This window comes from Pantoea sp. XY16, from assembly GCF_025153065.1.
GTDB classification, from domain to species: domain Bacteria; phylum Pseudomonadota; class Gammaproteobacteria; order Enterobacterales; family Enterobacteriaceae; genus Pantoea; species Pantoea alfalfae.
Window position 1 is genome coordinate 113,939 of sequence record NZ_JANZNP010000011.1, and the last position, 115,343, is coordinate 229,281.

Annotated in this window: 105 protein-coding genes, 1 pseudogene and 1 riboswitch (2 of these 107 running past the window's edge); of the genes and pseudogenes, 48 read left to right on the plus strand and 58 right to left on the minus strand. The window is 56.9% G+C overall.

Annotated elements, in window-relative coordinates; translation table 11 throughout:
• From livG to N1689_RS16075, 4 genes are all read right to left on the minus strand, one after another.
• Positions 1-339: the start of a high-affinity branched-chain amino acid ABC transporter ATP-binding protein LivG gene (gene livG / locus N1689_RS16060; protein ID WP_013359342.1), read on the minus strand. 429 nt of this gene lie to the left of the window's left edge; only the first 339 of its 768 coding nucleotides appear in the window; the start codon lies at positions 337-339; the stop codon falls past the left edge of the window.
• Positions 336-1,607, minus strand: coding sequence for a high-affinity branched-chain amino acid ABC transporter permease LivM (locus N1689_RS16065; RefSeq protein WP_161735544.1), 1,272 nt, complete (start codon positions 1,605-1,607; stop codon positions 336-338). Before N1689_RS16065 ends, livG begins: the two co-directional genes overlap by 4 nt.
• Positions 1,604-2,530: a high-affinity branched-chain amino acid ABC transporter permease LivH gene (gene livH, locus N1689_RS16070; protein WP_009087789.1), complete on the minus strand. Its 927-nt coding sequence runs from the start codon at positions 2,528-2,530 to the stop codon at positions 1,604-1,606. Before livH ends, N1689_RS16065 begins: the two co-directional genes overlap by 4 nt.
• Positions 2,531-2,664: 134 nt before the next feature.
• Positions 2,665-3,777: a branched-chain amino acid ABC transporter substrate-binding protein gene (locus N1689_RS16075; protein WP_013359345.1), complete on the minus strand. Its 1,113-nt coding sequence runs from the start codon at positions 3,775-3,777 to the stop codon at positions 2,665-2,667.
• Between the two features lie 395 nt (positions 3,778-4,172).
• On the opposite strand from N1689_RS16075, the gene panM reads away from it, so the two are divergent.
• A complete protein-coding gene (panM, locus tag N1689_RS16080) occupies positions 4,173-4,568 on the plus strand; it encodes an aspartate 1-decarboxylase autocleavage activator PanM (RefSeq protein ID WP_013359346.1) in 396 nt (131 codons plus the stop codon).
• Positions 4,569-4,628: 60 nt separating this feature from the next.
• On the opposite strand, the gene rpoH is transcribed toward panM, so the two are convergent.
• From rpoH to ftsY, 4 genes are all read right to left on the minus strand, one after another.
• The gene (gene rpoH / locus N1689_RS16085; RefSeq protein WP_003852201.1) at positions 4,629-5,486 is read right to left on the minus strand and encodes an RNA polymerase sigma factor RpoH; all 858 of its coding nucleotides are present in this window, start codon (positions 5,484-5,486) and stop codon (positions 4,629-4,631) included.
• A 240-nt stretch (positions 5,487-5,726) separates the two neighbouring features.
• Positions 5,727-6,716: a permease-like cell division protein FtsX gene (gene ftsX / locus N1689_RS16090; RefSeq protein WP_013359347.1), complete on the minus strand. Its 990-nt coding sequence runs from the start codon at positions 6,714-6,716 to the stop codon at positions 5,727-5,729.
• Positions 6,706-7,374: a cell division ATP-binding protein FtsE gene (ftsE, locus tag N1689_RS16095; RefSeq protein ID WP_013359348.1), complete on the minus strand. Its 669-nt coding sequence runs from the start codon at positions 7,372-7,374 to the stop codon at positions 6,706-6,708. Before ftsE ends, ftsX begins: the two co-directional genes overlap by 11 nt.
• A gap of 5 nt (positions 7,375-7,379) precedes the next feature.
• A complete protein-coding gene (gene ftsY / locus N1689_RS16100) occupies positions 7,380-8,993 on the minus strand; it encodes a signal recognition particle-docking protein FtsY (protein ID WP_260059452.1) in 1,614 nt (537 codons plus the stop codon).
• Between the two features lie 231 nt (positions 8,994-9,224).
• Here ftsY and rsmD point away from each other — a divergent pair, with 231 nt between their 5' ends.
• Complete coding sequence (rsmD, locus tag N1689_RS16105) at positions 9,225-9,824, plus strand: 16S rRNA (guanine(966)-N(2))-methyltransferase (RefSeq protein ID WP_222924888.1); 600 nt, start codon at positions 9,225-9,227, stop codon at positions 9,822-9,824.
• Positions 9,814-10,086, plus strand: a complete 273-nt coding sequence (locus tag N1689_RS16110) for a DUF1145 family protein (RefSeq protein ID WP_003852192.1) — start codon at positions 9,814-9,816, stop codon at positions 10,084-10,086. Before rsmD ends, N1689_RS16110 begins: the two co-directional genes overlap by 11 nt.
• Before the next feature lie 26 nt (positions 10,087-10,112).
• Here N1689_RS16110 and N1689_RS16115 read toward each other — a convergent pair whose 3' ends face one another.
• The gene (locus N1689_RS16115; protein ID WP_222924887.1) at positions 10,113-10,469 is read right to left on the minus strand and encodes a DUF2500 domain-containing protein; all 357 of its coding nucleotides are present in this window, start codon (positions 10,467-10,469) and stop codon (positions 10,113-10,115) included.
• Between the two features lie 144 nt (positions 10,470-10,613).
• Here N1689_RS16115 and N1689_RS16120 point away from each other — a divergent pair, with 144 nt between their 5' ends.
• Together N1689_RS16120 and N1689_RS16125 are read left to right on the plus strand one after the other, a co-directional pair.
• Positions 10,614-11,243: a lysoplasmalogenase gene (locus N1689_RS16120; RefSeq protein ID WP_260059422.1), complete on the plus strand. Its 630-nt coding sequence runs from the start codon at positions 10,614-10,616 to the stop codon at positions 11,241-11,243.
• 85 nt (positions 11,244-11,328) lie between these two features.
• Positions 11,329-13,620, plus strand: coding sequence for a zinc/cadmium/mercury/lead-transporting ATPase (locus N1689_RS16125; RefSeq protein WP_260059424.1), 2,292 nt, complete (start codon positions 11,329-11,331; stop codon positions 13,618-13,620).
• 52 nt (positions 13,621-13,672) lie between these two features.
• Here the strand turns inward: N1689_RS16125 and tusA are convergent, their stop codons facing one another.
• The gene (gene tusA, locus N1689_RS16130) at positions 13,673-13,924 is read right to left on the minus strand and encodes a sulfurtransferase TusA (RefSeq protein WP_161735554.1); all 252 of its coding nucleotides are present in this window, start codon (positions 13,922-13,924) and stop codon (positions 13,673-13,675) included.
• 204 nt (positions 13,925-14,128) lie between these two features.
• Here tusA and N1689_RS16135 point away from each other — a divergent pair, with 204 nt between their 5' ends.
• Positions 14,129-14,794, plus strand: a complete 666-nt coding sequence (locus N1689_RS16135) for a 7-cyano-7-deazaguanine/7-aminomethyl-7-deazaguanine transporter (RefSeq protein ID WP_003852182.1) — start codon at positions 14,129-14,131, stop codon at positions 14,792-14,794.
• Between the two features lie 116 nt (positions 14,795-14,910).
• Positions 14,911-15,465 carry a DcrB family lipoprotein gene (locus N1689_RS16140; RefSeq protein ID WP_010253333.1) on the plus strand — a complete coding sequence of 185 codons (555 nt, stop codon included), beginning with the start codon at positions 14,911-14,913 and terminating at the stop codon, positions 15,463-15,465.
• Between the two features lie 49 nt (positions 15,466-15,514).
• On the opposite strand, the gene iolE is transcribed toward N1689_RS16140, so the two are convergent.
• The 3 genes from iolE to iolD form a co-directional block, all read right to left on the minus strand.
• Entirely contained in the window at positions 15,515-16,411 is an 897-nt protein-coding gene (gene iolE / locus N1689_RS16145; protein ID WP_161735556.1) for a myo-inosose-2 dehydratase, read from the minus strand.
• A gap of 47 nt (positions 16,412-16,458) precedes the next feature.
• On the minus strand, positions 16,459-17,469 hold the full coding sequence (locus N1689_RS16150; protein ID WP_161735558.1) for a Gfo/Idh/MocA family protein: 1,011 nt from the start codon (positions 17,467-17,469) through the stop codon (positions 16,459-16,461).
• Positions 17,470-17,531: 62 nt separating this feature from the next.
• A complete protein-coding gene (gene iolD, locus N1689_RS16155) occupies positions 17,532-19,472 on the minus strand; it encodes a 3D-(3,5/4)-trihydroxycyclohexane-1,2-dione acylhydrolase (decyclizing) (RefSeq protein WP_260059426.1) in 1,941 nt (646 codons plus the stop codon).
• 544 nt (positions 19,473-20,016) lie between these two features.
• On the opposite strand from iolD, the gene iolC reads away from it, so the two are divergent.
• A complete protein-coding gene (gene iolC, locus N1689_RS16160; RefSeq protein WP_222924885.1) occupies positions 20,017-21,930 on the plus strand; it encodes a 5-dehydro-2-deoxygluconokinase in 1,914 nt (637 codons plus the stop codon).
• A gap of 572 nt (positions 21,931-22,502) precedes the next feature.
• Complete coding sequence (locus N1689_RS16165) at positions 22,503-23,345, plus strand: MurR/RpiR family transcriptional regulator (RefSeq protein ID WP_010253340.1); 843 nt, start codon at positions 22,503-22,505, stop codon at positions 23,343-23,345.
• A 98-nt stretch (positions 23,346-23,443) separates the two neighbouring features.
• Here the strand turns inward: N1689_RS16165 and iolB are convergent, their stop codons facing one another.
• Both iolB and N1689_RS16175 read right to left on the minus strand, forming a co-directional pair.
• Positions 23,444-24,262, minus strand: a complete 819-nt coding sequence (gene iolB / locus N1689_RS16170; RefSeq protein WP_161735564.1) for a 5-deoxy-glucuronate isomerase — start codon at positions 24,260-24,262, stop codon at positions 23,444-23,446.
• Between the two features lie 112 nt (positions 24,263-24,374).
• Positions 24,375-25,880, minus strand: coding sequence for a CoA-acylating methylmalonate-semialdehyde dehydrogenase (locus N1689_RS16175; RefSeq protein ID WP_161735566.1), 1,506 nt, complete (start codon positions 25,878-25,880; stop codon positions 24,375-24,377).
• Between the two features lie 420 nt (positions 25,881-26,300).
• Between N1689_RS16175 and N1689_RS16180 the strand changes: the two genes are divergently transcribed.
• Positions 26,301-27,116: a TIM barrel protein gene (locus N1689_RS16180; RefSeq protein WP_260059427.1), complete on the plus strand. Its 816-nt coding sequence runs from the start codon at positions 26,301-26,303 to the stop codon at positions 27,114-27,116.
• Between the two features lie 75 nt (positions 27,117-27,191).
• Here N1689_RS16180 and N1689_RS16185 read toward each other — a convergent pair whose 3' ends face one another.
• On the minus strand, positions 27,192-28,415 hold the full coding sequence (locus tag N1689_RS16185) for an MFS transporter (RefSeq protein ID WP_260059428.1): 1,224 nt from the start codon (positions 28,413-28,415) through the stop codon (positions 27,192-27,194).
• Positions 28,416-28,691: 276 nt separating this feature from the next.
• On the opposite strand from N1689_RS16185, the gene N1689_RS16190 reads away from it, so the two are divergent.
• Positions 28,692-29,747 (plus strand): AI-2E family transporter, encoded by a 1,056-nt coding sequence (locus N1689_RS16190; RefSeq protein ID WP_260059429.1) that lies wholly within the window; start codon positions 28,692-28,694, stop codon positions 29,745-29,747.
• Here N1689_RS16190 and N1689_RS16195 read toward each other — a convergent pair.
• Positions 29,736-30,419, minus strand: a complete 684-nt coding sequence (locus N1689_RS16195) for a FadR/GntR family transcriptional regulator (protein WP_222924881.1) — start codon at positions 30,417-30,419, stop codon at positions 29,736-29,738. The genes N1689_RS16190 and N1689_RS16195 overlap by 12 nt on opposite strands.
• Before the next feature lie 148 nt (positions 30,420-30,567).
• Between N1689_RS16195 and uxuA the strand changes: the two genes are divergently transcribed.
• The 5 genes from uxuA to N1689_RS16220 all read left to right on the plus strand — a co-directional run bounded on the left by uxuA (position 30,568) and on the right by N1689_RS16220 (position 37,756).
• Positions 30,568-31,752, plus strand: a complete 1,185-nt coding sequence (gene uxuA, locus N1689_RS16200) for a mannonate dehydratase (RefSeq protein WP_260059430.1) — start codon at positions 30,568-30,570, stop codon at positions 31,750-31,752.
• Between the two features lie 287 nt (positions 31,753-32,039).
• Positions 32,040-33,647 carry an EAL domain-containing protein gene (locus N1689_RS16205; RefSeq protein ID WP_260059431.1) on the plus strand — a complete coding sequence of 536 codons (1,608 nt, stop codon included), beginning with the start codon at positions 32,040-32,042 and terminating at the stop codon, positions 33,645-33,647.
• A gap of 426 nt (positions 33,648-34,073) precedes the next feature.
• Complete coding sequence (gene proP, locus N1689_RS16210) at positions 34,074-35,579, plus strand: glycine betaine/L-proline transporter ProP (protein ID WP_161734137.1); 1,506 nt, start codon at positions 34,074-34,076, stop codon at positions 35,577-35,579.
• 127 nt (positions 35,580-35,706) lie between these two features.
• On the plus strand, positions 35,707-36,684 hold the full coding sequence (hemB, locus tag N1689_RS16215; protein ID WP_033734324.1) for a porphobilinogen synthase: 978 nt from the start codon (positions 35,707-35,709) through the stop codon (positions 36,682-36,684).
• 103 nt (positions 36,685-36,787) lie between these two features.
• Complete coding sequence (locus tag N1689_RS16220; RefSeq protein WP_161734135.1) at positions 36,788-37,756, plus strand: sensor domain-containing diguanylate cyclase; 969 nt, start codon at positions 36,788-36,790, stop codon at positions 37,754-37,756.
• A gap of 26 nt (positions 37,757-37,782) precedes the next feature.
• Here the strand turns inward: N1689_RS16220 and N1689_RS16225 are convergent, their stop codons facing one another.
• Positions 37,783-38,805, minus strand: a complete 1,023-nt coding sequence (locus N1689_RS16225) for an alpha/beta fold hydrolase (protein ID WP_222924878.1) — start codon at positions 38,803-38,805, stop codon at positions 37,783-37,785.
• Between the two features lie 347 nt (positions 38,806-39,152).
• Here N1689_RS16225 and N1689_RS16230 point away from each other — a divergent pair, with 347 nt between their 5' ends.
• Entirely contained in the window at positions 39,153-39,653 is a 501-nt protein-coding gene (locus N1689_RS16230) for a helix-turn-helix domain-containing protein (RefSeq protein ID WP_013359375.1), read from the plus strand.
• Here N1689_RS16230 and N1689_RS16235 read toward each other — a convergent pair whose 3' ends face one another.
• Positions 39,654-40,313: an epoxyqueuosine reductase QueH gene (locus N1689_RS16235; RefSeq protein ID WP_150011223.1), complete on the minus strand. Its 660-nt coding sequence runs from the start codon at positions 40,311-40,313 to the stop codon at positions 39,654-39,656.
• 270 nt (positions 40,314-40,583) lie between these two features.
• On the opposite strand from N1689_RS16235, the gene N1689_RS16240 reads away from it, so the two are divergent.
• Positions 40,584-41,972 carry a sugar porter family MFS transporter gene (locus N1689_RS16240; protein ID WP_161734131.1) on the plus strand — a complete coding sequence of 463 codons (1,389 nt, stop codon included), beginning with the start codon at positions 40,584-40,586 and terminating at the stop codon, positions 41,970-41,972.
• 15 nt (positions 41,973-41,987) lie between these two features.
• On the opposite strand, the gene N1689_RS16245 is transcribed toward N1689_RS16240, so the two are convergent.
• Entirely contained in the window at positions 41,988-42,665 is a 678-nt protein-coding gene (locus N1689_RS16245; protein ID WP_222924877.1) for an SDR family oxidoreductase, read from the minus strand.
• 227 nt (positions 42,666-42,892) lie between these two features.
• Here N1689_RS16245 and N1689_RS16250 point away from each other — a divergent pair, with 227 nt between their 5' ends.
• Entirely contained in the window at positions 42,893-43,912 is a 1,020-nt protein-coding gene (locus tag N1689_RS16250; RefSeq protein WP_161734127.1) for a LacI family DNA-binding transcriptional regulator, read from the plus strand.
• Between the two features lie 57 nt (positions 43,913-43,969).
• On the opposite strand, the gene N1689_RS16255 is transcribed toward N1689_RS16250, so the two are convergent.
• Both N1689_RS16255 and N1689_RS16260 read right to left on the minus strand, forming a co-directional pair.
• A complete protein-coding gene (locus N1689_RS16255) occupies positions 43,970-44,797 on the minus strand; it encodes a hypothetical protein (RefSeq protein WP_260059432.1) in 828 nt (275 codons plus the stop codon).
• A gap of 1 nt (position 44,798) precedes the next feature.
• Complete coding sequence (locus N1689_RS16260; protein WP_161734151.1) at positions 44,799-44,996, minus strand: anti-sigma-F factor Fin family protein; 198 nt, start codon at positions 44,994-44,996, stop codon at positions 44,799-44,801.
• Between the two features lie 292 nt (positions 44,997-45,288).
• Between N1689_RS16260 and N1689_RS16265 the strand changes: the two genes are divergently transcribed.
• Entirely contained in the window at positions 45,289-46,275 is a 987-nt protein-coding gene (locus N1689_RS16265) for an aldo/keto reductase (protein WP_260059433.1), read from the plus strand.
• A gap of 7 nt (positions 46,276-46,282) precedes the next feature.
• Here N1689_RS16265 and N1689_RS16270 read toward each other — a convergent pair whose 3' ends face one another.
• Positions 46,283-47,467, minus strand: coding sequence for an NAD(P)/FAD-dependent oxidoreductase (locus N1689_RS16270; protein ID WP_260059434.1), 1,185 nt, complete (start codon positions 47,465-47,467; stop codon positions 46,283-46,285).
• Positions 47,468-47,710: 243 nt separating this feature from the next.
• Here N1689_RS16270 and pitA point away from each other — a divergent pair, with 243 nt between their 5' ends.
• Positions 47,711-49,213 carry an inorganic phosphate transporter PitA gene (gene pitA / locus N1689_RS16275; RefSeq protein WP_150011381.1) on the plus strand — a complete coding sequence of 501 codons (1,503 nt, stop codon included), beginning with the start codon at positions 47,711-47,713 and terminating at the stop codon, positions 49,211-49,213.
• Positions 49,214-49,249: 36 nt separating this feature from the next.
• Here the strand turns inward: pitA and uspB are convergent, their stop codons facing one another.
• Positions 49,250-49,585, minus strand: a complete 336-nt coding sequence (gene uspB, locus N1689_RS16280) for a universal stress protein UspB (protein WP_150011237.1) — start codon at positions 49,583-49,585, stop codon at positions 49,250-49,252.
• A 415-nt stretch (positions 49,586-50,000) separates the two neighbouring features.
• Here uspB and uspA point away from each other — a divergent pair, with 415 nt between their 5' ends.
• Both uspA and N1689_RS16290 read left to right on the plus strand, forming a co-directional pair.
• Complete coding sequence (gene uspA / locus N1689_RS16285) at positions 50,001-50,438, plus strand: universal stress protein UspA (RefSeq protein WP_161734119.1); 438 nt, start codon at positions 50,001-50,003, stop codon at positions 50,436-50,438.
• 441 nt (positions 50,439-50,879) lie between these two features.
• Complete coding sequence (locus tag N1689_RS16290) at positions 50,880-51,122, plus strand: hypothetical protein (protein ID WP_253420362.1); 243 nt, start codon at positions 50,880-50,882, stop codon at positions 51,120-51,122.
• A gap of 190 nt (positions 51,123-51,312) precedes the next feature.
• Here the strand turns inward: N1689_RS16290 and rsmJ are convergent, their stop codons facing one another.
• Positions 51,313-52,071 carry a 16S rRNA (guanine(1516)-N(2))-methyltransferase RsmJ gene (rsmJ, locus tag N1689_RS16295; RefSeq protein ID WP_161734114.1) on the minus strand — a complete coding sequence of 253 codons (759 nt, stop codon included), beginning with the start codon at positions 52,069-52,071 and terminating at the stop codon, positions 51,313-51,315.
• 8 nt (positions 52,072-52,079) lie between these two features.
• Positions 52,080-54,122, minus strand: coding sequence for an oligopeptidase A (gene prlC, locus N1689_RS16300; RefSeq protein WP_161734112.1), 2,043 nt, complete (start codon positions 54,120-54,122; stop codon positions 52,080-52,082).
• 406 nt (positions 54,123-54,528) lie between these two features.
• Between prlC and N1689_RS16305 the strand changes: the two genes are divergently transcribed.
• Positions 54,529-55,371, plus strand: coding sequence for a 23S rRNA (adenine(2030)-N(6))-methyltransferase RlmJ (locus N1689_RS16305; protein WP_161734110.1), 843 nt, complete (start codon positions 54,529-54,531; stop codon positions 55,369-55,371).
• A gap of 7 nt (positions 55,372-55,378) precedes the next feature.
• Complete coding sequence (locus N1689_RS16310; protein ID WP_260059435.1) at positions 55,379-56,197, plus strand: CPBP family intramembrane glutamic endopeptidase; 819 nt, start codon at positions 55,379-55,381, stop codon at positions 56,195-56,197.
• Here the strand turns inward: N1689_RS16310 and rnz are convergent.
• The gene (rnz, locus tag N1689_RS16315) at positions 56,194-57,105 is read right to left on the minus strand and encodes a ribonuclease Z (RefSeq protein WP_260059436.1); all 912 of its coding nucleotides are present in this window, start codon (positions 57,103-57,105) and stop codon (positions 56,194-56,196) included. The two genes, N1689_RS16310 and rnz, sit on opposite strands and share 4 nt — an antisense overlap.
• Before the next feature lie 128 nt (positions 57,106-57,233).
• Here rnz and gorA point away from each other — a divergent pair, with 128 nt between their 5' ends.
• A complete protein-coding gene (gorA, locus tag N1689_RS16320; protein ID WP_161734104.1) occupies positions 57,234-58,586 on the plus strand; it encodes a glutathione-disulfide reductase in 1,353 nt (450 codons plus the stop codon).
• A 109-nt stretch (positions 58,587-58,695) separates the two neighbouring features.
• Here gorA and N1689_RS16325 read toward each other — a convergent pair whose 3' ends face one another.
• From N1689_RS16325 to N1689_RS16340, 4 genes are all read right to left on the minus strand, one after another.
• Entirely contained in the window at positions 58,696-59,592 is an 897-nt protein-coding gene (locus N1689_RS16325; RefSeq protein WP_161734102.1) for an alpha/beta hydrolase, read from the minus strand.
• Positions 59,593-59,760: 168 nt separating this feature from the next.
• The gene (locus N1689_RS16330) at positions 59,761-60,105 is read right to left on the minus strand and encodes a hypothetical protein (protein WP_033784234.1); all 345 of its coding nucleotides are present in this window, start codon (positions 60,103-60,105) and stop codon (positions 59,761-59,763) included.
• A 22-nt stretch (positions 60,106-60,127) separates the two neighbouring features.
• Positions 60,128-61,474 (minus strand): sodium:proton antiporter, encoded by a 1,347-nt coding sequence (locus N1689_RS16335; protein WP_161734100.1) that lies wholly within the window; start codon positions 61,472-61,474, stop codon positions 60,128-60,130.
• Positions 61,475-61,535: 61 nt separating this feature from the next.
• Positions 61,536-62,738, minus strand: coding sequence for an MFS transporter (locus N1689_RS16340; RefSeq protein WP_222924870.1), 1,203 nt, complete (start codon positions 62,736-62,738; stop codon positions 61,536-61,538).
• A 93-nt stretch (positions 62,739-62,831) separates the two neighbouring features.
• Between N1689_RS16340 and N1689_RS16345 the strand changes: the two genes are divergently transcribed.
• Positions 62,832-63,800 carry a LysR family transcriptional regulator gene (locus N1689_RS16345; RefSeq protein ID WP_260059437.1) on the plus strand — a complete coding sequence of 323 codons (969 nt, stop codon included), beginning with the start codon at positions 62,832-62,834 and terminating at the stop codon, positions 63,798-63,800.
• A gap of 34 nt (positions 63,801-63,834) precedes the next feature.
• Here N1689_RS16345 and N1689_RS16350 read toward each other — a convergent pair whose 3' ends face one another.
• From N1689_RS16350 to N1689_RS16390, 9 genes are all read right to left on the minus strand, one after another.
• A complete protein-coding gene (locus tag N1689_RS16350) occupies positions 63,835-64,338 on the minus strand; it encodes a TIGR00645 family protein (protein ID WP_222924868.1) in 504 nt (167 codons plus the stop codon).
• Between the two features lie 54 nt (positions 64,339-64,392).
• Positions 64,393-67,068 carry a two-component system sensor histidine kinase KdpD gene (gene kdpD / locus N1689_RS16355; protein ID WP_260059438.1) on the minus strand — a complete coding sequence of 892 codons (2,676 nt, stop codon included), beginning with the start codon at positions 67,066-67,068 and terminating at the stop codon, positions 64,393-64,395.
• A gap of 16 nt (positions 67,069-67,084) precedes the next feature.
• Complete coding sequence (gene kdpC, locus N1689_RS16360) at positions 67,085-67,651, minus strand: potassium-transporting ATPase subunit KdpC (RefSeq protein ID WP_260059439.1); 567 nt, start codon at positions 67,649-67,651, stop codon at positions 67,085-67,087.
• 10 nt (positions 67,652-67,661) lie between these two features.
• Complete coding sequence (gene kdpB, locus N1689_RS16365) at positions 67,662-69,710, minus strand: potassium-transporting ATPase subunit KdpB (protein ID WP_161734090.1); 2,049 nt, start codon at positions 69,708-69,710, stop codon at positions 67,662-67,664.
• Complete coding sequence (gene kdpA, locus N1689_RS16370; protein ID WP_161734088.1) at positions 69,707-71,395, minus strand: potassium-transporting ATPase subunit KdpA; 1,689 nt, start codon at positions 71,393-71,395, stop codon at positions 69,707-69,709. The genes kdpB and kdpA overlap by 4 nt, the downstream gene beginning before the upstream one ends.
• Positions 71,395-71,484, minus strand: coding sequence for a K(+)-transporting ATPase subunit F (gene kdpF / locus N1689_RS16375; RefSeq protein WP_010253443.1), 90 nt, complete (start codon positions 71,482-71,484; stop codon positions 71,395-71,397). Before kdpF ends, kdpA begins: the two co-directional genes overlap by 1 nt.
• A 108-nt stretch (positions 71,485-71,592) precedes the next feature.
• A complete protein-coding gene (locus N1689_RS16380; RefSeq protein ID WP_161734086.1) occupies positions 71,593-72,759 on the minus strand; it encodes an HD-GYP domain-containing protein in 1,167 nt (388 codons plus the stop codon).
• A gap of 157 nt (positions 72,760-72,916) precedes the next feature.
• Positions 72,917-73,873, minus strand: a complete 957-nt coding sequence (locus N1689_RS16385) for a 2-hydroxyacid dehydrogenase (RefSeq protein WP_260059440.1) — start codon at positions 73,871-73,873, stop codon at positions 72,917-72,919.
• The gene (locus N1689_RS16390; RefSeq protein ID WP_260059441.1) at positions 73,854-75,245 is read right to left on the minus strand and encodes an MFS transporter; all 1,392 of its coding nucleotides are present in this window, start codon (positions 75,243-75,245) and stop codon (positions 73,854-73,856) included. Before N1689_RS16390 ends, N1689_RS16385 begins: the two co-directional genes overlap by 20 nt.
• A 419-nt stretch (positions 75,246-75,664) precedes the next feature.
• Here N1689_RS16390 and N1689_RS16395 point away from each other — a divergent pair, with 419 nt between their 5' ends.
• Positions 75,665-76,582 carry a sugar ABC transporter substrate-binding protein gene (locus N1689_RS16395; RefSeq protein WP_161734080.1) on the plus strand — a complete coding sequence of 306 codons (918 nt, stop codon included), beginning with the start codon at positions 75,665-75,667 and terminating at the stop codon, positions 76,580-76,582.
• A 35-nt stretch (positions 76,583-76,617) separates the two neighbouring features.
• Here the strand turns inward: N1689_RS16395 and N1689_RS16400 are convergent, their stop codons facing one another.
• Positions 76,618-77,118, minus strand: a complete 501-nt coding sequence (locus tag N1689_RS16400) for a GNAT family N-acetyltransferase (RefSeq protein ID WP_161734078.1) — start codon at positions 77,116-77,118, stop codon at positions 76,618-76,620.
• Positions 77,119-77,190: 72 nt separating this feature from the next.
• On the opposite strand from N1689_RS16400, the gene N1689_RS16405 reads away from it, so the two are divergent.
• Positions 77,191-79,023, plus strand: coding sequence for an ABC transporter ATP-binding protein (locus tag N1689_RS16405; RefSeq protein WP_161734076.1), 1,833 nt, complete (start codon positions 77,191-77,193; stop codon positions 79,021-79,023).
• On the opposite strand, the gene N1689_RS16410 is transcribed toward N1689_RS16405, so the two are convergent.
• Positions 79,020-80,144: a GNAT family N-acetyltransferase gene (locus N1689_RS16410; RefSeq protein WP_222924864.1), complete on the minus strand. Its 1,125-nt coding sequence runs from the start codon at positions 80,142-80,144 to the stop codon at positions 79,020-79,022. The two genes, N1689_RS16405 and N1689_RS16410, sit on opposite strands and share 4 nt — an antisense overlap.
• Before the next feature lie 141 nt (positions 80,145-80,285).
• Here N1689_RS16410 and N1689_RS16415 point away from each other — a divergent pair, with 141 nt between their 5' ends.
• The 3 genes from N1689_RS16415 (at position 80,286) to N1689_RS16425 (ending at position 82,842) form a co-directional block, all read left to right on the plus strand.
• The gene (locus tag N1689_RS16415; RefSeq protein ID WP_161734072.1) at positions 80,286-81,185 is read left to right on the plus strand and encodes a LysR family transcriptional regulator; all 900 of its coding nucleotides are present in this window, start codon (positions 80,286-80,288) and stop codon (positions 81,183-81,185) included.
• Positions 81,186-81,283: 98 nt separating this feature from the next.
• Positions 81,284-82,225 (plus strand): glutathione S-transferase family protein, encoded by a 942-nt coding sequence (locus tag N1689_RS16420; protein ID WP_161734070.1) that lies wholly within the window; start codon positions 81,284-81,286, stop codon positions 82,223-82,225.
• An 11-nt stretch (positions 82,226-82,236) separates the two neighbouring features.
• Positions 82,237-82,842 carry an alpha/beta hydrolase gene (locus N1689_RS16425; RefSeq protein WP_260059454.1) on the plus strand — a complete coding sequence of 202 codons (606 nt, stop codon included), beginning with the start codon at positions 82,237-82,239 and terminating at the stop codon, positions 82,840-82,842.
• On the opposite strand, the gene N1689_RS16430 is transcribed toward N1689_RS16425, so the two are convergent.
• Positions 82,839-83,654 (minus strand): sugar phosphate isomerase/epimerase, encoded by an 816-nt coding sequence (locus N1689_RS16430; RefSeq protein ID WP_161734068.1) that lies wholly within the window; start codon positions 83,652-83,654, stop codon positions 82,839-82,841. The two genes, N1689_RS16425 and N1689_RS16430, sit on opposite strands and share 4 nt — an antisense overlap.
• A 121-nt stretch (positions 83,655-83,775) precedes the next feature.
• Positions 83,776-84,153: a fluoride efflux transporter CrcB gene (crcB, locus tag N1689_RS16435; protein WP_150011351.1), complete on the minus strand. Its 378-nt coding sequence runs from the start codon at positions 84,151-84,153 to the stop codon at positions 83,776-83,778.
• Positions 84,154-84,240: 87 nt separating this feature from the next.
• Positions 84,241-84,316, minus strand: a riboswitch (Fluoride riboswitch).
• A gap of 117 nt (positions 84,317-84,433) precedes the next feature.
• Between crcB and N1689_RS16440 the strand changes: the two genes are divergently transcribed.
• A complete protein-coding gene (locus N1689_RS16440) occupies positions 84,434-85,354 on the plus strand; it encodes a nucleoside hydrolase (RefSeq protein ID WP_222924863.1) in 921 nt (306 codons plus the stop codon).
• A gap of 6 nt (positions 85,355-85,360) precedes the next feature.
• Here the strand turns inward: N1689_RS16440 and N1689_RS16445 are convergent, their stop codons facing one another.
• A complete protein-coding gene (locus tag N1689_RS16445; RefSeq protein ID WP_260059442.1) occupies positions 85,361-86,389 on the minus strand; it encodes a zinc-binding alcohol dehydrogenase family protein in 1,029 nt (342 codons plus the stop codon).
• Between the two features lie 137 nt (positions 86,390-86,526).
• Between N1689_RS16445 and N1689_RS16450 the strand changes: the two genes are divergently transcribed.
• Positions 86,527-87,429: a GntR family transcriptional regulator gene (locus tag N1689_RS16450; protein WP_260059443.1), complete on the plus strand. Its 903-nt coding sequence runs from the start codon at positions 86,527-86,529 to the stop codon at positions 87,427-87,429.
• Between the two features lie 170 nt (positions 87,430-87,599).
• Positions 87,600-88,952 (plus strand): MFS transporter, encoded by a 1,353-nt coding sequence (locus N1689_RS16455; protein ID WP_222924860.1) that lies wholly within the window; start codon positions 87,600-87,602, stop codon positions 88,950-88,952.
• A gap of 16 nt (positions 88,953-88,968) precedes the next feature.
• On the opposite strand, the gene N1689_RS16460 is transcribed toward N1689_RS16455, so the two are convergent.
• Positions 88,969-90,360, minus strand: coding sequence for a hypothetical protein (locus tag N1689_RS16460; protein WP_222924859.1), 1,392 nt, complete (start codon positions 90,358-90,360; stop codon positions 88,969-88,971).
• On the minus strand, positions 90,353-91,264 hold the full coding sequence (locus tag N1689_RS16465; protein WP_161734056.1) for an alpha/beta fold hydrolase: 912 nt from the start codon (positions 91,262-91,264) through the stop codon (positions 90,353-90,355). The genes N1689_RS16460 and N1689_RS16465 overlap by 8 nt, the downstream gene beginning before the upstream one ends.
• Before the next feature lie 168 nt (positions 91,265-91,432).
• Here N1689_RS16465 and N1689_RS16470 point away from each other — a divergent pair, with 168 nt between their 5' ends.
• Positions 91,433-91,618, plus strand: coding sequence for a hypothetical protein (locus N1689_RS16470; RefSeq protein ID WP_202604949.1), 186 nt, complete (start codon positions 91,433-91,435; stop codon positions 91,616-91,618).
• Positions 91,619-91,811: 193 nt separating this feature from the next.
• Here N1689_RS16470 and cspA read toward each other — a convergent pair whose 3' ends face one another.
• Entirely contained in the window at positions 91,812-92,024 is a 213-nt protein-coding gene (gene cspA, locus N1689_RS16475; protein WP_161734054.1) for an RNA chaperone/antiterminator CspA, read from the minus strand.
• Positions 92,025-92,683: 659 nt separating this feature from the next.
• The gene (locus N1689_RS16480) at positions 92,684-92,947 is read right to left on the minus strand and encodes a DUF2798 domain-containing protein (RefSeq protein ID WP_161736900.1); all 264 of its coding nucleotides are present in this window, start codon (positions 92,945-92,947) and stop codon (positions 92,684-92,686) included.
• A 128-nt stretch (positions 92,948-93,075) separates the two neighbouring features.
• On the opposite strand from N1689_RS16480, the gene N1689_RS16485 reads away from it, so the two are divergent.
• Entirely contained in the window at positions 93,076-93,978 is a 903-nt protein-coding gene (locus N1689_RS16485; protein ID WP_253422084.1) for a LysR family transcriptional regulator, read from the plus strand.
• 415 nt (positions 93,979-94,393) lie between these two features.
• Here N1689_RS16485 and azuC read toward each other — a convergent pair whose 3' ends face one another.
• Positions 94,394-94,471: a stress response protein AzuC gene (azuC, locus tag N1689_RS22135; protein ID WP_123809971.1), complete on the minus strand. Its 78-nt coding sequence runs from the start codon at positions 94,469-94,471 to the stop codon at positions 94,394-94,396.
• Between the two features lie 116 nt (positions 94,472-94,587).
• Entirely contained in the window at positions 94,588-95,163 is a 576-nt protein-coding gene (gene mntP, locus N1689_RS16490) for a manganese efflux pump MntP (RefSeq protein ID WP_161736898.1), read from the minus strand.
• Positions 95,164-95,479: 316 nt separating this feature from the next.
• On the opposite strand from mntP, the gene N1689_RS16495 reads away from it, so the two are divergent.
• Complete coding sequence (locus N1689_RS16495) at positions 95,480-95,722, plus strand: DUF1158 domain-containing protein (protein ID WP_161736897.1); 243 nt, start codon at positions 95,480-95,482, stop codon at positions 95,720-95,722.
• Here N1689_RS16495 and N1689_RS16500 read toward each other — a convergent pair.
• On the minus strand, positions 95,712-97,148 hold the full coding sequence (locus tag N1689_RS16500) for a PLP-dependent aminotransferase family protein (RefSeq protein ID WP_260059444.1): 1,437 nt from the start codon (positions 97,146-97,148) through the stop codon (positions 95,712-95,714). The two genes, N1689_RS16495 and N1689_RS16500, sit on opposite strands and share 11 nt — an antisense overlap.
• 57 nt (positions 97,149-97,205) lie before the next feature.
• Here N1689_RS16500 and N1689_RS16505 point away from each other — a divergent pair, with 57 nt between their 5' ends.
• Both N1689_RS16505 and mqo read left to right on the plus strand, forming a co-directional pair.
• Positions 97,206-97,661 (plus strand): carboxymuconolactone decarboxylase family protein, encoded by a 456-nt coding sequence (locus N1689_RS16505; protein WP_161736895.1) that lies wholly within the window; start codon positions 97,206-97,208, stop codon positions 97,659-97,661.
• Positions 97,662-98,171: 510 nt separating this feature from the next.
• A complete protein-coding gene (gene mqo, locus N1689_RS16510; protein ID WP_161736894.1) occupies positions 98,172-99,788 on the plus strand; it encodes a malate dehydrogenase (quinone) in 1,617 nt (538 codons plus the stop codon).
• A 62-nt stretch (positions 99,789-99,850) separates the two neighbouring features.
• On the opposite strand, the pseudogene N1689_RS22140 reads toward mqo, so the two are convergent.
• Positions 99,851-99,922, minus strand: a pseudogene (locus tag N1689_RS22140) (hypothetical protein); the annotation flags it as partial.
• 236 nt (positions 99,923-100,158) lie between these two features.
• On the opposite strand from N1689_RS22140, the gene N1689_RS16515 reads away from it, so the two are divergent.
• On the plus strand, positions 100,159-100,500 hold the full coding sequence (locus N1689_RS16515; RefSeq protein ID WP_253420412.1) for a hypothetical protein: 342 nt from the start codon (positions 100,159-100,161) through the stop codon (positions 100,498-100,500).
• A 478-nt stretch (positions 100,501-100,978) separates the two neighbouring features.
• Entirely contained in the window at positions 100,979-103,363 is a 2,385-nt protein-coding gene (locus N1689_RS16520; RefSeq protein ID WP_260059445.1) for a phosphoketolase, read from the plus strand.
• Here N1689_RS16520 and N1689_RS16525 read toward each other — a convergent pair.
• Positions 103,360-103,947, minus strand: a complete 588-nt coding sequence (locus N1689_RS16525) for a LysE family translocator (RefSeq protein WP_161736397.1) — start codon at positions 103,945-103,947, stop codon at positions 103,360-103,362. The genes N1689_RS16520 and N1689_RS16525 overlap by 4 nt on opposite strands.
• A 134-nt stretch (positions 103,948-104,081) precedes the next feature.
• On the opposite strand from N1689_RS16525, the gene N1689_RS16530 reads away from it, so the two are divergent.
• Entirely contained in the window at positions 104,082-105,569 is a 1,488-nt protein-coding gene (locus tag N1689_RS16530; protein ID WP_260059446.1) for a PLP-dependent aminotransferase family protein, read from the plus strand.
• Here N1689_RS16530 and N1689_RS16535 read toward each other — a convergent pair.
• Entirely contained in the window at positions 105,536-106,159 is a 624-nt protein-coding gene (locus N1689_RS16535) for a glutathione S-transferase family protein (RefSeq protein WP_161736399.1), read from the minus strand. The genes N1689_RS16530 and N1689_RS16535 overlap by 34 nt on opposite strands.
• A 106-nt stretch (positions 106,160-106,265) precedes the next feature.
• On the opposite strand from N1689_RS16535, the gene N1689_RS16540 reads away from it, so the two are divergent.
• Complete coding sequence (locus N1689_RS16540) at positions 106,266-107,111, plus strand: PhzF family phenazine biosynthesis protein (RefSeq protein WP_161736400.1); 846 nt, start codon at positions 106,266-106,268, stop codon at positions 107,109-107,111.
• 39 nt (positions 107,112-107,150) lie between these two features.
• Here the strand turns inward: N1689_RS16540 and N1689_RS16545 are convergent, their stop codons facing one another.
• Positions 107,151-107,909, minus strand: coding sequence for an SDR family NAD(P)-dependent oxidoreductase (locus N1689_RS16545; protein ID WP_161736401.1), 759 nt, complete (start codon positions 107,907-107,909; stop codon positions 107,151-107,153).
• Between the two features lie 115 nt (positions 107,910-108,024).
• Here N1689_RS16545 and N1689_RS16550 point away from each other — a divergent pair, with 115 nt between their 5' ends.
• The 3 genes from N1689_RS16550 to N1689_RS16560 all read left to right on the plus strand — a co-directional run bounded on the left by N1689_RS16550 (position 108,025) and on the right by N1689_RS16560 (position 111,593).
• Positions 108,025-108,924 (plus strand): LysR family transcriptional regulator, encoded by a 900-nt coding sequence (locus N1689_RS16550; protein ID WP_222924851.1) that lies wholly within the window; start codon positions 108,025-108,027, stop codon positions 108,922-108,924.
• Between the two features lie 45 nt (positions 108,925-108,969).
• Positions 108,970-109,989: an inner membrane protein YhjD gene (gene yhjD / locus N1689_RS16555; RefSeq protein WP_033784266.1), complete on the plus strand. Its 1,020-nt coding sequence runs from the start codon at positions 108,970-108,972 to the stop codon at positions 109,987-109,989.
• 272 nt (positions 109,990-110,261) lie between these two features.
• Positions 110,262-111,593, plus strand: coding sequence for an MFS transporter (locus N1689_RS16560; protein WP_161736404.1), 1,332 nt, complete (start codon positions 110,262-110,264; stop codon positions 111,591-111,593).
• Positions 111,594-112,180: 587 nt separating this feature from the next.
• Here the strand turns inward: N1689_RS16560 and ilvC are convergent.
• Positions 112,181-113,656 carry a ketol-acid reductoisomerase gene (gene ilvC / locus N1689_RS16565; protein ID WP_161736405.1) on the minus strand — a complete coding sequence of 492 codons (1,476 nt, stop codon included), beginning with the start codon at positions 113,654-113,656 and terminating at the stop codon, positions 112,181-112,183.
• A gap of 162 nt (positions 113,657-113,818) precedes the next feature.
• Between ilvC and ilvY the strand changes: the two genes are divergently transcribed.
• Entirely contained in the window at positions 113,819-114,700 is an 882-nt protein-coding gene (gene ilvY, locus N1689_RS16570; protein WP_150015864.1) for an HTH-type transcriptional activator IlvY, read from the plus strand.
• On the opposite strand, the gene ilvA is transcribed toward ilvY, so the two are convergent.
• Positions 114,701-115,343, minus strand: partial view of a threonine ammonia-lyase, biosynthetic gene (gene ilvA, locus N1689_RS16575; protein ID WP_260059447.1) — the end only. 905 nt of this gene lie beyond the right edge of the window; 643 of the gene's 1,548 nt are visible here — the last part of the coding sequence; the start codon falls outside the window, past its right edge — the gene reads right to left on this strand; its stop codon occupies positions 114,701-114,703.

The following is a 115,343-nucleotide window of genomic DNA, read 5'->3' on the forward strand; positions in this document are numbered from 1 at the left end:
TACGCCGCTTTTCAGATGCTGATGCTGCGCGACCAGCAGGTTCTCAATCACCGTCATCTCACGGAACAGACGCACGTGCTGGAAAGTCCGCACGATGCCCATCCGCGCAATCTTCTGGCCCGGCAACCCTTCCAGATGCTGCTCACGCAGTTTGATCGTGCCACCGGTGGGTTTGTAAAAGCCGGTCAGGCAGTTGAACACGGTGGTTTTACCGGCACCGTTGGGACCAATCAGTGAAACGATCTCCTGTGGACGCAGCTCCAGTGCCACATTGTTCACGGCTAACAGACCGCCGAAGCGCATCATCAGGCCTTCAACGGCTAATAAAGGCTGAATCATGCCTGTTCTCCTTGTTTACCGGTTCTGAGCTTCAGATGCGGACGCTTCATCGGCAACAGGCCCTGCGGACGCCAGATCATCATCAGCACCATCAGGCCACCCAGCACCAGCATGCTGTATTCATTGAGGTCGCGCATCAGCTCGCGTGACACCACCAGCAGGATGGCGGCCAGAATGACCGCAAACTGCGAGCCCATCCCGCCCAATACCACAATCGCCAGCACAAAGGCGGACTCGACAAAGGTAAAGGATTCCGGGCTGACAAAGCCCTGACGCGCCGCGAAGAGACTGCCGGCAAAACCGGCAAACGCGGCACTGATGGTAAAGGCGGTCAGCTTGATGCGGGTCGGACTCAGGCCCAGTGAACGACAGGCAATCTCATCTTCGCGCAGCGCTTCCCAGGCCCGGCCCAGCGGCATCCGCAGCAGCCGGTTGATCACGAACAGCGTCAATACCACCAGCAGCAGCGCCACCAGGTAGAGGAAGATGATGCGGTCGCTGGGATCGTACTTCAGCCCAAAGAAGTTATGGAAGGTATCCCAGCCGCCTTCACGGGGCGTACGGCCAAACTCCAGACCAAACAGCGTCGGTTTCGGGATCTGGCTGATGCCATTCGGCCCGCCGGTCAGGGCGGTATTGTTCAGCAGCAGAATACGCACGATCTCACCGAAGCCCAGCGTCACAATCGCCAGATAGTCGCCGCGCAGTCGCAGCACCGGGAAGCCCAGCAGCAGACCAAACAATGCAGCGACCATGCCGGAAAGCGGCAGGCATTGCCAGAAGCCAAGACCGTAATAGTGATTCAGCAGCGCAAAAGTGTAGGCACCGATGGCGTAAAAGCCGCCATAACCCAGTACCAGCAGGCCAGAGAGACCGACCACCACGTTTAAGCCCAGACCGAGCATCACATAGATCAGCGTCATGGTGGCGATATCGACGGTGCCGCGTGACACCAGGAATGGCCAGGCAATGGCGGCGATAATCATCACTGCCATCACCAGCTTCTGCTTTGGCGTCGAGCCATCCAGGCCAGGCAACACCAGCGCCGGACCGGAGATTTTCTTCAGGCCGCTTTGCCACACCGGACGCAACAGCTGGAACAGAAACACCACCGCACAGCCTGCGGCGATCCAGTTCCAGCGCACGCTACCCGCGTTCTGCACTACCAGATTCGTGCCGTCCAGATTCAGGCGCAATCCCATAAAAAAGGTGGCAAGCACCAGCAGCATCACCGACGAGATCAGGGCATTGATAAAGGAGATCTTCATACTTTTTCAACCTCCGGGCGACCCAGAATCCCGGTCGGCATCACCAGCAGCACCACAATCAGCAGGGCAAACGAGACCACATCTTTATATTCCGTGCTGAGATACGCAGAAGTCAGCGCTTCAGCGATGCCCAGTACCAGGCCGCCAATCATTGCGCCCGGAATACTGCCAATTCCGCCCAGCACCGCGGCGGTAAAGGCTTTCATGCCCGCCATAAAGCCGATGAAGGGGTTGATCGACCCATAGAACTGGCCCAGCAGCACGCCTGCGACTGCCGCCATCGCGGCACCGATCACAAAGGTCAGCGAGATCACGCGGTCGGTGTTAATCCCCAGCAGGCTGGCCATTTTCAGGTCTTCAGCGCAGGCGCGACAGGCGCGGCCCATACGGGAATAGCGGATAAAGGTGGTCAGCGCCAGCATCGCCAGGAACGTCACCACCCAGATCACAATCTGCATGGTAGAAATCGTGGCGGCAAATCCGTTGCTCTCGCCTACCGTCCACTGTCCGGTGATCAGGCTCGGCAGCGCCAGGTCGCGTGAACCCTGCGTCAGGCTGACGTAGTTTTGCAGGAATATCGACATCCCGATGGCGGAGATCAGCGCAATCAGGCGCTTGGATGAACGCACAGGCCGGTAGGCGACGCGCTCAATGCTCCAGCCGTAGGCGCTGGAGATAATCACCGCCATCACAAAGCCAGCAGCAATCATCAGCCAGGTAGTGTCGATGCCCATCATCATCAGGGCGGCGATCACGATAAAGGAGACATAGCTACCGATCATGTAGACCTCGCCGTGGGCGAAGTTGATCATGCCGATAATGCCGTAAACCATGGTGTAACCGATGGCGATCAGCGCGTAAGTGCTACCCAGGGTCACACCGTTAAACATCTGCTGAATAAAATAGAGGAACTGCTCGGACATACCTTGACCCTTACTTAACCGATCGCAGGCGATCGGGGTACAAAAAACGCCTGGCAGACGAGCACCAGGCGTTCGTGTCGCTGGTCAGGGGAAACCGGTTACCCGGCCTCCCGCTCACCACAAAACAGCCTGGTTTACTTCACAGCCGTCGAGGTGCCATCGGCATGCCATTTGAAGACGCCGAATTCAAAGCCCTTGAGATCGCCCTTCTCATCCCAGTTCAGGTTGCCCATCACGGTTGGCACCGCGGCACCTTCCTTGAGGTTTTTTACGATAGCATCCGGCTCAGCACTCTTGCTGCGCTCCATACCGGTTGCCAGCGACTGCAGAGCGGCATAGGTGGTCCAGACGAACGGGCCGGTCGGATCCAGTTTCTTCGCTTTCAGCGCGTCAACGATCGGTTTGTTAGTTTCGACCTGGTCGTAACGTTTCGGCAGGGTCACCAGCATGCCTTCAGAAGCCGCACCAGCAATGTTCGACAGCGAGGCGTTACCCACACCCTCTGGTCCCATAAACTGGGTTTTCAGGCCAGCAGCACGTGCCTGACGCACGATTTGGCCCATTTCCGGGTAGTAACCGCCGAAATAGACGAAATCGACGTTCTCTTTCTTGAAGCGGGCTACCAGCGTAGAGAAATCTTTATCGCCCGCGGTGATTCCTTCAAACATCACGATATTAGCGCCCTGCTTTTTCAGGCTCTCCTGCACGGAGCGCGCCAGGCCTTCGCCATACTGCTGTTTGTCGTGAACCACTGCGATACGCTGCGGTTTCAGCTCGGTCATCACATATTTCGCGGCGGTCGGCCCCTGATCGGAGTCGAGGCCGGTGGTGCGCATAATCAGTTTATAGCCACGGGAAGTCAGGTCAGGTGCGGTCGCGGCCGGGGTGATCATCAGTACGCCTTCATCTTCATAGATGTCAGACGCCGGCTGGGTGGAGGAAGAGCAGAGGTGGCCGATGACGTAGCGGATGCCATCGTTAATCACCTTGTTCGCGACCGCAACCGCCTGTTTCGGGTCACAGGCGTCATCATATTTCACCGCCACCAGTTTGTTGCCGTTAACGCCGCCTTTGGCGTTAATATCTTCAATCGCCTGCGTTGCACCGGCGAACTGCATGTCGCCGTACTGCGCTACCGGACCTGACATTGCGCCGACAATTGCCACTTTGATATCTTCAGCCAGCGCCGCATGGCTCATCGCCAGTGCTACACATCCCGCCAGTAATGCGCGCCCTTTCATTTTCATCCTGACTACCCCATTTATTTTGTCGTGTATGTTGTGAGTGCTTGCGTTGCCAGATAAAGTCGAAAACTGATTAATGATGAATGAGTTAGCGTACTTTTCTGACATTTATTAGTAATAAGGCTTTATTTTTCAGGTTATTAAACAGGAAGTTTCTTCTGTAAATCAACTGACACATTCAGAATTGACCGGGTTAAACAGCATAATACACTGGATGCAATGGCCGGTTTATGACCACTTTGCCAGCGTGTTATGCTGGATTCTTCGCCCGCTATCCAGGTTTACTCCTGTTATCCTGGCATCCAGGCCATCTTTTGACCTGTTTTATTGATGAAAATGTGGTGGCCCTCTGGTTGTATACTTTCGCTACACTTTCCCCTTTTTTAGAGGTTTTTGTTATGAAGCTCACTATCCAGCGCCTGACCGCGCTGACGCCGCAGGACCGCATCGATCTTGGCAAAGTCTGGCCGGATCTGGAGATGGAAAAACTGGAACAGGGTTTAAGTGAGTCTCATCGTCTTTACGCGGCGCGTTTTAATGACCGTCTGCTGGCAGGTTTGCAGCTGGAAATCTCCGGCATCCATGGCAAGGTTCACCGGCTGGCGGTGCGCGATGTCACCCGGCGACGCGGGGTAGGACAGTATTTGCTGGAGGAGACAATCAGGCAGAATGGTTCAATCGCGGACTGGTGGATTGCCGATGATGGCAGTGACGATCAGCAGGTACGCGCGGCGTTTATGCAGGCGTGTGGCTTCAGGGCGCAGAGTGATGGCTGGATACGGGCGGCAGACTAGCCGGACGCAGAAAACAAAAAGGGCGACATCATCTGTCGCCCCTTAAGGTGTTGAAGTGCGTTACGCTTCAATCGCCATACGCAGTTTCTTCATGGCGTTCTTTTCCAGCTGCCGGACACGTTCGGCGGATACGCCGTATTGATCGGCCAGCTCCTGCAGCGTGGTTTTATTGTCTTCGTCCAGCCAGCGGGCGCGAATGATGTGCTGACTGCGCTCATCCAGACCTTCCATCGCATAGCTCAGCTTGTCAGCCGCATGCGCATCCCAGTTATCCTCTTCGATGCCGTCGGCAAAGTCAGAGGTTTTATCCTGCAGATACAGCACCGGTGCCATCGAACGGCCTTCGCTGCTCTCGTCGTCGGCAGACATATCAAAGGTCATATCCTGCGCGGCCATACGCGATTCCATTTCGCGCACGTCTTTGCTGCTTACGCCCAGCTCGCGCGCAACCATCTCGACTTCGTCCTGATTGAACCAGCCCAGACGCTGCTTGGTTTTACGCAGGTTAAAGAACAGCTTACGCTGTGCTTTGGTGGTCGCGACTTTCACAATACGCCAGTTACGCAGCACGTATTCGTGAATCTCCGCTTTAATCCAGTGCACGGCGAACGAAACCAGACGCACGCCCACTTCAGGGTTGAAGCGACGCACCGCTTTCATCAGGCCGATGTTGCCTTCCTGGACCAGGTCAGCCTGTGGCAGACCATAGCCGGAGTAATTACGAGCGATATGAACTACAAAGCGTAGGTGAGACAGGATCAGCGTCTTTGCTGCTTCCAGATCGCCCTGGTAATGCAGCCGTTCAGCCAACGCTTTTTCCTCTTCAGCCGAGAGCATCGGCCAGGTATTCGCAGCCCGGACGTAAGACTCCAGGTTGCCAAGAGGAGCAATAGCTAAAGTTTGCATTTCTTTGGTCATTCAAACCCTCACAAATTCAGTGGAATTGCCGCACATTTCCCTGCGCAGACGATACATTACGTCAACGTCGCGCGAGATCCGAAAGCAATCTGTGCTACTTAGAGTGATAAAGTTATCCACAAGTTCAATTATAGCAGTGAATATTTTACACACAGATGACAGGAAGGGAAGAGGGGAAAAATCCTCTGCACCCACTATCGGTAGCAGAGGACCATTATAACAAAAAAATGTTGCAGGCGTTTACTGCGGCGTAAATCGACGTAAATGTTGTACCGTTGCCAGCCAGGCTGCCACCCAGCCGATGATGGCCGCAATCAGTAGCAGCAGCAGCGCTTCATCCCAGGAGAAGCCTTCCAGCGAGAAGGTGGTACCAAATACGGTTGCCACACTGGCGACGACCGACTGCAGACGCAGCACCAGCACTTCTGACAGCAGCAGCGACAGCACCGCACCGCTGAAGCCCAGCAGCGCGCCGCCATAGAGGAATGGACGCAGGATAAAGCCATCGGTGGCACCAATCAGCTTCTGCACGTTAATAGTGTCGCGTCGCGCAAAGATGCTGAGGCGGACACTGTTACCGATCACCAGGAACACCGCCACAATCATCAGCACGCCAATCATGGAGGCAATCTGCCCCACCAACCCGGTCAGTGCCGCCAGCCGCGCAAACCAGCTGTCATCCATTCGCACTTCATCCACGCCCTGCACTTTGCTCACCCGATCGCGCAGGCTCTGCATGGTGTCTGAGTTCTGGAAGTTGAGCTTAGGCGTGATGATGGCTACCGCAGGCAGCGGATTCTGCTCCAGCATATCCATTGCGCCACCAAAGCCCGACCAGTTACGGAACTCATTCAGCGCCTCTTCCCGCGTCAGGTAGTTGACGTTATCTACGCCTTCGACCTGCTTGAGCTGCGCCACCACATTTTCTGCCGCCGTGTCATCCAGCGTTTTGGAGAGATAAACGGTCAACTGCGGCGCCGGATACCACTGCGTGGCCGCCTGACTGACGTTTTTCCACACCATGTAGCAGACGCTGGGCAGCGTCAGAGAAATGGCGATGACCATCACCGTCAGCAGTGTAGCCAGCGGCTGACGCCACATATCCGAAAGCGTACCGCGCAGCGCATAGCGCCACTGCTCCTGCCAGCCGCCCTTCAGCGCTTTACTCTTCGACTTCGACGGCTGCTTAGCTTTCGGCGCAGCCGGACGTTTAATGCGTTTATTGACCATCGTGGCCTCCGTGCAGACGTCCCTGATTCAGCGTCATCATCCGGTAGTTACGTCGGGCGATCAGGCCGCTGTCATGCGTCGCCATCAGGACGGTGACGCCGACGCGGTTGAACTCTTCGAACAGGCGCAGAATGTCTTCTGACAGCGCGTCGTCGAGGTTACCGGTCGGTTCATCGGCCAGCAGTACGGCTGGCTTGTTCACCACCGCACGGGCGATGCCCACACGCTGCTGCTCACCGCCCGAAAGCTGAATCGGATAACTTTTCGCTTTGTCGAGCAGGCCTACTTTATCCAGCGCCGCCGAGACGCGACGACGGATATCCTCGCCGCTGGCACCGGAAATAATCAGCGGGATCGCCACATTGTCATAAACCGACCGATCCATCAGCAGGTGGTGATCCTGGAAGATCATGCCAATCTGACGACGCAGGAAAGGCACCTCACTGTTACGCAGGCGGGAAATGTCATGGCCGCTGAACCAGATTTTTCCGGCACTCGGGCGCTCAATGCCACAAATCAGCTTCAGCAAGGTACTTTTACCGGCACCGGAGTGGCCGGTCAGAAACGCCATTTCGCCGGGACGCAGATGGAAATCTACCCCCTGCAGCGCCTGACGTCCGCCGAGATATGCCTTACTGACCTCTTCAAAGCGAATCATCCTAATTAGTCCTCTCGGGCAAACAGTGCCTCAATAAAATCTTCCGCCTTAAACGGCCGTAAATCTTCAATGCCTTCACCGACGCCGATGTAGCGAATCGGAATACCGAACTGATCGGCCACCGAGAAGATCACGCCGCCTTTGGCGGTGCCATCCAGCTTGGTAAGCGCAATCCCGGTCAGGCCGACGGCTTCATTAAACAGTCGGGCCTGGCTGACCGCATTCTGTCCGGTGCTGGCATCCAGCGTCAGCATCACTTCGTGAGGTGCGGAATCATCCAGCTTTTTCATCACGCGGGTGATTTTTTTCAGCTCTTCCATCAGGTGCGATTTGTTCTGCAGACGACCCGCCGTATCGGCAATCAGCACGTCAACGCCGCGTGATTTCGCGGCCTGAATGGCATCGAAAATCACCGAAGCGGAATCTGCGCCGGTGTGCTGCGCAATGACCGGAATGTTATTGCGCTGGCCCCACACCTGCAGTTGCTCAACCGCTGCGGCGCGGAAGGTATCACCGGCCGCTAACATCACGGACTTGCCCTCGGCCTGATACTGGCGTGCCAGCTTACCGATGGTGGTGGTTTTACCCACGCCATTGACGCCCACCATCAGGATGACAAATGGCGTTTTACCTGAGACATCCAGTGGCGCATCCACTTTCGCCAGAATCGAGGCCATCTCTGCTTTCAGCAGGCTGTAGAGCGCTTCCGCGTCACGCAACTGCTTGCGGTTTGCCTGCTGGGTCAGGTTGGTGATGATGCGACGCGTGGTATCCACGCCCACATCCGCAATCAGCAACTGCTCTTCCAGCTCGTCAAACAGGTCATCATCAATCTTTTTGCCACGGAACAGGCTGATAAAACCGGAACCCAGGTTCTGACGGGTTTTGACCAGGCTGCGCTTCAGGCGGGAGAAGAAGCCCTCTTTGCTGGGACGCTCCTGCTCCTGCACGATGAGCGGCGCGGCGGCCAGCGGCAGATCGCTGACGGTATCGGATAGCGACTCAGTCGGTTCCTGGTCCGTGACATCGGCGTCATCCAGTGCCAGTGCAGTCAGCTCTTCCTCAGTCAGCGGCGCGTCTGCTTCGCTATCCTGCGTTTCAGCGCTCGCGGCGTCATCCAGCACCTGTGGCCTGGGCACTTCGTCGTTTAACTGTGCTTCACTGTGCGGGGTTTCGACGATCTCTGCATCGCCCAGCGCCAGCGCCGTCAGCTCTTCTTCGCTTAACGGCGCGTCTGCGGGTTCCGCGTCAGCGATCGGCGTGACCACGTCGTCGGCGTCTATGACCGGCGTCGCATCATGTTCAGGTGCGGCAACCTCCAGCAGCGCTTCAGGGTCGGCCTCAATCGGCTCAGCCTCATCCAGCACCGCAGGTGCTGATTCATGCGGCGCTGCCGCAGTGACTTCCGCCTCACGCTGCTGCCCGGCCACCGTTTCGGTGATGACGACAGTCTCTTCCGCTTGTGCTTCAGCCTGGCTTAATGCCGGGGCTTCCTGTTCTGTCTGCTGCTGTGCGGGTTCAGCGACCTCTGGTGTCTGCTCCTCCGCTACAGGTTGTTTCTCTTCCTCTTTGCCAAATCCCAGCCAGGAAAAAAAGCCACGTTTTTTCTCTTTTGCCATTGTGTGACGACACTCCTCGATGGCTTTGTCCCGGTCGCGCGTGGTTTCCAGGGGTAAATCAATGAAATTGGTCAGCGCCAGACCGGCGTAAACCGCAGAATAATGCATGACTTCAGCAACTCAGTAGTCTAACACTTTCCAGCCAGCTCACCACAGCACCCTTTTTTAACGTTTCTTCTCACCGATTCGCCCGTTAAACTACGCAACAAATTATGACGAGTTGTGAGCAAGATGAATAAAAACCCCCGCAGTACAGGCGGTGCCGGGCAGATTCGCATCATTGGCGGCCAGTGGCGCGGACGCAAACTGCCGGTGCCGGACAGCGCCGGACTGCGCCCCACGACCGATCGGGTTCGCGAGACGCTGTTTAACTGGCTGGCCCCGGTGCTGCCAGAAGCGCGCTGCCTCGACTGCTTTGCCGGTAGCGGCGCATTAGGACTGGAAGCGCTGTCGCGTTACGCGGGATCGGCGACGCTGCTGGAGCTGGAACGTCCGGTAGCACAGCAGTTATCAAAAAATCTGCAGACGCTGCGCGCCACGAATGGCACCGTGGTTCAGACCAATGCGCTAAACTGGCTGGCACAGGCGGGTACACCCTTTGATGTGGTGTTTATTGATCCGCCGTTTCGTCAGGGATTGCTGGAACAGACGTTACAGTTGCTGGAGCAGAATCACTGGCTGGCCGACCAGGCGCTGATTTACGTCGAAAGTGAAGTGGAAAATGGCGCACCGCCGGTGCCGCCAGAGTGGGATCTTTATCGCGAGAAAATAGCCGGACAAGTGGCTTATCGTTTGTATCAACGTCAACAGGAGACGCAGGATGTTACTTAATTTGGGGCGTCTGTTGATGCTATGCGTGTGGGGATTTTTACTGGCTAATCTGGTCCATCCCTACCCGAAGCCACTGACTTATTTTATCAACGTTGCACTGATTTTCATGATCCTGATGCATGGTCTGCAGCTGGTGTTACTGCGCACCACGCAGACCAAAGATGCGCCGCCGATTGACCGCGTCACCCAGGCCAAAGTGTTTCTGTTCGGGGTATTCGAACTGGTCGCCTGGCAGAAGAAAAACTTCCCACGTAAGAAATAAACCCGGGCGGGCGCAATGCCCGCCTGTTACTGTCGGGGTGTGAAGCTGATAAAGCGCGTGCCCTGCATCTTCAGCTCGCCTTTGGCACCCTTGTCCAGCTGATGATATTCCGCCTCTTTAAGCTGCACTTTGATGTCGCTGGCACCGTTCAGCGGGTGAAGCAGCACCTCGTAGCGCATCTCTTCCCCGGCGATAACTTCCCGCTGCCGTGAACGGCGATTGGGTGCAGGAAATTCACGTTTGGTTTTGACCTCAACCTGCAGAGAACGCTCGGGTGAAGCGTCATTCACCGCCACTTCCCGGCGTTGCTTAATGAACTGACGGGTCGCCAGCACGGCGATAATCGCCAGAACGATAATAAAGATTAGCGGCGGTTTGCTCATAGCGATCTGGTGCCTGCAGAATGATTAATCAGGCGGCAAAGCATACAACCAGAGTTGCCTGATTGTCACATCTCAGAGGCTTAACCTAAACTGGAAAGGATATTTTGGGATCTTTCACCATTTTGAATAAAAAAGGGAGAAACAATGCTCTGGTCTTTCCTCGCTGTACTTTTCTCCGGCTGGCTCTATGTCGACGCCACCTATCGCGGCCCGCAATGGCAACGCTGGTTATTTAAACCGGTCACGCTGCTGCTGCTTGTCGGGCTGGCCTGGCAGGCACCTGTGCTGCAGACTACGGACTACCTGATTCTGGCCGGTCTGGTCGCGACGCTGGTCGGTGATGCGTTAACGCTGCTGCCGCGTCAGCAGATGCTCTATGCCGTCGGGGCTTTCTTCCTGTCGCACCTGCTTTATACCCTCTGCTTCGCCGCCAGCATGACCATGACCTTCTTCTGGCCGATCCCGCTAACGCTGCTCATCATCGGTGCCGCTCTGATTGGCGTCATCTGGAGCCGACTGGAAGATCTGCGCTGGCCTGTCTGCACCTTTATCGGCATGACGCTGGTAATGACCTGGATAGCGACCGAGCAGTACTTCTTCCGCCCGACCGATTACAGCTTCTCGATCATGGTGGGTGCCGGTCTGCTGCTGCTGGCAAACGCCGTCTGGTTTATCTCACACTATCGTCGCCGCTTTACCGCCGACAGGGCGATTGTTGCCGCCTGCTACTTCGCCGGTCACTTTATGATCGTGCGCTCGTTGTGGGTCGTCTGAGAAAATAGCCTTGACTCTGGAGTTCACTCCAGAGTGTAGGATAGCGGGATGGGCAGCGTTGCTCATCCCATTATCCGGAGGTCATATGCATCAACATCACGCCTGTGGCTGCGGCAAACCCCGTGCCAGTCACGCCGCAGCAAAACCGCTGTGCCAGGTTCGCCAGGCTCGCCCCCTCTCCCTTTCTATTCACGCCGCGACGCCTGTACCTACGGAGACGGCAGGCTGTTGCTGTGACTGCAACAGCAGCCCTGGCAACGACACCGACCCCGCTGAGGAAAGCGACTGGCGAGGTGCCGACAGTTATCCCTTTAGCTGGCAGGTCAGCGGGATGGATTGCCCGTCGTGTGCCCGCACTATTGAAACCGCTGTCCGTCAGATAAGTGGTGTGACCGACGCCCGTGTGCTGTTCAGCAGCGAGAAGCTGGTGGTTAACGCTGACCACGATGTACTGAACGCCGTTGAACAGGCGGTGAAAAAAGCCGGCTTCCAGCTCGCAACCCCATCAGCCACGTCGGCCACATTCCCCGCTAAGCCCGACTGGCAACATAACCGCATGCTGATTTTACTGGCACTGCTGGTGATCGCCAGCAGCGTTCTCAGCCAGTTCGCACCCGTCTGGGGCGATCGGCTGTTTGTGCTGACCACCCTGGTCGGCCTGATCCCGGTGGCGCGCGGTGCCTGGCAGCGTCTGCGCAGCGGATCGCCTTTTACCATTGAAACCTTAATGACCCTGGCGTCGGCTGGCGCACTGATCATTGGCGCGCACGCCGAAGCCGCGATGGTGCTGATGCTGTTTCAGCTGGGCGAAAAGCTGGAAAGCTATGCCGCCTCCAGGGCACGCAGCGGCGTCACCAGTCTCATGGCGTTGCGGCCTGAATCGGCGATTCGTCTGGAACAGGGCAAACGCAGTGAAGTGCCGCTGGCGGCGCTGCAACCGGGTGATGTGATTGAAGTCGCGGCGGGCAGCCGCCTGCCGGTCGATGGCTGTTTAATCAGCCCGCTCGCCAGTTTCGATGAGAGCGCGCTGACCGGTGAGTCGCTGCCGGTGACGCACACCAAGGGTGAAAAAATCCTTGCCGGTGCCACCAGCGTGGATCGGCTGGTGATGCTGGAAGTGGTATCGAAGCCGGGTGAAAGCGCGATTGACCGTATCCTGCAACTGATCGAGGAAGCGGAAACGCACCGTGCGCCGGTCGAACGCTTTATCGACCAGTTCAGCCGCATCTACACGCCGCTGGTGATGCTGCTGTCGCTGCTGGTCATGATGGTGCCGCCCCTGCTCTTCGCAGGCGACTGGCAGCCGTGGATCTATAAAGGGCTGACCCTGTTACTGATTGGCTGCCCCTGTGCACTGGTGATCTCAGTGCCAGCAGCCATTACCTCGGGGCTGGCTGCGGCGGCGCGTCAGGGCGCACTGATCAAAGGCGGTGCGGCGCTGGAGCGGCTGAGTTCGGTGCGCAGAATGGCGTTTGATAAAACCGGTACACTGACGCTGGGCAAGCCACAGCTGACGCAGATCCTGCGCTTTGGTACGGCCAGCGAGTCAGAGATGCTGGCGCTGAGCGCCGCTGCAGAACAGGGTGCCACCCATCCACTGGCCAGCGCTATCGTGGCGGCCGCGCAGGCGCGTAACCTGGTGATTCCTGACGCGCAGGATCAGCAGGTGCAGGCGGGACGCGGCATCCGTGCGCAGGTCTCAGGCCAGCAGATTCAGCTGCTGACGCCCAGCCATACGCCCGGTCTGACGCCGCAGCAAAATGCGCAGATAGCGCAACAGGAAGCCGAAGGTGAAACGCTGGTGGTGCTGATGCGCAATGGCGAAGCACTGGGTGCGCTGGCTCTGCGCGATCAGCTGCGCGACGACGCCGCCGATGCGTTAAAAGCGCTGAAAAAGCTGGGTATTGAGAGCCTGATGCTGACCGGTGATAACCCGCGCGCTGCGGCGACCATTGCCCGCCAGCTGGATATTGATTATCGCGCCAGCCTGCTGCCCGCCGATAAAGTCGCGGCGATCCGTGAACTGAGTCAGCAACAGCCGCTGGCGATGTTCGGGGATGGCATTAACGACGCGCCAGCAATGAAAGCGGCAACGCTGGGCATTGCGATGGGCAGCGGCACCGATGTCGCGCTGGAAGCGGCCGATGCGGCCCTGACGCGTAATCAGCTCAGCAATCTGGTGCCGATGATAGCACTGGCACGGCGGACACGGCGCATCATCCGCCAGAATGTCGGTATTGCGCTGGGGCTGAAGGCGATTTTCCTGGTCACTACCCTGCTGGGTCTGACCGGACTCTGGCTGGCCGTGCTGGCAGATTCCGGGGCGACCGCGCTGGTCACGGCCAACGCGCTGCGGTTACTGCGACGTCGCGCCTGAGTAAAAAGCGCTGTCTGAAGAGTGCGGTTAACGGCGGCCTGAACGGCTGCTGTTAACCGGCTATACCTTTGCGGATCAGAAACTGATAGGGCAGCGTGTCGGTCTGCTGCGCCAGCAGGCCATGTTCCATAAAGCGGCAGAAGCCGGGAATATCGCGGGTCGTTGCCGGATCATCGGCGATGATCAGTAACGTCTCGCCATCCTGCAGGCTGCGTACGGTTTTGCGCACCATCATCACCGGCTCCGGGCAACGCAGGCCACGGGCGTCCAGCTGATGGTCGGCAGAGGAAAAGGCATCGCTCATAATCAACTCGGTTCAGGTAAGGGGCGCTCATTCTAGCGCGTGCTGGCGGTGAAGCAAGGCGATAACGATTGCGTTAAAATTAACCATTGCATAAAAAGCACAACGCGGTAATATGCCGCCGCTTTTTGCTCATAAAACTGCCAGGCGCTGCCCGAACGGCGTCCCGCAATGGGTTCCCTCACCCCAACATTAAAAAGGTTGAATATGCTCGCATTTTCTTCACGTCAGCGCATGCATGCGCTTTTCTGGCTATCGCTGTTTCACCTGCTGGTGATCACCTCCAGTAACTACCTGGTTCAGTTGCCGATCTCCGTCTTTGGCTTCCACACCACCTGGGGCGCGTTCAGCTTCCCGTTTATCTTCCTGGCGACCGATCTCACCGTGCGTATTTTTGGCGCACCGCTGGCCCGACGCATTATTCTGGCCGTAATGATCCCGGCGCTGTTTATCTCTTATGGCGTCTCGGCGCTGTTCTATCAGGGTGAATGGCAGGGCTGGCAGGCGCTGGAAGTGATGAACCTGTTTGTGGCCCGTATCGCCTGCGCCAGCTTTATGGCTTATGCACTGGGTCAGATCCTCGACGTTCATGTCTTTAACCGTCTGCGTCGTCTGCCTCAGTGGTGGATAGCACCCGGCTGCGCCATGTTCCTGGGGAATATCAGCGATACGCTGGCCTTCTTCTTTATCGCCTTCTATAAAAGCCCCGATGCGTTTATGGCGCAGCACTGGGTTGAGATTGCTCTGGTAGATTACAGCTTCAAGGTGCTGATCTGCATGGTCTTCTTCCTGCCCGCCTACGGCGTACTGCTCAATGCCGCGCTGAAACGTCTGGCTGAACGCCAGACCGCCCGCCAGGTCAATTTCGGCTAAGTGCCCATACGGTTTCCACTCCTATCCGCTAAGATCTTCTGACAATCATCAGGTTGCGTTTGCAACCTGATTCCTGTTGTATTAATGCCTGACTGGAAACTTAAAAAGGGATTCTGATGCGCAACCTGGTGAAATATGTAGGAATGGGTTTACTGGTACTTGGCCTGGCGGCCTGTGACCAGAAGAAAGATGAAGCGGCGAACGACAACGGCGTCAGCGCCAGTCAGTCGGCGCAGACCGTCACGCTGATGGATGGCAAACTGAGCTTCTCGCTGCCACCAGGCATGTCCGATAAAAGCGGTAAACTGGGTTCGCAGACTACGAACATGCACGTTTATGCGGATGAAACCGGTGCCCGCGCCATTATTGTGATTGCCGGTGACCCGACCAATGATGGTCTGGATGTGCTGTCGCAGCGTATGGAACAGCAGCAGCGTAACCGCGATCCGCAGTTGCAGGTGGTGTCGAACAAATCTGTGACGCTGAAAGATCAGCCCGCCCAGCAGCTGGATACGGTGATTTCTGCTAACAACCAGACCTCATGGTCTTCCGTGGTTCTGGCAAAAGTGGATGGCAAGCTGGTGACACTGCAGATTACGCTGCCAGGCGATAATCAGCAGCAGGCACAGAGCGATGCTGACAACATTGTGAAAAGCATTACGCTGAAGTAAAACAAAAGGCGGGCTTCCCACCGGGAAGCCCGCCTTTGTTCACAGAACTTTATAAGCCTGTATTTTCCCGGATATATTTCCGCGCTTTCACCGCATACTCAAACGGATTGGCCAGCGCCGGATCCTGCTCCGCTTCCACCACCATCCAGCCTTTGTAGCCGTAATCGTCCAGGATTTTAAACACGGGTTTGAAGTCGATCACGCCATCGCCAGGTACGGTAAAGGTGCCCTTTTTGACGCCCTCCAGGAATGAGAGATGGTTCTCGCGCACCTCAGCCACCACTTCATCACGCACATCCTTAAGATGAACATGGAAGATGCGCGGCAGATATTTTTCCAGTACCGCCAGCATCTTCTGCTGGGAGCCTTCGGAGTAGTAGACGTGGCCGGTGTCATAGAGTAAACCAACCTGCTCGTCAGTCATCGTCATAAACCGGTCAATCTCTTCAGTGGTCTGAATGCCGGTGCCCATGTGGTGATGCAGCGTCACGCGCATCCCCTTGTCCGCTGCGATGCGGGCCAGTTCGTTGTAGCCCTCTGCCGTTAAGCGCCACTCTTCATCGCTGAAAATCGCTTTCTCTTCAAACACCGCAAGCCCGGTGCCCTGAATACTTTTACTCTGCTCAGAACAGCCAATCACCCGCGCGCCCATCGCATGCAGGAAGTTCATGTGCTCGATGAACTGTTCGATGGTTTTCTCTTTATCGCCGTTGGCAAAAAAGGTGCTGAACCAGGCATTGCAGATTTCGATGCCGCGAATATCGAGCATCGGTTTCAGAATCGCCGGATCCCGCGGGTATTTGCTGCCCACTTCGCTACCGGTAAAGCCCGCCAGCGCCATCTCACTGACGGTCTGCTGAAAGGTGTTTTCACTGCCGAGATCCGGCATGTCATCGTTGGTCCAGCCGATCGGCGCGATCGCCAGTTTTACATTCTCTTTGTTCATCTTCTCATTCCCAGGCGGAGAGCGGCCAGGCCGCATAGACAGCTGAATCAGTTATAGAAAGCGGGACGCGGTGGCATCTCTACCGTCTCGATCGCACCACTGTTCTGCGCTTTGATGCAGGCATCGGCGGCCACTGAGGCAGCAAAGCCATCCCAGGCAGAAGGACCGGTAAGCTGGCCCGCGTTGATATCGTTGATAAACGCCTGCAGCTCAACGTCATACGCCTCGATAAAGCGATCTTTCCAGTCCACCAGAATGGTGTTCGACAGGCGGGCATCTTTGCGCAGCTGCACCGAAGAAGGCTCTGGCAGGCGGGCAATGCCCTCTTCACCGACCACTTCACACTGAATGTCATAGCCGTAAGCGCAGTTAACGAAGATCTCGACGTCAATGCGGACCCCTTTGTGAGTTTCGAACAGGACGATCTGCGGGTCTTTCAGCTGATCATGGGACTTTGACGTCACGCGCGGGAAGATCACCTGCACCGTTTTATAGTCGTCACTGGTCAGCCAGCGCAGCACATCCAGCTCGTGGATCAGGGTATTCGTAATCGCCATCGGCGTGGTGTAGTTTTCTGGCACGGTCGGGTTGCGGTGCGCGCAGTGCAGCATCAGCGGTTCACCGATATCGCCATCGGTGATCACTTTTTTCAGGGCGCGATAGCCCGCATCGTAAGGGCGCATAAAGCCAACCTGCACCAGGCGTTTACCCGCCTGAATCTCTGCATCCACTACCCGGCGGCAGCCCTCGGCGCTCATCGCCAGCGGCTTCTCACAGAAGACCGGTTTACCGGCGGCAATTGCCGCTAAGGTGAACTCTTCGTGGGTCGGATCCCATGAGGTGACCAGCACCGCATCGACGTTGGGTGACTGAATCACATCATGACCATTTTCAAACACCTCCGCCTCTATGTTCAGGCGTTGCAGTGCAGCCCGCGCGCCGTCAACATTGATGTCAGAGACGGCAACCACCTGAGCCCCCTGCAGCACATGGCTGCAGCGGCGAATATGTTCCTGACCAATTGCACCTGTACCGATGACGCCAAGTTTCAAAGTCATAATTACACCTGTGTAGGGTTCGTACGGAGAAGAGGAAAACGGGCCGCAGCACGGCCCAGAAATCAGTATTTGCGCGCCTGCTCCAGATGGCTGTTGAGCTTGTCCGCCACCGCCTGAGCGCGTTCGGTTTTCGACGCCTGTGCTACGCCGACGTGCCACCAGCTGAAATATTTGTGGATCATGGTTTTTGGCAGCACTTTGATGTCGATAAGGGTAGAAACCGTCTGGGTGCGGGCATCTTCCAGCGCCGCTTTAAGCTGCTCCAGGCTGGTGACGCGATAAGTTTTGCAGCCATAACCGGCAGCAATGGCCGCGAAATCGACCGGGATAAAGCCACCGTCCAGCCTGCCGCTTTCCGCGTTACGGAAACGGAACTCGGTGGTGAAGCTGTCCATACCGTGTTCCATCTGCAGGTTGTTGATACAGCCGTTAGTCATGTTATCCAGCAGCACGACGTTGATCTTCGCCCTTTCCTGAATCGAGGTGACCAGCTCAGAGTGCAGCATCATAAAGGAGCCGTCGCCGACCAGCGCATAGACCTCGCGTTGCGGCTGCGCCAGTTTTGCACCCAGCGCGGCATTCACTTCATAGCCCATGCAGGAGTAGCCATATTCGACGTGGTAGGCGTTGTAATCTTTGGTGCGCCAGACGCGCTGCAGGTCGCCCGGCAGGCTGCCTGCGGCGGCTACCACGACCGCATCTTTCGGCAGTTGCTCATTTAAGGTGCCGAGCACGCTGCTTTGCGTCAGCAGTGACTGAGTCAGGCGGTTAAATTCTGCGAACACCGCTTCGCGATCGAGATGGTCAGCAATCTCCGGCACAAAGTCGCCATCGTGATATTCCACCTGATAGACGCGCTGCGTCTCTTTCAGCAGCTGACTCTGCGCCTGCTCAATCTGATTGCCCCAGTCATTGCTGTAGTGCTGTGAGGCCAGCGCAGCAGTGAGCGCGGTCAGCCCTTCACGGGCATCGGCCAGCAGCTGCACACCATCGAGCTTATAGCTGTCGAAGTTGCTGACGTTGATGTTCAGGAAGCTGACATCGGGATGCTGGAAAATCCATTTGGATGCGGTGGTGAAGTCGGTGTAGCGGGTGCCGATGCCGATGACTAAATCGGCCTCTTTCGCCAGCAGATTAGCGGCCAGACAGCCGGTTTCGCCTACGCCGCCGACATTCAGCGGATGGTCAGAGACCAGCGTGCCCTTGCCCGCCTGCGTCTCGGCAAAGGGAATCTGATAGCGTTCGGCAAACTGGCGCAGTGCCTCGCCCGCTTCGGAATATTTTACCCCGCCGCCGCAGATAATTATCGGCTTGCGCTTACGGTTAATCAGCGTCAGGGCATCCGCCAGCTGCGCCGCGACTGGCAGGCGGCGATCCAGACGGTGCACGCGTTTCTGGAAGAAGTAGTCCGGGTAATCCCAGGCTTCGCCCTGCACATCCTGCGGCAGCGACAGCGTGACCGCGCCGGTTTCGGCCGGATCGGTCAGCACGCGCATGGCATTGATACAGGCGGACATCAGCTGCTCAGGGCGGCTGACACGATCCCAGTATTTGCTGACGGCGCGGAAGGCGTCGTTAGTGCTGATGCTGAGATCGTAGCTCTGCTCAATCTGCTGCAGCACCGGATCGGGCTGGCGCGTGGCGAAGACGTCGCCGGGCAGTAGCAACAGAGGAATGCGGTTAGCGGTCGCAGTGGCGGCGGCAGTAATCATGTTAGCCGCACCCGGTCCTACAGACGAACTGCAGGCGATAATCTGACGGCGCAGCGACTGACGGGCAAAGCCAGTGGCAGCATGGGCCATGCCCTGCTCATTACGCCCCTGCCAGACCACCAGATCGCCGCTGTCCTGTTCCAGCGCCTGGCCCAGCCCCAGCACGTTGCCATGGCCGAAGATGGCGAAGATGCCTTTGACGAACTTCGTCTCAACGCCATCAACATCGATGAATTGATTATCAAGAAATTTAACCAGCGCCTGTGCCGTGGTCAGTCTGATTGTGCCCATGTTTCTTCCTTACATGCTGGTGGACCCCGACTTCCGCGACAGCGCGCCAGGCGTTGTCATTGGCGGAAAAGCGGCCGGAATAACTGAAACGTGAGGCGATTATAAACAAATATATTTTTCATAAAACACGATTACAGAAGAAACATTTCATTTTGCGAGTGAGATCAAATTTAACGATGGCAGCAGGACTGGCGAGCGATCACGACGGGGAAATCTGGAACGTTTAGCAGAGAGTGGTTCATGATGAAAAAATTCATTTCAATGCAGCAGCTTGCCTGACTGGCGTGCTGATTCCTGCGATCGCCTTCACAACCCTGACATACCGCACATCGTAGCAGCAGAGATCGTGCAGGTGGGCGGCAATCAGGAGTTTTACCTGGTTCACAAAATTGCGATGGATATTTCATTTCATATTGAATATGGAATTTTTATTCCTCATACTCCCCTCATAGTCAGCCAGATACCCACAGACCCGGAAGCAGAGCCTGCCTGGATCGGTTTTTTCGCCCACCAGCTCTGCGAATCACAGAAGGAAACCACAGGTATGAGTACACAACAGAAGCCGCTTGATGTGATTTGTATCGGGCGCATCGCCGTTGATTTTTATGGCCAGCAAATCGGAGCGCGGCTGGAAGATGTCACCTCCTTTGCTAAATATCTGGGGGGATCGTCGGGCAACGTCGCTTATGGCACCGCGATTCAGGGGCTGAAATCAGCGATGCTGGCGCGGGTGGGAGATGAGCATAATGGTCGCTTTCTGCGTGAGGAATTGCAGCGCGTGGGCTGTAACACCGATGCCCTGATCACCGATGCAAAACGCCTGACTGGCATGGTGATCCTGGGGATTAAAGATGAAGAGACTTTTCCGCTGATTTTCTACCGTGATAACTGCGCTGATATGGGTCTGGTGCCGGACGATATCGACGAAGCCTTTATTACCTCGTCCCGCGCGGTGGCGGTCACCGGCACGCACTTATCCCATCCGCAGACGCGTGAAGCGGTGCTGAAAGCACTGGATATCGCCCGCCGCAATGGCCTGCGCACGGCGCTGGATATCGATTACCGCCCGGTGTTATGGGGACTGACCTCTCTGGGCGACGGTGAAACACGTTTCATTGAGTCCTCTCAGGTCACGCAGCAGTTGCAGGAAGTGGTGCACTATTTCGATTTGATCGTCGGCACCGAAGAGGAGTTTCATATTGCCGGTGGCAGCACCGATACTCTGACTGCGCTGAAAAACGTGCGTCAGGCGAGCCAGGCGACGCTGGTCTGCAAACGCGGTCCGCTGGGTTGTGTGGTGTTTGAAGGTGAAATTCCGGATAGCTGGGAACAGACTCAGCTGCACACCGGCGTGCGCGTCGACGTGCTCAACGTGCTGGGCGCGGGCGATGCCTTTATGTCTGGCCTGCTGCGCGGCTGGCTGAATGATGAAGGCTGGGAGCAGGCGTGCCGTTATGCCAATGCCTGTGGCGCGCTGGTCGTGTCGCGCCACGGCTGTGCCCCTGCCATGCCAACCAAAGCGGAGCTGGATGATTTCCTGAGCCGCGACACAGAGGTGAAGCGTCCCGATCTCGACAGTCGTCTGAACCATCTGCACCGTGTGACTACCCGTAAGCAGCAGTGGCCGGAGCTGAACGTTTTCGCCTTTGACCATCGCAAACAGCTGGCGGATATGGCGCAGGAAGCGGGCGTTGATGAGAGCCGCATTCCACAGCTTAAACTGCTGCTGCTGGAAGCCGCTCAGCAGGCGGCCAGTGAGGCGGGACTAGAGAACAAAAGTGGCATTCTGGCGGATACCACGTATGGTCAGAAAGCGCTGAATGCCATCACGGGTAAAAAGTGGTGGATTGGCCGCCCAATCGAGCTGCCCAGCTCACGTCCACTGCGTCTGGAGCATGGCAACATCGGCTCGCAGCTAATCGACTGGCCCGCCGAACATGTCGTGAAATGTCTGGTCTTCTATCATCCACATGACAGTGCTGAACTGCGCAAAGAGCAGGACGATCTGGTGCTCGACGTCTGGAAAGGCTGCAATAAAAGTGGCCATGAGCTGCTGCTGGAAGTGATTCTTCCCGAGAGTAACCCGGATAAGAATGAAGCCTATTACCTCGATATACTGAGCCATTTTTACAGTCTGGGCATCCAGCCGGACTGGTGGAAACTGCCCCCGCTTTCCGCAGAGAGCTGGCAGGCGATCAGCGGTCTGATTGAGCAGCAGGATCCTCACTGTCGCGGCATTCTGTTACTCGGTCTGGATGCGCCCGAAGAGAAGCTTAAAGCGGGCTTCGCCGCGGCGGCCAAAGCGCCCTGGGTGAAAGGTTTTGCGGTAGGCCGCACTATCTTTGGTCAGCCTTCCCGCCAGTGGTTACAGGGGGAGCTGGACGATCAGGCGCTGATTGAGACGGTTAAAGGCAACTATCTGCGACTGATTGAGTACTGGCGCGCTGCCCGCGCCTGATTTCCTGCTCTGCCAGAGGCTGTCTCAACCGGGATAGCCTCAGACTGCTGACTCATTCAAAGCAGGGTGAATGTTGCCGCAACGAATAAGCTCAATGCGCAGGTAACACGGTCAGAGGAGGAAAGCGTCCCGCCGCCCGGATAAAAACGCCAGGCGTTTTTGAACAACGCAACGCGTTGGCCCGGCTACGGGCGCACCTCAGGGATGAGGTGCGTAATCGCGCGGGCCGAGCGGCCAGGGATGGCTTTAGCGACTTTCCGATCTGACCGTGTTACCTGAGCCTGCACAGTCTTACAGCGGGAAGGGGCACACTTTTCAACAATCTCACGCCATCCCAGCCGGGATGGCGTTTTTACTCGCATCCCTCTTCCCCTCACTGACTTTCCACGCCGGTTTTCATCCTGTTATGACCTGTGCAGAGGCGCGCCTCGGGCGCTGAGGCTAATCTGTGAACCATTTCATAAAGCCATGAAATAAACCGCATCGTTGACGCAAAGAAATGAAATTTTCCATCCATCTGATACTATAGCGCTCATTATGCAGCCATTATTCTAATGATACGGGCAGAAGTGATGAACAATAATCCCACCCAACTTTCTCTCTTGCAGGACGATATTCGTCGCCGCTACGAAACGCTGAGCAAGCGTCTTAAACAGGTTGCGCGCTACATCCTTGATAACAGTAACAGTATTGCTTTTGATACCGTCGCCTCAATTGCTCAGCAGGCCGATGTGCCGCCGTCGACGCTGATCCGTTTTGCGAATGCATTTGGCTTCAGCGGCTTCAACGAAATGAAACAGGTTTTTCGTCAGCACCTGATGGAAGAGACGGTCAATTATACCGAGCGCGCGCGTCTGTTTCGTCAGACCTCAACGGACGACAGCGCCAGTGCGCCTGAAAGTCCGGCGGAGATCCTTAACGTCTTTACCATGGTGAACAGCCAGGCGCTGCAGCAGCTGGCGATGCAGGTAAACCCTGAGCAGCTGAACAAAGCAGTGAAGCTGCTGAATGAGGCTGAGAACATCTATGTAATTGGCCTGCGTCGCTCGTTCAGCGTCGCCTCCTATCTGGTCTACGCGCTGCGTCATCTGGAGCGTCGTGCTTTTCTGATTGATGGTCTGGGCGGGATGTTCACCGAGCAGCTCAGCCTGGTTAACCCGAAAGATGTGGTGATTGCGATCAGCTACTCGCCCTATGCGCGTGAAGCGGTCGAGGTAGTCGAAATGGGAGCCAAGCGTGGCGCGCATCAGATTGCCATTACCGACAGTCAGGTCAGCCCACTGGCTGCCTTTAGCGATGTCTGTTTTGTGGTGCGAGAAGCACAGGTCGATGGCTTCCGTTCGCAGGTCGCCTCACTCTGCCTGGCACAGACGCTGGCGGTTTCGCTGGCGCTGAACAACGCAAAGACCAGCTGAGTTTCACACACAAAAAAGGGCAGCGCGACAGGCTGCCCTTTTTACTGATATGAACGCGGGTTATAAACGGTGATTGCTGTTTATTTTTCAGCGAAGACTTACGCTTTCCGTGGATAGCTGTCGCTGTTCACCCAGGCGTGATCTTTCTCCCAGGTAAATTTCCACAGCCGCACCGGCCCCGCCATCACGTTCAGATAGTAGTTGTTGTATCCCGCCAGCGTCGCTACCGGATGATAGCCGCGCGGTACCATCACAACGTCGCGATTATAGGGTGCCATACAGACATCCAGGGAACGGTCGTCGGTGTAAACGCGCTGCATGGCAAAGCCAGGTTCCGGATCGAAACGGTGATAGTAGGTCTCTTCCAGGTAGGTTTCGTTTTCACTCTCCTCCTGGTCGTGCTTGTGGCTGGGATAAGAGCTGGTATCGCCCTCGTTGGTATAGACTTCCACCACCAGCAGGCTATCAGCCGGTTCATTGTCAGGCAGGATATTGTGAACCAGGCGCTGATTGCGCCCTTTTCCGCGATGCTCAACACCGACATCGGCTGGCGCAATCAGTCTTGCAGGCAGATTGCCCTGACCGGGTGCGTTACAGACAGCCAGCTCAAGATCGCTGTCAGCATAGACTTCCACTTCATCATCATGCGGCACATACACAGAATATGGCGGCACACGTTCGAAAGGCGACATGCGCTTACCGATGCCGGGAAATTCAGCATGGCGGGTTTTCACCGAGGCCAGCCCGGCCACCAGCACCAGACACAGCTCTTTATCACCGCTGGTCAGACGCAGGGTTTCCCCTTTTTTCAGCAGATAAGCATCAAAGCCAACATAACGCCAGCCAGCGCGCTCAGGCGTCACATGCTGGATACGACCCTGTGCGTCAGGGGCCTGTGCTTTCGACAGTAAAGACATCCTGATCCTCCTCTCTGTCACGATTGACGCTGCGGTAGGCTCACGGGCGAGGTGCCAGCGAACAAAGCGACCGGCAGACTCTCCTGCCGGTCGCGATCAGCGTTGAAATAGATCAGCCTAAGGTTGGCATACTGAATTCAGACACGGTCTGCTGACCGGACGGCCAGCGCACGGTGGCGGTTTTCATACGGGTATAGAAGCGCACGCCATCCGGCCCGTGAACATTGAGCGCGCCAAACACCGAACGTTTCCAGCCACCGAAGCTGTGAAACGCCATCGGTACCGGAACCGGCACGTTAACACCGACCATGCCCGCTTCAACGTTCTGCACAAACTCACGCGCGGTGTGACCGTTGCTGGTGAAAATGGCGCTGCCGTTACCAAACTCATGGCTGTTGACCAGTTGCAGCGCGCTGTCGTAGTCCGGTGCGCGCATGATGCTCAGCACCGGCCCAAAAATCTCTTCACGCCAGATCACCATCTCAGAGGTGACGTTATCAAACAGCGTGCCACCAACGTAGTAACCTTCGGCGTGGCCTGCAACCTGAACGTTACGGCCATCGACCACCAGCTTCGCGCCTTCCTGCTCGCCTTTATCGATGTAACCCAGCACCTTCTTCTGGTGTGCAGCTGAGACAACTGGCCCCATCTCATTTTCTTCGGCACCCTGATTGATCCCAGGGCCGATCCGCAGCGCTTTCACCAGCGGCGTCAGACGGGCAATCAGTTTGTCGGCAGTATCATCGCCCACCGCGACCACCACTGGCAGCGCCATGCAGCGTTCACCGGCCGAGCCAAATGCGCCGCCCATAATCGCGTTAACGGTGGCATCCAGATCGGCGTCCGGCATAACGATAGCGTGGTTTTTCGCCGCGCCAAACGCCTGCACCCGCTTGCCGTGGGCGCTGGCGGTTTTATAGATATGTTCAGCCACGCCCGATGACCCGACGAAGCTCACCGCAGCAATGCGCGGATCTTTATAGAGCTGTTCAGCATCTTCGTTAGAGCTGTGCACCACGTTGAATACGCCATCCGGCAGACCCGCTTCGGTCAGCAGTTCAGCCATACGCACGGCCGCAGACGGATCCAGCGCTGGTGGCTTCAGAACAAAGGTATTACCGCAGGCCAGGGCGATCGGGAACATCCACAGCGGCACCATTGCGGGGAAGTTAAACGGCGTAATACCCGCCACGACACCCACCGGCTGCATCAGCGAGAAGCTGTCAACGCCGCCGCCGACGTTCGGGGAATATTCACCTTTAAGCAGATGTGGAATCCCGCAGGCAAACTCAATCACTTCAATGCCGCGCGTCAGTTCACCTAACGCATCAGACCAGACTTTGCCATGCTCAGAGACAATCAGCGCCGCCAGCTCATCACGATGCTGCTCCATCAGGGCTTTAAAGTTAAACAGAACGCGGGCGCGACGCAGCGGCGAGGTTTTTGACCAGGCAGCAAATGCGTCATGTGCGACACCAATCGCCTGAGCCACTTCATCAGCGGTACTTTGCGTCAGTTCACGTACCACTTTGCCGGTTGCCGGATCGTAAACAGGAATGGTTTCGTTGCTGGCGCTGAACGTCGTTTGGCCGCCAATAAAGTTACCTATGATTGTCATGATGTTGCCTCTTAAGATGGTTAAGTTCCCTGCAGACGGGCCCTGTGGCCTGCCACACTGCCTGACCAGGCAAACCTGAAAGCGTGCTATGAAGCTATTACAGTGGAATAAATTTTTCAAATAATTCTTTTTGGAAAATTTGCTTTTAGCGGCACGGATCGCATTTTTGCCGCCCTTCAGCGCCTGACGATGTCCCGATGGCAGGAGGCGTTTAATAGCACTCAGCCTTAGCCTGACAGGCGAATAGCAGAGGTGGTGAGAGCTGGTATTCCTGCGACGTTGCTCCAGCGTTTATGCATCAGACTGAAACGGAATATGAAATTAATGCGAGACCGATCTAATAATTTGCATTTCATAATTCACTATCAATGAAATAAATGTTTTCTTTAGCCCATCATTCTCCTGTCCCGGAGTCAGCGCATGGCTATCGATCCCACCCGTTTCTGTATCAACCGCAAAATTGCGCCCCGGCTCTCGCTGGAGGCCTTCTTTCAGCTGGTTCAGCGTCTGGGGCTGAGCAAGGTCGAACTGCGTAATGACATGCCGGGCGGCAGCGTCACCGATGATCTCAGTACCGTTCAGCTGCGCGCCCTTGCCGATAAGTATCACATCGATATCGTCACGATTAATGCGCTCTATCCGTTTAACCGGATTGATGACGCGCTGCTGACGCGGGCCGAGTCGCTGTTACAGACAGCACAACAGATTGGCGCAAAGGCACTGGTGATGTGTCCACTGAATGAGGGAATTACCGTGTCGCCTCAGCAGACGCAGGCGGCGATGCAGAAGCTGGCGCCGCGCTTTGCCCATTACGGTATTCAGGGTCTGGTCGAGCCGCTGGGGTTTCCGGTCAGCTCACTGCGTTCGATCGTGCAGGCGCAGGAATTGATCGCAGAGGCAGGCGTGCCCTTTAAGCTGCTGCTGGATACCTTTCATCATCATCTCTATGAGCAGGCTGAACAGGAATTTCCGACAGGTATCGATATTGACCAGATTGGGCTGGTGCATCTTTCGGGCGTGGAAGAGCGGCGTCCGACTGCCGAACTGACCGACGACGAACGGATCATGCTGAGTGACAACGATGTGCTGAAGAGCGTGGTGCAGGTTAAACGGCTGGAAATGCTCGGCTACAAAGGCGTCTACGCCTTTGAGCCGTTCTCCGGTCAGCTCAACAGCTGGACCCCGGCGGAGATTGAACGCCAGATCCGCCACAGTATTGAACTGCTGCAGGCCTGAAGCCTGTTTCAGCCATAATTTATACGTTTATCTGTGTCTGAAAAGACGTTATGGCCCACTGCTGGGCCATTTTTTTTATCCTGAACTCTCGTCCGTTACTGACGCTGAAGCGTGACGCCGCTGCAGACGCAGCGTGCAGAAAAACGCGACGCAGACCAGCAATCCCGTGAGCAGATAGACGCGTGAAACATCCGCATAATTCATGATGAACCCGGCCAGTGGCCCGGTTATTCCCAGCGACAGATCCATAAAAGCGGTGTAGGTCGCCAGGGCGCTGCCCTGATTCTGCTGCGGCACTACTTTTACCGCCACCACACCCAGCGCCGGGAACACCAGTGAGAATCCGGCGCCGGTCAGAAACGCGCCCGCTTTTGCCATCCAGGGATCACCCGCTGCAGCGACCAGAAAGAGTCCGGCAGCCTCAACCGCCAGACAGACGCTGGCGACCCGCAGGCCACCATGGCGGTTAATTGCATTCGGAAACAGCAGGCGCGCCCCGACGAAAGCAGCGCTGAACAGGGAGAGCGCAAAGGCGGCCCCTTCCCAGCCTTTATCCTGATAGAACAGCGTGATAAAGGTGGCAATCACGCCGAAACCTGCCGATCCCATCGCAAGAATTGCGCCAAAGCCAGCGATTTTCCCCAGCACCGCCCGAAACGGCAGCGGTCTGGCGCGGCTGGCTTTTACCGCCGGACGCGGGACCGCGCAGACGATGCCGACCACGCAGATGGCCACAATCACCAGTGACAGCCACAGCAGCCCACCTGCCCGGAAGATCACCACGCCCAGCGGCGCGCCTATCGCCATCGCACCGTAGGTGACGATGCCGTTCCAGGAAATCACGCGGCCAATGTGCAGTGACCCCACCCGCGCCACCCCCCACAACGAGGTGCCGGTGCCAGTAAAGCTCTGGCCCACACCCAGAATCAACCGGCCCACGCAGAGCAGTATCAGGCTCCACACCGGTGATGCGATCAGCGCCGCCAGCAGAATACACAATCCGCTAATCAGACAGCCCACCAGACCGGTCACCACCACTTTCTTTGGTCCCCAGAGATCGGCATAGCGCCCGGCGTGTGGCCGGCTCAGCAGTGTTGCCACATATTGCAGGCTGATCACCACGCCCGCCCAGAATGCGCTGAAGCCCAGCTGGTCATGCACCCAGCCAGGCAGGACCGCCAGCGGCAGACCAATAGTGAGATAGCTGGCAAAGTTGTAGACGACGATAGAGAGGATCAGCAGCGAGATATTCAGGCTTCCGGATGGAGCATTCTGTTCCGCTGCAGGCTGTTCAGGCATAGGTTCTCGCGCGTAGTTGGCTGAATGATAAGGTTTATCCTTTAACTATACCCGCTTTCGTCACTGGCGCATCCCAATGGCTCGGTTATCGGGCAGCAGAACGCGGCGTAAAAACAGGAACAGCAGGGCGTCGCGGCCCTGGCGTCATAGCTGAGTGCGATGGCGCTGATTACCTCGCTATTATGCCGCCGCGCTTTACCGTTTCTCTGATAAATCAGATTGTTAATTTTCTTTCAGCTACACTTCCAACAGCCAGATTACGTCACGGGAGAGGCAATGAGCGAGCTGCAACGGGAAAAGATTGGACAAAATATTCTGATAAAACTGGCAATGCTGGTCATCATTCTTGCCGGGGTTCGGGCCGCGTCCGATATTCTGGTCCCGCTTCTGCTGGCGGCGTTCTTTGCCATTGTGCTGAATCCGTTGGTGACAATGCTGATGCGTCGTGGCTTCCGCCGTGGACTGGCGATTGGGCTGGTCATTACTGTGATCTTCTGCGGTATTCTGCTGCTGGGTGCCATCATCGCCAGCTCGATGAGCGAGTTTTCTGATCTCTACCCGCAACTGCGCGCCACCATGGAGCAGAAAATGACGGTGTTGCAACATCTGGCGGCGGGTTTTCATCTCAATATTTCTACCGATGCGCTGGTACAGCGCTTTGACCCGAATACCATGATGAACCTGGCGAGCGTGGCGCTCAGCGGCTTTTCCGGCGCGATGACCAATACCGTGCTGCTGGTGCTTACCGTGGTCTTTATGCTGTTTGAGGTTCATCACCTGCCTTACAAAATGCGTAACGCACTGGTAAATCCCAAAATTCGCATCGCCGGGCTGCATAAGGCGCTGAAAGGTGTAACGCACTATCTGGCGCTAAAAACCCTGGTGAGTCTCATCACCGGCATCGCCGTCTGGCTGAGTCTCTATCTGCTGGATGTAAAGTTCGCGCTGCTGTGGGGCGTCGTGGCATTTATCCTCAACTATATTCCTAATATCGGCCCGATTATTGCCGGCATTCCGCCTTTTCTGCAGGCGCTGTTACTGAACAGCCTGTTTGATGCCGCGATGGTGGCAGCGCTGTTTACCGCGATTCATATGGTGTTTGGTAACATGCTGGAACCGCGTCTGATGGGTCGCGGCCTGGGTTTATCAACGCTGGTGGTATTTCTGTCACTGGTCTTCTGGGGCTGGCTGCTCGGACCGGTCGGCATGCTGCTCTCGGTGCCGCTGACCAGCATTACCAAAATCCTGATGGAGACCACGCCGGGCGGCAGCCGTCTGGCGATTATGCTGGGCACCGGACGACCTAAACGCATTCGGGGATTAACCAAGTAGCCGCTGCTGGACGTGCTGCAGATGGCTCTCCATCGCCTGGCGGGCTACTGCTTCGTCGCCTGCCACAATCGCGTCGGCGATTTGCTGATGGTCAGCGTTCATCGCCTGCGCAAAGCTGTTATCGGCATAATGGCGTTCCAGCCGCTGCACGTGTGGGCTGTGACGCCGGTTCCAGAGCTGCTCCAGCAGGTCGCGTAACACGTCATTGCCACTCATCTCGCCGATCAGCAGATGAAAGCGTTTATCCTGCTCCAGAAACGCCGCGTCGTTTTCATTGTACTGCTGCAGTTCAGCGGTCAGCGCCAGCAGTGCCTCCCGCTGCACGGCGGTTCCGTTACGGGCGGCAAATCCTGCCAGCATGCCTTCAAAGGCTTCACGCGCCTGCAAAAGGTCCTGCAGGCTGCAGGTTTCACTCTCCTGCGGGATTGCGGCCTGTGGCAGTGGCTGAGCGACGTAAACACCGTTGCCGGTACGGATATCGACCCAGCCGGTCATCTCCAGCGCAATCAATGCTTCACGCACTGACGAACGGCTGACACCCAGCTGTTTTGCCAGCTCGCGCTCGGGCGGTAACAGGCCGCCCGCCACAAAATCACCGCGCGCGATACCGGCCATAATGGCGTTGGCGATCTGACGGTACAGGCGCTCCGTTTTAATGACTGGCAGGTTCATTACCTTCTCCTTTTATTCCGCATAAACCGCTCACTTGCCGGATGCAGTTTGTCATGCTGCGATCCGGATCACGGCCCTGTTTTGCCCTCTATCATACTCTTGGCCCAGCGGCCTGACCACTGGGCCGCATCACAGTTGAGGAGTAAAAATGGAACATACATGGCGATGGTACGGTCCGAACGACCCGGTCTCCCTGGATGATGCCCGTCAGGCGGGCGCAACCGGTATTGTGACGGCGCTGCACCATATCCCTAACGGCGAAGTGTGGCCGGTTGAGGAGATTAAAGCGCGTCAGGCGCTGCTGGCGGAAAAAGGTCTGGTCTGGTCGGTAGTGGAGAGCATTCCGGTTCATGAGGCGATCAAAACCCAGCGCGGTGACTACCTTCGCTATATCGCCAGCTATCAGCAGTCGATACGCAATCTGGCCGCCTGCGGCATTGATACCGTCTGCTACAACTTTATGCCGGTGCTGGACTGGACGCGCACCGATCTCGCCTGGACGCTGCCGGATGGCGCAAAAGCGCTACGCTTCGACGCCGACGCTTTCGCCGCCTTCGAACTTTATCTGCTGCAGCGTCCGGGTGCGGAGCAGGATTACAGCGCGGCTGAACAGCAGGCCGCCGCTCAGCGCTTTGCCGCCATGAGCGCTGAAGAGAAAAGCACGCTGGTGCGCAATATTATCGCCGGTCTGCCTGGAGCCGAAGAGGGTTACACGCTGGAGCAGTTCCAGGCACAGCTGGCGCAGTATGACGGCATCGACAAAGCAACACTGCGCGAGCATATGGCGACTTTCCTGCGCGCCATTGTGCCGGTTGCCGAAGAGGTGGGTATTAAACTGGCAGTACATCCGGACGATCCACCGCGCCCGATTCTGGGCCTGCCGCGCATTATCTCTACCCAGGAAGATATGCAGTGGCTGAAGGACACCGTGGACAGTCTGCACAACGGTTTCTGTTTCTGTACGGGTTCCTATGGCGTGCGTGCCGACAATGCGCTGCTTGAGATGGCGGAAACCTATGCCGACCGCATTAACTTTGTCCACCTGCGCGCCACAAAACGCGAGGATAACCCCAACAGCTTCCATGAAGCCGCGCACCTGGCGGGCGACGTCGATATGGTCGGTGTCATCAGGGTCATTCTGGCGGAAGAGCAGCGGCGTCGCCAGGCAGGCAATCAGCGAGCGATTCCGATGCGTCCCGATCACGGCCATCAGATGCTGGACGACCTGCATAAGCGCACCAATCCCGGTTATTCCGCCATTGGCCGGCTGAAAGGACTGGCTGAACTGCGCGGCGTTGAAGTGGCGCTGAAACAGATCTATTTTGCTGATTGAGAAACACGTTTACCCTGCGCCCGCTCTCAGGCGGGCCAGGGTCTCCCCGGGCTACCGCAAGTGATTCGCCCTTTTGCCGCGCCTGTCGTCCCTGCTCATCTGATTTTTTTGCTGAATACCAATAAAGGCAAAACAACCTGTCATTAAATGCAAAGTCTGGTCGATAATTGACCTGAGTCAGTTCAGTTGATGGCAAAAACGCTAATCTGCACCGCCCGGAGAAATGCTATGCTGCGCCACTGATTAGCCCCTCCGTATAATACCAATAATATCCAGAGGATTTAGCGGTGCCGCTACTAAAACGAAAACGCGACTACGCCAGGCTGGTGATTATTATCTCCGGTGTGCTGCCTCTGATTATTGGCATTTTTTTCACCGCCCTTGATGCGCGCCATACCGTTCGGCAGCAGCAGGTGAGCGCGGCAAACACCCTATTATCTCAGGCCGAGAGAATGAGCGACAGCGCGTGGGATATGATTACTGAGCTGCGCCAGTTTCAGCATCAGTCATGCCGCCAGATTGAAAACCAGTTGCAGCGCATCGGTTCGCTGAATCCCTATTTTCGCGCCGTCGGTAAGATGGAAGAAAACAGAATTGCCTGCTCTTCAGCCTATGGTACAAAACCGGGTTCTCTGAGCGATATGATCATGCGTGACGCGCCGGTCACCGGAAAAGCCTGGTGGAGCCTGTCGATTGCAGGAACCACAGGTGTGCCGGATCGTCCCGCAGTGATTTTTATGCGCGATCTGCCCGATGGTGAGGGATTCTGGGCAGTGATTGATGGCCAGTATCTCATCGATTTTATGCGCGCTATCAGCAGCACCCATCTCTATCATTTCAGCATGGAGTTTAACGACGGCGCGCCGATCTCGTTTGGCGATCCGCAAATCGCCCTGTCCGGCTGGTTTGAACCGCTGATTTATCAGGCCGGCTCCAGTCGATATCCGCTCTCTGTCACCCTTATTGCCTCACCCTCTGAGCTGATCTCGGCATGGCGTCAGGTGATGTTTATCATCATGCCGATGGCGATAATTTTCTCTATTCTGCTGATGATGCTGATGGCGAACTGGCTGCAACGACGTATTTCCTGGCGCGATGAGATTCGACGGGCCATCGCCAGCGGCCAGTTCAGGGCGCACTATCAGCCCGTCTATGACAACCGACAGCAGCGCTGCAGCGGCGCAGAGGCACTGCTGCGCTGGACAACACCGGACGGTAACGGGATCCGGCCCGATATTTTTATCGGTGCCGCTGAAGCGGAAGGCATGATTGTGCCGCTGACCCGTCATCTGCTCGATTTAATTGCAGCGGATGTGCAGGCGTGGCAGGTTGAGCCAGGCTTCCATCTGGCTATCAATGTAGCGGCCGATCATCTGCAGCATCCGGATTTTGTCGACGATATGCTGCACTTCGCCGGGCGGGTAAAAGAGAAGCAGTTCCTGATTACCCTGGAGCTGACCGAACGCAGCCTGATCAAAGACGGCGTTGAGGTAGCACGCAAACTGGAGCAGCTGCGCGGTTGCGGAATGAAAGTCGCGATTGATGATTTTGGTACCGGTCACTGTTCGCTGAGTTATTTACAGACCTTTACGATGGATTATCTGAAGATCGATCGCGGCTTTATCAACGCGATTGAATCCCTGGAGGGCAGAACCCCGGTACTGGATGCAATCATTCAGCTCAGTCATGAGCTTGAGCTGGAAGTCCTGGGGGAAGGCGTCGAAAACGCATTGCAGTTCAGCTATCTGCATCGGCGCGGCGTAGTCTTTATCCAGGGCTATTATTATGCCCGCCCGATGGACAACGCGGCGCTGATCGCCTGGCTCGCCAGGCAGGGCGAACAGCCGGTTAAAGCGGATCATGCCTCTGAGACTCATCAGACAGTCAGCCTCTGAACCGCCCCTGAACTTAACAGGCTCGCCGCGCAATATCGGCGTCTAAGCGTCTTTGTTAAGCCGCCTGGCTTACTGCCATCCGGCTCTGTATAGCGAATAACCACCTGCGGCGTCGGTATCGCCGCGCATCACCCTCAATTTGCTGAAAAAAACGGCGGTTGTCACGCAGCGTGATAATTTTTTTCGCAGCTAATCAGCCGCATCAGTGGTAAAAATAGCCTGTATGTAGCCCAAACATGACAGATATCACACAAAAACGGTATACTCTGTCGCTGTTCGCAATAATCACAACAGTAATTATTGTGTCAGTGAGCGCGTAAACCGCGCTTATTTGAAGCTATGCTTAAATTTCTCAACGCAGCGGTCTGATGACTCACCGCGGCTCGCGCCGTTGAGGACTTTCGTGTTCCATTACAGGGTAATTCTATGAAATTGCGTAGGAAGCGTGTAAAACCAATTGGGATCGATGATGTGACTATCATCGATGATGCCCGTTTACGTAAAGCCATCACCGCGGCCTCTCTGGGGAACGCGATGGAGTGGTTCGACTTCGGTGTTTATGGCTTTGTGGCCTATGCACTGGGTAAAGTCTTCTTCCCGGATGCATCACCAGGCGTGCAGATGATCGCCGCGCTGGGTACCTTCTCTGTCCCCTTCCTGATCCGTCCGCTAGGTGGTCTGTTCTTCGGTATGCTGGGCGACAAATATGGTCGTCAGAAAATTCTCTCTATCACCATCATCATCATGTCGGTCAGTACGTTCTGTATCGGCCTGATACCCTCCTATGCCTCCATCGGCATCTGGGCACCGATTCTGCTGCTGTTAGCCAAGATGGCACAGGGCTTCTCGGTAGGCGGTGAATATACCGGTGCGTCTATCTTTGTGGCCGAATATTCGCCTGACCGTAAACGCGGCTTTATGGGAAGCTGGCTCGACTTCGGTTCGATTGCGGGCTTTGTGCTCGGCGCGGGCCTGGTCGTGCTGATTTCCTCTATTATCGGGGAAGAGCGCTTCCTTGAGTGGGGCTGGCGTCTGCCGTTCTTCGTCGCGCTGCCGCTGGGCATCATCGGTCTTTACCTGCGCCATGCGCTGGAAGAGACCCCGGCATTCCAGCAGCATGTGGACAAACTGGAACAGGGCGACCGTGAAGGCCTGCAGGATGGTCCGCAGGTTTCATTTAAAGAGATTGCGACCAAACACTGGCGCAGCCTGCTCTCCTGTATCGGTCTGGTTATCGCCACGAACGTCACCTACTACATGTTGCTGACGTACATGCCGAGCTACCTGTCGCACAACCTGCATTACAGCGAAGATCACGGCGTGATGATTATCATCGCCATCATGATTGGTATGCTGTTTGTTCAGCCGATGATCGGCATGATGAGTGACCGTTTCGGCCGCCGTCCGTTTATCATCATCGGCAGTATCGCCCTGCTGGTCTTCGCGATTCCCGCCTTCATGATGATCAACAGTGGCGTGCTGGGCCTGATTTTTGGTGGTCTGCTGCTGATGGCGGTGATCCTCAACGCCTTTACCGGTGTGATGGCCTCGTCACTGCCTGCGATGTTCCCGACGCACATCCGCTACAGTGCGCTGGCGAGTGCGTTTAACATCTCGGTACTGGTTGCCGGTCTGACGCCAACGCTGGCGGCCTGGCTGGTAGAAACCACCAACAACCTCTACATGCCAGCCTACTATCTGATGGTGGTCGCGGTGATTGGTCTGATTACCGGTCTGTTCATGAAAGAGACGGCGAACAAGCCACTGAAAGGTGCCACGCCGGCCGCCTCAGACATGGAAGAAGCGCGCGAAATCCTGCAGGAGCATCACGATAACATCGAGCACAAAATCGAAGATATCGACGAAGAGATTGCCCGCCTGGAAGCGAAACGTAAAAACCTGGTGCAGCAGCATCCGGATATCAACGAGTAATCGTTCTGCTCTCCCGCCGCCCGGCGGGAGAGTTCTTTTCCCCTCTTATTACCGCACACAAACCTTCATGCCTCGCAGACAAAGAGAGTAAACTGTAGCCACTTTTTTCACCTGCTTAAGAATGAAAATGTCTGATTATTCCCTTATCCAGCGCCCAAGACGATTGCGCGCCAGCGCTTCAATGCGTGAAATGTTCCAGGAGTCTTCTCTGAGCCTGAACGATCTGGCTCTGCCTATCTTTGTTGAAGAAGAAGTCGACGATTACAAAGCGATTCAGGCGATGCCTGGCGTGATGCGTATTCCGGAAAAACGTCTCGCCTATGAGATTGAGCGCATCGCCAAAGCGGGCATTCGCTCGGTGATGACCTTTGGTATTTCGCACCATACCGACGCGACCGGCAGCGATGCCTGGAACGAAAACGGTCTGGTGGCACGCATGTCCCGCATCTGCAAAGACACCGTGCCGGAAATGATTGTGATGTCTGACACCTGCTTCTGCGAATACACCAGCCACGGTCACTGTGGCGTGCTCTGCGATCATGGTGTCGATAACGATGCAACCCTGGCAAATCTGGGTAAACAGGCGGTGGTTGCCGCCGCAGCCGGTGCGGATTTCATTGCGCCGTCAGCGGCGATGGATGGTCAGGTTGAGGCGATTCGCCGGGCACTGGACGCGGCGGGCTTTACCCAGACCGCCATCATGTCCTACTCCACCAAATTCGCTTCATCGTTTTACGGCCCGTTCCGTGAAGCCGCCGGAACGGCGCTGAAAGGCGACCGTAAAACCTACCAGATGAACCCGATGAACCGTCGTGAAGCGATCCGTGAATCGTTGCTTGATGCGGCTCAGGGCGCGGATTCATTGATGGTGAAGCCGGCAGGTGCCTATCTGGATATCCTGCGCGACATTCGTGAACGTACCGAACTGCCGCTGGCGGCGTATCAGGTGAGTGGCGAATACGCGATGATCAAATTTGCCGCGCAGGCCGGTGCTATTGATGAGCGCAATGTGGTGCTTGAAAGCCTCGGTGCGATTAAACGCGCCGGTGCGGACCTGATTTTCAGCTATTTCGCCCTTGATCTCGCAGAACAAAAAGTGCTCTGATCCCCTCCTCATAAAGAGCGTGGTTGCTATGCCACGCTCTTCTTCTTCGCCGTAAGGCAAACACCAGAACCTGGCTTCAGCTAAAACAATAAAGGTCTCTGAGATGAAAGCACCTGAAATCCCTGCCGACGAGGCACAACGTTTATCGCAGTTGCGTGCGCTGAACATAATGAACACGCCAGCGGAGGAGCGGTTTGATCGTTTAACCCGCCTGGCGCGCCGCCTGTATGACGTTCCTATCGCGTTAGTCAGCCTGCTGGAAGCTGACCATCAGTGGTTTAAATCCGCTCAGGGCTATGAACCTAAAGGATCGCCCCGCAACATCTCATTTTGCGGCCACGCCATTCTTCAGGATGAGATCATGATCGTTGAAGATGCGCAAAAAGATGCGCGTTTTTATGATAATCCGCTGGTAACCGGTGAGCCGCACATTCGCTTTTATGCCGGCTGTCCCCTGCGTGCGCCGGGCGGTGCCAAAATGGGCACGCTCTGTATTATTGGCCGTGAACCGCGCCAGTTTAATGAAGAGGATCAGGCCACGATGCGTGACCTGGCCGCGATGGCTGAAGCGGAACTGGTCGCCTTTCAGACCGCCACCTGTGATGAGCTGACCCAGATTACCAATCGCCGCGGCTTTATGACGCTGGGGCAGATGGTGCTGAATGAGTGCCGGATGAAAAACCGGCCCGCCTGCCTGACCTTTCTCGATCTCGACAAATTTAAGCAGATTAACGACTCGCTGGGCCACCGTGAAGGCGACCGCGCGCTGATGGACTTTGCCGATGCGATGAAGGTGGTGTTTAAGCACTCCGATCTGTTTGCCCGTCTGGGCGGCGATGAGTTCGTGGTGCTGTTCAACGGCCTGCAGCAGGAGCAGAGCGAAGCATTGCTCGCGCAGTTTGACCGTTATCTGCAACAGCAGTCAGTCAGTCTGAATCGTCGTTATCGTCTGCAATTCTCGTCTGGCGTGGTGGAGTTTGACGCGGCGCATCCACAGTCGCTGGAGCAGTTGCTGCACGACAGCGATGAGCAGATGTACCTCAGGAAGAAGCAGAAACGCGTAGCGGTTTGAGATCAGGTGCCGCAGCACCTGACCCTTCAGGGCCGGCCCAGATCGTTGAGCAGCGCCTGGTTAAACTTTGCCGGTTCTTCCATTTGCGGCGCGTGTCCCATACCGGGAAATTCAATTAAGCGCGCGCCCGGAATACGTTCTGCGGTCTCTTTCCCCAGCACCGCATAATTCCCCAGCCGGGCTTTCACGTCTGCAGAAGCGATATCACTGCCGATGGCTGTGGTGTCTGAGGTGCCGATCATCAGCGTGGTGGGCACGTTCAGAGCGCCAAATTCATACAATACCGGCTGCGTGAAAATCATGTCGTAGATAAGCGCGGAGTTCCACGCCACTTTCTGATGTCCCGGCCCGCTGTTGAGCCCGGCCAGCATATCGACCCACTTGTCATAGTCAGGTTTCCAGCGCCCGACATAGTAGGTCTGCTGCTCATACTTCTTAATGCCCTCCGCGCTGAGTTTCAGTTCGCGCTGATACCACTGATCCACCGAACGCCACGGTGCGCCTTTGGCTTTCCAGTCCTCCAGCCCAATCGGGTTGACCAGCACCAGCTTCTGCGTCTGTTCCGGGTACATCAGCGCATAACGCGTTGCCAGCATTCCGCCCGTGGAGTGACCGATAATCACTGCCTTCTCTACACCCAGCCGGGCGAGCAGCTGATGGGTGTTATCTGCCAGCTGCTGAAAGCTGTACTGGTAACTGGCTGGCTTGGTCGAGCTGCAGAAGCCAATCTGGTCGGGCGCGATAACGCGATATCCCTGCTGAGTCAGCGCGCGAATGGTCTCTTCCCACGTTGCGCCACAGAAGTTTTTACCGTGCATCAGCACCACGGTTTCGCCGTTGGCACGCTGCGCCGGTTTCACATCCATATAGCCCATACTCAGCGGTTGCTGCTGGGACTGAAAATCGAAATGCTGCAGAGGATAGGGGTAATGAAATCCTTCCAGCTGTTCGCCATACACACCAGCGGCACTGGCAGGTGCATGCGCAAATAAAGCCAGCGAGGTGAGCAAAGCGGCAAGCGGTTTTTTCAACACGTATGTCGGGCTCATCCAGGGTTCTCCAGGTTAAAGGTAAGTCGTAAGCCTGGCATGTCGCGGCAGAAAATCTATTGATGGTCCGTGCTATGACGTTGATGTCATCGACGCTGGCTGCGTTAGCTGCGAGGCCGAAAGCCAAATCATATGCTCGCGTTTATTGTTATTCGCCCAGGATCGAGTATCCCTCGCCTGTAATTACCAACAAACCAATTACAATTCATGCTTTTTATTAATAACTGCTGTTCATATGAATCTCTTCAGAGATAACGATTCAAATACTGAAAGAACTTTACGCAAAGAATAAGCACATTAAGATAAATAATTCATAATTCCTCTTAATTAAACAGGGGAGAACAGCCATGAAAGAAAACAGATATAACGAAAGCGTGATCGTCTCAATTACTGAGTGGATTAATAATAATCTCGACCAGCGTTTAAGCGTGGATGATATTGCAGAAAAAGCCGGGTATTCGAAATGGTATTTACAGAAACTCTTTGCCCGTTATCATAATGAAACACTGGCGCGCTATATTCGTAAGAAAAAACTTAACGCCAGTGTGAATGATTTAAAAAACAGCCGCACGCCAATCATCAGCCTGGCACTGAAATACCATTTTGAAAGCCAGCAATCTTTTACCCGCTCGTTTAAGCAGATTATGGGCTGCACGCCAAGCGCCTGCCGTAAACGTCTGATGAGTGAAGAAGCGAAGCAGCAGATGGCCGACGTTGACGACCCCTGCGCGCTGTGCAGCTACGTACGGCCAGGAAGCATAAAGCAGAGCTGTGGCGTAACAGTCCGGCCTGTTACGCGCTCAGCGCGCGGCTATGCGCAGGCAGATGCTTTCTGCGATATCAGTTAATCAGGATTCATCCGGCTGATAATATTGCACACCAATCTTAATACGCTCACGTCCCTGGGTGACGCGATGACGATTGGTGTCGCGCAGTGAATAGACGCAGCCGCAATATTCCTGCTGATAGAAACTTTCGCGCTTACTGATTTCAATCATGCGCGCCGATCCGCCACCTTTACGCCAGTTAAAATCCCAGTACATCAGATCCGGATACGCCGCCGCTGCACGGACACCACAGCTATTAATCTGCTTCATATCTTTCCAGCGTGAAATACCCAGACAACTGGTCATTACCGGGAATCCGTTCTCATGGGCATAGAGTGCCGTGCGCTCAAAGCGCATATCGAAGCACATGGTGCAGCGTTCACCCCGTTCCGGTGACCACTCCAGCCCGCGCGCCCGCTCAAACCAGTTATCCCGGTCATAGTCAGCATCGACAAACGGCACGCCAAATTTCTCGGCAAAACGAATATTCTCCTCTTTGCGCAGCTCATACTCTTTGAGCGGATGAATATTCGGGTTGTAGAAATAGATGGTGTATTCAATGCCGGAGGCCAGCATCGCTTCCATCACTTCCCCCGAACAGGGTGCGCAGCAGGAGTGCAGTAAAACTTTTTTATGACCGCCCGGCAAGGGTAGCGGCTGACGCTGGAAAGGTTCAGACATAAGCACCTTCAATCAATAGCAGAAAGGCGGAAGTGTAATGCCGCAGGCGGTCAGTTGCAAAATCTGACCTGATGCAGGCTGCTTTGCGTATTCGTGCCCTGCTGCGGTTTCCCGTTTCTGCATCAACCTGCTGATCTCTGATGCTTTCTTTTCGCAGCCATGTTGTGCGCCCCCAGCGATAAGCTGAAGTGTGATCGGACCCACATTGATATCGACTATGTTTACATAACATTAACAATATTGACACTGAATCACTGCAAGGAGACTCGCATGGCCGCGGCTAAAAAATCAGGAAATCATCAGAACCGTTTTACCTGGTTCGTCTGTTTTATGGCGGCGCTGTCCGGCCTGCTGTTTGGTCTGGATATCGGCGTCATCGCGGGGGCCTTGCCGTTCCTGGCGAAGGATTTGCAGATTACCAACCATCAGCAGGAGTGGGTGGTGAGTTCGATGATGTTTGGTGCGGCGCTGGGTGCGCTGGCGGCGGGCTGGATGTCCTCAAAGCTGGGACGTAAGAAAAGTATGCTGGCGGGCGCGACGCTATTCGTCATTGGTTCGCTCTGGTCCGCCTTTTCACCCGATGTAGAGTCGCTGGTCTGTGCCCGTGTGATGCTGGGGCTGGCGGTAGGCATCGCCTCTTACACCGCGCCGCTCTATCTGGCGGAGATTGCGCCGGAACGTATTCGTGGCTCAATGATTTCGATGTATCAGCTGATGCTGACTACCGGCATCGTGGTCGCTTATCTCTCCGACACCGCGTTCAGCTACAGTGGCAACTGGCGCGCAATGCTCGGCGTTATCGCTATTCCGGCAGTAATCCTGTTTATCGGCGTGCTGTTTTTGCCCAACAGCCCGCGCTGGCTGGCGGCGCACGGACGTTTTAACGAGGCACAGCGCGTGCTGGATCGGCTGCGTAACAGCAGCGAACAGGCGCGGGAGGAGCTGGAAGAGATCCGTGAAAGTCTGCAGGTGAAACAGCGCGGCTGGTCGCTGTTCCGCTCTAATGGCAATTTTCGCCGCGCGGTGTGGCTGGGGATGCTGCTACAGGTGATGCAGCAGTTTACCGGGATGAATGTGGTGATGTATTACGCCCCTAAAATCTTCAATATTGCCGGTTTCTCCAGCACCAGTGAGCAGATGTGGGGCACGGTGATTGTCGGGCTGGTCAACATGCTGGCCACGCTGATTGCCATCTTTTTTGTCGATCGCTGGGGTCGCAAGCCGATGCTGACCACCAGTTTTCTGGTGATGGCGGTGGGCATGGGCGTGCTGGGCACGCTGCTGCACATCGGCGTCGAAACGGATTTCCGCAAATACTTTGCAGTCGCGATGCTGCTGATGTTTATCGTTGGTTTTGCGATGGCGGCCGGGCCGGTGATCTGGCTACTCTGTTCAGAGATTCAGCCGCTGAAAGGGCGTGACTTCGGCATTACTGCTTCCACCACCACCAACTGGGTCGGCAACATGATTGTGGGTGCGACCTTCCTGACGATGCTGGATCAGTTGGGGAACGCCAACACCTTCTGGTTCTACGGTGCACTCAATCTGGTGTTTATCGTGCTGACCATGATGCTGGTACCTGAGACCAAACATGTGACGCTGGAGCATATTGAACGCAACCTGATGAAGGGTAAGGCACTGCGGGACATCGGGGCGTAACCGCCCCGTTTCAGCTTACCACTGCAGCTGCTGGCCGGCGTAATCGACGTAGTGATGGCCCCCGCGTCCGCCCCACTGGGTTAACTGCCGAACGATACCGGCCGCACTCTCTTCTGCCGTCAGCGGCGCACTCTCGCCGCCCATATCTGTTTTTACCCAGCCGGGATGCAGCGTCAGCAGCGTCCCGTTCTGTGCTTCAACTGCGGGGGTCAGCGTGCGGCTCAGCATATTCAGTGCAGCTTTGCTGGCCGAGTAAATCGGCATCTGCGCGTCCGGATTTTCATTCAGGCTGCCGAGCTGGGATGAGGTCAGCGCCAGTACGCCCTCCGGCTTCAGCAGCGGCAGCAGAATCTCTGCGCTGCGAACCGGTGCTATCGCATTAGTCAGGAACAGCTGCGCCAGCTCCTGATCGTTACTCTGCGACACCTTCTGGTGCGAAGGCCCGGAAATCCCGGCATTGATCAGAATCGCATCGAACGATTTGCCACTGAGCTGGCCGGCAAGCTGTTGAACCGCCGATGCGTCGGTCATATCGAGCGCCTGCCAGTCGATACCTGGCTTGTTGCCCTGCTCCGGAACGCCGCTGCGATGGGTGGCCGTGACCTGCCAGCCCTCACCGGCAAACGCCTGCACGACCGCCAGACCGATACCGCGTGATGCACCAATAATCAGAACTTCTTTTTGCTGCGCCATATTCACTCCTCGTTAATTGTCTCGCTACAAGCTTAACGGTATTTCCGTCCGGACAGCGGCCCGCTGTGCTTTTTAACCTGACGACCGCACTGAGGGTAAAAGCTCATGGCGCAATGCCATTGATGGTTTTCCATCATTAAATCGCTTTATCTTTTACTTTTAACCGGTTAGAAGAGATAAACAGTCTGGCAGGCAGCAGCTAAGCCCCGTTTACGCGTGGAGTCTGAATGAAAAAGCTCACCTTAGAGGTGGTGGCAAAAATGGCGGGCGTCGGGATTGCGACGGTCGACCGGGTGCTGAATGAGCGCGGCGGCGTCTCGCTGGAGACCAGCCGCAAAGTCCTGAAAGCCGCGCGCGAAGCGGGACTCCGGCGTCTGCTGCCAGAGGAGTATCAGCATCCCTGGCAAATCGAAGTCTTCCTCAGCAATAACGGCTCATCCTTTTTTCAGCAGCTCACCACCTGTTTCAGCGAGATCGCCAGTCAGCTTGGCTATCGCCGCCTGAAGCTGCACAAAACGCTGGTGGCCGAAGCGCAGCCTGAGCAGCTGGCGCAAAGCATTATCGCCTGCAGCAGTAACCGTGACGGCATCATTGTGTTTGCGCACGACTCGCCACCTGTCTATCGCGCCCTGGCGCTGTGCCGCAGCCGCAATGTGCCGGTGATCACCATCGTCACCGATCTGCCCGACGCTGACCGCCTGTGTCATGTTGGCATCGACCAGTATCAGGCAGGCCGCACCGCAGGCCTGCTGATGAGTAAAACCCTGAACCAGCCCGGCGATATTCTGATGGTCAGCGGCCGCTTTGATTATCGCGCCCACCGTCAGCGTATCGCTGGCTTCCGTGAAGCCATGGAGCAGCGTGCGCCACTGCGTCATCTGCGTGAGGTGCTGTCGGGTCAGGATCAGCGGGAAACCATCCGCAGTGAGCTGGCCCGCCATCTGCGTCCGTCGCAGGCAGTTGCAGGGGTCTATAACACCGGCATGGGAAATAGTGATGTCAGCGACACCCTGCGCGCCCACCAGTTGCTGGGTAAATGCACCTACATCACCCATGAGCTTTATGATGTCACCCGCCAGCTACTGCTGAACGATGAAGTGGCCTTTACCCTGGATCAGCATGCCCAGCAGCATGCCCGTTTAGCGATTGATCTGATGCTGAGTTATCTCGAAACCGGCTATCAGCCGGATGTGTATCAGGCGGGCAAAGTGGCGTTTCGGCTGTTTACGGCGGAAAATATGGTGTGAGGTGGGATTGGTTTCCCCTGATGAAGTCACATCATCAGGGGAAACCGATCGGGCTTTTTAATCCTGCGCGTCCCGGCTTTCATTATCCGGGCTGTCATCGTCATCATTCCCCTGACTCTTCTCCACTTCCTGCGGATGTCCCATCGAAAGCGCCGTGGCACTGGCCGGATCAAACAGTGACAGACTCTCAATCTGGTCCACCATGATCACTTTTCGGAACGACATCGCATCTTTGGGCTTCGAGTCGAGCGTAATCTCGTGCTCGGCGTACCATTTGCTATAGTTATGCTCTACCGCCAGCTTCAGCGTCTTACTGTCGCGATAGCCACTCAGCATCGGGATCAGCACGATGTTTTTGGTGCTTTCATATTCGAAGGTCGAGGCATGAACCATGCCGATGTAGATGCGGCGCGACTTCAGCGTAATCCACGCCAGTTCGCCCTCTTCCATGCACTGAAACAGCAGTTGCTCCACGCCATTAGAGCGTGACAGTCGCTGATAGAGGTCTTTACGACCGGAGACATTCAGTCTTGCGCTGCCTGCCCAGTTTGAGCGATAGAGACAGAGCAGAATGGCAAAGGCGAGCATGATCACCACCGGAGCCTGGATGCCCAGGAAGCTCCAGTTCATAAACTCCACCTGCCACTTCAGATGAACGCCGGGGATCATCTGGACAGCGTTGGCAATGCCGGAGATACAGAGCAGCAGTAACCAGACGATACCGGTCGCAAAGACACCCTGGAGCACAAAAATACAGCCGTAAAGCGCGACCAGGAAATAGACATCCCAGCCCGACGAACGACGGATTTTAAAGCGGCTATTCAAATCACGGCTGGTGTACCAGTAACCACTGACCATCAACACCATAAATATTGCGGTACCCACCTCACACTCCCTTTAACATATTCACGTGGCGGGCGAAATCTTCCTGGACTTCCTCGCTCAGCGTGTTGACCGCGATATTGCCGTTTTCATCAATAATGATGCGCTCACCTTCTGCGATCGAGTCGTTGATATCCTGACGGGTCATGATCTGCAGGAACTTCTCGGGACTGGCGAAGACCGACTTAACAAATTTAAACATAGCGATCCCATTGTTGGCCTGAAAGTTGAAGTATGTGATGGAATCCACACTCTCGCCTGTTTAATTTCAGGTGAAATTTCTTAAAATCAATTAATTAGCGAAGCGGTATCTATCCAGCTTGAGCTGCTTTTCGCTGAAATCTTCAACGTAACCAGCAGCCTGCCGTAGCAGCATTGTATTTTTACCCGTCTGGTGTGCGACAACGTTAAAGCGCCTCTCCGCCGGAAAGCGCTAAGCTCAATGGTTAGCCCTTTTCTGTCACCCTGTCTGAAACGCATCGAGGAAGGTTTGCATGAAATTACGAAAACTGGGCCGTACCGGTCAGCGCGTCTCTGAAATTGGCTTTGGCGCATGGGCCATTGGCGGAACCTGGGGAGAAGTGAGCATAGAGGATGCCAAAGCCGCGCTGAACGCCGCGCTGGATGCGGGCATCACCTTTATTGATACCGCCGATGTCTATGGCGATGGCCGTTCCGAAAAGATTATCGCAGAGGTACTGAATCAGCGCGGCGGAGAACGCCCGTTTGTCGCCACCAAGCTGGGGCGTCGCCTTTCACCGCACGTGGCAGAAGGCTACAACGCCGAAAACCTCAACGCCTTTATCGATCGTTCACGGGAAAATCTGCAGACTGAGACGCTGGATTTGGTGCAGCTGCACTGCCCGCCGACCGAGGTCTATTACAACCCGGATGTGTTTGCGGTGATGGATGAGATGGTGGCGGCCGGTAAAATCCGTCACTACGGCGTTTCCGTTGAGAAAGTCGAAGAAGGCCTGAAGGCACTGGAATTTCCCAACGTCTCGTCGATTCAGCTGATCTACAACATTTTCCGCCAGCGTCCGGCAGAACTGTTGCTGCGTGAGGCGAAACGCCGGGATGTGGCGATTATCGCCCGCGTACCGCTGGCGTCAGGCCTGTTGACCGGCAAAATGCGTGCCGACAGCGTGTTTGCCGCTGACGACCATCGCACCTTTAACCGTAATGGTGAAGCGTTTGATAAGGGCGAGACTTTCTCCGGCGTGCCGTATGAGGTGGCGCTGGAAGCGGTTGAGGAGATTCGCCGCTTTGTGACGGGCGACACCACCATGGCGATGTTTGCGCTGCGCTGGATCCTGATGAACGAAGATGTCAGCGTGGTGATCCCTGGCGCAAAAAACCGTGAACAGGCTGAAGCCAATGCCCGCGCCAGTGATATCGATGCGCTCTCTGAGGAGACGATGGCGGCGCTGAAGCAGATCTATCAGGAGAAGATCGCGCCTCACGTGCATCAGCGCTGGTAAACGCGCGTTACAACGCCTGGGCACAGGCCCAGGCAGAACTCCACGCCCACTGGAAGTTATAGCCACCCAGCCAGCCGGTGACATCGGCTACTTCGCCAATAAAGTAAAGCCCCGGCACTGCACGCGCCTCCATCGTTTTCGAGGAGAGCTGCGTCGTATCCACGCCACCCAGCGTCACTTCGGCCGTACGATAGCCCTCTGTGCCGTTTGGCTGGATGCGCCAGGCGTGCAGCGTCTGCGCCAGTTCGGTTTGCTGTCTGCTGTTGAGCTGCTTCAGGGTGATATCCGGCACCACCTTCAGCCCCTGTAAGACTTCCACCAGACGCTTCGGCAGAATTTTCGCCAGGCTGTTCTTCAGGCTGAGATTCGGGTGTGCTTCACGCTGCGCCGTCAGAAACGCCTCAAGCGGCGTGGCGGGCGACAGATCGATAGTGACGAATTCTCCGGGTAGCCAGTAGCTGGAGATTTGCAGCACCGCCGGGCCGGAGAGGCCGCGGTGGGTAAAGAGCATCGCCTCTTTGAAGCGGGTACCATCCTGCGCGTCAATCGTGGTTTCCAGCGCGACGCCTGACAGCGTCTGCAGCTGCTCCAGCAGCGGCTTGTGCAGGGTAAAGGGCACCAGCGCCGCGCGCGTCGGAAAGACGCTCAGGCCAAACTGCTCTGCAATTTTGTAGCCGAATGGCGAAGCGCCCAGGCCTGGCATCGACAGACCGCCGCTGGCGATGACCAGCTTCTCCGCCTGAACCGTACTGCCGTTGAGCTGCAGGGTGTAGCCGCTTTCATCGCGCGCCACGCTGAGCACTTCACTGCGCAGCCGCAGGGTGACATTGCCCTTGTCACACTCGACCAGCAGCAGATCGACAATCTGCTGAGCCGAGTCATCACAGAAGAGCTGACCCAGGGTTTTCTCATGCCAGGCAATCCCGTGACGATTGACCAGATCCATAAAATCCCACTGGGTATAACGCGCCAGCGCCGATTTACAGAAGTGAGGATTGTGCGACAGATAGGCCGCTGGTTCGGTATAGAGATTGGTGAAGTTGCAGCGGCCACCGCCAGACATCAGAATCTTGCGTCCCGGCTTTTTGCCGTTATCCAGCAGTAACACCCGGCGACCTCGCTGTCCGGCCTGGGCGGCACAGAACAGCCCGGCGGCGCCGGCACCAATGATGATAACGTCAAACTGTTCCACTGCGGTTCACTCACTTAACTGGAAAGGCGCAGATTGTAGTGATCTGCTCATCGAGACGCCAGCGTCAAAAAATTGCCGTAAATGTGTCATATTGTATCTGCTTAATATCTAACCCTTTTTAGCTGAGTTACCCTTCAGCTTTACGACGAAAGGTCAAATTAACGCTATATTTTCCTTTCCCATACAGCACGTTGTCGCGGATAATGCGCCGCGTTCATGTCCTCCAAAAATGGCGTAACGTTTATGCTACATCTGTTTGCTGGTCTAGACCTCAGTACTAGCCTGTTATTGGTTCTTGCCCTGCTGTTTGTATTGTTTTACGAAGCGATCAACGGTTTCCACGACACGGCCAACGCAGTTGCGACGGTCATCTATACGCGTGCCATGCGTGCCCAGCTTGCTGTGGTGATGGCGGGTGTATTCAACTTCCTTGGCGTGCTACTCGGTGGATTGAGTGTCGCTTACGCTATTGTTCATATGCTTCCCACCGATCTGTTGTTAAATGTTGGATCGGCTCACGGTCTCGCCATGGTGTTTTCTATGCTGCTGGCGGCGATTATCTGGAACCTCGGCACCTGGTATCTCGGTCTGCCGGCCTCCAGCTCCCATACGCTGATCGGCGCCATTATCGGTATCGGTCTGACCAACGCCCTGATGAGCGGAACCTCGGTGGTTGATGCACTCAACATCCCGAAAGTCCTGAACATCTTCCTTTCTCTGATTCTGTCGCCGATCGTTGGCCTGGTGATCGCAGGCGGCTTAATCTTCATTCTGCGTCGCTACTGGAGCAATACCAAAAAACGTGCGCGTATTCATATGACGCCTGCTGACCGCGAGAAGATCGACGGCAAGAAAAAGCCGCCGTTCTGGACCCGTATTGCCTTGATTGTTTCGGCCATTGGCGTGAGCTATTCGCACGGCGCGAATGACGGTCAGAAAGGCATCGGCCTGATCATGCTGGTCCTGATTGGTGTGGCTCCGGCCGGTTTCGTGGTGAATATGAATGCCTCCGGTTATGACATCACGCGTACCCGCGATGCGGTCAATCACCTGGAGCAGTATTACCAGCAGCATAACGCCTCGCTGACCCACATCATCCAGATGGCACCGCCTAAGCTGCCAACGCCGGAAGAAGTGCCAGCGACCAGTCCGCAGGAGTTCCACTGTGACAGCGCGCGCGCACTGCAGGCCGTTCAGCGTGCTCAGGTGTTACTGAATAATCTGCAGAGCTACGACCAGCTGACGGTTGATCAGCGCGGTCAGATGCGTCGTCTGCTGCTGTGTATCTCAGATACCGCCGATAAAGCGGCCCGTCTGGAAGAGACCTCACCAGATGACAAGCGCTTCCTCAATAAGCTGAAAAGCGATCTGCTTGGCACCATCGAGTATGCGCCGATCTGGATTATTGTGGCCGTCGCGCTGGCGCTGGGCATTGGCACCATGATTGGCTGGCGTCGTGTTGCCACCACCATTGGTGAGAAGATTGGTAAAAAAGGCATGACCTATGCACAGGGCATGTCAGCACAGGTAACAGCAGCGCTGTCGATTGGCGTCGCCAGCTATACCGGCATGCCCGTCTCCACAACGCACATCCTCTCTTCATCGGTAGCCGGTACTATGCTGGTTGACGGTGGCGGACTGCAGAGTCGGACCATCAAGAATATCGCCATGGCGTGGATCTTCACCCTGCCGGTCTGTATTCTGCTGTCAGGTTCGCTCTACTGGATTGCCTTAAAACTGGTGTGATGCCAGCTAAAAAAGGGCGACGCAAGTCGCCCTTTTTTAATGCCAGATCGCCAGCGCCACCAGACTGATCACTACCAGTCCGCACAGCGCACTGGTCAGAAGAAACTGCCCCCGCACCCGCTCGCATCGCCGGATAAACTCATCGTCATGATGATCAAGATAGCGCTTTGCCCAGATATAGGTGACCAGCCGTACCTGCTTGCTCGGCTGACCGTGAGAGGTGAAGAATCCCGCCCCATCGACATACTGATACAGCAGCGGATCACAACCCCGTAATACCGCCAGCAGCGCACGCAGCGATGAAAAATAGCGCGCCATATTCACGATACATACCACACAAAGAGCCCAAAAAAGCGCAATAGTGCTGATCATATTCTCCCCCTCCCGGCTGGCATCGCAGCAACAGAACCAGCGTCAGACACCGTATCCGCCTGCAGAAAAAACCAGCCACTGAATCACCGGACTGCGAAAATTTTCGACCCCCTGAGCGGCTGCGAACCGGACCGCCTTTTTTCAGTGTAGGAGAGTTCTTTACATTTTTTCCAACGATGATTTTCGTTCAGCGCGAGTAAATCTGGCATAGCCTTGATCTTATTCATAAGCCAGACGGCAACAGCAGCATTTGCAGTGAGAGAAGGCTATACTCAGAACATAACAACATCATCACCTGCAACGCAGGTAGACACTTTGGTGGCGCTCATCGCCCGCTCGCGCAAAGGATTTCGCTAAGCTGTGACGCGGCAGGAACACCGGATGCCATCCTTAATCTCGTGAAAGGAGTTTTATCATGGCTTATAAACACATCCTGATTGCAGTAGACCTTTCTCCCGAAAGTCAGTTGCTGGTGGATAAGGCCGTCTCGCTGGCTCGTCCGTACGATGCCAGAATTTCCCTGATTCATGTTGATGTAAATTACTCCGACCTTTACACCGGCCTGATTGATGTCAACTTAGGGGATATGCAGAAGCGCATCTCTGAAGAAACGCATGCGGCACTGAAAGGATTATCAGATGCTGCGGGCTATCCGATCAGTGAGACGCTGAGCGGCAGTGGCGACCTCGGCCAGGTGCTGGTTGATGCGATCAAAAAATATGACGTTGATTTGGTGGTGTGTGGTCATCACCAGGATTTCTGGAGCAAGCTGATGTCTTCAGCCCGTCAGTTGATCAACACCGTGCACATCGACATGCTGATTGTGCCGCTGCGCGATGAAGATGAAGAGTAACCGCTGTTATTAAAGCCGGTGTAAGCCGGCTTTTTATCGGGATGAATATATTTACGCTTTATTCTGGCCCGCGATTTAAGTTCCTGATTCCCGGGCAACGCCATCGGAATCTATTTTTATTTATAAACCTATCCTCCAGGCTGTCTTTACACAAAACTAAATATCCGCTGCTTTATCATTTCTGATCTCCGTTTATATTACTTCCCTTTAGCGCTGTAATTACCGTCCCATACATAATTTCAAAGCCATTGTTACATTGCTCATTCATCCAGTCGCTAATGATAGAAATTTTATTGATAGCAAAGGGTAATTTATCAAAATCTTACTATAGGAAAAGGTTAATTTATCCGTTATCTTTCGCTCGCTTATCTGCTGCGCAGGCAACGGATAAAGCAGAATAATGATCCCCATTATTTTAAAAAACCAATAAGGATATTAAAAATGAGAGAAATCAACCAGACAGAAATTGCTGCAGTTAGCGGCGCGGGCCTGACTGAATTTCTGGGTGAGGTTAATACCGCACTGACTGAAGTGTCCGGCTTATTTGACACCACCGTCGCATCAATCAAGGAAAGCACTGATCTGGGCCAGACTCTGGGCCTGACCTACAAGGCCATTGGCCTGAACTTCGCCAAAAGCTTCCTGAATGCATTTTCAGGCTTCCTGACTAAATTAGCCGCCTGACCGAATCAGTAGCACCGTATTAACGCGACAACGCGCATGCGGATAATTAAAGCCTGCCTGATAATAAGTTTCAGACAGGCTTTTTATTGAGCGCAATATGATAAACCGTTCGCTTTAAGAGTACATATGCGTTCATAACCGGCAGAGAAATTATCATGACCTGAAGTGACTGCTTCAGCTTGATAATTACCTAACGCGTACTGACCAGCGGCGGATAAATATCAAAGCGATGGCTTTTGGTTACCACAGCCGCCTGCGTCACGACACCCGCCAGCGGCGGTGCATAGTCTGGCCGTTTGACCACGATACGTTTCTTCGCCAGCCATCGGGCCGGTTCCAGTAGCGCATCCGCATCTTCATCCGGACCGACCAGCGACTGAAAGACCCGCATCTCTTTTTTCACCAGCGCACTTTTCTGGCGATGGGGATACATCGGGTCAAGATAGACCACATCCGGCTGCGGCGTAATCTCGCCCAGCGCCTGTGCACTGGCTGCATGAATCAGCGTCAGGCGTTCGCGCAGCCAGGGGCCAATTTCCGCATCCTGATAACCGCGCTGCAGGCCATCTTCCAGCAGTGCAGCCACGACCGGATGGCGCTCCAGCATCCGCACCCGGCAGCCGAGTGCGGCCAGCACAAACGCATCACGCCCCAGTCCGGCCGTCGCATCGACCACATCCGGCAGATAGCCACCTTTAATGCCGACCGCTTTGGCGACAGCTTCGCCACGTCCACCGCCGAAGCGACGGCGATGCGCCATTGCTCCGGTGACGAAATCAACAAAAATACCACCCAGCTTTGGCTCATCACGCTTGCGCAGCTCAAGGTGCGTCGGCGTCTGCACCAGTGCCAGCAGCGCGTCTTCGTCGTGCTCCAGCTGCCAGCGCTGCGCTAAACGTGATAAGGCGCCGTCTCCGGCGCCTGATTCATCGAGCAAACAGATTTTCACGAACCGACTTATCCCTGAATGCCGTAATGTTCCAGCATCGCATCAAGCTGCGGCTCACGGCCACGGAAGCGTTTGAACAGCTCCATCGGCTCCTCAGAACCGCCACGTGTCAGGATGTTATCCAGGAACGACTGACCGGTTTCACGGTTGAAGATGCCCTCTTCTTCAAAGCGGGAGTAAGCATCTGCCGCCAGCACATCTGCCCACAGATAACTGTAGTAACCCGCCGCATAGCCACCGGCAAAGATATGACTGAAAGCGTGTGGGAAACGGCCCCACTCCGGACTCGGAACAACCGCTACGCGGCTTTTCACTTCGCGCAGGGTTTCCAGAATCTGCGCGCCTTTCTCCGGATTAAACTCGGTATGCAGACGGAAATCGAACAGGCCGAACTCCAGCTGACGCAGGATAAACAGCGCGGCCTGGTAGTTCTTGGCGGCCAGCATTTTATCCAGCAACGCTTTCGGCAGCGGTTCACCGGTCTCAAAGTGACCCGAGATAAACGCCAGCGCATCCGGTTCCCAGCACCAGTTTTCCATGAACTGGCTTGGCAGTTCGACCGCATCCCACGGCACACCGCTGATACCGGAAACGCCAGGCGCTTCGATGCGGGTCAGCATGTGGTGCAGGCCGTGACCAAACTCATGGAACAGGGTAATCACTTCGTCATGGGTGAAGAGCGCAGGTTTGCCTTTCACCGGACGGTTAAAGTTACAGGTCAGGTAAGCAACGGGCTTCTGCAGGCTGCCATCGGCTTTACGCATCTGGCCCACGCAGTCATCCATCCAGGCACCACCACGTTTGTGCTCGCGGGCGTAGAGGTCGAGATAGAAGCTGCCGCGCAGTTCACCGGTTTCATCAAACAGATCGAAGAACTTCACGTCAGGATGATAAACCTCAACGTCGGTACGCTGCTTCGCAGTGATACCGTAAATGCGTTTCACCACTTCGAACAGACCGGCGACCGCGCGCGCTTCCGGGAAGTAAGGGCGCAACTGCTCATCGCTGATGGTGTAGAGATGCTGCTTCTGCTTTTCACCGTAATAAGTGAGATCCCAAGGATTCAGCTGCTCAACGCCATGCTCTTTCTGCGCGAAAGCGCGCAGCTGCTCCAGCTCTTTTTCACCCTGCGGACGCGCGCGTTCAGCCAGGTCATTAAGGAAGTCGATGACCTGAGAGGGGCTTTGCGCCATTTTGGTCGCCAGCGATTTATCCGCGTAGGAGTCGAAGCCCAGCAGCTGAGCCAGCTCGTGACGCAGCGCCAGCTCTTCCGCCATGATGGGGCCATTGTCCCATTTACCGGCGTTCGGTCCCTGATCGGAGGCGCGTGTCGCATAGGCGCGATACATCTCTTCGCGCAGCGCCGCGTTGTCGCAGTAGGTCATGACTGGCAGGTAGCTTGGAATATCCAGCGTCAGCAGCCAGCCTTCCTGCTCTTTAGCTTCAGCCTGGGCTTTTGCCGCCGCCAGTGCGCTTTCCGGCATACCGGCCAGCTCGCTTTCATCGGTGATCAGCTTGCTCCAGCCCATAGTGGCATCGAGCACGTTGTTGCTGTAAGCCGAACCCAGCTCAGAGAGGCGCGCGGCGATTTCACCATAGCGCTGCTGTTTATCTTTTGGCAGACCAATACCGGAGAGTTCGAAATCACGCAGGGCGTTATCAACCGCTTTCTTCTGCGCCAGATCCAGTGCCGCGTATTGATCGCCCTCTTTCAGGTTGCGATACGCCTGATACAGCCCTTCATGCTGACCGACCCAGGTGCTGTATTCGGAGAGCAGCGGCAGCGTCTGTTCATAAGCTTCACGCAGCTCCGGGCTGTTTTTTACCGAATTAAGATGGCTGACCGGGGAGAATATACGGCTCAGGCGATCGTCGGTTTCCGCCAGCGGCTGAACCAGGTTATCCCAGGTATAGGGCGCACCCTGCGCCACAACTTTTTCGACTTCTGCGCGGCATTGGCTCAGCACTTCCGTCACGGCAGGCACCACATGTTCAGGCTGGATGGCAGAAAAAGGGGGAAGCGTAAAAGATGTCAGTAGCGGATTGGTCATAGCGCAGTCCTTTATCGATGTATGGGGCGCAGCGGGTCGCGCAACGCAATCTAAGTAACATGCGGCTTAGTGTAGTGAAAATCAATGGGGGTCAGGATGAGGCGGGGAAGAAACACGCGAATGGCTACCCGAAAGCCCGCTGCTTTTAAACCATGACAGCGATTATGGCGGGCGCGTCGGGCAGCTTTCTGCGTTTGCATGCGTGTAACAGGATGCCGCGCCCTGTCATCCCGATTTGTTATCACGCTTCTGGCCCATCGCCAGGCCATCCCTGATATAATCGCGGATTCTCATGCTTTTCCTGCGTCGGTTGCTGTGCGTCGTTCTGTGGGTAATACGTGAGGTAATAATTGGTATAAATTGATTTTCCATCAATTAAAACCTTATACATTCAACAGGATAAACAATGCTGAGTTATCGCCATAGCTTCCATGCGGGCAACCACGCCGACGTGCTGAAGCATACCGTTCTGAGCCTGATCATCACGGCGCTGAAAGAGAAAGAGAAACCGTTTTTCTACCTGGATACCCATGCGGGTGCAGGTCGCTACCAGTTGAGCGGCGAGCACGCCGAGCGTACCGGTGAATATCTGGAAGGCATCTCGCGTATCTGGCAACAGCCCGATGCACCGGAACTGCTGCAACCCTATTTTGACGCGATCGGTGCGCTGAATCGTGGCCCCTCGCTGCGCTACTATCCGGGTTCCCCGCTGATTGCCCGTCATCTGCTGCGTGAAGATGACCGACTGCAACTCACCGAGCTGCACTCCAGCGACTATCCGCTGCTGCGCAATGAATTCAGCAAAGATAACCGCGCGCGCGTCGACCGTGCCGACGGTTATCAGCAGTTGAAATCGAAACTGCCACCGCCGTCGCGTCGCGGTCTGGTACTGATTGACCCGCCTTATGAGATGAAAAGCGACTACCAGGCGGTGGTGAAAGGCATTCAGGAAGGCCATAAACGGTTTGGCACCGGCGTCTTTGCGCTGTGGTATCCGGTGGTGTTGCGTCAGCAGATCAAACACATGCTGCGCGACCTGGAAGCAACCGGCATCCGCAATATCCTGCAGATCGAACTGGCCGCCCGTCCGGACAGCGATCAGCGCGGCATGACCGCCTCCGGCATGATCGTGATTAACCCGCCGTGGAAGCTGGCCCAGCAGATGAATACTCTGCTGCCATGGCTGCACAAAAAACTGGTTCCGGCTGGTACCGGTCACTTCGTGGTGAACCAGATCGTTCCTGAATAAAACGATTATGTGGATTCTGCTGGCAGGCGCACTGGGCGCGCTGCAACCCGCCCGGCGGCTGGCGCTACTGTTGTTAGCGCTCGCCGCGCTGCTGGGGTTTTATCACGACGTCCTGACGTGGCCGGTGCTGCCACTGCTGGCCGGGATTGCGGCACTGGTCGCGCTGCGCCGCTTTGACCCAATCCGTTCCCGGCAGCATATTCTGAGTGAAGCGTTGCTGATGCTGATGTCGCTGGGATTGTTCCTCCATCTTTTTCCGGGCTTTCACAATCCCCTCGTCGTCGATGAGGTAAAGGCAGGCGCACAGAGCCTGCCATTCAGTTTCTCCTTCAACTTCGATAAAGCGCTGATCCCCTTTGTACTGCTGGCCTGCCTGCCCACGCTGTTCCGCGCCCGCGCCTGTCCGCCACGTTATCCGTGGATCGCTGCGCTGGCATTAATCGCCGCCGTGCCGCTGCTGCTGGGTAGCGCCGTGCTGCTGGGCGGCCTGGCCGTGGAGCCTCATTTTCCGCCCTGGCTGCCCGTGTTTATGCTGGCGAACCTGTTCTTTGTCTCACTGACCGAAGAGGCGCTGTTCCGCGGCTATCTGCAACAGCGGCTGAGGGATGCGCTGGGCGGGATGCCCGCGCTGGTAATCAGCGCGCTGGTGTTCGGGCTGGCGCATGCAACCGGCGGCGTGCTGCTGGTGGTTTTCGCGACGCTGGCCGGGCTGCTTTATGGTCTGGCGTGGCACTGGAGCGGCCGCTTATGGCTGGCGACCGCCCTGCACTTCGCTCTGAATATTACCCATCTGCTGCTGTTTACCTATCCGGCTCTGCATCACTAAACCGTAAATACCGCCAGGTCCGAGGCCAGCTCGGTGCAGGGGAAAATGGTCTGGCACTCCGCCAGCAGGCGGCTCATGTCCTTTGCCAGATAGCGGGAGCTGAAATGGGTGGCGATCATCCGCTTTGCCCCGGCACGCTTTGCCACCTCCGCCGCCTGCAGGGTTGTGGAGTGCCCGCGCCCGTTGGCTTTCTCCATCATCACCGCCTCCAGCGTGGTTTCATGCACCATCAGGTCAACATCTGCCGCCAGTTGCAGCGCAACCTCCGTGGGTGCCGTATCGCCAAAGATGGCCAGCTTTTTGCCGGGTGTCGCCGGGCCAAGGTAGTCAGCCCCGTTGACCACCCGCCCATCCTCCAGCGTCACACATTCTCCCTGCTTCAGCTGCTGGAACCACGGTCCGCGGGGCACCCCTTCGGCTTTCAGCCGCCCGGCATCCAGCAGGCCGGGTTTGTCGTGCTGTTCAATGCGATAGCCATAGCACTCCACCGGATGGCTCAGCGGCCAGGCACTGATACGAAACTCACCGTCATCCAGCGTCCAGCCCGCCTCAATTTCAACGATGTTCAGCAGATAGTCGGTATAGGAGCCGCTGATCGACAGCGCCGTCTCAACAAAGGTCTTTAATCCTCTGGGCCCATAAACCGTCATCGGTGAGGTCAGTCCGGCCATAGACCGGCTGGTGAGTAAGCCCGGCAGCCCAAAAATATGATCGCCATGCAGATGGGTAATAAAAATCTTTTCCAGCTTGCCCGGTTTCAGGCTGGAGCGCATAAACTGTAACTGTGTGCCCTCGCCGCAGTCGAACAGCCAGGTTTCACCACTCAGCGCACGGGTAAAAGCAATGGAGGTCACGTTGCGTTGCAGACTGGGAGCACCGCCGCCGGTGCCAAGAAAAGTAAGGTGCATGGTATGCTTCCCTGTAAGCGAGTGAAAAAACAGAACCCTATTACAATCATAGGCGCAAACTTTGCGTCATTTCGACCCGCAGCGTTACACTCAACCCCAATTTTTTATGCAACCGGATGGATACTTCAATGACCCGACATTTCGACTATCTCGCCATTGGCGGCGGCAGCGGCGGCATCGCCTCGATTAACCGTGCGGCTATGTATGGCCAGAAATGCGCCCTGATTGAAGCAAAAGAGCTGGGTGGCACCTGCGTGAACGTAGGTTGCGTGCCGAAAAAAATCATGTGGCACGCCGCGCAAATCGCCGAAGCTATCCACCTCTACGGGCCGGATTATGGCTTCGACACCACCGTCAATCGCTTCGACTGGGCCACGCTGGTCAAAAACCGCAGCGCCTATATCGATCGCATCCACAGCTCTTATGACAACGTGCTGGGTAAAAACAAAGTAGAAGTGATCAAAGGCTTTGCCCGCTTTGTCGATGCGCACAGCGTTGAGGTCAACGGCGAGATTATTACGGCTAACCACATTCTGATCGCCACTGGCGGTCGCCCGGTTCATCCTTCTATTCCGGGTGCGGAGTACGGCATCGATTCTGACGGCTTTTTCGAGCTGGACGCGCTGCCTAAACGCACCGCGGTTGTCGGCGCGGGCTACATCGCGGTCGAACTGGCGGGCGTGGTGAATGCGCTGGGATCGGAAACCCACCTGTTCGTGCGTAAACACGCGCCGCTGCGCAGCTTCGACCCGCTGCTCACCGAGACGCTGGTCGAAGTGATGAACACTGAAGGCCCGGCGCTGCACACCGAAGCCATTCCTAAGGCTGTGATCAAAAACAGCGATGGCAGCCTGACGCTGCAGCTGGAAAATGGCAGCGACTATACTGTGGATTGCCTTGTCTGGGCGATTGGCCGTGAGCCTGAAACGGACAACCTCAATATTCAGGCTGCGGGCGTGGCGCTGAACGATAAAGGCTATATCAGCGTCGATAAATTCCAGAACACCAATGTGTCAGGCGTCTACGCTGTGGGCGACAACACCGGTGCGGTTGAGCTGACGCCGGTTGCGGTGGCCGCGGGCCGTCGTCTCTCTGAGCGTCTGTTTAACAACAAGCCGGACGAGCATCTGGATTACAGCAACGTGCCGACCGTGGTGTTCAGCCATCCGCCGATTGGCACCGTAGGATTGACCGAGCCGCAGGCGCGCGAACAGTATGGTGATGACCAGGTGAAGGTTTATAAATCGTCGTTTACCGCGATGTACACCGCGGTCACCCAGCATCGTCAGCCGTGCCGCATGAAGCTGGTCTGTGTGGGTGCCGATGAGAAGATCGTCGGCATTCACGGCATCGGATTCGGTATGGATGAGATGCTGCAGGGCTTCGCCGTGGCGCTGAAAATGGGCGCGACCAAGAAAGACTTCGATAACACCGTGGCGATCCACCCGACCGCAGCGGAAGAGTTTGTGACGATGCGTTAACCCGCACCGGGCTTCGGAAACAAAACAGGCGACTTAAGGTCGCCTGTTTTTTTATACCGCATTCACATCCGCTTTCTGACTGTGCAGTGCAGAACCGCGTCAGTGCAACTTAGCTTACGCGATCCAGCCAGCGTACATACGCCTGATCCCACAACGCCGCAGGCGTTCCCGCTTTACCAAGACCGAATCCATGTCCGCCTTTGCTGATCTGAATCAGCTCAACCGGCACGCGGTTACGGCGACAGGTGTCGCGCATCAGTTCGGTGTTAAACGGATTGGAGGTGTGATCGTCCTCGGCCTGCGCCAGAAACGTCGGCGGATATTGCCGGGTCACGAAGTTCTGCACTGACCAGTTCGCCTCATCCTGCGGCGTGGCATTTTTGCCGACCATCATCAGATGCGTGTTGGTGTGCTGATAAGGCGCTTCCAGGGTGATGACCGGATAGATCAGGCCGACGCTATCGACTTTCGGCACCACTTCATCCAGCGGATCGATGGCCGGATAAGATTCAAAGTCTGGCCGCGCCGCCGCCAGCCCCAGCAGATGTCCGCCTGCCGAGAAGCCCAGCACATGCACCTTACGCTCAAAAGAGCGCACCAGCCGGATGGCGCGCTGCGCATCCTGCAAGGGGGCCAGCCGCCCCGCCTGCCACTTCTCATGCGGTAACCGGTAGCTGAGCACATAAGCGGTATAGCCACTGGCGTTCAGCCAGCGCGCCACCGGCCAGGCTTCACGTCCCATGCCGATCCAGCGATAACCGCCGCCAGCGGCGATTAATACCGCTTCGCCATTGGGATTTTCCGGTTTAAAGCGCTGAATCGCCGGGCTGACGATATTTGACCAGGAACCGCTGCTGTTAATATGCAACTGGCCGGATGGGCCGCCGCCGCCGGGCGGATCGTCCGGCCAGAGGGGAATAATGTCATCACGGGCAAATAATTTGCCGGTGGTCATGGAGAGCCCGAGCGCTCCCGTGCCGAGAATAAAGCGTCGACGCGTAATCATAATGCCTGTTGTGTGATGCCAGAGTAATGAGCAAGCCATTGCGGCAGGCTACCGAAGAATGAACAGATGCAAGTCTGGTGCCATGGATGGCGATTATGTACGCAATGGCCCCTGAAAAGCCATAAAAAAACGCGCCCGTCAGGCGCGTTATTATCTTATCCGGCGGGCTTAATCTTCCTGCTGGAATTGTGCCATCACGGCCTGTTCACACTGCTGTTCGTTGACGCGCAGTTTGGCCCGCTCATCGTCGCCAAGTTGCAGCCAGGCACTGGCCACTTCACGCGCAGACTCTTCATCAAATTCCGGCTGATTCATCGCCGATGGTGACTGGCCGCCCGCCACGGTCGATTTCATTTGCTCGACATAGTGATCCGCCGTGGCGACTTTTTTCTCACCGCTGACAATGTGGCACAACTGGCTGGCATAGACATTCTGTTCAGTATCAGCGTCATCCGCTGCCAGCGCGCTGCCGGAGGCAAGGAGGCTTAGCAGCACTATCTGAGTCACTTTCATTTTTAACTCCTGTTCGTTCGGGTTAAACCTTGCGCTGAAGGGCTTCGAGGCGCTTCTGACGCCAGTTCAGCAGCGGCGTCACCGTGGTGCCGTGAACCACCACGCTGCAGACCACCAGCGTTAACGCTATATTCGTCATAATTTCCATCTGCGGGCCTTGCATACCGTGCGTCCAGGCATAGGCGATGTAGTTCAGGCTACCAATCCCCCGGATGCCCAGCCAGCCGATCAGCAGGCGCTGCCCCAGCGGCAGTCCGGCGCGCAGCGTCACCAGCCAGACGGCCAGCGGTCGTACTACGGCAAACAGCACCAGGCCAATCAGCACGCCGTAGATGTTCCAGTGCTGCGCCAGTGTGACGCCCAGCACCACCATCATGCCAGCCGCCAGTAAACGTTCAATAGTATCGCCAAAAGAGAGCGCGTCGCCTACTACAAACCCAATCGACTTCACCATATTGTTGTTGCCCTGATGCGCCAGGCGTATGTTGGGATTCACCAGCGCCTCAGAGGGCAACACGCGCTCATCGTCAGAGAGATCGTCCGGCTGATGGCGACGGAACACGCCCAGCTCGGCGCGGCGTAATCCCAGTCCTGCGGCAAAGGCGGCCAGGAAACCGGAGGCGCCCAGCCCTTCTACCAGTGAATAACTGAGGGCTATCAGCGCCAGCGCCAGAAAATCATTGGGTGCGACGTCGCCATTGGCATTGCGCAGTCGGGTCGCCAGCAGGCCGATCAACTGCCCTAGCACATAACCAATAGTCAAACCGCCGCCAATCGCCCAGAGCACCTCGACCGCCCCCCAGTGGGCCAGCATCGCACCATTCAGGCTCTCGCCATTGAACAGCAGCAGCGCCAGTATCAGCAGCGGCAGCGCGGAGCCATCGTTCATGCCCGCTTCGCTGGAGATCGCCACGCGCAGCGAATCATCATCCTGCGCATCGTTGACCGAGATTAAGCTCGCCAGCACCGGATCGGTCGGCGCCACTATCGCACCAAATGCCAGCGCAATCGGCCAGTCTAATCCCACCAGGAAATGCGCCAGCAGGGTCATCGCGGCGACGGTGAACAGCATGGCAGGAAACGCCAGTTTCAGCCCGGTTTGCCAGCAGTTATTCTGCAGTGGCAGACGCAGCTTAAGTCCGGTGATAAACAGCGAGGCCGCCATGGTGATTTCGGTGATATGGGCCACCGCTTCGGAATGGGTCACGATATCGACGTGGATGAGGTCAAATCCCCAGGGGCCGCAGAGAATGCCCGCAATCAGAAACAGACCAAATGAGGTAACTGGCCCCCGGTGAATCCAACCGGCAGCCAGCGACATCAGCAGCAAGAGGCCGCCCGTCGCTGCTGTCCAGGCTAAAAAGTTCATAACACTCCAGAATATTTCGGGTTTATGAATAAGCCTGGCACATTTTTTGACGGGCGCGATGTCAGTTTTTCAGGTGACGACTGGCGAAGCGAACCGCCAGCGCGGCGGCACCGGCCAGGGTGGCGAGCGCAACCACGCCATTCCAGCCCCAGTGCGCCAGCGCCAGACTCCCCACTGCCGCACCGGTAGCCATACCGATAAACACCACGGTAAACAGCAGCGCATTCAGGCGGCTGCGCGCTTCGGGTGCCAGGCCATAGACCAGTGTCTGATGCGCCACCAGCGTGGCCTGCACCCCTAAATCAAAGCCGATGGTGCAGAGGACAATCAGCGCCAGCTGCGCGGGCATGGGCAGCAGCGGCAGCAGAAACATCAGTGCAAAAGAGATCGTCACCAGCGCGGCACCGGCCTGCGTAACCCTTGCCGGACCAATGCGGTCAGCGAAACTGCCCGCCAGCGGGGCTGCCATGGCACCTGCTGCACCGGCTAAACCAAAGGCACCGGCCACCGCACTGTCCAGATGAAAGCGGTCGCTGAGCATTAACGCCAGCGTTGACCAGAAGGCGCTGAAGGCGACAGAAAGCAGACCCTGAGCCAGCGCAGCCCGGCGCAGCGTCTGATGGTGACGCCACAGATGCACCAGCGACAGCAACAGGCGCGGATAGCTCACCGAAGAGCCCGGCGCGAAGCGCGGCAACACCCGCCACAGCGTCAGCGTAATCAGCAGCACCGCCAGGGCGGCGATCATATACATGGTGCGCCAGCCGAAATACTCTGCCACCACCCCGCTGACCACCCGCGACAGTAGGATGCCCACCAGCAGCCCGGTCATCACCGTGCCGACTGTTTTACCCCGGCTGCGTTCCGGCGCCAGCGCCGCCGACGCGGGCACAATGTCCTGCGCCACGGTGGCGGTCAGCCCGGTGATAAAACTGGCAACCAGCAGCGCGCTGAGTCCGCCGGAAAAACCACACAGCAACAGCGCCGCGACCAGCAGTAAACCTTTGATAAAGATAATGGTGCGACGATCATGACGATCGCCCAGCGGGGCCAGCAGCAGAATACCCAGCGCATAGCCCGCCTGGGTCAGCATCGGCACCATGCCGACTGCGCCGATACCCGCATTGAACTGCTTACTGATGATATCCAGCATCGGCTGGCTGTAGTAAATCGATGCGACGCTGAGCCCGGCTCCGGCGGCCAGGGTAAACACCAGCGGTGTGGAGAGCGATTCATTTTGCGTCTGAGTCTGTATGGCTGACATGCTGTAATCCTCATCATTTCGTCACATCATTAAAGCGCATCACGGTTATACGCGGTAGACTGACATCAGGCAAAACCGTTATGCGTGGTACGTATGAACAACCCTAACAGCAGCGATCGCATCGACCTGATGCAGACGTTTATCCGTATTGTCGAGAGCGGCAGCTTGTCCGCCGCCGCGGCCCAGCTCGGCACGACACAGCCTACCGTCAGCCGTCGCTTGCAGACCCTGGAGCAGCGGCTGGGCCTCAAGCTGATCCTGCGCACCACCCATGCGCTGAAGCTCACCGATGATGGCGAACGCTGCTACGCCCAGGCACGGCAGCTGCTGGCGACCTGGCATGCGCTGGAAGATGAGCTGACCGGTGCCAGCGATGACCCGGTCGGTACGCTGCGGGTTCGTGCGCCGCACGCCTTTGGTCAGGATCAGCTGATCGCGCCGCTGGTGGACTATCTGCACCGCTATCCCCGTCTCAATATCGAGTGGATGCTGAATGACCGCACGCCCGACTTTATGGCGGAGAACGTGGACTGCGCCATTCAGGTCGGTGCGCCCACCGATCCTTCGGTCGTGGCGATTCTGTTAGCCGAAGTGCCACGCATTGTGGTGGCGGCCCCGCACCTGCTGGCGCAGCATCCGTCGATTGAACAGGTGGAACAGCTGCGCGATTTGCCGTGGCTGGCGCTGACCAGCTTTTACCGTAATGAAGTGGCGTTGCAGAAGATTGACGACGGCCAGCCGGTGAACCTGGCGATTACGCCCCGGCTGAGCAGCGACAGTTTATATGCGGTGCGCAAAGCGGCGCTGGCCGGGATGGGCGCGGCGATTGTCTCCTCGTGGGCGGTACAGGACGATTTAGCGGATGGCAGTCTGGTTCAGCTGATGCCCGCCTGGCAGGCCCCGCCGCTGCCGGTGTGGCTGACTTATCCCTGGGCGAGTTACTACCCGGCCAGGCTGCAACACTTTTTTGCCATGATCAAAGAGGTGATGCCGCAGCTGGCGGGCACACGTCCGGCCTCACAGCCAGCGGGTCGTTCAGGGGGAGCAGAGCGGAAAGGGTAAAGCAGGCGCCCGCCTCAGCGGGCCGCCAGAGAGGTTACTTCGGTTTTTTATCGCTGCGCGACATCTGATCCAGCCAGCCCATCACAAAGGCGGAGAGCACAAAGGTCAGGTGGATAATCACGTACCACATCAGCTTGTCGTTTTCGACGTTGCGCGCTTCCATAAACACCCGCAGCAGGTGGATCGAGGAGATGGCGACAATGGAGGCGGCGACTTTGTTTTTCAGCGAGCCGGAGTCCATCTTGCCCAGCCAGCTCAGCTTCTCTTTATCTTCGTCGATATCGAGCCTGGAGATGAAGTTCTCATAACCCGACAGCATCACCATCACCAGCAGGCCGCCAACCAGCGTCATATCCACCAGCGACAGCAGCAGCAGGATCAGATCGTTTTCCGCAATGCTGAAAATGTTGGGCAGCAGGTGGAAAATTTCCTGGAAAAATTTAATGGTCAGCGCCAGTAATCCCAGCGAAAGTCCAATGTAAACCGGGGCCAGCAACCAGCGCGATGCATACATCAGGTTTTCGGTAAAACGTTCCATACAATCCCACGAATAATCAAACAGGTCCGGGAGTATAACCGATCAACTGTGAAGTTATTTCAGCCCTTCGTCAGAAATTTCAGGGACCGGCGGCAGTGGCAGCGAGAGACGAAATGCCGCGCCCCCTTCGGGTCGGTTTTCGGCCCAGATCTGACCGCCGTGGCTCTCGATAATGGTTTTACAGATTGCCAGACCCAGCCCGACGCCCGGCACCGCCGACTCTTTGTCGCCCCGCCAGAATTTATCGAATATCCGGCTTAAGTCGTCTTCGGCAATGCCCGGTCCGCTATCCCAGACCGCAATCTCCAGTCGTGATGCGGCACGCCAGGCGCGAATGCCGCGTGGTGCGCTGTTACCGGCATACTTCAGGCTGTTCTCAATCAGGTTAGTGAAAACGCGTTCCAGCAGCGTACTATCGCCTTTGATCAGCACGATATCGTCCGGCAGATCGAGCTGAACCTCATGCCCTTTCAGCGACGGTGCCATGCTGCTCAGCGCCCCGCCGATCACCTCTTCCAGCGCCAGCCACTCCTCACGCAGGTTGAGGCCACCCGACTGAATGCGCGCCATATCCAGCATATTGCTCACCAGCCGGATAGTGCTCAGCGTCTGCTCGCGGATCTGGCTGGCCTGCGGCACATATTTTGAGTTGTCGCTGGCCAGATCGAGCATCAGCATTTCCGCCTGCCCAAACAGCACGGTCAGCGGGGTGCGCAGGTCGTGCGACAGCGCCGACAGCAGCGCATTGCGCAGCTGTTCCCGCTCTGCCGAGAGACGGGAGGCTGCCTCGCTGTGCGACAGCGCCATCCGCTCCAGCGCATTGGCAATCAGTACCGTAAAGGTTTCCACCAGCCGCTGCTGTTCGGGGATCATCAACTGACGCAGATTCTGCGGCTCCACCACCAGCAAACCACGGCAGTGCGCGCCACTTTTCAGCGGCAGGATCTGATAGGGCACCGCCGGTAAGGTATCGGTGCCCGCACCCGCAGGCTGGCCTTTGCTGTAACTCCATTTCGCAATCGCACGATCCGGCTCACTGGCCGGTAACGCCTCGCCCACCGGTTGCAGCTCGCCCTGCTCATCCGGCAGCAGCAGCAGGCAGCGCGCCTGTAACGTGGCATCCAGCACACGCTGGCTGGTGGCGGCAATATCCTGCGGCGTCAGCGCGCTGCCCAGCGATTTCGCCATCTCATAGAGCTGGCGCGCCCGCTGTTCGCGGTAGCGCGCCACCCGCGCCTGATAGCGCACCCCGGCCGTGAGATTGCCGACAATGACGCCCACCGCCAGCATCACGCCAAAGGTCACCAGATATTGCAGATCGGAGACCGCCACCGTGCCGGTGGGGGCCACAAAGAAGAGGTCAAAGGCGATGATGTTCATCACCGTAGCGATCACCGACGGCCAGCGGCCATAGCGCAGCGCCACGATCACGACCGCCAGCAGGTAGATCATCACACAGTTGGCGGGATCGAAATTGATCAGCACAGACTGTCCGGCTGCGGTGACGACGATGCAGAGCACCAGCGCCATCATCACGCCACGCAGCTGAATGCGCCATTTTTCACTGGTGACGCGGCCATCCGGCAGCGGATGCGGCGCATCCTTCAGCGGCTCATCCAGTGCGACGACCAGCAGGTCGAGATCGGGGCCAAGCTGACCCAGACGTTCGGCAAAACTGTCACGCCGCCAGCGCCGCTGCGGGCGACGGCCAGTGACGATTTTACCCAGGTTGTGTTCGCGGGCGTAGCCCAGCACCGCTTCCGCTTCATCCGGTTCCGAGAGCGTGGCGGTTTCTGCGCCCAGCTCCTGCGCCAGCTGTAAGGTACGCAGAATCGCCCGTCGCCGCGCTTCCGGCAGCCGGTTAAGCCGCGGCGTTTCGACATAGACCGCGTGCCATTCACTGCCGAGCCGTGCTGCCAGCCGGGCGGCGGTGCGCACCAGCTTTTCACTGCCGCTGTCGTCACCAATACAGAGCAGAATGGCATCGCGGGTGTGCCAGACGCGATCCCGTCCCTGCTGATCGCGCCAGGCGCGCATCTGGTCATCCACCCGATCGGCGGTGCGACGCAGGGCCAGCTCACGCAGGGCGAACAGGTTACCTTTGCGGAAAAAGTTTTCGATGGCGCGTTCTGCGCGGTCACCAATGTAGACTTTGCCCTCTTTCAGCCGCTGCCGCAGATCGTCGGGCGGCAGATCGACCAGCACCACTTCATTGGCGCTGTCGAAAAAGGGATCAGGCACGGTTTCGCGCACCTGAATGCCGGTGACGCCGCCGACCACATCATTGAGGCTCTCAAGATGCTGCACGTTGACGGTGGTGAGCACGTCGATGCCCGCTTCCAACAGCTCCTCGATATCCTGCCAGCGCTTGGGATGGCGTGAGCCCTGCACGTTGGTATGCGCCAGCTCATCCATCAGGATCACCGCCGGATGGCGGGCCAGCGCAGCATCAAGATCAAACTCCGCATGACGCGAGCGGCCGGTTGCGCGCCGCGGCAGCAGGGTTAAGCCTGTCAGCAGCTGCGCGGTTTCCGGCCGGTCGTGGGTCTCTACCACGCCGATCAGCACATCCAGACCCTGCGCACGCAGCCGCTGTGCCTCCTGCAGCATGGCGTAGGTTTTGCCCACGCCCGCACAGGCACCAAAGTAAATCTTCAGCTGTCCGCGATGACTCTCGCGGTTAGCCTGCAGCAGCGCGTCGGGATCGGGACGCTGGGGTTCGTGGTTCATCGCTTCCTTTACACCATTACAGTTCGTTGAGCGCTATATTCAGCTGCAACACATTGAGGGTCGGTATGCCGAGGAAGGGCAGCAGCGGACGATGCGTCATCTTTTCAATCAGCGCCTCGACCTGTGCCACCGGCACCTTGCGGCTGGCAGCGACACGCGGAGCCTGCCACAGTGCAGCCTGAGGCGAAATATCCGGGTCCAGCCCGCTGGCGGAAGCAGTCACCAGCTCAACCGGCACGGCGGCCGCTGCCTGGGGATTGGCGGCCCGCAGTACAGCGATGCGGTCGGCCACCGCTTTATCCAGCGCCGGGTTGCTGGCGGCCAGATTACTGCCGCCCGAGGCCAGCGGATTATAGGCTTTATCACTGGTGGCTGAAGGACGCCCCCAGAAATAGCCGGGCTGGGTAAAGTTCTGCCCAATCAGCGCAGATCCGTGCGCCACGCCCTCCTCCTCCAGCAGCGAGCCATTGGCCTGGGCCGGAAAAAGCCATTGCGCCAGCCCGGTGGTGAGGAAAGGATAAACCACGCCGGTCACAAGCGTAAGCAACAACAACAGTAAAATTGCCGGACGTAACTGACTCATTTTTTTCTCCTCAGGCCATGCCTGAAAGCACTAACAGCAGATCGATCGCTTTGATGCCGACAAACGGCACCAGCAGGCCACCCAGACCGTAAATCAGCAGGTTGCGGCGCAGCAGCGCAGCAGCACTCAGCGGACGGTAGCTGACGCCTTTCAGGGCCAGCGGGATCAGGAAGATAATCACCAGGGCGTTAAAGATCACCGCCGACAGAATCGCGCTGGCGGGCGAGTGCAGCTGCATCACGTTCAGCATGTTGAGCTGCGGATAGGTGGCCGCAAACGCCGCCGGAATGATGGCGAAATATTTCGCCACGTCGTTGGCGATACTGAAGGTGGTCAGGGAACCGCGCGTCATCAGCATCTGTTTACCGATGTGCACCACTTCCAGCAGCTTGGTCGGGTTCGAGTCGAGATCGACCATGTTGCCCGCCTCTTTCGCCGCCTGGGTACCGGAGTTCATCGCCACCGCCACATCCGCCTGCGCCAGGGCAGGCGCATCGTTGGTGCCGTCGCCGGTCATCGCCACTAACCGTCCTTCTGCCTGATACTGGCGGATCAGCGCCAGTTTGGCTTCCGGCGTCGCCTCTGACAGGAAGTCATCCACGCCCGCTTCCGCCGCAATGGCCGCGGCGGTCAGCGGGTTATCGCCGGTGATCATCACCGTTTTAATGCCCATTTTGCGCAGTTCGGCAAAGCGTTCTTTGATGCCGCCCTTCACGATATCTTTCAGCGCCACCACGCCCAGCACGTTCGCGCCCTCTGACACCACCAGTGGCGTGCCGCCACTGCGTGCCACCTCTTCCACCTGCGCATTGACCTCGGCAGGGAAACGGCCATGGTTCGCTTCAATATGACGACGTACCGCATCGACCGCACCCTTGCGGATCAACCGGTCCTGCACGTTTACGCCACTCATGCGGGTCTGGGCTGAGAACGGAATAAAGCTGGCGCCCATGCTGCTGAGATCGCGTTCACGCAGATTAAAGCGCTGCTTCGCCAGCACCACGATGCTGCGGCCTTCAGGTGTCTCATCGGCCAGCGAGGCGAGCTGCGCGGCGTCGGCCAGTTGCTCTTCGCTGACGCCCGGCGCGGGCAGGAACTGGGTCGCCTGACGGTTACCCAGCGTGATGGTGCCGGTTTTGTCCAGCATCAGCACATCCACATCGCCTGCGGCTTCCACCGCACGTCCGCTGGTCGCAATGACGTTCGCACCCAGCATACGGCTCATCCCCGCCACCCCAATCGCCGACAACAGCCCGCCGATAGTGGTGGGGATCAGACAGACCAGCAGCGCCACCAGTACGGTGATGCTGACCGGCTTGCCGCCCCAGGCCGAGAACGGCCAGAGCGTGACGGTCGCCAGCAGGAACACGATAGTCAGCGACACCAGCAGGATGGTCAGGGCAATCTCATTCGGGGTTTTGCGACGTTTCGCACCTTCCACCATGGCGATCATCCGGTCAAGGAAGGTTTCACCCGGGTTGGCGCTACAGGTAATGACCAGCCAGTCAGAGAGAATACGCGTACCGCCCGTGACGGAGGCGAAGTCACCGCCTGACTCACGGATCACCGGTGCAGATTCACCGGTAATGGCGCTCTCATCCACGGAGGCACCACCCTCTATCACTTCACCGTCGCAGGGAATAATGTCGCCCGCTTCGACCAGCACCGCGTCGCCTTTGCGCAGCGCATCGGCACTGACCTGCTGCCACTCCGCGCCATAACGCGCCGCTGACAGTTTTTTGGCAAAGCTGGTCTTTTTCACTCCTTTCAGGCTGCTCGCCTGGGCTTTACTGCGCCCTTCAGCCAGCGCCTCCGCCAGGTTGGCGAACAGCACGGTGAACCAGAGCCAGAGCGCAATCGCGCCGGTAAAACTGGCGCTGCCGCTGATGCGGCCAGACAGCATGGCCAGCGCCAGTAGCGTAGTCAGCACGCTGCCGAGCCAGACCACAAACATCACCGGGTTACGGAACTGTACCCGGGGATCGAGCTTTTTCACCGCATCCCAGGCCGAGGTACGCAGCAGCGCTGCGTCAAATAATGCCTGTTGTTGACGACTCATGAGGATTGTCCCTGAACAAGTTGCAGATGCTCAGCCACCGGGCCCAGCGCCAGAGCAGGAATAAAGGTCAGTGCACCCACCAGCAGCACCGTGCCAATCAGCAGTCCGATAAACAGCGGACCGTGGGTTGGCAGCGTGCCGTTACCCACCGGCTGCACTTTTTTCACCGCCATCGCACCGGCAATCGCCATCACCGGAATGATGATGCCGAAGCGGCCCAGCAGCATGCAGACCGCCAGTAACAGGTTCCAGAACGGCGTGTTAGCACTCAGTCCGGCAAAGGCGCTGCCGTTGTTGTTGGCCGCCGAGGAGACGGCGTAGAGCACTTCGCTGAAGCCATGAATGCCGGGGTTCGCCATTGCACTGCGGCCAGCGTCGGTCATCATCGCCAGCGCGGTGCCGATCAGCACCAGCGCCGGGGTGACCAGAATCGCCAGCGCGGTCATCTTCATCTCCCAGACGTCGATTTTTTTGCCCAGGAATTCCGGGGTACGACCGATCATCAGCCCGGCGATAAACACCGCCAGCAGCACAAACAGCAGCATGCCGTAGAGACCGGCACCGACGCCGCCAAACACCACTTCGCCCAGCTGCATCAGCCACATCGGCACCATGCCACCCAGCGCAGTAAAGGAGTCGTGCATGGCATTCACCGCACCGCAGGAGGCCGCGGTGGTAATGACCGCGAACAGGCTGCTGTTAAGAATGCCAAAGCGCGTCTCTTTGCCTTCCATGTTGACGGCGCTGTCGGCCCCCAGCTGGAGGAAATGCGGGTTGCCCTGCAGTTCGGCCCACATGACGACCGATACCGCCGCGACAAACATCAGCGTCATCGCCCACAGCAGCATGTGGCCCTGACGACGGTCACGCACACTTTCGCCAAAGGCGAAGCAGAGCGCCGCCGGGATCAGAAAGATGCTCAGCATCTGCACCAGGTTGGTCAGCACCGTCGGGTTTTCAAATGGATGGGAGGAGTTGGCGTTAAAGAAGCCGCCACCGTTGGTGCCCAGCATTTTGATCGCTTCCTGCGACGCCACCGGCCCCATCGACAGTGTCTGCTGCACGCCTTCCAGCGTGGTGAAGCTGTGATAAGGTGCGAAGTTCTGGATGCTGCCCTGACTGACAAAGAACAGCGCCACCAGCAGGCTGATCGGCAGTAAGACATAGAGCGTGATGCGCGTCAGGTCGCGCCAGGCGTTACCCAGGGTCGCAGCGCTGCGGTTAGCGAAGCCACGGATCAGCGCAAACGCCACGGCGATCCCGGTTGCGGCTGAGAGGAAGTTCTGCACCGTCAGGCCCACCATCTGACTGAAATAGCTCAGGGTGCTTTCGCCGCTGTAGGATTGCCAGTTGGTGTTGGTGACGAAGCTCACGGCGGTGTTCAGCGCCAGATGCCAGCTCAGGCCAGGCAGCTGCTGCGGATTCAGCGGCAGCGCGCCCTGCATCAGCAATATTGCCAGCAGCACCACGAAACCCAGCGCATTAAACAGCAGAATCGCCAGCAGGTAGTGCGGCCAGCGCATCTCCGATTGCTGCGCGCCCAGCAGTCGCCACAGCGGCGCTTCCAGCCGGGCAAACACCGGCTTGTCGGCCACTAACGCGGCCAGGCCCCGGCCAAGCGGCTGCGCCAGCACCATCAGCAGCACCAGATAAAATGCGATGAGTAAAAAAGCATTGGCCGCCATCAGAAAGCCTCCGCATTTAACAGGGCATAGATCAGATAGCCCAGTAACAACACCACCAGCACAATGCCGGTTATTACGCCCACGCTCACAGGAACCTCCAGAGGATTGGATTTATGGCGTAGCTTGCGCGGAGGCGTATAAAGAAGGGGTTAAAATGCAGCGGGCGGGCGTAAAAATAGTGTAAAAATGGCGAAAAATCAGGCGACTTCCAGCGCCCAGATACGATTGAGATCGACGTTACCCCATAGTGCACTGTCCTCTGCGCCCACAATACTGTCGGTGCAGAAACTGTCGCCGAGGTCGAGCTCCTCCGGTTTCACTTCGCGCTGGGCGTGCAGCGACCAGAAGACATGCACACAGGGGCGCATCAGCGATTTTTCGCCTGCCTTTACCACCAGCGCCACCCGGCCGGAAGCCAGACGCACCAGCGAACCTACCGGATAGATGCCGATGGTTCGCACGAAGGTGTGCAGCAGGCCCGGATCGAAATGGCCGCGCCAGCTCAGCATCTGGTGCATCGCCTCTGCCGGTGTCCAGCCGTTGCGATAGGAGCGGGTTGAGGTGACAGCATCGTAGACATCACACACCGCTGCCATCCGGGCGTAGAACGAAATCGCTTCCCCTTTCAGACGGTGCGGGTAGCCACTGCCATCATATTTTTCATGATGATGCAGGGCGATATCGAGCAAATCGTCATCGGCGTCGGCTTCAATCAGCATCTGCGTGCCCACCACCGGATGCTCGCGCATCACCCTGAACTCCTCTTCCGTCAGCTTGCCCGCTTTGTTCAGGATCGCCAGCGGCACAGCGGCTTTGCCGACATCATGCAGTAAACCGCCCATGCCCACCCGACGCAGCTGCTGCTCATCCAGCCCGAGTTTTTTACCCAGTGCAATCATCAGCCCGCAGACCGCCATGGAGTGCAGATAGGTGTAGTCATCATGATTTTTCAGCCGCGCCACGCTGAGCATCGCTGAGGGTTCACGCGTGATCGAGCCGGCGATGTCATCCACCAGATCCATCATATAATCAAGCTTCAGGCCGTTACCCAGCCGCGCTTCGTTGAACATCGCCAGTACTTTCGGTTTGCCCTGCTGAAAGATCAGCTGTGCCTGGTCCAGTTCCTGAAAAAATGGGGTACGCCCAATGGTTCTTTTCGCGATCGAGGTGGCGATCGGCGCCTGCACAGATCGATCGAGGTCGATCCAGAGCTGGCGGATCCCTTCACTGCGTAACGTGGCGATTTGTCGTGGATCGGTGATCAGCATCTGATTATGAATGCGCTCGTCCTTTATCCACCAGACCTCCAGCTTGTGGATAAACATCCCAGGGCGCAGTTCATCAATGGTAATCAGCTTTATCACGCTATCACTCCTTACGATCAGCGGGTGGTAAGGTGATATCGGCAGCTGGACAAATATTCTTCAGGCTGTTTTGTGCGGAGGCGGCGCGCGGGCGAGTGGTCAGAGGAGAAGCGTCCTGTCTCACGCTCTGCCCATCATGGTTAAGTCATTGTTGTCGTTAGACTACGCGGGTCAGCACCGGCTCGCCACGGGCAAACGCCAGCATGTTCTCAAACACCAGGCCGGCCATCGCCGCCATGGTTTCGCGGGTGCTGCTGGCGATATGTGGCGTAATCACCACATTGTCGCGCTGGCGCAGGGCGTCAGGCACCTGCGGCTCCTGTTCAAACACATCCAGCCCGGCACCGGCGATCTGCCCGGTTTCCAGCGCCGCCACCAGCGCCTGCTGATCCACCACGCTGCCGCGCGCGATGTTAATCAGATAACCCTGCGGGCCCAGCGCCTGCAGCACGTCTGCGTTAATGATATGGCGCGTTGCGGCACCGCCTGGCAGCGTGAGCACCAGAAAATCGGCCTGCTGCGCCAGCGCCACCAGGCTCTCATGCCGGGTATAGGGCACGTCAGGACGTGAACGCGGGTTGTAGTAGTGAATCTGCATACCAAACGCCTGCGCGCGCCTGGCTACCGCCTGGCCGATATTGCCCAGCCCGACGATACCGCACACCTTGCCGCCGATTTTGCTGCTCAGCGGAAAGCGGCCCTGCGTCCAGTGCCCGGCGCGTGTGAAGCGATCGGCCTCACTGATGCGGCGCGCCACATCCAGCAGCAGCGCCATGCCCAGATCCGCGACGCAATCATTGAGCACCTCCGGCGTGTTGGTCACCACAATGCCGCGCGACCGGGCGGCTTCCGTATCGATGCTGTCATACCCGACCCCGTTGCTGCAGATCGCTTTGAGGTTGGGCAATGCCGCGATCAGTGCGGCGGATGCCCCCATTACCGCGTTGCCGCTGGTGACCAGTATGTCGATGGCAGCACCCTGTTCAGCCAGAAAAGCGCTCTCATCGTCCGCCTCCCACAGCCGGAACGCGGTGAACGTCTTTTCAATGTTCTCTATCAGCTGCGGCGGCAGGAATTTCCCTCTGATCAGCACCTTACATTGCTTTAATGCCATCTTCTTTCTCCTGATTGTTATAGGATGCCGGGCGTTCGGTCTCTTCGCCCACGCGTTCAATCGGTCCCATCACCAGCAGGAACAGCAGCGCCGCAACCACGCAGTGTGCCGCCACAAACGCCAGCCCGATGCTGTAGCTGCCGGTCAGCCCGACGATGATGCCGAACAGCAGCGGCGTGGTGAAACCGGCAATGTTGCCAATGCCGTTAAAAATGGCACCCGCCAGACCCACTGCCTCTTTCGGTGCGGTGTCGCTGATCACTGTCCAGGTGCCTGCGCCCGCCGCGATGCCTTTGCCGAAAAAGGCGAAGGACATAATGGCGATGATGCCGCCGTTACCGGGAATAATCGCCGCCAGCACCAGGCTCGACGCCATCAGCATGCCGACGATATAGGGGGTTTTACGCGCCCAGGAGACGCTCCAGCCCCGGGCGATTAATTTATCTGACAGGTAACCGCCGCTGATCCCGCCGAGAAAACCAAACAGCGCCGGAGCAACGGTGGCGAAGCCCGCCTCCATAATGTTCATGCCGCGCGCCTGCACCAGATAGATCGGGAACCAGGTAATGAAGAAGTAGCTGAGCGCGATGATGCAGTACTGGCCAAGATAGGCGCACCAGAGCATGCGATTAGTGAGCAGCTTTCTGAACATCGCTTTGCTGACCGGTGGTCGGGCCTTCAGGGTCTGCGCCGCGTCGATATCCACCATCGCGCCGCCATTAATGATGTGGCGCAGTTCACTTTCCGACACGCCGGGATGGTTGCGCGGCTCGCGCATCCAGGCTGCCCAGACAAACACCGCCAGCAGGCCGATGCCGCCCAGCACAAAGAACGGCCACTCCCAGCCGAAGCGCGACACCAGCCAGCCTGACAGCGGTGAGAAGATGGCGACGGCAAAATATTGCGCCGAACTGAACAGCGATGATGCCCGGCCCCGCTCAGCGCCAGGGAACCACATAATCACCACGCGCGCATTGGCGGGAAAGCTGGGTGCCTCAATGAGTCCCAGCATAAAGCGCAGACCAAACATCAGCATCAGCGCGCCGGTCATACCGCTGGAGAACTCACCCACAAATCCCATCGCCAGCGTCGAGACCGACCAGAGCGCCAGCGTGACGCCATACACTTTTTTGGCTCCGAAGCGGTCAAGGAACAGTCCGCCGGGGATCTGACCGATGACATAGGCCCAGCTGAAGGCAGAGAGGATCAGTCCCAGCTGGATCGCTGACAGGCCGAACTCCTCTTTGATCGCCGATCCGGAGATCGAGAGGATCGAACGGTCGGCATAAGCCACGACCGACAGAAACAGGATCAGGCAGAGGATCCCGATGCGGACATGGGTGGTCCGTTGAGGCGTTACATCTTTAGGCATGAGCTGAATTCCTTAAAAAGCGGCAGGTTGTGCCACAAGGTTTTTTTCAGGAATAACGCTGAGATTTCCCGCTTCTGGAAATATAGATAGGAGGCTAACTAAGGGTCATTGTGCGGATGTTGAGATCGACGGGTCCGATTCAGCGATTTTCTGGCAACCGCCACAACTGCCCGTGCGGCGCTGCACAAAAGCGCAAAAAGCTGCGGCGCTTTGCCGCAGAGTGTGCACCCGATCGGGGTTTTAACCGGCGCTGACAGCTATGACGCGACGAATTTTCAGCAAAGTGTGGCGACGCCAGCAAGAGTGAAAAAGGCGGCTTGTCAAACCTGACGGCAATTTCTAAGCTGCAGATGATCCTCTTTATCCATTTTTATAATAAATGAAATATCCATTCCAAACAGCAACCTCTGGAGTCCGCAATGAAAACACGCGCATGGGCATTACTCTGTCTGCTCTCTCTTTCTACGTCGGCGCTGGCAGAGAAGATTGGCGTCTCGATGGCTTTTTTCGACCAGAACTTCCTGACCATTATTCGCCAGTCGATTGAAAAAGAGGCGAAAGCGCGTCAGTTGGATGCGCAGTTCGAAGATGCACGCGGCGACGTCGGTCGTCAGACCGATCAGGTGCAGAGCTTTATCAGCGCCGGCGTAGACGCGATTATCGTCGATCCTGTCGACTCCGCCAGCACCCCTGCCCTGACCAGGCTGGCGCAGCAGGCTCACATTCCGCTGGTCTACGTTAACCGCACACCGGGCGATAAAACCCTGCCGCCAGGCGTGGTATTTGTCGGCTCTGACGAACGCGAGTCGGGTACGTTGCAGATGGAAGCGCTGGCGAAGCAGGCGGGTTATCGTGGCAAGGTCGCCATTATCATCGGTAACCTCAGCGATGCGGGTGCGCTGCAGCGCACCAAAGATGTGGAGCAGGTGGTGGCAAAGTATCCCGACATGAAAGTGGTGCTGAAGCAGACCGCCAACTATTCGCGTAATGAGGGCATGGATTTAATGCTCAGCTGGCTGTCGAACGGCGAAGAGATCGATATTGTCGCCGCCAACAATGACGAAATGGCGATTGGTGCGACAATGGCGATTGCGCAGGCGAAGCCGAAGAAGACCATTCTGGTGGGCGGCATTGATGCCACGCCGGATGGCCTGAAAGCCCTGGCAAGCGGCAAACTGGCCGTCACCGTGTTCCAGGATGCCGTGGGTCAGGGCAAAAAATCGGTCGAGGTGGCGCAGCAGATGATCAAAGGGGAAAAAGTCGATTCCCACCAGTGGATTCCGTTTGAACTGGTAACGCAGCAGAACATGCAGCACTACAGCAATAAAAATCCGTAATAAAAAGCGGAGCGGCAACGCTGCCGCTCCGGTTATCACTTCTCGTGCAGCAGCTTCGCCATCATCACCACATCGCGCAGCTGACCGTCGCGCAGGGCGGCCTGGCGCATCACCCCTTCACGCTCAAAGCCCAGCCGCTCATAGAGCCGCAACGCCCGTTCATTGTCGTGAAACACCTCCAGCGCCATACGCGTAATCCCCAGCCAGTTGCGGGAATAGTCGAGCGCGGTGCGGATCAGGCGCTCACCGACGCCGCGACCGGCGTAATCGGGATGCACGCCCAGCCCAAAGCTGATGCAGTGGCGGGTGCGCGGCTTGTTATCCACAAACAGCGTCAGCTCACCGGCCAGCACGCCCTCGATCTCCGCGACAAAGGCGATAAACCCCTCGGCATCCATTCTGGCGATTTTTTTCTCCCAGGTGGCGACGCTGGGAAACGGTAGCTGCAGCGTCCAGGGATAGACATCGGGATGACTGTAGAGTCGCTGATAGGCGGCGGCATCCTGCGGTTCCCGTGCCCGAATAATGATTTCCATATTTTCTCCTTTTAGCTGAACGGGGTTCATGCACTAAGCTGTAGCTCTTTACCGGACGGAAAGAGTATCGCTATGTTGTATCGCCGTTTTGAGCGTTTTATCAATATATTTCATGACGCGCCCACCGACTCGCCCCCCTCAACGGTCTGGTCGTTTTACCTCTATTATCTGCGGCAGGTCTGGCCGAGTTTCGCGGCACTGCTGGTAGTGGGACTGGCGTCAGCCCTGATTGAAGTGTCGCTGTTCAGCTATCTGAGCCGCATTATCGACATGGTCAATCACTCCACGCCCGCAAGCCTGTTTCGGGATAACTGGCCGATACTGCTGTGGATGGTGGCGGTGGCGCTGATCCTGCGGCCGATTTTTATCGCCCTGCACGACATGCTGGTGCATCAGAGCATCAGCCCGAGCATGACCAGCATGATCCGCTGGCAGAATCACAACTACGTGCTGCGCCAGAGCCTCAATTTCTTCCAGAACGATTTCGCGGGTCGCATCGCCCAGCGCATTATGCTGACCGGCAGTTCTCTGCGCGATTCCGCGGTGCAGTTGGTGGATGCCATCTGGCACGTACTGATCTACGCGGTAACCTCGCTGGTGCTGTTTGCCGGTGCCGACTGGCGGCTGATGATCCCGCTGATTATCTGGATGGTGGCCTACAGCGCCTCGCTGCGTTTCTTTGTGCCGCGCGTCAAAGCACGTTCGGTGGTCTCCTCGGAAGCACGCTCAAAGCTGATGGGCACCATTGTTGACGGCTACACCAACATCGCCACCATCAAGCTGTTCGCCCACAGCGATCTGGAACGGCAGTATGCGCGTGAGGCGATTCAGGAGCAGACCGAAAAAACCCAGAACGCCGGCCGCATGGTCACCAGCATGGATCTGACCCTGTCGGCGCTGAATGGCCTGCTGATTGTCTCGACCTCCGGGCTGGCGCTGTGGTTATGGAGCCAGTCGCTGATTAGCGTCGGGGCGATTGCGCTGGCGACAGGTCTGGTCATCCGCCTGGTGAATATGTCCGGCTGGATCATGTGGGTGGTCAACGGCATCTTCGAAAATATTGGTACGGTACAGGATGGCCTGAAAACCATCGCGCAGCCGCTGAGCGTGCAGGATGCGCCGCAGGCGAAGCAGCTTAAGGTGACGCGCGGCAACATCCGTTTTGAGGATGTGCGCTTCGATTATGGCGGTGGCCGTCAGGTGATTAACGGCTTTAACCTCGACATCAAACCTGGCGAGAAGATTGGGCTGATTGGTCCCTCGGGCGCCGGTAAATCGACGCTGGTGAACCTGCTGCTGCGCCTCTATGACCTGAACGCGGGGCGGATTGTGATCGACGATCAGGATATCGCCGCCGTGACGCAGGAGAGCCTGCGCAGCCAGATTGGCATGATCACCCAGGACACCTCGCTGCTGCACCGCTCAATCCGTGAAAACCTGCTCTATGGTCGTCCCGACGCCAGCGAAGAGGAGCTGCAGCTTGCGATTCACCGCGCCCGCGCCGATGAGTTTATCCCGCTGCTCTCTGACTCACTGGGCCGCACCGGGCTGGACGCGCATGTGGGCGAGCGCGGCGTGAAACTGTCGGGCGGTCAGCGTCAGCGTGTGGCGATAGCCCGCGTGCTGCTGAAGGATGCGCCGATTCTGATCATGGATGAGGCCACCTCGGCGCTCGACTCTGAAGTGGAAGCGGCGATTCAGGAGAGCCTGGAGTCACTGATGCAGGGTAAAACCGTTATCGCCATCGCGCACCGCCTGTCGACCATCGCGAAGATGGATCGGCTGGTGGTGCTGGATAAAGGCGGCATTGCCGAGATGGGCAGCCATCACGAGCTGCTGGCGCAAAACGGTCTCTATGCCCGGCTCTGGCAGCATCAGACCGGGGGTTTTGTCGGCGTCGATTAATCGCCGCGTCGATAGGGTAAGGCGTCGCGTGCTTCTTCCGCCCAGCCGCGCACGCCTTCCCGCTCCTGCACCAGAAAATCTGCCACGGCATCGCGCAGGCCCGGATGCAGCAGATAGTGCCAGGAGTGGGTAATCTGCGGCTCAAAGCCGCGCACCAGTTTGTGCTCGCCCTGCGCGCCTGCATCAAACCGCGTCAGCCCTTCATCAATCGCTAAATCCATCCCCTGATAGAAACAGGTTTCGAAGTGCAGCCGGTCAAACTCCGCCAGACAACCCCAGTAACGGCCATAGAGCGTGTTGCTGTCACGCAGATAAAAGGCCATCGCCGCCGGTTGCTGCTGTAAGCGGGCGATCACCACCATAATATTCTGCGGCATCCGCTCCGCCAGCAGGCTGAAGAAGTTGCGCGTCAGGTAGGGCCGCTGGCCGCGCACCGCGTAGGTGTTGGCGTAACAGGTATAGACAAAATCCCACTGATCTTCGCGCAGCTGGTAGCCCAGGTAGCGGTCAAACTCAAAGCCGCTTTGCGCCACCTGCTCACGCTCTTTACGCAGCTGCTTGCGCTTGCGCGACATCAGCGTATCCAGGAAATCCTGAAAATCGCGGTAGCCACGGTTATGCCAGTGATACTGACAGCCGAGCCGGGAGAGCCAGTCGGGCTGATCGGCCAGCAGCTGGTTAGCCTGCGCATCGGTAAAGTTGATGTGTGCACCGCTTAAGCCGTGCTGCAACAGGCTCTCCGGCAGAGCCGACAGCAGCTGCGTCGCAGCGGATGTGTCACCCAGCAGGCGCGCGCCGCTGACCGGGCTGAAGGGAATCGCCCCCAGCCATTTCGGGTAATAGCGGATCCCGGCGCGCTGGCTGGCATCCGCCCAGGCGTGATCAAAGACATACTCGCCCTGTGAATGATATTTCTGGTAGCCCGGCAGCGCGGCGCGGGTCACGCCCTTTTCCCGCCACAGCATGTGATCAGGCTGCCAGCCCGCCTCAAACCGCACGCTGCCACTCTCTTCTAAAGTGAGCAGAAAAGCGTGGCGCAAAAACGGCTGGTCATCAGGCAACAGCGCATCCCACTCGGCGGCCGGGATCGCCGCCAGTGACGTCAGGTGAATCAGCGACATGAATTACTCCAGAGAACGTCGGGCAGAGCGTCAGTCAAGCAGGTTTTCCCCGCCAGCGAAAGGGTTAAGGCACGCAATGTGAAGGCTGCAACGCCTGGCCGCAGCTTCTATACTGCGACTTTACCCTTTCAGGACTTCGCCATGGATCGACTCGATTGTGACCGGATGTTTGTCACGGTGCTGGAAACCGGCAGCTTTTCGGCAGCGGCGTTGCGCCTCGGTACCAGCAGCAGTCAGGCTTCTAAACTGGTTTCAAAGCTGGAGCATCAGCTCGGCGTCCAGCTGTTTAAGCGCAGTACGCGCGCCCTCTCGCCCACCGACGTTGGCCGCAGCTATTACGAGCGGGTTAAAAACCTGCTCGATGCATTTGAGACGCTGGATGCCAGCGTGCGGGAAAGCGCCACCACCCCTACCGGCCGGCTGAAAATCAGCGCGCCGGGCTCCTTTGGCACGGCGGTGCTCTCTCAGGTACTGGTGGCGTTTGCCCGGCGCTATCCGCTGATTGAACTGGATGTCAGTTTTTCAGACCGGGCCGTTAACATCGTCGATGAGGGATTTGATATGGCGATCCGCATCGGTAACCTCAGCGACAGCAGTCTGGTCGCGCGTAAGCTGGGCGAAGTGCATGTTCGCATTGCTGCGTCACCGATCTATCTTGAGCAGTTCGGTACGCCACAGCACTGGCGGGAAATGGCGCAGCACCAGTGCATTATCGACACCAATTTCCGCGATCCCTGGCACTGGCCGTTTGCCGGCGATGATGGTGAGATCGTCACCGTGCCGGTCCGTGGCCGTCTGCGCTTTGCCAACACCGAAGCCTGTCTGCAGGCGGCCGTCGCCGGATTAGGTATTGCGCGTCTGCCCGGTTTCATCGCCGCTCCCGCGCTGCAACAGGGCGATGTTGTCCGGCTGCTGGATAACTTCGACACGCCGCCGCTGGGCCTGTTTGCGGTTTATCCGCCCGCCCGTCATCTGGCGCATCGCGCGCGCCTGCTCATCGACTTCCTGGTCACTCACTTTACCCGCTTCCCGCCCGCCTGATTCCGTCCATAATGGAAGAAATGATTGTCTTTACAACCGGATTATCACCTGTTTAGTCATCAGTTAAGCTGCTTCTCAAAACAGAGAGGAGTCGCGCAATGTTAGTAGAAGGTAAATGGAGTAGTGACTGGCATCCGGTGCAGGCTACCGATAAACAGGGCGGGTTTGTCCGTCAGACGTCGGGTTTCCGGGGCTTTATCAGCAGCGATGGCTCCACGGCATTCGCCGCCGAACCCGATCGCTACCACCTCTATGTGGCGCTGATCTGTCCGTGGGCGTCGCGCGCGTTAATTGCCCGCAAGCTCAAAGGGCTGGAGTCGCTGATTAGCGTGACGGTGGTTGAACCGCAGCTCGGTGCTCAGGGCTGGCGCTTTGGCAATTTACCCGGCGCACAGCAGGACCCGCTGAATAACGCGCAGTATCTGCATGAAATCTATACCCGCGTCGCGCCCGACTACACGGGCCGGGCCACCGTGCCGGTGTTGTGGGACAAAAAAACCGCTACCATCGTCAGCAACGAGTCTGCGGACATTGTGCGTATGTTTAACAGCGGCTTCGGCGATCTGGCCGATAACCGCATCGACCTTTATCCCGCTGCGCTGCGTGCGGAGATTGATGCGCTGAATGAGAGCCTCTATCCGCGTCTGAATAACGGTGTTTATCGCGCGGGTTTCGCCACCACCTCCGTCAGCTATCAGCAGGCGTTTAATGACATTTTCAGCCAGCTCGATGAACTGGAGGCGCTGCTCAGCGATGGTCGTACTTTCCTGCTGGGTGAACGGCTGACGGAAACCGACATCCGGCTGTTTGTGACCCTGATTCGCTTTGACGTCGCCTACCATGGCCTGTTCAAATGCAACCTGCGCCGGATCCGCGACTATACGCTGCTGAATCGCTATCTTAAGAGCATGTTGTCGGTCTCTGGCATACGTGAAACGGTCAACATTGACCATATCAAACAGGGTTACTACTCGATCAAGGCGCTGAACCCGAATGGCATTGTTCCGGCCGGGCCTGATCTGAGTGAATACGGTTTATAAAAGGAGCAATGATGGCAAAAGCACTGGTGATTTTTCTGCATGGCGTGGGCAGTAACGGCGACGATCTGGCACCGATTGGCCGTCACTGGGCGACGCTGTTGCCGGATGTGGTTTTTGCCTCGCCCAATGCGCCTGAACGTTTTCCCGCCGGTTTTGGCTGGCAGTGGTTCAGCCTGGCAGACGTGACGCCAGAGAACCGGCCTGGTCGGGTTCGGGCGGCACGGGCCGCGTTTGATACGACCCTCAGCGACATCGTCGCGCAGCACGACTTTGCCGACCGCTGGCAGGATGTGGTGCTGGTGGGCTTCTCTCAGGGGTCGATCATGGCGCTGGATGCGCTGGCGTCTGGCCGTTATCCGCTGGCGGGCGTGGTCGCCTTTTCTGGTCGTCTGGCGGTTGACGGTGAACTAACCCCGCAGGCTCATGTGCCCGCGTTGCTGATCCACGGTCAGGCCGATGAAGTCATCCCATGGCAGGAGAGCGAATCTGCGGCGGCCCGGCTGCGAGCCGCGGCAGTGCCGGTCGACGCGCTCTTTGAACCCGCCACCGGCCACACCATTTCCGCTCAGGGTGCCATGCACGCCGCCGCGTTTATTGGGCAGTGCTTACAGGATTAACCCCAGCAGCGCGTTAACGCCTGCCAGGCATGGCGGGCAGCCACGTCGGGCGGCAGGCGTTTCAGCGCATCATTAAAGACTTCGATTCCCACCGGCCCCTGATAGCCCGCGCTTTTGAGCTTATCGACAAAGCGTTCAACATCGATAATCCCATCGCCGGGCAGCAGACGCTGATGCTTTGCCATCGCCATCAGGCTCTGCTTATCCTGTGCGGGAACGGCGGCCATATCACACAGCTGTACTTCATAGATGCGATCGGCAGGAATGCCGTCCAGATGGGAGGCGTCACCGCCCAGCGCGCAGATGTGGAACAGATCGATCACCAGCCCGATATTGGGCTGATCGAGTCGCTGCAATCGCTGCCACGCCAGCGGCAGCGTGTTATCTACGCTGCACCAGGCCATCGGCTCATACATAATGCGCATGTTGTAGCGCGCAGCTTCCGAGGCCATCCAGCGCAGGTCATCATCAATCTGATCGGCACAGCAATCCTCACGGGTGCTGGCCGGTGCCTGGAGGGTGTCACAGCCCAGCGCCTGGGCAATCTGTATAAACTGACGCAGCTCTTCGCGCTTCTGAGATCGCAACGCACTGGGTGCGCCGGTGAAATCACGCAGCACCTGCAGATTGGTAAAGCCAGGTCCCTGTCGTGCACTGATTTCAGCCAGTGCTGCCGCACCGCCTTCATATGCGTCGACATCCTCGCGCCAGATCTCCACCTGATCGAAACCGGCGTCACGCGCCGCCTGCAGCTTCTGGCCGGGTTCACCGTTTAACAACACCAGGTTAAGGAATGTGGGGTTGGTTCGCATTGCTCGGCTCCTTAATCGTCCGGAATAATCGGTGAGGTTCAGCGTCAGCGCCGCGCATTATCCAATCCACGGCGCACACGCCCGAAATCAGTATCCCTTAAGCGGTATGACGCGCACCGGGTCAGCCCAGCAGCGTGACCAGTGCGAAACCGGCAAACGCCATCAGCAGCGAGCCAATCACATGCACCAGCGCGCTGGCCATCGCCCAGAAATACTTCCCTGATTGTAGCAACCCCATTAACTCCGCGGTGAAAGAGGAGAAGGTCGTCAGCCCGCCGCAGAGTCCGGTGACGATCAGCAGTTTCCAGATCGGGTCAATGTCGGGATGGCGAACAAACCAGGCCATCGCCCCGCCGATTACCAGACCGCCGATCAGATTCACCAGCAGCGTGCCGGGCGGCAGGTTGGGAAAGAGTGCATTAAAACGCATCGCGAACAGCCAGCGCAGTACGCAGCCGGCAGAGCCGCCGATCATCACAGCCAGTAACGGTTTAAACATGTCTTGCTCCTGATTACAGAGTAATGCGGGGCTGGGGAGAGAGGCAGAGATAAACTGCGCCTGACACCTCAGCTCCCGCGAAAGGATTGAGTGTCAGGCGTCATCAGCCGGTGTTAAGCCCACCGGCGGTTGGGAAAGGTGGCACGCCATCACCTTGAGCCGGTGATAATACGACGCCCGTTTCAGGCTGGCAATAGTGCGCGCAGGGCGGCTGAATCACTTGACGATGTTGCTATTGCCGGGGTAATGCTGAAGGTTTACAGCCTGTTGCGGAGAGCCTATGCGTACCCTGATTTTTGATACTGATATCGGCGTGGATGACGCCTTTGCGCTGGCTTATGCGGCGCGGACGCAGCATCTGCTGGGGATTACCACCGTATCTGGCAACGTGGCGGTGGGTCAGGCGGTGAAAAATGCCCGTCTATTCTGCGACAAAATGGCGATCAGCGCGGCGGTCTATCGCGGCTGTTCACGGCCGCTGGCGCTGGCCGCCTCTGCGCCCGCCAGGCTGCACGGTGAAGATGGGCTGGGCGATGCGTTTGATAATGCTTTTAGCGATCAGGCACCGGGCGCGGTGCAGTTTATTATCGACAGCGTGCGGGCGCAGCCGCATCAGATCACCCTGGTGGCGATTGGCCCACTGACCAATATCGCCACGGCCATTAATCAGGCACCGGATATTATTCCGCTGGTGAAAGAGCTGGTGATTATGGGCGGTGCGTTTGGCACCGACGGCCACAGCGGCAACGTGACGCCCTTCAGTGAATTCAATATCTGGAAAGATCCGCACGCCGCCGATCAGGTACTCGCCTCGGCGCTGAACGTGGTGGTGATCCCGCTGGATGTCACGCACAAAGTGCTGATCAGCGGCGATGAGGTGCAGCGTCTGAATCAGCCGGTGCTGAGCGCTATCTGTCGCCCTTACCTGGCTTACAGTCTGGAGAAAGAGGGATTCGAGGGTATGGCGCTGCACGACACCCTGGCGGTGGCGTGGCTGACGCTGCCACAGGCCTTTACGCTTACTGAAAGCCCGCTGCGGGTGATCACAGAGGGCATCGCCTGCGGTCAGACGGTGCGTAAACTTAGCGCGCTCGCATCACGAGCCGATCCGTTTGCCGGTCTGCCCGCCCAGCGTATTGCGCTCGGCGTGGATGCCGACGCGGTGCGGGCGCACTTCTTTGAGACCCTCACCGCGCCCTGAATCCGGTTACCGATCGAAGTGAATGACGCCTTTGATCAGTTCGCGGTTGTTGATGACCTGCGCCTCAAAGGTTTCATCCAGCGTGGAGAAAGCCAGATGGTGATTCAGCATCATGTCGGCGCGCAGCTGGCCGCTGGCCATTAACGCACGCACCCGATCAAAATCTTCGCGGGTGGCGTTGCGGCTGCCCCTCAGCGTGGCCTCTTTTTTATGGAATTCACTGTCCGGGATGACCAGATCGCCTTTGTGCAGACCGACATAGACAATCGTGCCGCCGTGCCGCATCAGGTTGACCGCATTGTTCATCGCCGCCGGGCTGCCGGTGGCGTCGATCACTTTCAGCGCCAGACGGCTACCAAACTGCTCGCGCAACGCACTATCGAAGGCCTCATCAGCCGGATTCAGTGTCGCCAGCCCGAGCTGGTCCGCAACATGCTGGCGACGGAATTCGCTGGTATCCGCCACCACCACCTGCGCGCCGCTGGCGGCGGCAATGGCGGCGACACCCAGCCCAATCGGTCCGGCGCCCACCACCAGCACCTGCTCATCCGCCACAATACCGGCACGCCGCACCGCATGGGCACTGATGGCAAACGGCTCAATCAGCGCGGCCGCTTCCGGTGCCACCTCATCCACCGCCAGCAGGGTGCTGACCGGCACGCTCAGGTAGTCACAGAAACCGCCATCCTGATGCACACCAATGACTGAGATCTGCTCACAGCAGTTGGTCTTGCCGCTCTGGCAGGCGTCGCACTGCAGGCAGGAGATGTAGGGCATGAGCGCCACCCGCTGGCCGGGCTGAAAGCCTTCCGCGCCACTGCCCAGCGCCATTACTTCAGCACAGATTTCATGGCCCAGCACCCGTGGATAACTGAAGAACGGCTGATTGCCGGACCAGGCGTGAATGTCAGTGCCGCAGATCCCGGCAGTCAGTATTTTTATCAGCGCCTCGCCAGCGGCAGGCGTTGGGGTGTCGCGAGTGGCCCAAACCATCTTACGTGGTTCAGCGATGACCAGTGCTTTCATTGTTGTCATGGTGATTCTCCGGTTGTCCTGCTGGCAGTTATGGCGAATCCTGCTTGCGGCGCGGCGTTCGTTTGCGGGAAGTGTGAAGTACGGCGATTTTTTTGGGCTTTGAATGGTTTTTAATGCATAAAAAACCGGAGAGTGAGATGAGTCGCAGCCAGAATTTGCGTCAGAATGTGATCAACCAGATGCTGGAGAGCATTGCTCAGCGTCATATCTGTTCACCATTGCCGCCACAGGCCGCGCTGGCGGAGATGTTCAACATCAGCCGCACCACGGTGCGCCATACCCTGCACTATCTGCACCAGTGCGGCGTGCTGGATAAAGTCGATCAGACTTACGTTATCGTACGCGAACCTCGCGATGATGACGGCTTTAGCGCATTAGCGCCGCCGATTGAGCAGCAGGCCAGCCACTTCGAGCAGATGTTTTTTAATATGATTAATCAGCGGCAGCTGGTGCCGGGCGACACCTTCAGCGAGCTGCAACTGGCGCAGCATGTGAAGGTCAGTCCGGTAGTGGTACGCGAGTTTCTGCTGCGCTTTATGCGCTATGACCTGCTGGAGCCGGTGAAACGCGGTCAGTGGCGGATGAAGAAGTTCACGCAGGATTACGCCGAGAAGCTGTTTGAACTGCGCGAGATGCTGGAAACCCACGCCCTGAGCCGCTTCCTTAATCTGCCCGCCAGCGATGAACGCTGGGTGCAGGCGCGGGATCTGCTGGATCGTCACCGATCAATGCGCGACACCATTGCCAGCAACTATCGTCATTTTGCTGCGCTGGACCGCCAGATGCATTCGCTGATTTTATCCGCCGCTAACAACCCGTTTTTCAATCAGTCGCTGGAGATTATCTCGGTGATCTTTCACTCGCATTATCAGTGGGATGAGAGCGATCTCAAGCAGCGAAATATTGTGGCGCTGGAGGAGCATATGGCGATTCTCACCGCGCTGATTGGCCGTCAGGATATCGATGCGCTCTGTGCCTTGCATAACCATCTGGCGACCGCCAAAACCTCAATGGTGCGCTCAATCAGTCAGTACAATTAAAAACCGATTAAAAACCACAAAGCATTATCTCCCGCACGCTTCAGAAACATCTTTGCAACATCCTTAACCCTTTGCTCTTAGTCTCGACTGCAACGTCACGGCGGCCTTTTGCCGCTGCGCGCAGACCCCTTCTCACCATAACGATAAGTACCCAGTTTCGGGAGAGTGCAATGGAAAAGACTTCAGTAACCGGCCGCGACAGCGTGACCGGCGACACGCCACCAGGCCAGGACTTTGTGCCGATGCGCAGCGATGTGGTGCGTTCACCGCGCATCCGTAAGGTGCAGATCACGGCGATGCTGCTGCTGCTGTTCGCCGCCATCATCAACTATCTGGATCGCAGCTCGCTGTCGGTAGCGAATATGACCATACGCGAGGAGATGGGGCTGAGCGCCACCGAAATCGGCCTCCTGCTCTCTGCATTTTCACTGGCGTATGGTCTGGCGCAGCTGCCGTGCGGTGCGCTGCTGGATCGTAAAGGCCCGCGCATTATGCTCGGTATCGGCATGTTCATCTGGTCGCTGTTCCAGGCGGCTTCTGGTCTGGTGCATAACTTCACCCAGTTTGTACTGGTGCGCATCGGCCTCGGCATTGGCGAAGCGCCGATGAACCCGTGCGGCGTAAAAGTGATCAACGACTGGTTCAACATTAAAGATCGCGGCATGCCGATGGGGATGTTCAATGCGGCGTCGATGATTGGGCTGTCAGTGGCCCCGCCGATTCTGGCGGCGATGATGCTGGTGATGGGCTGGCGTGGCATGTTTGTCACCATCGGTATCCTCGGCATGTTCCTCGCGATCGGCTGGTATATGATTTATCGCGACCGCGATAACAACACCCTGAGCGCCGAAGAGATCCACTATCTGCAGGCGGGCAGCGTCGCCTCGCGTAAAGAGCCAATCAGCTTCAGAGAGTGGCGCGGCCTGTTTAAGCAGCGCACCATGTGGGGCATGATGATTGGCTTCAGCGGCATCAACTACACTGCGTGGCTCTACATCGCCTGGCTGCCGGGCTACCTGCAGTCGACCTATCATCTCGACCTGAAAAGTACCGGCCTGCTGGCGGCGATTCCGTTCCTGTTTGGTGCGGCGGGCATGCTGCTGAATGGCTACGTGGTTGATTCACTGGTGCGTCGCGGCTTTAACGCGGTAAAAACCCGCAAAGTCTGCATCGTCAGCGGGATGCTGCTGTCCGCCGGGTTTACCGCGGTGGTGACCCGCGCGACCGACACGACCAGCGCTGTGACGCTGATCGGGATGGCGCTGTTCTGCATCCACTTTGCCGGAACGTCGTGCTGGGGGCTTATCCACGCCAACGTCACCGCCCGCATGACCGCCTCGGTCGGCAGCATCCAGAACTTCGCCAGCTTTATCTTCGCCTCGTTCGCGCCCGTCATCACCGGCTGGGTGCTCGACACCACCAAATCGTTCAGCCTGGCGCTGATGATTTGCGCCTGTGTGACGCTGGTTGGCGCACTCGCCTACCTGCTGCTGGTGCGCCAGCCAATTACCGACGGCGAATAATCACAACTGACGGCGGCTACGTCAGCGCCGTCAGGGTGACGCCATATTTCGCACCGTAACGTTTAATGCCCGTCATCACCTTCTCTGTACTCAGAGGAGGTGGCGGTGGCAACAGCGGTGCCCGTTCACGCAGTGCCGAGTCGAAGCGGGCAAACGTCGCAAAGTCACGCGGGAAACGCGCTTCATCCACCCCGATCAATACCCCCTCATCACGCGCATAAGAGAGCAGCGCCCGCCAGCGATCAATCTCCGCCAGCCCGATACTGTCGGTGCCGTGAGAAAAGAGCATCATGTCAATGTTGCGGAACGGCGGCTGTTTTTCCAGGAAGCGCTGCAGCGCTGCAGCGGACGGTTCGGTGCAGAATACCAGCCAGAACGGTATTGCCTGCTGCTGCTGGGTACACCAGGGATCCATTAACAGGAAGCTGTCCACCGTCAGCCGGGTCGGTAAAATGCCCGCTGCCAGATACCAGTCGCGATAAATCTCCGCCACCACATAACTCATCGCTTCCGGGTCTTCGTAACGAATCTCCATCAGTTTCCAGTTCTGCGCCGCCGCCAGTTTTTTCAGCGGGGAAATCAGATAACCATCCAGGCCCCACTCCGCTTCCGGTACGTGGTCGGTGATGTCAGGCGGCGTCCAGCGCTCACGATCAATGCCGTAACTCGCCAGATATTCCGCTACCCGCGGGCCACCCTGTAAATACTCTTTTTCGGTTGCGCCACCAAGTGCGCCAAACTGGAAAAACGAGCGATCGCTGGTGCGAGTCACCGGCCACTGGCGGGTGCAGTGGTTGATAAACAGCGTTGAACCCGCGGGCAGGCTCCCCATCAGAAACTCATTAAAAGCCAGCGGCAATTCGCGCAGTTTCAGCCGGAAATAGCGCATCTGGTCGAGCATCAGGCGATCCTGATTCGGGTCATGCATATGGTGCACCGCCAGCCTCGGCCAGGCGGCCAGCAGGGCTGCGGCTATCTCTTTGCCCTGCTCAAAGCTCGCCATCGCATCATCGGGATCGCTGTTAGTCGCCCGCACCGGACAGAGAAAGGTCTGCGGCAGCCAGGGCACGCCCATCGCCGACGCCAGATGCACCAGCGCGCCGTTCGATGAGCCAATAAACGCCGCCGGATAGTCCTGCTGCGGGTACTCGCTGACCATCCATTCTGCGATGCCTTCCACATCCAGCTCGCCCGCCTGACGCAGGCTGATACCTTCTGCCATGCCACCCAGCGCATAGCCCCACTCACGCAGCCCGGTCGGCAGACGGTTCAATGAGGGTAACAGCCGGTCAAGCGTCGGTGACTGGCTCGGACTGGCAAAGGGTCGATCGTGGAGCGCATTGGCCAGCGCCAGCAGCATGGCAGCTGCCGAGTCAAAACGGGCGATGCCCTTGGGCGGTTTATTCATGCTGATTCTCCTGCTGAATACGCGCCAGGAAGGGGCGAATGGCGTTGCAGAAACTCCACGGATAGACGTAGTGCAGCGTATGGGTGCCGTCGCGCAGCGTCAGGCGTTCGCTGTGTGGCATCAGGGCAGCAAGCTCATCCAGCCAGCGCGCCCGACAGATGGGATCGCGCGAGCCGCGCAGCAGCAGCGTCGGCGCAGTGATGTAAGTCAGACGATGTTCGATGCGATCGCGCATCATGGCGCGCATCGTGCCAAAGGCACGCCATAGCCCCGCTTTAGCGTAATCGATACGGGCCAGCGGCCCCGGCGGACGACGCGACTCCAGTCGGCCATTACACCAGCTGCGCCACAACTGACGCGGCAGGCTGCGGGCATGACGATCGACCGTCGGCCCCTGCAACACCAGCCCCGCCACTGCCTGCGGGTATTTCACCGCCAGTGCCGCCAGAATCTGACACCCAAACGAGTTCCCGACCCAGATAGCACGCTGAAACCCGTTGTGCTGTAGCCAGAGCCAGAGCGCCTCAGCCTGCTCATCCACGGACATGATCGGCGCAGAAGCAGGCAGCGCACTGGCCCCAAAACCGGGCAGATCCGGCACCAGCACGTGATAGTCGCGGCCCAGAGCCAGCGCCAGCGGTTCCATCGCCCGGCCCGACATTACCAGACCGTGAACCAGTACCACCGGCAGTCCCCTATCTTCATTGGGCGTGACGCGGGTAAACATACGCCAGTCGCCTACCTGCTGAAAATAACCCGCCAGCCCGGCGTGATGACTGCGCGGCGACACTGGCGGTGTCTGCTTCAGCTGCTGCCAGCGTTTCATACCCCAAAGCGTAGCCGCCACACCTAATCCCACGCCTGCCACAATCGCTGCCTGTTTTCGTTGATGCTTCTGGATCATCCGCTGCTCCTGATTTGGGGAGAATAATTCAGTGTAGGACGGGATCGGGCAGCAGGCGGGTTATCCGCGTGATGGTGTGAAATAAGTATGGGGTTTCGCATAAGAAGAAGCTGGCATTGCGGGTGATGAACTCTGGCGGGAGATCTGTCTGGTGTAAGCGGGAAGGCAATGACTGAAACACCCGAGGAGTATCGCTTTACATTCGATGCCCGATATCCAGCGTTAGCAAAAGAAATGGATTACTTGCTGGCAATCAGTAATACACCTCAGTGGAACATCGCTGATTTCAAAAGGCGCGTGATGGCTTTTGCCCGATGGTTTAACCTGACATTTCATAACGGGCAGGGCTTATGAAGAGAGGATTAACATCGAGGTGGACGAATAAATACGTAGCAGGTCAGCAGACCAGAATTAATGCGAAAGATAATACGAATTTCAGGCAATAAAAAACCCGCACTGAGCGGGTTTATTTTATTATCAGCAGAGCTTATCTGCTCAGACTTATGTCTTCATCGCTATTGTAAGCGTCGCTGATAATGAGCGCGGCTTACTGCGCTGTGACGTTGCCGGCTGCAGGGCCTTTGGCGCCATTTTCAATGGTGAAGGAGACTTTCTGACCTTCATCAAGCGTTTTGTAGTTATCACCCTGGATAGCAGAGAAATGCACGAATACATCTTTGCTGCCATCATCGGGAGTGATAAAGCCAAAACCTTTATCTGAATTAAACCATTTTACTAAACCAGTCATTTTGTCAGACATAGATATTTCCTTAATCGATTAGCCACTAAGAGCGGCGAAGATGGCCTGTAGTTAGAGATTTACTTATTGGGCACTTAGGAGGAGGCTCTCGAAGAAGGATATCTGTGGATAACACTTGAACTGAGGACTACTTTACTAAAACTGCTTTCATAAGGTCTGTGTTCCAAACCGATGACGCATTAAGACATAGCGATAATAATTTAGCAATGTATAAGTTTATTTATTTTAACCATTTAAACGCTCAGATGGCTGAATGGCCGTTATATTTTGACTACTCAGGAAGTGCTTCAGGCCCCGCTGTGTGCGAAGAGGAGCAGGCAAATCCTGTCATAATGACGGTGCCGATTTAACGTTGATGCTTAACAATAAAACAGAGCCAGTAATGTTACATCGCCTAAAAATTTCCGCACGGCCAGCGAAAGGGTTTTCTCGTCCTGCTTATCTGTGAGCGTTACCTGCTGCATGTCGTACGCCCGGCTCTTCGGTATCTTTCATCCTGATACCGGTCAGTATCCGGACGGCCCGCCCGCCCTCACCCTGCATCTGAAATGCTGGAGGTTTGTCACCCGCCTCCATTCTGGTGCAGAAGCAGCCTGCCGCGATGAGCGAGAAGCGGGCTAAACCCTATCTGTCCGCCCATTTTGAGCATGCTGACTGTCTCAGTGACCGTGAACGGTTAATCCTACGAGCCGGATAACAACAGGACGGACAACCAGTATGCAAAAGAAAGCGGCTGGCATGGCGACCTGGTAAGCATTCATCACATTTGTCATGTAATGAGGTCCCATTCCGAATTCGGCTAACGTGATAACCAGACTCATCAGGAACGCCATGATGATCGCCATGTAAAACGCAAATATGTAAGGTGCCGTGCGCACCGGCAAACGGGTTCGTAAGGTTTTTTTTGTTGCAGCATCAGTCATCTGAATATCCTGTTTAACAAAAGTAGAGAAGACTGCGGCTAACTTAACAAGCTTATGCGGGGGGGTGTAGAGCGGTTATGCTTTAATCGTTATTAAGTAAAATTGACGAATTAACCGTTGAGGATATGATGGACATTTTAGGGCTGATTAGCACTTTTATCCGCGTGGTGGAAAACGGCAGTATTGCAGCGGCGGCACGCGCTAAAGGTATGAGTCCGGCAGCAGTCAGCCAGAGTCTTTCCCGTCTTGAAGCGCATCTGGGCGTGCGACTGCTATCGCGTACCACCCGCAGCATGACCTTAACGGAAAACGGTAAACGCTATTTCGAGAAAGTCCGTCACATCCCACATGATATCGAACTCGCCTCTCAGGCTGCAGCGAATGAAACCAAACCGCAGGGGCCACTTTGTATCGCTACGACAGCCGCGTTTGGTCGGTACGTTCTGGCTCCCCTTATGCCCGCTTTCAAAGCGTCTTTCCCCGATATAGATATTGAACTGATCAGTACCGATCGCAACGTCGATCATCGCCTGGAAGGCGTCGATGTCAGTATCCGCATCGAAGCACAGCTGAATGATCAACTCATCGCCAGAAAAATCGCATCGTTACCCTTTATATTCTGTGCGGCTCCCGCTTACCTTGATCGCGCTGGCACGCCTCAGACGCCTGGAGAACTTAGCCAGCACGCCTGCCTGGTTTTCCGCTATCCCACCGACAGACGGTTTCTGCCATGGACGTTTATGGTCAACGGACAGCCTGTTAATGCAAAACCTAACCCCAGTTTTATCAGCGATGATATTGATATTATTGCCAAAATAGCCATAAACGGCGGCGGCATTGCCCGTCTGGCAAGCTTTGTTGCTCAGCCACTGATAGACAGCGGTCTGCTAAGGCCTTTGTCCTGGTCAGGTCACAGTGGCGAGAGCACCATTGAGTCCCTGCCCATGAATATCTATGCCTGTGTCACCGAACGTTCGGCACTCAATTCGAAAGTACGGACATTTATTGAATTTGTGGCCGATGCGATTTAAGACAGGCGCGTTTTTGCCGGGCGAAAATTGACGCATTTTTCTGCTTATCCACCCGCAAAAGTCACTCACCGCTGCCGGATAGCGCACTGGGTTTGTGGTTAGCAGACCGTTTCAGGCGGGCATTCAGCTTCATTCCGGGGGCTTCTGATTCCATTGAACGTGAAGGCTTTCCCATTGCGCGCAGATTGATGGGGATTTCAGCGGGTACGTCACCGCCAGTTACAGAAGCAGTTTCGTCGCCATAAAGCGGCATATAACGGGGGAATCAGAAGGAGAGTGTTAGCAGCCAGTCAGATGCACCCGAAGTGCAAAAACGCGGGTTTAAATCAGCAGAAGCAAAGGCAGAAAAAGCAGAAAAGGTGATAATCACAGGTCGATCCCTGACCGCGATTATCGAGGGTTTCTTACAGGGTACTTAGTACATGGCACCCGGCGGTACGTGTTTGAACGTCTCAACGTAAGCGCGGAATACGTGTTTAATGATGCGTTTCATGAAATACCTGTTCAAATTTAGTTGAAGATATACTGAAAAAGTATAGCGTCTGTGCGTTTTAACAGCAAATAAATTTGAACCAGATCACAAAAATGCCGCTTTTATGTGCAAAAGCACTAGGCGGTGTAGCCGAGATGCTGCAACAGAATGGTGGAGCCTACGGCGATTAAGACCACGCCACCCAGCACTTCCGCCCATTTTCCCAGCACCGGACCGATAAAGCGACCGACTAATACGCCTGTCGTCGCCATCACCGTGGTGGCGGCACCAATGGTCAGCGCGGTGGTAATGATATTCACCTGCAGGAAAGCCAGTCCGACACCGACAGCCAGCGCATCGAGGCTGGTCGCGACGGCGGTAGTTGCCAGTACCATAAAGCCGTGGCTTTGCGGGGCTTCGCAGGGTTCGGTGACGGCCGTCTTACGGAAACCTTCCATCATCATACGGCCACCGAGAAACGCCAGCAGGCTGAAGGCAACCCAGTGATCCCATGCCATGATATAACGGCTGGCGGCCAGGCCAAGCGCCCAGCCAATCAGTGGAGTCAGCGCTTCAATGGAGCCAAAGATCAGACCGGTACGCAGCGCTTCTTTAAAACCAGGACGATGCAGTGTGGCACCTTTGCCCAGCGCAGCGGCAAACGCGTCCATCGACATACCCAGCGCAAGAATTAAAGTGGCAATAAAGGTCATGATTTATTCACCTGGGGCGAAAAAGCGGCAATTCACGCTGAATTCACCACACAAAGTGTTCAGTTATGAAAAAGTGGGCGCAGTCTACCATGCAAACCTGAAGATAAAAAGACAGTAAAATCAGGGATTTAAGTATAGCAAAGGCTATAACTCTTATCATTCGCTATGAATGCCGCTAAGTCGATGGTGGCAAAGCATTTTCTTCGGTCTGACCTGGCCGGTTCGGGCTGCGGGATGGCGCTTTGGCGCACGCCACCATTGAACCCTGTCGCCGATTACCTGAAAATGCCGGGCTGATAAATATGGGAAACCGGTTATGAATAACCCTTTTGAGACGTTGATCGTGCCAGGTGGCATTTTGCTGCTGGGCTTTCTCTCGGCGCTGCTGCTGCCCGCACCCGCCTTTAGCGTGACGGTGGCGCAGCACCTGTTGCAGATGTTTCATCTGCAGGATCTGAATCAGCTCTACACGGTGGTGTTTTGCGTCTGGTTTTTGCTGCTGGGCGCACTGGAGTTTTTTGTGATCCGCTTTGTCTGGCGTCGCTGGTTCAGGAGCTGACCGCCTGCGCATCGACCAGCGCTTTTAGCCGTTCGGCACTGCGCGCATAACCTTCACGTGGCAGATGTGCCGCCCCCAGCAGCAGGCCCGCCCCGCGCTGATCCGCCTGCTGATACCAGATCGACAGCGGCGACGGCGCCATGCCCCACTCTGCTGCCTGCAGGGCAATCACCTCATCCGGCGTACCGGCGGGTAAGCGGACAATCACCGCCAGCCCGGCACGTTGCAGATCGGGAAAGTGAGGATGGAGCGCCGCGATCATCTGCTCCAGCCGCTCCTGATAGACGCGCTTCATGCGCCGCAGATGCCGCATAAAGTGACCTTCCCGCAGAAACTCCGCTACCGCATTGTGCAGCAATCCCGAAGAGGCTGGCGCAAGTAATGCGCACACCTCGCCGAAGCGGGCCGTCAGCGCCGTCGGAACCACGATAAAACCGAGCCGCAGTTGCGGCGTCAGCGTCTTACTGAAGGTACCGATGTGCAATACGCGTCCCTCGCTGTCGAGCGCGGCCAGTGCCGGAGCCGCGCGATTACCGGGCTGAAGCTCGCCGAGATAGTCATCTTCGATAATCCAGCGCTGCTCGCGACTGGCCCAGCTCAGCAATGCATGGCGGCGTGCCAGACTCATGGTCATGCCAAGCGGTGCCTGCTGTCCTGGTGTCACCAGCGCAAAAGCGGCATCCGGCGCGCGGGCCATCCCGGCCTCCACCTGCAACCCTTCGGCATCAACCGGCACGGCAACCGGCGTAACGCGCAGCGCGTCAACCGCGCGACGCGCCACCCAGAATCCGGGATCTTCCAGCCAGGCCGTTTTGCCCTGAAAATCCATCGCAAGGCCAATCAGGCCCATCGCGCCCGCATAGCCGCTGGTAATAATAATCTGGTCCGTCTGACAGCGCAGGCCGCGTGCCACCGCAAGGTAGGCCACCAGCGCCTGCCGCAACGCTAAGCTGCCGCGTGGATCGGGATAGCTGGCCGGTCTGCTGACCTGCATGCGCGTCTGACGCTGCAGAATGCGCAGCCAGACTTTGGCCGGGAATGCATCGCTGGCAGGAATGCCCATCTGGAAGATCAGCGGTGGCGCTTCATACCCCTCTGCACCCTCCAGCAGCTGGCGTTCAGCATCGACGCTGACCGGTTTCAACGGCGGTAATGGGCTGACGAAGGTACCCGCCGCACCTCTGGCCTGCAGAAACTGACCATCGACCAGCATGTCATAGCTGGCACGTACCGTGCCGCGCGCCACGCCGAGCTGCACCGCCAGATCGCGACAGGAGGGCAGACGCGCACCGGGCTGTAAGCGCCCTTCTCCAATCGCCTGTTCAATCAGCTGGCGTAGCTGTTCGCTGAGGCCACGTGACGTACCGCGCTGGAGTGTCAGCGTGGAAAGCAGCGATGGACCAGTCAGACTCTCATTTTTTGGCACTTTATCTGCTCCATTGAAAGGACGAAAATCGCCTCATCAATCCCAGGAGGCAACAAGATGAGCGAACGTATCGATTTCCACAGTGCAGCACCGGCAGGCATGAAAGCGCTGGGCGGCGTATACAGTTATCTGGCGCAAACCGATCTGCCGCTCACTTTACTGGAACTGCTGTTCCTGCGCATATCGCAGATTAACGGCTGCGCCTACTGCATTGATTTACATACCAAAGCGCTGAATAAATCAGGCATGAGTTGGGATAAGATTGTATTGACCTCGGTCTGGCAGGAATCCGGCACGCTGTTCAGTGATAAAGAGAAGGCGGCCCTGCACTGGGCTGAATGCCTGACGCTGATTGCTCAGCAGGGCGCGCCGGATGCCTGCTATGCCACATTAAAAGAGCAATTTAGCGAGAAAAGTATTGTCGATCTGAACATCGCAATTGGCCTGATGAACACCTATAACCGCATGGCGATAAGTCTGAAAAAGCTGCCAGCCAGCGCGAATCAGTCATAAGTGAATCCGATGCGTGCGCCGGTGCGCGCGCATTTTCAGACTCACAAAAATGTAACATTATTTTTACACGAGCAGCTTTTCAGGCTCTCATCACCCGATTCCCGTTATTCCTTGCTGCATAATAAATCGCTAAATTTCAGCGAATTAAATAATTCCGCACGGTTCATATCCATTCCGGCCCTGCACCAGCATGGGGCTTTCTCGCAACATACACTTTCAGTTAACTCACTGACTTATCTCTAAAAAACCGCTAATACGCCACCGCCCCTGATGATTAATTCTTATGCTGAATCATTTCTGCATTTAAAAAATAAACAAATGTTTAATTCAGATGCGAGAATGTTATATTCGGATGACTAAGCATAACGTTCAGTTAACGCGTTATCACCGCTTAACCCTATACCTGAGACTTAACCTTAGAGAAATAGCGCAACGCGCTCGAAAGAAGCGTGACTATTTCGCCTGCGAAACTGTTGGGCTTCAGGTCAACAGAAGAGGAGATGTCGCCTCATGAGCAATTCAGCTGTAAACCTTGCGCTCGCGATGAGTGCCATGGCAAAGGACACCACTACTACCGCGCAGGAGCGCAAAGACGTTGACGTGCTGCTGATTGGCGCAGGTGTGATGAGCGCCACCCTCGGCGCGTGGCTGCAGGATTTAGAGCCGGACTGGTCCATCGAAATGGTGGAGCGGCTGGATAGCGTGGCCGAAGAGTCGTCCAACGGCTGGAATAACGCGGGCACCGGTCATGCGGCGCTGGCAGAGCTGAACTATACGCCTCAGCAGGCGGATGGCAGCATCGACATCTCCAAAGCGGTGACGATCAACGAATCGTTTCAGATTTCCCGCCAGTTCTGGGCTTATCAGGTCCAGAAAGGCAACCTGCGCAACCCTGAAAGCTTTATTCACAGCACGCCGCACATGAGCTTTGTCTGGGGTGACGACAATGTCGACTTCCTGCGCAAGCGCTTTAAGGCGCTGCAGAAGAGCACCCTGTTCCGTGGCATGGCCTACTCCGAAGATCCGCAGCAGATTGCCCGCTGGATCCCGCTGGTGATGAATGGCCGTGACCGCAGTCAGAAAGTGGCCGCGACCTGGACGGAGATGGGCACCGACGTGAACTTCGGTGAAATCACCCGTCAGCTGATTGCCTCGTTAGAGAAGAAAGCGAATTTCCAGCTGCGTCTGCGTCAGGAAGTGCGTGAGCTGAAGCAGCTCGCCGACGGTCGCTGGCAGGTGACGCTGCAGTGTCTGAACAGCGGCACGCGTCGCACACTGACGGCAGGTAAAATCTTTATCGGTGCGGGCGGCGCGGCGTTACCGCTTCTCCAGAAGGCGGGTATCCCGGAAGCCAACGGCTATGCCGGTTTCCCGGTGGGCGGTTCGTTCCTGGTCACAGAAAATCCGCAGGTCGTCGCGCAGCACATGGCCAAGGTCTACGGTAAAGCCAGCGTCGGTGCGCCGCCGATGTCTGTGCCGCATGTCGACACCCGCGTGCTGGATGGCAAGCAGGTGCTGCTGTTTGGCCCATTCGCCACCTTCTCGACTAAGTTCCTGAAGCAGGGTTCGCTGATGGATATGTTCACTTCGCTGAACAGCAGCAATATGCTGCCAATGGTGAAAGTGGGGCTGAAAAGTTTTGATCTGGTGAAATACCTGATGGATCAGGTGCTGCAAAGCGATCGCGACCGGATGGACGCGCTGCGCGCCTATGTGCCGCAGGCGAAGCAGGAGGACTGGCAGTTAGTCACTGCCGGTCAGCGTGTGCAGATCATCAAGAAAGATGAAAAAGAGGGCGCCGTGTTGCGTCTGGGCACCGAAGTGGTCGCTTCACAGGATGGCACGATTTCAGCGCTGCTGGGTGCCTCGCCAGGTGCGTCTACGGCGGCACCGATCATGCTGGAGCTGCTGCACAAGGTCTGTCCTGAGCAGATGGCTTCGCCGGAATGGCAGAACAAAATCCGCGCGGTGATCCCTTCCTGGGGTCGCAAACTGAACGGCGACGTGGCGCTGACAGAGAAAGTGTTAGCTGAAACCAGCCGCATTCTGCATCTCGATTACTCGCCGGTCACCCCGATGGCGGCCAACGATGAAGGACGGGAAACCGCCTTCGTCGTCGGCAAGTAATGTGCCACTGAAGAACAGAAGGCTTTGCATCTGAATTGCCCCAGCAAACCGGGCAGTTTATATTAAGCCGCTTTCAGGGCCTGGGTCCGGTACCTAACCGGACCCATGCCTTTCCGTTTCAGGCTTATCCGCGCGTTATTTCATCATGAACCTATTCGTAGATCGCCCGCTTCACGTCATCAATTCATTTAAACTGATTACGGTATAAATACGCCGAATCCAGCGTGCAGATACTGTATCCCTGAATAATATTACCCGGACAGATTCCTGTCTGTGATATGAATAGTGTGACGCCCAATGATATAAATCCTCCTGTCTGATAATCGTAAAATTACGATAAAAATATGAGCTCTGCGTCACATTAAGGAATATGTCATTTTGTTATTTTCTCCAGGCTCATTATTTAAAAAGGATTTTCATAAAAGGATTAAATATTTTAGAAGTAAAATATGTCTCTGGTGTCGGAGCCGAATCTTACAGATTCGATGTTAATCTGGAGATTGCTCAGGTTATGACTGCGAAGTTTAACCAATGTAATGTAAAAGATTTAACTACAGATATGTTTCAATCTGTAATAGCCTCCGGCGTGCCGGGCTCAATGAGCGGTGCCGTAATCGTTCCTGGAATCGGACTGGTGCCAGGATGGATTGTCGGAGCAGCTACGGATGCGACAGGCGCGGCTTTCACTTACGGACTAACCTGCTGGTGGTAATGAAACCGGTACAGAGAGTTTTTTTAGATACGCTGCTCATCATTTTAGCATTATTTTTAATGGTCTATTTTATTGATGGTTTACCAACGATAAAAGACTCAATCAAAATAGTGATAACCGGAGTATTAACAGGACTGATAAATTACAAGCTATATGGTAAATAAAATCGCTGTTTGCAGAATTAAAATATCACCTTTTAAAAATCTTACTTAATCGATTAACGCTTTAAAGCTGGACAGTTTATATTAAGGCGCTTTGAGGGCCTGGGTTCGGTATTCAACCGGACTCAGGTCTTTCATTTTCAGGCTTGTCGGTTCGCTATTTTAAGAGATAGGTTCAAAGATGACTCTGCTGGGTGAGCAGCTTTAAGGGTCAATCCGGTTGCGGGGCCTTTTTTATTGGCCGGTTACCTGGTCGATTCGGGCATTCTCTATTAGGGTTAAGGCATCTTTTAGCTGCACGATCAGGAGGAACCCGCATGTCTTACTCCCCTGCGTCACCCGAATTTACCCTGCTCGACCGCTACTGGCGGGCAGCGAACTACCTCTCCGTCGGACAGATTTACCTGATGGATAACCCACTGTTACGCGAACCGCTCAAACCGGAGCACATCAAACCGCGTCTGCTGGGCCACTGGGGCACCACGCCAGGGCTGAATTTTATCTACGCTCATCTCAACCGTGTTATCCGCAAACAGAACCTGAATATGATCTACATCTGCGGGCCAGGACACGGCGGCCCTGGCATGGTGGCAAATACCTGGCTGGAGGGCAGCTACAGCGAGATTTATCCGCACATCTCTCAGGATGCGGCGGGCATGCAGCGCCTGTTTAAGCAGTTTTCTTTTCCGGGCGGCATTCCCAGCCACGCCGCGCCAGAAACGCCCGGCTCGATTAATGAAGGCGGTGAGCTGGGCTATTCGCTCTCCCATGCCTTTGGTGCCGCTTTCGATAATCCCGATCTGGTGGTACCATGCGTGATTGGCGACGGTGAAGCCGAGACCGGGCCGCTGGCCTCAAGCTGGCACGGCATCAAATTCCTCAACCCTGAACGTGACGGTGCGGTGCTGCCGATTCTGCATCTGAATGGCTATAAGATTGCCAACCCGACGCTGCTGGGTCGCAGCAGCGACGAAGACCTGCACCAGCTGTTCAGTGGCTACGGCTATGAGCCGATATTTGTCTGCGGACATGAACCGGAAAAAATGCATCCGCTGATGGCGGAGGCACTGGATAACGCCTTCAGTAAGATTGCTCAGTATCAGCGAGAGGCGCGCAGCGGCAACGCCAGCACTGACGTGCCGCGCTGGCCGATGATTATTCTGCGCAGCCCCAAAGGCTGGACCGGCCCAAAAACGGTCGACGGCAAGAAAGTGGAGGATTTCTGGCGGGCGCATCAGGTGCCGGTCGCGGCCTGTCGTGAAGATGACGGTCATCGCCAGATCCTTGAGACGTGGATGCGCAGCTATCAGCCTGACGACCTGTTTGATGAGCAGGGTCGCCTGAAGCCGGAACTGCAGGCGCTGGCACCAGAGGGCGATAAGCGCATGGGCGCTTCACCGTATGCCAATGGCGGCCTGCTGCGTCGTGAGCTGGATACGCCCGGGATCGCAGAGTTTGCCTGCGATGTCAGCGAGCCAGGTACGGAGATGGCGCAGGCCACCGAGCATCTGGGCCGCTATCTCAGCGTGCTGTTCCAGCGTAACCGCGATAATTTCCGCCTGTTTGGCCCGGATGAAACCGCCTCTAACCGCCTGACACCCGTCTTCGACGTGACCAGCCGCACCTGGCTGGAACGAACCGAGCCTTATGATGAGCAGCTGGCGCGGGATGGCCGGGTGATGGAAATTCTCAGTGAGCATCAGTGTCAGGGCTGGCTGGAAGGCTATCTGCTGACCGGCCGCCACGGACTGTTCAACTGCTATGAGGCTTTTATTCACATCGTCGATTCGATGTTTAACCAGCACGCCAAGTGGCTGAAAGTCTCGCGCAAACTGGGCTGGCGTAAACCGATCTCGTCGCTGAACTATCTGCTCTCGTCCCATGTCTGGCGGCAGGACCACAATGGCTACAGCCATCAGGATCCGGGCTTTATCGATCACGTCGCTAACAAGAAAGCGGACATCGTGCGCATCTACCTGCCGCCCGATGCCAATACGCTGCTGTGGGTTGGCGATCACTGCCTGCGCACCTGGGACCGGATCAATGTGATTGTGGCGGGTAAACAGCCTGCGCCGCAGTGGCTGGATATGGCCAGCGCCGTGACACATTGTGAAGCGGGTATGGGTGAGTGGCGCTGGGCGGGCACTACGCCGGAGAATGAACAGCCGGATGTGGTGATGGCCTGTGCCGGTGATGTCCCAACTATGGAAACGATGGCGGCGGTCGATCTGCTGCGCGAGATGCTGCCCGGACTGCGCATCCGCGTGGTGAATGTAGTCGACCTGCTGGCGTTACAGCCGGAAGAGCAGCATCCGCATGGCAAATCTGATGCGGAGTTCGATGCGCTGTTTACCCAGGATAAACCGGTGATCTTTGCCTTCCACGGCTATCCGACGCTGATCCATCGCCTGACCTATTCCCGTACCAATCACCGCAACTTCCATGTGCGCGGCTTCAATGAAGAGGGAACCACCACCACGCCATTTGATATGACGGTGCTGAACGAGCTTGACCGCTATCATCTCGCGCAGGAGGCGATTCTGCGCGTGCCGGGACTGGCCGATACACATCCGGAACTGCTGGAGGATTTACAGCAGCGTCTGGCGGAGCATCATCGCTATGTCCGTGAACATGGCGAAGATTTGCCGGAGGTGCAGAACTGGAAATGGCCGTCGGCCACCGCACCCGGTGCACCTGATTAAGCGGCCAGCAGCGCGTCGGTCAGCATCCAGACGGTCGTCGCCACCAGTGACAGCGCCATCAGGCTGTTAAACAGCTGACGCTTCCAGGCAATCTGCAGATGGCTGCGCAGGCGATCGCCCAGCGCAGCCCAGATCAGGATGCAGGGCAGATTGAGCAGCATAAAGGCGATCATCACCGTCAGCACACCGCTACTGCCGCTGTAAAGCAGCGCGACGTTGGTGGCCATCAGCCAGGCTTTGGGGTTGATGGCCTGGAAGCAGGCACCGCCCACCAGCGTCATCGGCTGTGCCCGGGTTCGCGCTTCCGGTGCACCGGCGCGAAAAATTTTCCAGGATAACCACATCAGATAGGTACAGCCTGCCAGCGTCAGCGGCAGGCGAATCGCCGCCATCCAGTGCAGCAACACCTCCAATGCCATCCCGGCAATCACTGTCTGTACCGCGCAGCCCACCAGAATGCCAAACACCATCGGCAGGGTCCGCCGCATGCCAAAATTGACCCCGGATGTCGCCAGCAACAGATTGTTCGGGCCTGGCGTAATCGACATCACGGTAACGTAACTGAAGAAAGAGGGATCGAGCATCGTGGCTCTCCTGAAAGTGGACAGCGTTCTATGCTACGGCGGAGAAAGAGATGGTAACAGTGACACAAAATCACTATTGTAATGGTTACAGTTCCCGTTAACAGCAATTGTACCCATCCACGCCGGAGGCTTCTGTGTCCCTTACTCCTGCTTCCAATCAGCCGCTCTATCAGCAGCTCGCAGACAGCTTCGCTGAGGCCATCCATCAGGGCACGCTGAAACCCGGTAAACGCCTGCCGGCGATCCGCCGTGTCGCGCAGTCACACCAGGTCAGCGTCAATACGGTGCTGAATGCCTGGCAGATGCTGGAAGATCGCGGGCTGATTGAGGCGCGGCCGCAGTCGGGCTACTACGTGCGCGGCGTGTTGCCGGCTGTAACCCGTCACGGTCAGCATAAAGCCCGGGTACGCGACCCCAGCAGCGGTAAGCTCGACCTGATCGATAAGGTGTTTGCAGCGCAGAATCATCCCGACTACACCAATATTTCCCTGGCCTGCCCGCAGGACAGCGAGCTGTTTCCGGCGGCGCGCATCGCCCGGATTACCGCCTCACTGCTGCGCCGTCATCCCAACATCATCGGGCGCTATGCACTTCCACCCGGTAGTGAGCGCTTACGGGAGGAGATTGCGCGACGGGCGCTGCACGCCGGGCAAACGCTCACCGCCGATGAGATCACCCTGACCCATGGTTGCATGGAGGCTTTACAACTGGCGCTGCGGGCGGTGACGCAGCCCGGCGACTGCGTTGGGCTGGAGTCGCCGACCTACTTTTTCCTCTTCCCCCTGCTGGCGTCGCTGGGCCTGAAGGCGCTGGAAATCCCTACCGATCCGCAGCATGGCCTGTCGCTGGATGCGCTGGAGATGCTGCTTCGGGAGCAGCGTATTAAGGCACTGATTGCGATGCCCAGCGTGCAGAACCCGCTGGGCTGCGGCATGTCGCTGGAGAATAAGAAGCGGCTGGCTAAGTTAGTGAATACTTACCACGTTCCGCTGATTGAAGATGGGCTTTATGACGAGTTGCAGTTCGACTGGCCGCTCTCACCCGCCGTGAAAGCCTTTGATCGCGATGGCTGGGTGATCTACTGCACCAGCTTCACCAAAACCGTGGCACCCGATTTCCGACTTGGCTGGACCGCCGCAGGTCGTTTTCATGATGCGATTGCCCGACTGAAAGCAGTGTCGTCGATGGCCGAATCCGCCCTGCTCTCGGAAACGCTGGCGGAGTTTCTTGCGTCCGGCGGTTATGACCATCATCTGCGCACGCTACGCCGTCGCTACGCGGCCAATCTGGATGAGGCGCGCGGTCTGATCGCCCGTTACTTCCCGGTGGGAACCCGCGCGACGCTGCCACGCGGTGGATTTGTTTTCTGGGTTGAGTTACCGGGCGGCGTGAATACCACAGAGATGTTTGATCGACTGCTGCAGGAGCAGATTTGCGTCACGCCTGGCGCGCTCTATTCGCTGAGTGAGCGCTACAACCATGCGCTGCGTCTCTCCTGCTGCTATCCGTTTGATGCGCGCTATACCCGGGCGATTCAGCGCGCAGGTGAACTCGCCTGTGAACTGGCAGGCGTGTCGTGCGGCCAGGCTCAGGGTGTACCGTTGCGGCCCCAGACGGTATAGCCGCGACGTTCAGTCAGGCGCTCGTAATAGGTGCGCACCGCCGGATAGTCGGGATGATCGAGCGGGGTTTCAAACCAGCGGTTTACCGCCAGGCCAATCGGAATGTCTGCCAGGGTAAAATTGCGTCCGGCGACGTAGCGCCCGGTTTTTTCCAGCTGCTGATTGAGAATGCTCATAGTGTGCGCCCAGCCTTTGCTGGCCGCAGCCAACAGTCGCGGGTCCTGGTGGGCCGGTGAGTTTCGCACCAGCGACATAAAGGCGTAACGCCATGAGGTGTTGAGTTCGGTGGATTGCCAGTCCATCCACTGATCGACAGGTGCACGCGTCTGCGGATGCAGAGGATAAAGCCATTCACCGCCATAGGCGTTCGACAGATAGCGCAGAATGGCGTTGGATTCCCACATCACAAAGTCACCATCTTTCAGCACCGGCACCATCGCATTCGGGTTGAGTGCCATGAATTCGGGCAGGTGCGTTGAACGGAAGCCATCGCCCCACTCTTCGCGCTGGTAATCGAGTTCCAGCTCGTCACACAGCCATAATACTTTGCGCACGTTGATTGAGGAGGCGCGTCCCAGGATCGTCAGCATTCACAGTCTCCGATAAAATCTTTAACTTATTGATAACGCTGTTAGCTGTTATAAGCAATCATCCGGCAGAGAAAAGGCCACACTAAAGCCACAGTAAGGAGTCACAATGAAGGTCGCGTTTAAGCAAGTCGATGTGTTTACCTCATCAGCCTTTAACGGCAATCCGCTGGCGGTGATCATGGATGCTCAGGGGTTAAGCGACAGCCAGCTGGCGGCGATTGCCCGCTGGACAAACCTGTCGGAAACCACCTTTGTCCTTCCGCCACAGCACGAAGAGGCGGACTATCGGGTGCGTATTTTTACCGTTGAAGGGGAACTGCCGTTTGCCGGTCATCCGACGCTGGGCACCGCCCATGCGCTGCTGGAGGCGGGCTGGCCAACCCGCACACCGGGTGAAATCGTGCAGGAGTGCGGCGTCGGTAACGTGACGGTGAAGATAGGTGACGCGGACCTGGCCTTTGCCGCGCCGGCTGCCACGCTGATGCCCTGGCAGGATGCGCGGATGAGTAACGCCTTAAACTGCGATGCGTTCGATCTGACGCAAAGTCCGACGATAGTGGACATGGGGATTCGCTGGCTGCTCATTCCGATGATTAGCGCTGAAGCGGTACTGGCGCTGCAGCCCGATGTCAGTGAATTGCAGCGACTGATTCAGCATGCGGGTGTCTCGGGCATCATGCCCTTTGGTCGTCTGCCTGCGGACGAGCCTGAGCAGTATGAAGTGCGCGGCCTGCTGGTAGAGAATGGCAGTCTGACCGAAGATCCGGTCACCGGCAGTGCCAACGCCTGTCTGGCGCGCTACTTTGCCGCGGCGGGGCAAACCACCCCCTATCGCGTTCGCCAGGGCACGGCCCTGCAGCGTGCTGGTCGGGTGAATGTGACCTTTGCCGGTGAGACCATCTGGATTAGCGGCAATACCGTGACCGTCATCGACGGCACTATTACGCTGTAAAATGCGGCGGCGTCGTGTTTTTCGCGACGCCGCCCGGGGTTAAATCCCCTGCCCGCCTGACGCTTCAATGCGCTGCGCGGTGATCCAGCCCGTTTCATCGCTAAGGATCGCGCTGATAGCGTCGCCGATATCATCCGGCAGTCCGACCCGACCCAGCGCCGTCAGCCCGGCAATCTGGTCGTTAATCTCGCGGGTATCGCGTACCCGTCCTCCGCCAAAGTCAGTCTCTATTGCGCCTGGTGCCAGAATATTGACGCGAATGCGGCGTTCACCCAGCTCTTTCGCCTGATAGCGCGTCAGGACTTCCATCGCCCCTTTCATCGACGCATAGGTTGCGGAGCCCGGATAAACCAGACGGGTCAGACCGCTGGAGATATTCAGGATGCGCCCCCCGTCGTTAATCAGCGGCAATAGCTTCTGGGTCAGGAAGTAAGGCCCTTTGAAATGCACATTCACCAGCGCATCAAATTCCGCTTCGGTGGTGTCGGTAAACGGCTTGTAATGTCCGTGCCCGGCGTTGTTCACTAAATAGTCAAAGCGCTCTCGTTGCCACTGCAGCTGCAATACCTCTTTCACTTCGCCAACAAAGCGATCAAACTGCCCGGTGTCGCCGACATCCAGCGCCAGCGCCACGGCGCGTCGTCCCAGTGCTTCAATTTCCTTTACAACCGCCTGCGCCTCATCGGCATGGCTGCGGTACGTCAGAATGATATCTGTGCCTCTCGCAGCCAGTTTTAAGGCTCCATTCCGGCCTAAACCACGGTTTCCACCGGTAATTAACGCTACTTTCTGATTCATCGCTCACACCTGTTGAAAAATTGAACACGGTTTAAGGATATTCGCGAATTATTGATCTATAAACAGGGTTAAATGCGCATCACTGTTTCAATAAAAACAACAATCGGTGAACAACATGGACAAAATTCACGCAATGCAGGTGTTTGTGCGGGTGGCCGAAATGGGCAGTTTTACCCGCGCGGCAGAGAGTTTAGGCGTCCCCAAAGGCAGCGTATCGCGGCAGATTCAGGCGCTGGAGAATCAAATGGCAACACGTTTGCTGCATCGCACCACGCGCCGGGTGCAACTAACCCAGGATGGCCTGGTCTATTACGACCGCTGTCTGGATCTGTTGTCGATGATTGACGATATGGACAGCCTGTTTCAGCACGAGCCCGCCTCGCTCAGCGGTAAACTCCGGGTCGACATGTCAGTGGCGATGGCCACCGGTTTTATCCTGCCAAGGCTGCCGGAATTTCTGCAACACTACCCGGGCGTGGAAATTGAGCTGAGCAGCAGCGACCGTCAGGTGGATGTGATCCGTGAAGGATTTGACTGCGTCATCCGGGTCGGTGAGCTGAAGGATTCAGGTCTGATTGCGCGAAAAATTGGTACTCATACCTTGATCAACTGCGCCAGCCCTGGCTACCTTTCGCGTTTCGGCATGCCAATCCGGCTGGAAGAGCTGTCGCAGCATGCGATGGTGCATTACAGCCAGCAGCTCGGCCAGGCCTCACCCGGCTTTGAATATTTCGATGGCAGGCAGTGCCATTACGTTCATACCGGTGGCGTGGTGACGGTGAACAGTACGGAAACTTATCGCGCCGCCTGCCTGGCAGGGCTGGGGATTATTCAGGTGCCCGCCGCCGGGATTCAGTCATTACTGGAAAGGGGCGAGCTGGTGGAAGTGCTGCATCGCTTTCCCGCCAGACCGATGCCGATCCATCTGCTCTATCCGCACCGGCGCAATGTGGCACGCCGCGTAAGGGTATTTATGGAGTGGCTGACTCAGGTGTTACAGGAGTACGTCACCTGAGCGGCTATACTTTGATTTTAATGATAAACAGGACAGTGAAGGTCTATGACAGACAAGCAGGAAAACCCGCAGGATATGCAGCCAGAAAAGCCGCTTATCGATATTAAAACCGGCAATCACACCGTGGATGAGTCGATTGTTCGCGTGTCACGCTTCGCCACCTGGTTCCAGTCTATTCCGGCGGTGGCGCATTTTATTCGCGCTCTGGACCGCTTTAATGACCGGCTCGGCAGCCAGTTTGGCGCGGCTATTACTTATTTCTCGTTTTTATCACTGATCCCCATTCTGATGGTCTCGTTCGCCGCCGTGGGTTTTGTGCTGGCATCGAATCAGGATCTGCTGACCGATATCATCAACAAAATCGTCAGCAGCATCAGTGACCCGACGCTGGCTACCACGCTGAAGAATACGGTGAACACCGCCATTCAGCAGCGTGCCACCGTGGGTATCACTGGTTTACTGCTGGCGCTCTACTCCGGCCTTAACTGGATGGGTAATCTGCGTGAAGCGATCCGCGCCCAGTCGCGCGACGTCTGGGAACGCAAACCGGATGACAAAGAGAAGATCTGGAAACGTTATATTCGCGACTTCCTGTCATTGACGGGTCTGATGCTGGCGCTGGTGATTACGCTGTCGCTGACCTCGGTAGCCGGTTCTGCTCAGGCGACCATCGTGAGTGCGCTGGGGCTGGATGGCATTGAGTGGTTACGCCCTGCCCTGACCATTATCGCCACGTCCATTTCCGTTCTGGCAAACTACCTGTTGTTCCTCTGGATTTTCTGGATTTTGCCGCGTCATAAGCCGCGCAAGAAAGCGCTGTTCCGCGGCACCCTGCTGGCGGCAATCGGCTTTGAGGTGATTAAGTTTGTGATGACGCTGACGCTGCCGAAGCTGGCAACCTCACCTTCTGGTGCAGCCTTTGGTTCTGTGCTTGGCCTGATGGCGTTCTTCTATTTCTTCGCCCGCCTGACGCTGTTCTGTGCAGCGTGGATCGCCACAGCCAAATATAAAGATGACCCGCAGATGCCGGAAGCGGGCAGCGCATCCCGCCGCAAAGCATCGTAATTCGTTAACAACAGCGGAAAATGTCACCCCCCGGCTATTTTTTCACCCGATAACAGGATGAATAGCTGAGGGGTCACTTTTATTTAGCCCTTTCTTAGAGTATCCCGCCAGATATCGTCCGGTTTACCCCGGTATCACCCGGCATTCGTCACACCACAGAAATTATCCTCTTTTTGCCCTCTGAAGCCAGACGCGGCGCGGGTTTTCATCATTGAATGCGCTCTGGCAGATGCGTAAGATTCTTTGTCTGTATTTACAAATAAGAAACAGTTATGCAAGCCTCCCTCACAGACACACTCGACAAACAGCAGGATCCCACACCGGTTAACTCACGCAGTAAAGTGGTGATTGCCTCGCTGGTCGGTACCGCCATCGAGTTCTTCGACTTTTATATTTATGCCACTGCGGCAGTGATTGTTTTTCCGCACATTTTCTTCCCGCAGGGTGATGCCACGGTCGCCACGCTACAGTCGCTGGCCACTTTTGCTATCGCCTTTATCGCACGTCCGATTGGCTCCGCCGTATTTGGTCACTTTGGCGATCGCGTCGGGCGTAAAGCCACGCTGGTTGCCTCGCTGCTGACTATGGGGATCTCTACGGTGGTCATTGGGCTGCTGCCAGGCTATGAGACGATTGGCGTGATGGCACCGCTGCTGCTGGCGCTGGCGCGTTTTGGTCAGGGGCTGGGACTGGGCGGTGAATGGGGCGGCGCGGCGCTGCTGGCGACGGAAAATGCCCCGGCGAAGAAGCGTGCGCTCTATGGTTCATTCCCTCAGCTGGGTGCACCGATTGGCTTTTTCTTCGCTAACGGGACTTTTCTGCTGCTCTCCTGGCTGCTGACCGACGAGCAGTTTATGCAGTGGGGCTGGCGCGTGCCGTTTATTCTCTCCGCCGTGCTGGTGCTGATTGGCCTGTATGTGCGCGTGTCGCTGCATGAGAGTCCGGTGTTTGCCAAAGTGCAGAAAGAGAAGAAGCAGGTTCGGGTGCCGATTGCGGCGCTGCTGAGCAAGCATCTGACCGCCACGATTCTCGGCACTTTTATCATGCTGGCGACCTATACGCTGTTCTATATCATGACCGTCTATTCGATGAGCTATGGCACCACACCATCACCAGCAGGTCTGGGCATTCCGCGTAACAGTATGTTGTGGATGCTGATGCTGGCGGTGATTGGTTTTGGTGTGATGGTGCCGATTGCCGGTTTGCTGGCCGACCGTTTTGGTCGTCGCAAGACGATGATTACCATTACGCTGATGATTATCGCGTTTTCGTTCCTGTTCCCAACGATGCTGGGTTCCGGTTCACAGGCGCTGGTGATGGCGTTTCTGCTGCTGGGTCTGAGCATTATGGGGCTGACGTTTGGCCCGATGGGCGCGCTGCTGCCGGAGCTGTTCCCGACCGAAGTGCGTTATACCGGCGCCTCGTTCTCCTATAATCTCTCCTCGATTCTGGGAGCCTCTGTTGCGCCTTACATCGCGACCTGGCTGAATGCCAATTATGGTCTGCAGGCGGTGGGGCTGTATCTGGCATCGATGGCGGTGCTGACGCTGATCGCGTTGCTGGCCTGTAAAGAGACGCGTCACCAGACGTTGTATGACGTTTAATCCTGTTAGATGAAGATCAGTGAAACCCGGCAGCCGCCGGGTTTTTTTATGGGCTGGGTTCAATAAATCTAAGGCAGCTTAGGGAACATACTTCGACACTGAGGAGTTTAAAAGCATAGCCTTGTGGTCATGCAATAGGCTCAGGGAGCATACGCCTTTCGCAAAGACGCAAAAGACGCCATCCATGGCGGGCTCAGCGCGGGCCGTCCCTGGCCCGCTATGCTTTGCTACAGGCGTATGCTCCCATCGCTTTAACCATGTTGGCTGTCTGTTTAGAAAATCTGAATTGTGCTCAAAGTTACAAACGTGGGCTGTGATAACTCTTCCAACAATAAAATAGCTCAGGGCGCTGGCAATATGGTCAGAGGAGGAAAGCGTCCCGCGCCATGGATGGCGCGGGCAGAGCATGCCAGGGATGGCGGGTTTTGCGTCTTTCCGATCTGACCGTATTGCCCGTGCAGGCTCGGTCTTACAGCGAAGCAGGCAGTGCAGGCACCGTTCCACCAGCGAACTTCTCAGGTAGTGTTCCCAAACAAAAAACCCCGGCAAGCCGGGGTTTGTTTTGCTGAAAACTGTGATGACGGTTATTAGCCCGCGACAGCGATACGCTTCATGTCGGTCATGTAGCCACGCAGTTTGCGGCCAACGGTTTCAATCGGGTGCTGGCGAACGGCTTCGTTAACGTCACGCAGCTGTGCGTTGTCGACCTGCGTACCTTCCACCGCTTTACCCAGATCGCCCGGCTGCAGTGTGGTCATGAACTCTTTCAGCAACGGCACCGCAGCGAAGGAGAACAGGTAGTTACCATATTCAGCGGTATCAGAGATCACCACGTTCATTTCATACAGACGCTTACGGGCGATGGTGTTCGCGATCAACGGCAGCTCATGCAGGGATTCGTAGTAAGCAGACTCTTCGATGATGCCGGCATCTACCATGGTTTCAAACGCCAGCTCAACGCCCGCTTTCACCATCGCAACCATTACAACACCTTTATCGTAGTACTCCTGCTCTTCGATTTTGCCTTCATACTGTGAGGCAGTTTCGAATGCGGTCTGGCCGGTCTCTTCACGCCAGGTCAGCAGGTTTTTATCATCGTTCGCCCAGTCAGCCATCATGCCGGAAGAGAATTCGCCGGAGATGATGTCATCCATATGCTTCTGGAACAGCGGCGCCATGATGGTTTTCAACTGCTCTGACAGCGCATAAGCGCGCAGTTTCGCCGGGTTAGAGAGACGATCCATCATCAGGGTGATGCCACCAAACTTCAGTGACTCGGTGATGGTTTCCCAGCCGAACTGAATCAGTTTTTCTGCGTAAGCCGGATCCGTACCTTCAGCCACCAGCTTATCGAAGCAGAGCAGTGAACCGGCCTGCAGCATGCCACACAGGATGGTCTGCTCACCCATCAGGTCAGATTTCACTTCTGCAACGAAGGAAGATTCCAGCACGCCAGCACGATCGCCGCCGGTCGCTGCTGCCCAGGCTTTGGCAATCGCCATGCCTTCACCTTTTGGATCGTTTTCCGGGTGAACCGCGATCAGCGTCGGAACACCAAAGCCGCGTTTATACTCTTCACGGACTTCTGTACCCGGGCACTTCGGTGCCACCATCACAACAGTGATGTCTTTACGGATGCTTTCGCCCACTTCAACGATGTTGAAACCGTGCGAGTAACCCAGCGCAGCGCCATCTTTCATCAGCGGCTGAACAGCCTGAACTACTGCGGAGTGCTGCTTGTCTGGCGTCAGGTTAACGACCAGGTCCGCCTGCGGGATCAGATCTTCGTAAGTACCCACTTTAAAACCGTTATCGGTCGCTTTACGCCATGAAGGGCGTTTCTCAGCAATCGCTTCGGCACGCAGTGCATAGGCGACATCCAGACCTGAATCACGCATGTTCAGACCCTGGTTCAGGCCCTGCGCACCACAGCCAACGATAACGACTTTTTTGCCTTTCAGGAAACTGGCACCATCCGCGAATTCTTCACGCGCCATGAAACGACATTTGCCTAATTGCGCCAACTGGTTGCGCAGGTTCAATGTGTTGAAATAGTTAGCCATGGGTACTCCGGTAAGGTTGTGTTTGCTTTTTTTGTTCAGGAACGGCGTGTCATGCAACGCCGCGAATGACCCCATCATATGACAGGAATTCTGTTGCTTAAATTGATATATTAACAACGTCACATTGCAATAAATGCAACACCACCCAGAGGCGACGCGCACATGGATTTACGGGATCTGAAACTGTTTCTTCATCTGGCAGAAAGCTGCCACTTCGGGCGCACGGCGCGTGCGATGCACGTCAGCCCTTCCACGCTGTCACGCCAGATCCAGCGGCTTGAAGACGATGTCGGCCATGCGCTGTTTCTGCGCGATAACCGCACCGTGACGCTGACGGAAGCGGGTGAACGCCTGCGTCAGTTTGCCCAGCAGACCCTGTTGCAATATCAGCAACTGCGTCATGTGATGGATCTTAACGGTCCGTCACTCAGCGGCGAACTGCGCCTGTTCTGTTCGGTAACGGCGGCCTACAGCCATCTGCCGCCGATCCTCGACCGCTTTCGTGCCGAACATCCGCAGGTCGAAATTAAACTGGATACCGGTGATGCTGCGGATGCGGTAGAAAAAGTGCACTCCGGCGATGCCGATCTGGCTATTGCCGGCCGTCCTGAAACTTTGCCCGCCAGCATTGATTTTATGCCACTGGGGCTGATTCCGCTGGTGCTGATTGCGCCTGCATTACCCTGTGCCGTCCGCACACAGGCCACCCAGCCGCAGCCCGACTGGTCAAAAATTCCGTTTATCCTGCCGGTGCAGGGACCCGCACGACGGCGTATCGATCTCTGGTTCCGCCGCCAGCGCATCCCGAATCCGGTGATTTACGCCACGGTATCGGGGCATGAGGCGATAGTCTCAATGGTAGCGCTGGGTTGCGGTATTGCGCTGTTGCCGGATGTCGTGCTGGAGAACAGCCCGGACCCGGTGCGGAACCGCGTGCTGATGCTGGAGAATGTGGAGTCTGTTGCGCCGTTCGAACTCGGTATCTGCGTGCAAAAAAAGCGGCTCGGAGAGCCGCTGATCAGTGCTTTCTGGAGCCAGCTGTAATCAGTGGCCTGACAGGAAGAAGCGGAACGCCGGGTTCTGGCTTTCGTCGTGAAAGTCGTAACCCAGATCGGTGAGATGCTCCTCAAAACGCGGTTCATCGCTGCCGAGCTCAAAAGCCGCCAGCACACGACCATAATCGGTGCCGTGGCTACGGTAGTGAAACAGCGAGATATTCCAGTGGGTGCCCAGCGTTTGCAGGAACTTCAGCAACGCGCCAGGCGCCTCCGGGAATTCGAAGCTGAAGAGCCGTTCACGCAGCGGCTTGGAGGGACGTCCGCCCACCATGTAACGCACATGCAATTTCGCCATTTCATCATCTGAGAGATCGACCACCTGATAACCGCCGCGCGTAAGTTCGCTTATGATTTCGCTGCGCTCTTCCACGCCACGGGTCAGACGTACACCAACAAAGATGCAGGCTTTGTCCGCATCGGCGTAACGATAGTTGAACTCGGTGATGGAACGTCCGCCCAGCGTCTGACAGAAACGCAGGAAGCTGCCCTGCTGTTCCGGGATCGTTACAGCCAGCAGCGCTTCACGCTGTTCGCCCAGCTCGCAACGCTCGGAGACGTAACGCAGGCCGTGGAAGTTGACGTTGGCACCGGACAAGACATGCGCCAGCCGCTCGCCTTTGATCTCGTGC

Coding starts and splice junctions, on each gene's coding strand:
- N1689_RS16195 (WP_222924881.1), bottom strand. CDS start 30,419: ATGAACCTGCCAGTCATTAAAACGGAGCGCCTGTACCGTCAGATCGCC.
- N1689_RS16425 (WP_260059454.1), top strand. CDS start 82,237: ATGGCAAAAGCACTGGTGATTTTTCTGCATGGCGTGGGCAGTAACGGC.
- N1689_RS16485 (WP_253422084.1), top strand. CDS start 93,076: ATGGACATTTTAGGGCTGATTAGCACTTTTATCCGCGTGGTGGAAAAC.
- N1689_RS16120 (WP_260059422.1), top strand. CDS start 10,614: ATGCTCTGGTCTTTCCTCGCTGTACTTTTCTCCGGCTGGCTCTATGTC.
- ftsE (WP_013359348.1), bottom strand. CDS start 7,374: ATGATTCGCTTTGAAGAGGTCAGTAAGGCATATCTCGGCGGACGTCAG.
- iolB (WP_161735564.1), bottom strand. CDS start 24,262: ATGTCTTTACTGTCGAAAGCACAGGCCCCTGACGCACAGGGTCGTATC.
- N1689_RS16465 (WP_161734056.1), bottom strand. CDS start 91,264: ATGATCCAGAAGCATCAACGAAAACAGGCAGCGATTGTGGCAGGCGTG.
- rsmD (WP_222924888.1), top strand. CDS start 9,225: ATGAATAAAAACCCCCGCAGTACAGGCGGTGCCGGGCAGATTCGCATC.
- N1689_RS16175 (WP_161735566.1), bottom strand. CDS start 25,880: ATGACAATCATAGGTAACTTTATTGGCGGCCAAACGACGTTCAGCGCC.
- N1689_RS16415 (WP_161734072.1), top strand. CDS start 80,286: ATGGATCGACTCGATTGTGACCGGATGTTTGTCACGGTGCTGGAAACC.
- N1689_RS16545 (WP_161736401.1), bottom strand. CDS start 107,909: ATGAATCAGAAAGTAGCGTTAATTACCGGTGGAAACCGTGGTTTAGGC.
- N1689_RS16240 (WP_161734131.1), top strand. CDS start 40,584: ATGGCCGCGGCTAAAAAATCAGGAAATCATCAGAACCGTTTTACCTGG.
- N1689_RS16265 (WP_260059433.1), top strand. CDS start 45,289: ATGAAATTACGAAAACTGGGCCGTACCGGTCAGCGCGTCTCTGAAATT.
- N1689_RS16385 (WP_260059440.1), bottom strand. CDS start 73,873: ATGGCATTAAAGCAATGTAAGGTGCTGATCAGAGGGAAATTCCTGCCG.
- ilvY (WP_150015864.1), top strand. CDS start 113,819: ATGGATTTACGGGATCTGAAACTGTTTCTTCATCTGGCAGAAAGCTGC.
- iolD (WP_260059426.1), bottom strand. CDS start 19,472: ATGGGCACAATCAGACTGACCACGGCACAGGCGCTGGTTAAATTTCTT.
- mntP (WP_161736898.1), bottom strand. CDS start 95,163: ATGACCTTTATTGCCACTTTAATTCTTGCGCTGGGTATGTCGATGGAC.
- prlC (WP_161734112.1), bottom strand. CDS start 54,122: ATGACCAATCCGCTACTGACATCTTTTACGCTTCCCCCTTTTTCTGCC.
- N1689_RS16470 (WP_202604949.1), top strand. CDS start 91,433: ATGACTGAAACACCCGAGGAGTATCGCTTTACATTCGATGCCCGATAT.
- azuC (WP_123809971.1), bottom strand. CDS start 94,471: ATGAAACGCATCATTAAACACGTATTCCGCGCTTACGTTGAGACGTTC.
- yhjD (WP_033784266.1), top strand. CDS start 108,970: ATGACAGACAAGCAGGAAAACCCGCAGGATATGCAGCCAGAAAAGCCG.
- N1689_RS16330 (WP_033784234.1), bottom strand. CDS start 60,105: ATGAAAGTGACTCAGATAGTGCTGCTAAGCCTCCTTGCCTCCGGCAGC.
- panM (WP_013359346.1), top strand. CDS start 4,173: ATGAAGCTCACTATCCAGCGCCTGACCGCGCTGACGCCGCAGGACCGC.
- ftsX (WP_013359347.1), bottom strand. CDS start 6,716: ATGGTCAATAAACGCATTAAACGTCCGGCTGCGCCGAAAGCTAAGCAG.
- N1689_RS16395 (WP_161734080.1), top strand. CDS start 75,665: ATGAAAACACGCGCATGGGCATTACTCTGTCTGCTCTCTCTTTCTACG.
- N1689_RS16140 (WP_010253333.1), top strand. CDS start 14,911: ATGCGCAACCTGGTGAAATATGTAGGAATGGGTTTACTGGTACTTGGC.
- N1689_RS16350 (WP_222924868.1), bottom strand. CDS start 64,338: ATGGAACGTTTTACCGAAAACCTGATGTATGCATCGCGCTGGTTGCTG.
- N1689_RS16245 (WP_222924877.1), bottom strand. CDS start 42,665: ATGGCGCAGCAAAAAGAAGTTCTGATTATTGGTGCATCACGCGGTATC.
- N1689_RS16150 (WP_161735558.1), bottom strand. CDS start 17,469: ATGACTTTGAAACTTGGCGTCATCGGTACAGGTGCAATTGGTCAGGAA.
- N1689_RS16305 (WP_161734110.1), top strand. CDS start 54,529: ATGCTGAGTTATCGCCATAGCTTCCATGCGGGCAACCACGCCGACGTG.
- N1689_RS16410 (WP_222924864.1), bottom strand. CDS start 80,144: ATGTCGCTGATTCACCTGACGTCACTGGCGGCGATCCCGGCCGCCGAG.
- N1689_RS16340 (WP_222924870.1), bottom strand. CDS start 62,738: ATGTCAGCCATACAGACTCAGACGCAAAATGAATCGCTCTCCACACCG.
- N1689_RS16445 (WP_260059442.1), bottom strand. CDS start 86,389: ATGACAACAATGAAAGCACTGGTCATCGCTGAACCACGTAAGATGGTT.
- N1689_RS16165 (WP_010253340.1), top strand. CDS start 22,503: ATGAACAATAATCCCACCCAACTTTCTCTCTTGCAGGACGATATTCGT.
- N1689_RS16390 (WP_260059441.1), bottom strand. CDS start 75,245: ATGCCTAAAGATGTAACGCCTCAACGGACCACCCATGTCCGCATCGGG.
- N1689_RS16220 (WP_161734135.1), top strand. CDS start 36,788: ATGAAAGCACCTGAAATCCCTGCCGACGAGGCACAACGTTTATCGCAG.
- N1689_RS16440 (WP_222924863.1), top strand. CDS start 84,434: ATGCGTACCCTGATTTTTGATACTGATATCGGCGTGGATGACGCCTTT.
- N1689_RS16290 (WP_253420362.1), top strand. CDS start 50,880: ATGAGAGAAATCAACCAGACAGAAATTGCTGCAGTTAGCGGCGCGGGC.
- uspB (WP_150011237.1), bottom strand. CDS start 49,585: ATGATCAGCACTATTGCGCTTTTTTGGGCTCTTTGTGTGGTATGTATC.
- N1689_RS16225 (WP_222924878.1), bottom strand. CDS start 38,805: ATGAGCCCGACATACGTGTTGAAAAAACCGCTTGCCGCTTTGCTCACC.
- proP (WP_161734137.1), top strand. CDS start 34,074: ATGAAATTGCGTAGGAAGCGTGTAAAACCAATTGGGATCGATGATGTG.
- N1689_RS16525 (WP_161736397.1), bottom strand. CDS start 103,947: ATGCTCGATCCCTCTTTCTTCAGTTACGTTACCGTGATGTCGATTACG.
- N1689_RS16190 (WP_260059429.1), top strand. CDS start 28,692: ATGAGCGAGCTGCAACGGGAAAAGATTGGACAAAATATTCTGATAAAA.
- N1689_RS16135 (WP_003852182.1), top strand. CDS start 14,129: ATGCTCGCATTTTCTTCACGTCAGCGCATGCATGCGCTTTTCTGGCTA.
- N1689_RS16495 (WP_161736897.1), top strand. CDS start 95,480: ATGAATAACCCTTTTGAGACGTTGATCGTGCCAGGTGGCATTTTGCTG.
- N1689_RS16540 (WP_161736400.1), top strand. CDS start 106,266: ATGAAGGTCGCGTTTAAGCAAGTCGATGTGTTTACCTCATCAGCCTTT.
- kdpB (WP_161734090.1), bottom strand. CDS start 69,710: ATGAGTCGTCAACAACAGGCATTATTTGACGCAGCGCTGCTGCGTACC.
- N1689_RS16480 (WP_161736900.1), bottom strand. CDS start 92,947: ATGACTGATGCTGCAACAAAAAAAACCTTACGAACCCGTTTGCCGGTG.
- N1689_RS16325 (WP_161734102.1), bottom strand. CDS start 59,592: ATGATTACGCGTCGACGCTTTATTCTCGGCACGGGAGCGCTCGGGCTC.
- pitA (WP_150011381.1), top strand. CDS start 47,711: ATGCTACATCTGTTTGCTGGTCTAGACCTCAGTACTAGCCTGTTATTG.
- rnz (WP_260059436.1), bottom strand. CDS start 57,105: ATGCACCTTACTTTTCTTGGCACCGGCGGCGGTGCTCCCAGTCTGCAA.
- N1689_RS16250 (WP_161734127.1), top strand. CDS start 42,893: ATGAAAAAGCTCACCTTAGAGGTGGTGGCAAAAATGGCGGGCGTCGGG.
- N1689_RS16430 (WP_161734068.1), bottom strand. CDS start 83,654: ATGCGAACCAACCCCACATTCCTTAACCTGGTGTTGTTAAACGGTGAA.
- N1689_RS16400 (WP_161734078.1), bottom strand. CDS start 77,118: ATGGAAATCATTATTCGGGCACGGGAACCGCAGGATGCCGCCGCCTAT.
- uxuA (WP_260059430.1), top strand. CDS start 30,568: ATGGAACATACATGGCGATGGTACGGTCCGAACGACCCGGTCTCCCTG.
- N1689_RS16310 (WP_260059435.1), top strand. CDS start 55,379: ATGTGGATTCTGCTGGCAGGCGCACTGGGCGCGCTGCAACCCGCCCGG.
- livH (WP_009087789.1), bottom strand. CDS start 2,530: ATGTCCGAGCAGTTCCTCTATTTTATTCAGCAGATGTTTAACGGTGTG.
- N1689_RS16515 (WP_253420412.1), top strand. CDS start 100,159: ATGTCATTTTGTTATTTTCTCCAGGCTCATTATTTAAAAAGGATTTTC.
- N1689_RS16450 (WP_260059443.1), top strand. CDS start 86,527: ATGAGTCGCAGCCAGAATTTGCGTCAGAATGTGATCAACCAGATGCTG.
- kdpC (WP_260059439.1), bottom strand. CDS start 67,651: ATGAGTCAGTTACGTCCGGCAATTTTACTGTTGTTGTTGCTTACGCTT.
- N1689_RS16550 (WP_222924851.1), top strand. CDS start 108,025: ATGGACAAAATTCACGCAATGCAGGTGTTTGTGCGGGTGGCCGAAATG.
- N1689_RS16520 (WP_260059445.1), top strand. CDS start 100,979: ATGTCTTACTCCCCTGCGTCACCCGAATTTACCCTGCTCGACCGCTAC.
- N1689_RS16420 (WP_161734070.1), top strand. CDS start 81,284: ATGTTAGTAGAAGGTAAATGGAGTAGTGACTGGCATCCGGTGCAGGCT.
- uspA (WP_161734119.1), top strand. CDS start 50,001: ATGGCTTATAAACACATCCTGATTGCAGTAGACCTTTCTCCCGAAAGT.
- rpoH (WP_003852201.1), bottom strand. CDS start 5,486: ATGACCAAAGAAATGCAAACTTTAGCTATTGCTCCTCTTGGCAACCTG.
- N1689_RS16405 (WP_161734076.1), top strand. CDS start 77,191: ATGTTGTATCGCCGTTTTGAGCGTTTTATCAATATATTTCATGACGCG.
- N1689_RS16335 (WP_161734100.1), bottom strand. CDS start 61,474: ATGAACTTTTTAGCCTGGACAGCAGCGACGGGCGGCCTCTTGCTGCTG.
- N1689_RS16230 (WP_013359375.1), top strand. CDS start 39,153: ATGAAAGAAAACAGATATAACGAAAGCGTGATCGTCTCAATTACTGAG.
- N1689_RS16180 (WP_260059427.1), top strand. CDS start 26,301: ATGGCTATCGATCCCACCCGTTTCTGTATCAACCGCAAAATTGCGCCC.
- cspA (WP_161734054.1), bottom strand. CDS start 92,024: ATGTCTGACAAAATGACTGGTTTAGTAAAATGGTTTAATTCAGATAAA.
- iolC (WP_222924885.1), top strand. CDS start 20,017: ATGAGTACACAACAGAAGCCGCTTGATGTGATTTGTATCGGGCGCATC.
- N1689_RS16075 (WP_013359345.1), bottom strand. CDS start 3,777: ATGAAAATGAAAGGGCGCGCATTACTGGCGGGATGTGTAGCACTGGCG.
- gorA (WP_161734104.1), top strand. CDS start 57,234: ATGACCCGACATTTCGACTATCTCGCCATTGGCGGCGGCAGCGGCGGC.
- hemB (WP_033734324.1), top strand. CDS start 35,707: ATGTCTGATTATTCCCTTATCCAGCGCCCAAGACGATTGCGCGCCAGC.
- ilvC (WP_161736405.1), bottom strand. CDS start 113,656: ATGGCTAACTATTTCAACACATTGAACCTGCGCAACCAGTTGGCGCAA.
- N1689_RS16455 (WP_222924860.1), top strand. CDS start 87,600: ATGGAAAAGACTTCAGTAACCGGCCGCGACAGCGTGACCGGCGACACG.
- N1689_RS16235 (WP_150011223.1), bottom strand. CDS start 40,313: ATGTCTGAACCTTTCCAGCGTCAGCCGCTACCCTTGCCGGGCGGTCAT.
- N1689_RS16260 (WP_161734151.1), bottom strand. CDS start 44,996: ATGTTTAAATTTGTTAAGTCGGTCTTCGCCAGTCCCGAGAAGTTCCTG.
- N1689_RS16505 (WP_161736895.1), top strand. CDS start 97,206: ATGAGCGAACGTATCGATTTCCACAGTGCAGCACCGGCAGGCATGAAA.
- N1689_RS16125 (WP_260059424.1), top strand. CDS start 11,329: ATGCATCAACATCACGCCTGTGGCTGCGGCAAACCCCGTGCCAGTCAC.
- N1689_RS16345 (WP_260059437.1), top strand. CDS start 62,832: ATGAACAACCCTAACAGCAGCGATCGCATCGACCTGATGCAGACGTTT.
- N1689_RS16185 (WP_260059428.1), bottom strand. CDS start 28,415: ATGCCTGAACAGCCTGCAGCGGAACAGAATGCTCCATCCGGAAGCCTG.
- N1689_RS16560 (WP_161736404.1), top strand. CDS start 110,262: ATGCAAGCCTCCCTCACAGACACACTCGACAAACAGCAGGATCCCACA.
- N1689_RS16115 (WP_222924887.1), bottom strand. CDS start 10,469: ATGAGCAAACCGCCGCTAATCTTTATTATCGTTCTGGCGATTATCGCC.
- N1689_RS16460 (WP_222924859.1), bottom strand. CDS start 90,360: ATGAATAAACCGCCCAAGGGCATCGCCCGTTTTGACTCGGCAGCTGCC.
- N1689_RS16110 (WP_003852192.1), top strand. CDS start 9,814: ATGTTACTTAATTTGGGGCGTCTGTTGATGCTATGCGTGTGGGGATTT.
- tusA (WP_161735554.1), bottom strand. CDS start 13,924: ATGAGCGATGCCTTTTCCTCTGCCGACCATCAGCTGGACGCCCGTGGC.
- ftsY (WP_260059452.1), bottom strand. CDS start 8,993: ATGGCAAAAGAGAAAAAACGTGGCTTTTTTTCCTGGCTGGGATTTGGC.
- N1689_RS16065 (WP_161735544.1), bottom strand. CDS start 1,607: ATGAAGATCTCCTTTATCAATGCCCTGATCTCGTCGGTGATGCTGCTG.
- iolE (WP_161735556.1), bottom strand. CDS start 16,411: ATGAACAAAGAGAATGTAAAACTGGCGATCGCGCCGATCGGCTGGACC.
- mqo (WP_161736894.1), top strand. CDS start 98,172: ATGAGCAATTCAGCTGTAAACCTTGCGCTCGCGATGAGTGCCATGGCA.
- kdpA (WP_161734088.1), bottom strand. CDS start 71,395: ATGGCGGCCAATGCTTTTTTACTCATCGCATTTTATCTGGTGCTGCTG.
- kdpD (WP_260059438.1), bottom strand. CDS start 67,068: ATGAACCACGAACCCCAGCGTCCCGATCCCGACGCGCTGCTGCAGGCT.
- crcB (WP_150011351.1), bottom strand. CDS start 84,153: ATGTTTAAACCGTTACTGGCTGTGATGATCGGCGGCTCTGCCGGCTGC.
- N1689_RS16535 (WP_161736399.1), bottom strand. CDS start 106,159: ATGCTGACGATCCTGGGACGCGCCTCCTCAATCAACGTGCGCAAAGTA.